The 115,343-nt window shown below is 52.4% G+C and carries 80 protein-coding genes and 1 tRNA gene (2 of these 81 running past the window's edge); 30 read left to right on the top strand and 51 right to left on the bottom strand.

Features of this window, described 5'->3' with window-relative positions; translation table 11 throughout:
* Together EHT87_RS11475 and EHT87_RS11470 are read left to right on the top strand one after the other, a co-directional pair.
* On the top strand, positions 1-973 hold the 3' portion of the coding sequence (locus EHT87_RS11475) for a RagB/SusD family nutrient uptake outer membrane protein (protein ID WP_124906763.1). 749 nt of this gene lie to the left of the window's left edge; the window shows 973 of its 1,722 coding nt (coding positions 750-1,722); its start codon lies off the left edge, out of view; its stop codon occupies positions 971-973.
* A 70-nt stretch (positions 974-1,043) separates the two neighbouring features.
* Positions 1,044-2,564: a glycoside hydrolase family 32 protein gene (locus EHT87_RS11470; protein WP_374756025.1), complete on the top strand. Its 1,521-nt coding sequence runs from the start codon at positions 1,044-1,046 to the stop codon at positions 2,562-2,564.
* Positions 2,565-3,030: 466 nt separating this feature from the next.
* On the opposite strand, the gene EHT87_RS11465 is transcribed toward EHT87_RS11470, so the two are convergent.
* On the bottom strand, positions 3,031-3,588 hold the full coding sequence (locus EHT87_RS11465) for a hypothetical protein (RefSeq protein WP_124906762.1): 558 nt from the start codon (positions 3,586-3,588) through the stop codon (positions 3,031-3,033).
* Between the two features lie 55 nt (positions 3,589-3,643).
* Entirely contained in the window at positions 3,644-4,093 is a 450-nt protein-coding gene (locus EHT87_RS11460; RefSeq protein WP_124906761.1) for a hypothetical protein, read from the bottom strand.
* 566 nt (positions 4,094-4,659) lie between these two features.
* Between EHT87_RS11460 and EHT87_RS11455 the strand changes: the two genes are divergently transcribed.
* Positions 4,660-4,959, top strand: a complete 300-nt coding sequence (locus EHT87_RS11455; protein ID WP_124906760.1) for a hypothetical protein — start codon at positions 4,660-4,662, stop codon at positions 4,957-4,959.
* A gap of 26 nt (positions 4,960-4,985) precedes the next feature.
* On the opposite strand, the gene EHT87_RS11450 is transcribed toward EHT87_RS11455, so the two are convergent.
* Both EHT87_RS11450 and EHT87_RS11445 read right to left on the bottom strand, forming a co-directional pair.
* Positions 4,986-6,002 carry a DUF5005 domain-containing protein gene (locus EHT87_RS11450; protein ID WP_185716188.1) on the bottom strand — a complete coding sequence of 339 codons (1,017 nt, stop codon included), beginning with the start codon at positions 6,000-6,002 and terminating at the stop codon, positions 4,986-4,988.
* A 535-nt stretch (positions 6,003-6,537) separates the two neighbouring features.
* A tRNA-Ile gene (locus tag EHT87_RS11445) sits at positions 6,538-6,611 on the bottom strand.
* 161 nt (positions 6,612-6,772) lie between these two features.
* On the opposite strand from EHT87_RS11445, the gene EHT87_RS11440 reads away from it, so the two are divergent.
* The 6 genes from EHT87_RS11440 (at position 6,773) to EHT87_RS11415 (ending at position 15,677) form a co-directional block, all read left to right on the top strand.
* On the top strand, positions 6,773-8,047 hold the full coding sequence (locus tag EHT87_RS11440; protein ID WP_124906758.1) for an HD domain-containing protein: 1,275 nt from the start codon (positions 6,773-6,775) through the stop codon (positions 8,045-8,047).
* 74 nt (positions 8,048-8,121) lie between these two features.
* Complete coding sequence (lpxD, locus tag EHT87_RS11435; protein ID WP_124906757.1) at positions 8,122-9,153, top strand: UDP-3-O-(3-hydroxymyristoyl)glucosamine N-acyltransferase; 1,032 nt, start codon at positions 8,122-8,124, stop codon at positions 9,151-9,153.
* 76 nt (positions 9,154-9,229) lie between these two features.
* Positions 9,230-10,624, top strand: a complete 1,395-nt coding sequence (locus EHT87_RS11430) for a bifunctional UDP-3-O-[3-hydroxymyristoyl] N-acetylglucosamine deacetylase/3-hydroxyacyl-ACP dehydratase (protein ID WP_124906756.1) — start codon at positions 9,230-9,232, stop codon at positions 10,622-10,624.
* 84 nt (positions 10,625-10,708) lie between these two features.
* Positions 10,709-11,503, top strand: a complete 795-nt coding sequence (lpxA, locus tag EHT87_RS11425; protein ID WP_124906755.1) for an acyl-ACP--UDP-N-acetylglucosamine O-acyltransferase — start codon at positions 10,709-10,711, stop codon at positions 11,501-11,503.
* Positions 11,504-11,582: 79 nt separating this feature from the next.
* Positions 11,583-12,197, top strand: coding sequence for an ABC transporter ATP-binding protein (locus tag EHT87_RS11420; RefSeq protein ID WP_124906754.1), 615 nt, complete (start codon positions 11,583-11,585; stop codon positions 12,195-12,197).
* A gap of 243 nt (positions 12,198-12,440) precedes the next feature.
* Entirely contained in the window at positions 12,441-15,677 is a 3,237-nt protein-coding gene (locus EHT87_RS11415; RefSeq protein WP_229321002.1) for a T9SS type B sorting domain-containing protein, read from the top strand.
* Between the two features lie 15 nt (positions 15,678-15,692).
* Here the strand turns inward: EHT87_RS11415 and EHT87_RS11410 are convergent, their stop codons facing one another.
* Positions 15,693-16,325, bottom strand: coding sequence for an HAD-IA family hydrolase (locus EHT87_RS11410; protein WP_124906752.1), 633 nt, complete (start codon positions 16,323-16,325; stop codon positions 15,693-15,695).
* A 228-nt stretch (positions 16,326-16,553) separates the two neighbouring features.
* Between EHT87_RS11410 and EHT87_RS11405 the strand changes: the two genes are divergently transcribed.
* The gene (locus EHT87_RS11405) at positions 16,554-17,273 is read left to right on the top strand and encodes a head GIN domain-containing protein (protein WP_229321001.1); all 720 of its coding nucleotides are present in this window, start codon (positions 16,554-16,556) and stop codon (positions 17,271-17,273) included.
* A gap of 89 nt (positions 17,274-17,362) precedes the next feature.
* Here EHT87_RS11405 and EHT87_RS11400 read toward each other — a convergent pair whose 3' ends face one another.
* From EHT87_RS11400 to EHT87_RS11370, 7 genes are all read right to left on the bottom strand, one after another.
* A complete protein-coding gene (locus tag EHT87_RS11400; RefSeq protein WP_124906751.1) occupies positions 17,363-20,494 on the bottom strand; it encodes an efflux RND transporter permease subunit in 3,132 nt (1,043 codons plus the stop codon).
* A 14-nt stretch (positions 20,495-20,508) separates the two neighbouring features.
* Positions 20,509-21,564, bottom strand: coding sequence for an efflux RND transporter periplasmic adaptor subunit (locus tag EHT87_RS11395; protein WP_124906750.1), 1,056 nt, complete (start codon positions 21,562-21,564; stop codon positions 20,509-20,511).
* A 22-nt stretch (positions 21,565-21,586) separates the two neighbouring features.
* Positions 21,587-22,915, bottom strand: coding sequence for a TolC family protein (locus EHT87_RS11390; protein WP_124906749.1), 1,329 nt, complete (start codon positions 22,913-22,915; stop codon positions 21,587-21,589).
* A 76-nt stretch (positions 22,916-22,991) separates the two neighbouring features.
* Entirely contained in the window at positions 22,992-23,468 is a 477-nt protein-coding gene (locus EHT87_RS11385) for a MarR family winged helix-turn-helix transcriptional regulator (RefSeq protein ID WP_124906748.1), read from the bottom strand.
* A gap of 146 nt (positions 23,469-23,614) precedes the next feature.
* The gene (locus tag EHT87_RS11380) at positions 23,615-25,012 is read right to left on the bottom strand and encodes an FGGY-family carbohydrate kinase (protein WP_124906747.1); all 1,398 of its coding nucleotides are present in this window, start codon (positions 25,010-25,012) and stop codon (positions 23,615-23,617) included.
* Between the two features lie 85 nt (positions 25,013-25,097).
* Positions 25,098-26,372 (bottom strand): sugar isomerase, encoded by a 1,275-nt coding sequence (locus EHT87_RS11375; protein ID WP_124906746.1) that lies wholly within the window; start codon positions 26,370-26,372, stop codon positions 25,098-25,100.
* A gap of 131 nt (positions 26,373-26,503) precedes the next feature.
* The gene (locus EHT87_RS11370; RefSeq protein WP_124906745.1) at positions 26,504-28,639 is read right to left on the bottom strand and encodes a bifunctional aldolase/short-chain dehydrogenase; all 2,136 of its coding nucleotides are present in this window, start codon (positions 28,637-28,639) and stop codon (positions 26,504-26,506) included.
* Positions 28,640-28,895: 256 nt separating this feature from the next.
* On the opposite strand from EHT87_RS11370, the gene fdhD reads away from it, so the two are divergent.
* The gene (gene fdhD / locus EHT87_RS11365) at positions 28,896-29,735 is read left to right on the top strand and encodes a formate dehydrogenase accessory sulfurtransferase FdhD (protein ID WP_124906744.1); all 840 of its coding nucleotides are present in this window, start codon (positions 28,896-28,898) and stop codon (positions 29,733-29,735) included.
* A 99-nt stretch (positions 29,736-29,834) separates the two neighbouring features.
* Here the strand turns inward: fdhD and EHT87_RS11360 are convergent, their stop codons facing one another.
* From EHT87_RS11360 to EHT87_RS11335, 6 genes are all read right to left on the bottom strand, one after another.
* On the bottom strand, positions 29,835-30,446 hold the full coding sequence (locus EHT87_RS11360) for a tetratricopeptide repeat protein (RefSeq protein WP_124906743.1): 612 nt from the start codon (positions 30,444-30,446) through the stop codon (positions 29,835-29,837).
* A gap of 21 nt (positions 30,447-30,467) precedes the next feature.
* Positions 30,468-31,697, bottom strand: a complete 1,230-nt coding sequence (locus EHT87_RS11355; RefSeq protein WP_124906742.1) for a porin family protein — start codon at positions 31,695-31,697, stop codon at positions 30,468-30,470.
* Positions 31,694-33,901, bottom strand: coding sequence for an urea transporter (locus tag EHT87_RS11350; protein WP_124906741.1), 2,208 nt, complete (start codon positions 33,899-33,901; stop codon positions 31,694-31,696). The genes EHT87_RS11355 and EHT87_RS11350 overlap by 4 nt, the downstream gene beginning before the upstream one ends.
* A 21-nt stretch (positions 33,902-33,922) precedes the next feature.
* Positions 33,923-35,290, bottom strand: coding sequence for a type III PLP-dependent enzyme domain-containing protein (locus EHT87_RS11345; RefSeq protein WP_229320999.1), 1,368 nt, complete (start codon positions 35,288-35,290; stop codon positions 33,923-33,925).
* Positions 35,291-35,425: 135 nt separating this feature from the next.
* On the bottom strand, positions 35,426-36,499 hold the full coding sequence (locus tag EHT87_RS11340; protein WP_124906740.1) for an ATP-grasp domain-containing protein: 1,074 nt from the start codon (positions 36,497-36,499) through the stop codon (positions 35,426-35,428).
* The gene (locus EHT87_RS11335; protein ID WP_185716187.1) at positions 36,496-36,738 is read right to left on the bottom strand and encodes a PqqD family protein; all 243 of its coding nucleotides are present in this window, start codon (positions 36,736-36,738) and stop codon (positions 36,496-36,498) included. Before EHT87_RS11335 ends, EHT87_RS11340 begins: the two co-directional genes overlap by 4 nt.
* A gap of 125 nt (positions 36,739-36,863) precedes the next feature.
* Here EHT87_RS11335 and EHT87_RS11330 point away from each other — a divergent pair, with 125 nt between their 5' ends.
* From EHT87_RS11330 to EHT87_RS11300, 7 genes are all read left to right on the top strand, one after another.
* A complete protein-coding gene (locus EHT87_RS11330; RefSeq protein ID WP_124906738.1) occupies positions 36,864-37,592 on the top strand; it encodes a LytR/AlgR family response regulator transcription factor in 729 nt (242 codons plus the stop codon).
* Between the two features lie 34 nt (positions 37,593-37,626).
* A complete protein-coding gene (locus EHT87_RS11325) occupies positions 37,627-38,217 on the top strand; it encodes an RNA polymerase sigma factor (protein ID WP_124906737.1) in 591 nt (196 codons plus the stop codon).
* Between the two features lie 230 nt (positions 38,218-38,447).
* Positions 38,448-38,747: a hypothetical protein gene (locus EHT87_RS11320; RefSeq protein ID WP_124906736.1), complete on the top strand. Its 300-nt coding sequence runs from the start codon at positions 38,448-38,450 to the stop codon at positions 38,745-38,747.
* A 3-nt stretch (positions 38,748-38,750) separates the two neighbouring features.
* Positions 38,751-39,284, top strand: coding sequence for a Spy/CpxP family protein refolding chaperone (locus EHT87_RS11315; RefSeq protein WP_124906735.1), 534 nt, complete (start codon positions 38,751-38,753; stop codon positions 39,282-39,284).
* A gap of 450 nt (positions 39,285-39,734) precedes the next feature.
* Entirely contained in the window at positions 39,735-40,514 is a 780-nt protein-coding gene (locus EHT87_RS11310; protein WP_221622007.1) for a YHYH protein, read from the top strand.
* Positions 40,477-41,064 carry a toxin-antitoxin system YwqK family antitoxin gene (locus tag EHT87_RS11305; RefSeq protein WP_185716186.1) on the top strand — a complete coding sequence of 196 codons (588 nt, stop codon included), beginning with the start codon at positions 40,477-40,479 and terminating at the stop codon, positions 41,062-41,064. Before EHT87_RS11310 ends, EHT87_RS11305 begins: the two co-directional genes overlap by 38 nt.
* Positions 41,036-41,695: an SCO family protein gene (locus EHT87_RS11300; protein WP_229320997.1), complete on the top strand. Its 660-nt coding sequence runs from the start codon at positions 41,036-41,038 to the stop codon at positions 41,693-41,695. The genes EHT87_RS11305 and EHT87_RS11300 overlap by 29 nt, the downstream gene beginning before the upstream one ends.
* A 54-nt stretch (positions 41,696-41,749) precedes the next feature.
* Here EHT87_RS11300 and EHT87_RS11295 read toward each other — a convergent pair whose 3' ends face one another.
* Positions 41,750-44,368: a PQQ-dependent sugar dehydrogenase gene (locus tag EHT87_RS11295; protein WP_124906732.1), complete on the bottom strand. Its 2,619-nt coding sequence runs from the start codon at positions 44,366-44,368 to the stop codon at positions 41,750-41,752.
* Positions 44,369-44,655: 287 nt separating this feature from the next.
* Here EHT87_RS11295 and EHT87_RS11285 point away from each other — a divergent pair, with 287 nt between their 5' ends.
* From EHT87_RS11285 to EHT87_RS11275, 3 genes are all read left to right on the top strand, one after another.
* A complete protein-coding gene (locus EHT87_RS11285; protein ID WP_124906731.1) occupies positions 44,656-45,342 on the top strand; it encodes an SDR family NAD(P)-dependent oxidoreductase in 687 nt (228 codons plus the stop codon).
* A gap of 69 nt (positions 45,343-45,411) precedes the next feature.
* The gene (locus EHT87_RS11280; protein WP_124906730.1) at positions 45,412-47,985 is read left to right on the top strand and encodes a glycoside hydrolase family 95 protein; all 2,574 of its coding nucleotides are present in this window, start codon (positions 45,412-45,414) and stop codon (positions 47,983-47,985) included.
* A gap of 138 nt (positions 47,986-48,123) precedes the next feature.
* The gene (locus EHT87_RS11275) at positions 48,124-48,561 is read left to right on the top strand and encodes a nuclear transport factor 2 family protein (RefSeq protein ID WP_124906729.1); all 438 of its coding nucleotides are present in this window, start codon (positions 48,124-48,126) and stop codon (positions 48,559-48,561) included.
* 89 nt (positions 48,562-48,650) lie between these two features.
* Here the strand turns inward: EHT87_RS11275 and EHT87_RS11270 are convergent, their stop codons facing one another.
* The 4 genes from EHT87_RS11270 to EHT87_RS11255 form a co-directional block, all read right to left on the bottom strand.
* Entirely contained in the window at positions 48,651-49,130 is a 480-nt protein-coding gene (locus tag EHT87_RS11270) for a YdeI/OmpD-associated family protein (RefSeq protein ID WP_124906728.1), read from the bottom strand.
* An 83-nt stretch (positions 49,131-49,213) separates the two neighbouring features.
* Entirely contained in the window at positions 49,214-49,960 is a 747-nt protein-coding gene (locus tag EHT87_RS11265) for an SDR family oxidoreductase (RefSeq protein WP_124906727.1), read from the bottom strand.
* Positions 49,961-50,035: 75 nt separating this feature from the next.
* Positions 50,036-50,647, bottom strand: a complete 612-nt coding sequence (locus tag EHT87_RS11260; protein ID WP_124906726.1) for a TetR/AcrR family transcriptional regulator — start codon at positions 50,645-50,647, stop codon at positions 50,036-50,038.
* A gap of 123 nt (positions 50,648-50,770) precedes the next feature.
* Positions 50,771-51,547 carry an NUDIX hydrolase gene (locus tag EHT87_RS11255; RefSeq protein ID WP_124906725.1) on the bottom strand — a complete coding sequence of 259 codons (777 nt, stop codon included), beginning with the start codon at positions 51,545-51,547 and terminating at the stop codon, positions 50,771-50,773.
* Between the two features lie 125 nt (positions 51,548-51,672).
* On the opposite strand from EHT87_RS11255, the gene EHT87_RS11250 reads away from it, so the two are divergent.
* From EHT87_RS11250 to EHT87_RS11230, 5 genes are all read left to right on the top strand, one after another.
* Positions 51,673-55,455 carry a ThuA domain-containing protein gene (locus EHT87_RS11250; protein ID WP_124906724.1) on the top strand — a complete coding sequence of 1,261 codons (3,783 nt, stop codon included), beginning with the start codon at positions 51,673-51,675 and terminating at the stop codon, positions 55,453-55,455.
* 57 nt (positions 55,456-55,512) lie between these two features.
* Entirely contained in the window at positions 55,513-55,890 is a 378-nt protein-coding gene (locus EHT87_RS11245; RefSeq protein WP_124906723.1) for a hypothetical protein, read from the top strand.
* A 193-nt stretch (positions 55,891-56,083) separates the two neighbouring features.
* Positions 56,084-59,404 (top strand): glycosyl hydrolase, encoded by a 3,321-nt coding sequence (locus tag EHT87_RS11240; protein WP_124906722.1) that lies wholly within the window; start codon positions 56,084-56,086, stop codon positions 59,402-59,404.
* Between the two features lie 201 nt (positions 59,405-59,605).
* A complete protein-coding gene (locus tag EHT87_RS11235) occupies positions 59,606-60,265 on the top strand; it encodes a hypothetical protein (RefSeq protein WP_124906721.1) in 660 nt (219 codons plus the stop codon).
* A 231-nt stretch (positions 60,266-60,496) separates the two neighbouring features.
* Positions 60,497-60,904, top strand: coding sequence for a T9SS type A sorting domain-containing protein (locus EHT87_RS11230; protein WP_124906720.1), 408 nt, complete (start codon positions 60,497-60,499; stop codon positions 60,902-60,904).
* A gap of 90 nt (positions 60,905-60,994) precedes the next feature.
* On the opposite strand, the gene EHT87_RS11225 is transcribed toward EHT87_RS11230, so the two are convergent.
* Both EHT87_RS11225 and EHT87_RS11220 read right to left on the bottom strand, forming a co-directional pair.
* Entirely contained in the window at positions 60,995-63,892 is a 2,898-nt protein-coding gene (locus EHT87_RS11225) for a M16 family metallopeptidase (protein ID WP_124906719.1), read from the bottom strand.
* A gap of 61 nt (positions 63,893-63,953) precedes the next feature.
* Complete coding sequence (locus tag EHT87_RS11220; RefSeq protein WP_124906718.1) at positions 63,954-64,664, bottom strand: SDR family NAD(P)-dependent oxidoreductase; 711 nt, start codon at positions 64,662-64,664, stop codon at positions 63,954-63,956.
* A gap of 328 nt (positions 64,665-64,992) precedes the next feature.
* Between EHT87_RS11220 and rhaT the strand changes: the two genes are divergently transcribed.
* Positions 64,993-66,030 carry an L-rhamnose/proton symporter RhaT gene (gene rhaT, locus EHT87_RS11215; RefSeq protein ID WP_124906717.1) on the top strand — a complete coding sequence of 346 codons (1,038 nt, stop codon included), beginning with the start codon at positions 64,993-64,995 and terminating at the stop codon, positions 66,028-66,030.
* Between the two features lie 6 nt (positions 66,031-66,036).
* Entirely contained in the window at positions 66,037-67,278 is a 1,242-nt protein-coding gene (locus EHT87_RS11210; protein ID WP_124906716.1) for an alkaline phosphatase family protein, read from the top strand.
* A gap of 100 nt (positions 67,279-67,378) precedes the next feature.
* Here the strand turns inward: EHT87_RS11210 and EHT87_RS11205 are convergent, their stop codons facing one another.
* The 25 genes from EHT87_RS11205 to EHT87_RS11085 all read right to left on the bottom strand — a co-directional run bounded on the left by EHT87_RS11205 (position 67,379) and on the right by EHT87_RS11085 (position 111,329).
* Positions 67,379-68,836, bottom strand: a complete 1,458-nt coding sequence (locus tag EHT87_RS11205; RefSeq protein ID WP_124906715.1) for a DUF1501 domain-containing protein — start codon at positions 68,834-68,836, stop codon at positions 67,379-67,381.
* Between the two features lie 5 nt (positions 68,837-68,841).
* Positions 68,842-71,190 (bottom strand): PSD1 and planctomycete cytochrome C domain-containing protein, encoded by a 2,349-nt coding sequence (locus tag EHT87_RS11200; protein ID WP_124906714.1) that lies wholly within the window; start codon positions 71,188-71,190, stop codon positions 68,842-68,844.
* 120 nt (positions 71,191-71,310) lie between these two features.
* A complete protein-coding gene (locus EHT87_RS11195) occupies positions 71,311-72,849 on the bottom strand; it encodes a RagB/SusD family nutrient uptake outer membrane protein (protein ID WP_124906713.1) in 1,539 nt (512 codons plus the stop codon).
* A 20-nt stretch (positions 72,850-72,869) separates the two neighbouring features.
* On the bottom strand, positions 72,870-76,259 hold the full coding sequence (locus EHT87_RS11190; RefSeq protein ID WP_229320995.1) for a TonB-dependent receptor: 3,390 nt from the start codon (positions 76,257-76,259) through the stop codon (positions 72,870-72,872).
* Positions 76,260-76,518: 259 nt separating this feature from the next.
* On the bottom strand, positions 76,519-77,655 hold the full coding sequence (locus EHT87_RS11185) for a FecR family protein (protein ID WP_124906711.1): 1,137 nt from the start codon (positions 77,653-77,655) through the stop codon (positions 76,519-76,521).
* A gap of 109 nt (positions 77,656-77,764) precedes the next feature.
* Complete coding sequence (locus EHT87_RS11180) at positions 77,765-78,373, bottom strand: RNA polymerase sigma factor (RefSeq protein WP_124906710.1); 609 nt, start codon at positions 78,371-78,373, stop codon at positions 77,765-77,767.
* Between the two features lie 76 nt (positions 78,374-78,449).
* Positions 78,450-80,621 carry a c-type cytochrome domain-containing protein gene (locus EHT87_RS11175; RefSeq protein ID WP_124906709.1) on the bottom strand — a complete coding sequence of 724 codons (2,172 nt, stop codon included), beginning with the start codon at positions 80,619-80,621 and terminating at the stop codon, positions 78,450-78,452.
* Positions 80,622-80,659: 38 nt separating this feature from the next.
* Positions 80,660-82,114, bottom strand: coding sequence for a DUF1501 domain-containing protein (locus tag EHT87_RS11170; RefSeq protein ID WP_124906708.1), 1,455 nt, complete (start codon positions 82,112-82,114; stop codon positions 80,660-80,662).
* 76 nt (positions 82,115-82,190) lie between these two features.
* Entirely contained in the window at positions 82,191-84,515 is a 2,325-nt protein-coding gene (locus EHT87_RS11165) for a PSD1 and planctomycete cytochrome C domain-containing protein (RefSeq protein WP_124906707.1), read from the bottom strand.
* 140 nt (positions 84,516-84,655) lie between these two features.
* Positions 84,656-85,603, bottom strand: coding sequence for a sugar ABC transporter substrate-binding protein (locus EHT87_RS11160; RefSeq protein ID WP_124906706.1), 948 nt, complete (start codon positions 85,601-85,603; stop codon positions 84,656-84,658).
* 43 nt (positions 85,604-85,646) lie between these two features.
* The gene (locus EHT87_RS11155; RefSeq protein WP_374756027.1) at positions 85,647-86,573 is read right to left on the bottom strand and encodes an ABC transporter permease; all 927 of its coding nucleotides are present in this window, start codon (positions 86,571-86,573) and stop codon (positions 85,647-85,649) included.
* Between the two features lie 80 nt (positions 86,574-86,653).
* Positions 86,654-88,144, bottom strand: a complete 1,491-nt coding sequence (locus tag EHT87_RS11150) for a sugar ABC transporter ATP-binding protein (protein WP_124906704.1) — start codon at positions 88,142-88,144, stop codon at positions 86,654-86,656.
* Between the two features lie 172 nt (positions 88,145-88,316).
* On the bottom strand, positions 88,317-89,480 hold the full coding sequence (locus tag EHT87_RS11145; protein ID WP_124906703.1) for a Gfo/Idh/MocA family protein: 1,164 nt from the start codon (positions 89,478-89,480) through the stop codon (positions 88,317-88,319).
* Positions 89,481-89,590: 110 nt separating this feature from the next.
* A complete protein-coding gene (locus EHT87_RS11140) occupies positions 89,591-90,622 on the bottom strand; it encodes a sugar phosphate isomerase/epimerase family protein (protein ID WP_124906702.1) in 1,032 nt (343 codons plus the stop codon).
* Positions 90,623-90,739: 117 nt separating this feature from the next.
* Complete coding sequence (locus tag EHT87_RS11135) at positions 90,740-91,963, bottom strand: class I mannose-6-phosphate isomerase (protein WP_124906701.1); 1,224 nt, start codon at positions 91,961-91,963, stop codon at positions 90,740-90,742.
* A 28-nt stretch (positions 91,964-91,991) separates the two neighbouring features.
* A complete protein-coding gene (locus tag EHT87_RS11130; RefSeq protein ID WP_124906700.1) occupies positions 91,992-93,047 on the bottom strand; it encodes an aldose 1-epimerase family protein in 1,056 nt (351 codons plus the stop codon).
* 110 nt (positions 93,048-93,157) lie between these two features.
* A complete protein-coding gene (locus tag EHT87_RS11125) occupies positions 93,158-93,946 on the bottom strand; it encodes a 3-keto-disaccharide hydrolase (protein WP_124906699.1) in 789 nt (262 codons plus the stop codon).
* A 77-nt stretch (positions 93,947-94,023) separates the two neighbouring features.
* A complete protein-coding gene (locus tag EHT87_RS11120) occupies positions 94,024-96,717 on the bottom strand; it encodes a c-type cytochrome (RefSeq protein WP_124906698.1) in 2,694 nt (897 codons plus the stop codon).
* Between the two features lie 367 nt (positions 96,718-97,084).
* On the bottom strand, positions 97,085-98,590 hold the full coding sequence (locus EHT87_RS11115) for a RagB/SusD family nutrient uptake outer membrane protein (protein WP_124906697.1): 1,506 nt from the start codon (positions 98,588-98,590) through the stop codon (positions 97,085-97,087).
* A gap of 39 nt (positions 98,591-98,629) precedes the next feature.
* Positions 98,630-101,710 (bottom strand): SusC/RagA family TonB-linked outer membrane protein, encoded by a 3,081-nt coding sequence (locus EHT87_RS11110; protein ID WP_229321070.1) that lies wholly within the window; start codon positions 101,708-101,710, stop codon positions 98,630-98,632.
* 531 nt (positions 101,711-102,241) lie between these two features.
* Positions 102,242-103,675, bottom strand: a complete 1,434-nt coding sequence (locus EHT87_RS11105) for a DUF1501 domain-containing protein (protein WP_124906695.1) — start codon at positions 103,673-103,675, stop codon at positions 102,242-102,244.
* Between the two features lie 58 nt (positions 103,676-103,733).
* Complete coding sequence (locus tag EHT87_RS11100; protein ID WP_124906694.1) at positions 103,734-106,094, bottom strand: DUF1549 domain-containing protein; 2,361 nt, start codon at positions 106,092-106,094, stop codon at positions 103,734-103,736.
* Positions 106,095-106,218: 124 nt separating this feature from the next.
* Entirely contained in the window at positions 106,219-107,712 is a 1,494-nt protein-coding gene (locus tag EHT87_RS11095; RefSeq protein ID WP_124906693.1) for a RagB/SusD family nutrient uptake outer membrane protein, read from the bottom strand.
* Positions 107,713-107,723: 11 nt separating this feature from the next.
* Positions 107,724-110,786 carry a SusC/RagA family TonB-linked outer membrane protein gene (locus EHT87_RS11090; RefSeq protein WP_229321068.1) on the bottom strand — a complete coding sequence of 1,021 codons (3,063 nt, stop codon included), beginning with the start codon at positions 110,784-110,786 and terminating at the stop codon, positions 107,724-107,726.
* A 291-nt stretch (positions 110,787-111,077) separates the two neighbouring features.
* Positions 111,078-111,329, bottom strand: coding sequence for a hypothetical protein (locus EHT87_RS11085; RefSeq protein ID WP_124906691.1), 252 nt, complete (start codon positions 111,327-111,329; stop codon positions 111,078-111,080).
* A 376-nt stretch (positions 111,330-111,705) separates the two neighbouring features.
* Here EHT87_RS11085 and EHT87_RS11080 point away from each other — a divergent pair, with 376 nt between their 5' ends.
* Together EHT87_RS11080 and EHT87_RS11075 are read left to right on the top strand one after the other, a co-directional pair.
* Positions 111,706-112,263 carry a sigma-70 family RNA polymerase sigma factor gene (locus EHT87_RS11080; protein WP_124906690.1) on the top strand — a complete coding sequence of 186 codons (558 nt, stop codon included), beginning with the start codon at positions 111,706-111,708 and terminating at the stop codon, positions 112,261-112,263.
* Positions 112,264-112,363: 100 nt separating this feature from the next.
* The gene (locus tag EHT87_RS11075; RefSeq protein ID WP_124906689.1) at positions 112,364-114,142 is read left to right on the top strand and encodes a glycoside hydrolase family 9 protein; all 1,779 of its coding nucleotides are present in this window, start codon (positions 112,364-112,366) and stop codon (positions 114,140-114,142) included.
* A gap of 76 nt (positions 114,143-114,218) precedes the next feature.
* On the opposite strand, the gene EHT87_RS11070 is transcribed toward EHT87_RS11075, so the two are convergent.
* Positions 114,219-115,343: the 3' portion of an ELWxxDGT repeat protein gene (locus tag EHT87_RS11070; RefSeq protein ID WP_124906688.1), read on the bottom strand. Its footprint extends 1,122 nt past the window's final position; the window shows 1,125 of its 2,247 coding nt (coding positions 1,123-2,247); the start codon falls outside the window, past its right edge; its stop codon occupies positions 114,219-114,221.

Below are 115,343 nucleotides of genomic sequence, written 5' to 3'. Positions count from 1 at the left end.
AAAACTAACGGGCGAGGTGATTGCCTCGGGTAAATACGGCTTGTACGATGATTTTGCTAAGAACTTCCTGCCCGAGAACGATAATGGGATCGAGTCGATTTTTGCCATTCAGCGCTCGATTGATGACGGAACGCCCAAAGGCCGTCTTGACTGGAGCAGCATGCTCAATTATCCGATGAACCAGGAATACGGGTGCTGCGGTTTTCACTTACCCAGTCAGAATCTGATCAATGCGTTCAAGACGGATAAGAACGGACTTCCACTATTCGATACCTACAATACCAGCGATATCACTACCCCCGCTGACTTTCTGAGCAATGCCGTTGACCCCCGTGTTGATCATACGGTGGCTATACCCGGCCATCCGTATAAGTACAAGCCCAACTATATTTTTAAAACTGAGTGGGCACGAGCACCCGAAATTTACGGCGCTACCGCATCGATGAAAGAAACCGTAGCACCCGATAGTCCCGCTTTTCGGAAAGTAGCGCCGTTTATGAGCAGTTCGAAGAATTCAGTGTTGATTCGGTATGCGGATGTCCTGTTATGGCGGGCTGAAGCCTTGATTGAACTGGGCCGGCAGGACGAAGCACTACCACTGATTAATCAACTCCGGCAACGCGCATCAAAAAGTACGGGTTTGCTAAAAGATGCCACGGGTAAACCAACGTCGAATTACCTGATTGGTACGTACCAGCCCGGGGTGAACTGCACCTGGAACCAAAGCTTTGCCCGACAGGCACTTCGCTGGGAACGGCGGCTCGAACTGGCGATGGAAGGCAACCGGTTTTTCGATCTGGTCCGCTGGGGCGTTGCCGCTGAGTACCTGAACAGTTACTTCTCGACGGAAAAAACGAAGCGTGACTATTTAAAAGAGGCCAAGTTTACCAAAAACCGGGATGAGTATTTACCCATTCCGCTCAACCAGATCAACTTCAGTAAAGGGCTATATAAACAGAATCCAGGTTGGTAGTTAAAGGTCGGGCGGGGCGTCCTGCTTACGATGACTTCCCGCCCTCATTTTTTCGTTAAATACACTCGTTATGCAAACCAGACTTTTTTTAGCTCTCTTCCTTACGTTGCCCATGTACCTTTCCTTTGGGCAAACTGGCCAGGGTATTCCAACGTCAGAAGCCCATCGGCCCCAGTTTCATTTTTCGCCCAAAGCCCATTGGATGAATGACCCGAACGGCATGGTGTATTATAAAGGGACGTACCATCTGTTTTTTCAGTATTACCCGGACGGGATGACCTGGGGGCCCATGCACTGGGGGCATACGACCAGCACCGATCTGGTGCATTGGCAGGAGCAGCCCATCGCCTTGTATCCGGATAGTCTGGGGTATATCTTCTCCGGGAGTGTAGTGGTTGACGTAAACAACACCAGCGGTTTGGGGAAAAATGGTCAGACACCCCTGGTGGCCATTTTCACGCATCACAATCCGAAGCTTGAAAAAGCGAAAACGGATAAACATGAATACCAGAGCCTGGCGTATAGTCTTGATGAAGGAAAAACGTGGACTAAATACGCGGGTAATCCGGTCCTGCCTAATCCCGGCATTACAGATTTTCGCGACCCCAAGGTTCGCTGGTATGAGTCTCAGAAAAAGTGGGTTATGACCCTGGCGACTAAAGATCGGGTTACGTTTTATTCATCTCCCAATCTGAAGGAATGGACCAAGGAAAGTGAGTTTGGTAAGGAGGTAGGGGCGCACGGGGGTGTTTGGGAGTGCCCAGACCTGTTTCCGCTGGATCATAAGGGTAAAAAAGCGTGGGTGTTGCTGGTGAGCATCAATCCGGGTGGGCCAAACGGTGGTTCCGCTACCCAATATTTCGTAGGTGATTTTGATGGCAAAACGTTCAAACCGTATTCAACGAAAACCAAATGGGTTGATTATGGCACGGATAATTATGCGGGCGTGACGTTTGCCAATACGGGTAACCGGACCCTTTTCATGGGATGGATGAGCAATTGGCAGTATGCGGGAGTCGTGCCTACCTCGCCCTGGCGGAGTGCCACCACCGTGCCACGGGAGCTTGGCTTAAAAGAAGTGGGCAACGAGCTGTGTCTCATCTCTATGCCTGTCAAGGAACTTAATGCCCTGAATGGCCAACGAGTTGCGCTGAAAAACCCGACGGCTAAAACACCGTTCGACCTACCGGCTCAATCGAAAACCCGATCGTTCAAGCTGGATATCGCTACTTCGAATTCAAGTGACTTTTCAATGACACTGGCCAACGAACAGGGCAACGAGTTGATTTTTGGGTATGACAAAACCGCTAATGCCTATTTTATCGATCGGTCAAAGTCGGGCAAAATAGACTTTGAAAAAGGATTTGGCAAACGCCACATCGCTCCCCGTTCCTCCTCATCGACAACCATGACCCTTACGATTCTGGTCGATGTAGCTTCCATTGAGATGTTTGCTGATGATGGGCTTACCGTCATGACCGACATCTTTTTTCCGGAAAGTGACCTGACCAAATTGTTCATTAGCTCAGCCAAAGGCGGCAGTTCAGCACCCGTAGTGAGCTACACACCGCTTTTGTCAACGGTTGAATAAAGATGAAAGCCAAATTTAGAAAATCCGATTAAACGATAGGCTCGTTTGAATTTCCTAAGCAAGTCCGTCAGATTGTATTATTTGACGGACTATTTTATGCCCATTGTAAGTAATCCGGTAAAATCGGACAACTGTTGCCGTGCCGTCGCAGCGGTGCGAAAGTATAGAAACAATTACTTCTTATTTGGCGTCAACAGGTCAGTTCAAATTGTGTAAGGGCCATTTCAGGACGATACAACAAATGAATGCCTGATGAATGGTGCTCGTTGCGAATGCGTAGCTGCCTCTTAGGGTATAGTGAAGTTCTGTTCCTTTTCAATTGCTGATTTCAAACGAGTAGTTCCCCGATCCCAACGGAATAATTACCTGGCCAGGCATTGCTGTAGATCTTGCCATTACAGCCGCAGACGGAGTCAACATCACTGAAATACCCATATGGATATCGTTCGTAAAATCGGGGCACCGCTTAGTTAAAACCGATCCCTAAAGAAGTGCCGAACCACCGTAAATTGGTGTTCTGAGCGGAGGAGCCAATTCGCCAGGTAGGTGCCCAATACAAACGCCACACAATACCCGTTCGCAACGGTTGAAAACGCACCCCTACGTTCGCAACGGCGGGGTATTCAATCCCGTTATTGTGATGAATAACATTATTTTGATCCTCGTATGTCCATTTCCGATAGGCTAAAATGAAGCCGGCTCCGGCTTCTAAGGCAACGCGTTTGTTGGAATTAACGGTGTTGATAAGGACGGGAAATGAATAGGTTAGCGCTCGGCCTTCCTGAATGGGCTGGTTAATACCTGCTCGAAACCCCCAACCTTTATGGCCGGATTTGAAGCGCATATCATAATTGAGCGATAAACCCCAACCGCTACTTCCCATTGCCTCAACGTAAATCGCTTTTGCTTTGGAAGTTTGGGGTACGTCATCTCCTGTTTTGAAACCATCCTCTTGGGCCATCGAGCAATGCCATGACGCAAGTGCTAAAAAAATGGCAAATAAACATCGTTGCACTGGTGCCATAGCGTCGTGATACAAGCTTGCAATACGGGTCTGGTAAGCTCGTATTCCCTTTCAATTATTGAACCGAAATGTAATGATACTTGACAGAGTCTTGGGCGGCACCGATCTGGGAAAGATAGCCTGAGGTCTCCAATGTAGTTTTGCCGGGTTGTTGCTTAATCTTAAAAAATCGCTTTACCCCATTATCATACGTGAGGGTAACCGTCATATCCGATGCGTTCAAAATCGGAGCAGCAGAACGGCTCCACACGTACGTGTTAATCAGCGAACCATTTCTGAAAATTTTGTCATAGTCCTCCACCTGGTTGTTACCCGACTCGATTATCTCGGTATAGCCAATCTGAGAGCCGGTTTTTGTACCCGAAGGGGCCACTATTTTTTCCAATTGCCAGCGCCCTTGCAGATAGCGGGTGATGGGCCCTCCTGGATCAAAGCCCTCATTTTCTCGCTTGCAACCAGAAGGTAACAGGAAACTCAGTACGATGAAGCAAACTAGGTTGCGCATGGTTTGTAGGTTAAGATTTAGACTGCGTAAAATAAACAGATTTAACGTTGCTGATAGAAAAGTTTTTGTGAAAACAGGTATGCATCAACGATCGCAATAAATTTATAGTAAAATGAGAAAAACGACAAATTGGCGTTTCTGGCTTGGCCCAATGGATGCCGTTTATTTTTTTACAAGCGGCTGTCCCGCTCCCTAATGCCGAGTAGAAAACAATTTTAATTGAGGTTCTCAGCGTCGAAAAAAGCGCACCGGAAAGAACAGCTTTATTGATCTGTGAATAGGTTTGTGATATTTGGTAACTTTCGAATTTTCCGGAGCGGTTTTGCATTGTACTTCCTTCATATTTTGTCCTGCCCTCCACCCATCCCATGCTATTGCTTCGTAGCGGTTAAGCTGACCGTACTGTACGCTGACATTGCGAATTCGAAAGAAGGGTTTAGGATTCAAAATGCCTCGTTTTTTTACCAAATTCGTGCCCATTCGCACCCACCTCCGGCCACGGTTCCCGTTGAATGCTGTAAAGTAATCGTTAAATTGCCGATCAAACAGCGATTGGAAAGATGGAGATGATGGAAAAGATATACCGCAAATTGCAGGATCAGTTCAAGCAGGGCTTTGCATTTGGACCGGTCGGTCGGCCGATTCAAAGCATCGACCAGACGAGCACCGGTGAGGTTACGGTTGTATTTCCGGGTCTGCTTATTTTGCTGGAAGAGGTTGGCGGCCGAATCATCGTTAAACTACCAGGCGCAGTTCGTAGCACCAATAACGACCTTGCCGACGATCTGGGCGAATTGTGCGATCAGTTTATCGCAATGGTGAAAGCCGAAGCTGAAAGCGTTCCCATCGATGAAATCCTGGTCTAGCGAATAGCGCTTTTCGAACGCCCGATTTATTGCCAGTCCTTGACCCGAATAAAGTAGGGGCGATAGCGGTCCGCGCTACCCGGACTGTTGAAATGGTCGGCAAAATCGGTTGCGTTGACGCAATACGAAATCATCAAGTCGCCATTTCTTGACAGTTCAGGATGCACCAGGGCATTGTAGGTGAAAACTTTGCCCGTACCCTGTTCTGGGGGAACCGTGTAGAGGAGTCGTTTAGCCGTCCAGGGGCCAATTGGGCTGCTCGATTCCGACAGAAATAACCGCCGGCCGAAAACGATTTCCTGCGTGAAGAGATAATACCGGGTGCCGGATTGAAACACGCTGAATTGATCGGAGGCATCCTTATAGATTGAATAGTCGTTCGGCTGGCTCCCCCATTGGCTGCCGTTCCAGTATTGCCAGTTCCCCGTCAGGTCTCCTTTTGGAGCGCGGGCTACAACCACATTCGTTGTCAGGTTGCCGTGAATGACCCCATACAGGTAGGTGTAGCCATCAGCCGCTTCGCACACGGCACCACCGTATCCCCAGGGTCCCTGGTATTTGTTGGCAATGATTTTTTCTACCGTTCCCGTCGTCAGTGAACAAATGGCGATATCGATCGAAGCATTCTTAAAATCCCAGGCACCTGACCCGGTTTTTTCGATGTGGCTCAGCAAAACCTGTAGTTTCACGTTGTAGACCGTAGCATCCAACGGCCAATACCAGTCTTTGCCGCCTTTCTGCTTCGCATGGGTAAAGTAAGTTTGACCCGCCTTCGGGGTCGAAGCGCCTTGATTCAGTGTCTTGAAACTGTCGAAGGTTTCACCGGTCTGAATCATCACCGCGTTCCGAACCATTTCGTTCTGGCTGGCTAAGCGAGTCCGGTCCGATTTGACAAGCCCCAGGAAGGTATCGCCGAACGTCCAGACGATCCGACCGTCAGGCAGTCGCGTGGAATAAACCCCATCCCCACCAGTCCAGCCATCGTAGCGGGTGAAAAAATGGTTATACTGCTCATCAACCTGGGCTTTGGGCTCTGAAGTCACCCTGGGTATCACAGCCGGGGTATTCGAATCAGGTACAATTTCAGGTGGAGCCACTAAACAGCCTGCCAGAAGACCGAAGAGGTAAAAAAAATAATTCATGGGCGAAGGGTATAGCAAGCCAGAGAAGCAAGTTGTTGAGCAAAGATACTCATTCATCATCGCCATCCTGCTTGCTCGAATCAACCACAACAGGGGCCTAAAGTATTATGCATTTTGTATGCAAATGCCGCAGTTCACCCAGCTTAAAAGACAACCGCAGCAGTAGAGAGGCTTGTAAAACCGGCAAAGCCGAAAAAGGAGCGCGGGGAGTTTTGCTGGTAAGTGGCCCCATAGGATCAAAACTATTTTAAAAATAGTAACGACTTTTAAACGATTCTGGATCCTGCAAAACCAGCACCTACTGATCGGTCAAGGCATCCGTTTGCTTCCAAATAGCGTTTATCTTCTGATTTTCCAAAAAGAGATTTTTCGAAATGGATTGTAATAAAAAAGAATCAAGCACTTACATTGAATTGTAAGTGCTTGATTATCAACGTGGGCCCACTTGGAATCGAACCAAGCACCTACTGATTATGAGTCAGTTGCTCTAACCGAATGAGCTATAGGCCCGAACCGGTGAACCGGCCGCTTTTCCGTAAAGGAAAGAGCGTTTGCAAATATACAAAAATCGGCTTCCTCTTCAAATTGCGGTTGCAAAAGTCTACGGGGAAGTACTGCAACACTCTGCCTCATTTTGGCGTATATTTGTCTGTCTATCGGCACCCTTTCACTTGGCTTCTCAGAACAAAAAAAAAATCCTGAACGACCCCGTCTACGGGTTTATCACTATTCCGAACGATCTGACATTCGATCTGGTCGAACACCCGTATTTTCAGCGGCTTCGGCGTATCAAACAATTGGGCCTTTCAGAACTGGTTTATCCCGGCGCTTTGCACACCCGGTTTCACCATGCCCTGGGAGCGATGCACCTGATGGGGCAGGCCATTCAGACCTTGCGCGGTAAAGGACACCGGATTTCTGAAGCGGAATGCGATGCCGCCCAAATGGCGATTCTGCTGCACGACATTGGTCACGGCCCGTTTTCCCATGTCCTCGAATACACCATTCTGGAAGGTATTCCGCACGAACGGTTGTCGCTGTTGCTGATGCACGAACTGAACCGGCAATTCAATGGCGGCCTGTCGATGGCCATTCAAATGTTCGAGGCAACGTATCACCGGCCGTTTTTTCATCAACTGATTTCTAGTCAGTTGGATATGGATCGGATGGATTACCTCAACCGCGACTGTTTCTACACGGGCGTCGCCGAAGGTACCATTGGGGCCGACCGCATCATTAAAATGCTCGATTTGGTCGATGATCAGCTGGTCGTGGAAGCGAAAGGGATTTTGAGTATCGAAAATTTTTTGAGTTCCCGGCGGTTGATGTACTGGCAGGTTTATCTGCACAAAACCTCGCTCTGTGCCGAGTCCATGCTCGTGCAGATCATTCGGCGCGCGCGGTTTTTGCTAAACCAGCCCCAAACCGACCCTGGCAGCGAGAGCACCCTGTTTACCACGCCCGCACTGCACACATTTCTGTCAAAACCGATCACTATGGACGATTTTCAGCACCATCCGCACTACCTCAGGGCATTTACGGAACTCGACGATTATGACATCTGGACGTCCATAAAATTCTGGAGCCGCCATGCCGACCGGGTTTTATCGACCCTTTGCCAGATGTTGCTCGACCGGCGGCTTTTTAAAATCATTATTTCTGAACAGCCCTTTGCCGGACAACTGGTTCGTGAACTGGAACAGCAACTGCTGGATACCGGGGTGCAACAAGACGAATTATCCTATTTTCTGGTGGAAGGTGTTGCCACTAATTCGGCTTATTTGCCGTCTATCGATAATATCAACATCAAGCTAAAAGATGATCGTATCATTGATATTGCCGATGCGTCCGATTTACCCGGTATTAAAGCACTTACCAATATGGTCAGGCGATACTACCTCTGCTGGGCGAAAAACCTGACCCAGCCACCGGTTCGGTTGGTATAGTTCAATTTGTTCTCTACCTTAGCGGCACAAATATTCGAGTCTTACATAGCCCCAACGACGACGACGTCAACTCTATGGAATTTACAGTGAAGCAGATTGCTGCCCTTCTCGGCGGTACAGTTGATGGGAATGAATCTCTGAAAATCAGTCAACTGTCCAAAATTGAAGAAGGCCAGGAAGGTAGCATCTCTTTTTTAGCAAATCTGAAATACGAACATTATCTGTATACAACAGCCGCGTCGGCCGTCATTGTCAACAAATCTTTTGAACCCCGACAGCCCGTTCAGGCGACCCTAATTTTCGTAGATAACTCCTATTCTGCTTTTACGAAATTACTGGAACACGTAAACCGGCAGCAACCCGTCGAAAAAGTGGGTGTCGAACAACCTTCATTCATTGCTGATTCGACCCGGATTGGTGACCGCCCGTATCGCGGGGCGTTTTCGTACATTGGCGATAATTGCCTGATTGGCAGTAACGTTAAAATTTACCCGCAGGCCTATATCGGTAATAACGTAACCATCGGTGATAATACGATTATCCACACCGGTGCCCGGATTATCGACAATACGGTTATTGGGCACAACTGCGTCATTAAAGCCAATGCGGTAATTGGCAGCGACGGATTCGGGTTTGCGCCCCAGCCCGACGGAACTTACCGGGCGATTCCGCAGTTGGGAAACGTCATTATTGAAGACAACGTCAGCATCGGTGCCAATACCACCGTCGATTGCGCCACGGTGGGTTCCACCATCATCCGGCAAGGGGTCAAACTGGATAACCTGATTCAGGTCGGTCATAACGTTGAAATCGGTAAAAACACGGTCATTGCGGCCCAAAGCGGTATTGCCGGATCAACAAAAATTGGCGAGAACTGCGTCATTGGCGGGCAAACCGGAGTGACAGGCCATATCTGGATTGCCAATCGGACAAAAATCGGCGGCCGGTCGGGCGTAACGAAGTCCGTGAAGGAAGAAGGACTGTCGTTCAGCGGAATGCCGGCTTTCGATGTCAAAGACAGCCTGCGATCGTCGATCGTTTTTCAACGGCTACCGACCCTCGAGAAACGCATCAACGAGTTGGAAAAGAAAATAAACAATCAATGAGCCACCATCGAACGGATCACTCAGGGATATCTGTTACGAAGTGTCGATAATAGTCTTCAGGTCAGAAGCTTACGGAATGAATACCAAACAGCAGACAATACAAAAAGCGGTCTCGGTCTCGGGCGTAGGATTGCACACAGGCGTTATGGCAACCATGACGTTTCTGCCCGCACCGGCCCACCACGGGTACAAATTTCAACGCGTCGATTTACCGGGTCAGCCGATTGTCGACGCTGATGTCGATAATGTAGTCGATCTTTCCCGCGGCACCACCCTCGAACAGAACGGAGCCCGGATTCATACCGTCGAACACGCCCTGGCGTCGCTGGTTGGGCTGCAACTCGACAATATCCTGATTCAGCTCGACGGACCCGAACCGCCCATTATGGACGGCAGTTCGATCAAGTTCATCGAAGCCCTGCAGGATGCCGGTATCGAAGAGCAGAACGCGTATCGTAACTACTTCGAAATCAACGAGTACGTCCATTATAAGAATTCCGAAAAAGATATCGAGATTGCGGCTTTACCGCTCAGCGATTACCGGCTCACCGTTATGGTGGACTACAATTCGCGGGTGATCACGAGCCAGCATGCGTTCCTGAACGACATCAGCCAGTTTTCTTCGCAGATTGCGATGTGCCGGACGTTTGTTTTTCTGCACGAACTGGAAATGCTTTACAAGCAGGACCTGATCAAAGGCGGTGATCTGACCAATGCCATCGTCATCGTTGATCGGGATGTGCGCGAAGGTGAGCTGGATTATCTGGCCGATCTTCTGAATAAACCGAAAGTAAGCGTCAATAAAAAAGAGGGCATTCTCAACAACATCGACCTCCATTATCCGAATGAAATGGCCCGCCATAAATTGCTCGACCTGGTCGGCGATCTGGCATTGGTTGGACGGCCCATCAAAGCGCAGATTCTGGCGGCCCGGCCCGGCCACGCGGCCAACGTGGCTTTTGCCAAGAAAATCAAGAAACTGATGCAGAAAAATGCCGCGAATACGAGTCCGGCCTACGACCCGACTCAGCCGCCGGTTTATGATTTTCAGAAAATTGCCAGTCTGTTACCCCACCGCTATCCGTTCCAGATGATCGACAAAATCATGGCCCTGGACGAGAGCAGCGTCGTCGGAATCAAGAATGTTTCCATGAATGAGCAATACTTTATGGGGCATTTTCCGGGAAATCCGGTGATGCCGGGTGTATTGCAGTTAGAATCGATGGCCCAAACCGGGGGGATTCTGGTGCTGAGCACCGTTCCCGACCCGGAAAACTACTGGCCCTACCTGATCGGGATCGAAAATTGCCGCTTTCGACGGAACGTAGTTCCGGGCGATACGCTCATTTTTCGTTGTGAATTCATCTCGCCCATGAAGCGGGGGATCGTCAAAATGTCCGGACGGGGTTACGTTGCCGGGCAACTTGTCTGCGAAGCCGAAATGATCGCCAGTCTTGTCAAGAAAAAATAGGTTTGAGGTTTGACGTTTAAAACCGCGGTAATTTTACCGGCGAATTTTAAACAGTAAGCCTAAAACGTTAAACCACGAAGTTTAATGATTCAACCACTTGCATACATCCATCCGGATTCTAAAATTGCTCAAAACGTTGTTATAGAGCCATTTGCAATTGTCCATAAAGATGTCGAAATCGGTGAAGGAACATGGATAGGCTCCCATGCCGTCATTAATGAAGGAGCTCGTATCGGCCGGAATTGCCGCATTTATCCGGGAGTCGTTATTTCGGCTATTCCCCAGGATTTGAAATTTAAAGGCGAGTACACGCTGACCTTTGTCGGCGACAACACCACCATCCGCGAATACGCAACCGTTAGCCGGGGTACCGAAGAACACCGGCGGACCGAAATTGGCAGCGATTGCCTGATCATGGCGTATGCGCACGTTGCCCACGATTGCCGGATCGGTAATCACTGCCTCATTGGCAATACGGTTCAGATGGCCGGCCACGTTCACCTCGGCGACTGGGCCATTATCAGTGCCTTCAGCGCGGTTCACCAGTTCGCCAAAATTGGCATTCACGCCTTTATTTCGGGTGGATCGCTGGTTCGGAAAGACGTTCCGCCGTTTTCCAAAGCCGCCCGCGAACCCATTACCTACGCCGGTATCAACTCGGTGGGCCTGCGCCGTCGCGGATATACCAACGAGCAAATCAACCAGATTCAGGAAATTTACCGCTATATCTACCTCCGCGGTTTGAATAATGCCGAAGCACTAACCCGCATCGACCTGGAACTTCCTCCTTCCGACGAACGTGATGAAATCGTCAACTTCATCCGCAATTCCGAACGCGGAATCATGAAGGGACCATCGGGCCGCGAAGTGGGCGAATAAAATGATGAATTATGAGTGATGAATGATGAATTATTGACCCATTTATTTCATCGTTCATCATTCATCATCCATAATTCCAATGAACATCACCACCGAACGACTCAGCAAGCGCTTCCGGCGCGAGTGGATTTTCCGTAACGTTGATCTGACCATGCAGGCTGGCAACAGCTACACGTTCGTCGGCCCCAACGGAAGCGGCAAATCAACGCTGCTCCAGACCCTGATCGGGGTTTTGCCCGCTTCGGAAGGAACCATCCGGTATTCTTTAGAGGAAAAACCGGTCGAAGTCGACGACTGGTACCGCTACCTGGTGATGGCCGCGCCCTATCTGGAATTGATCGAAGAACTGACGCTCCTCGAATTACTGACGTTCCACCAGGCCTTCAAACCGTTCAAAAACCAGTTGACGCCCGACCAGCTCTGTGAACTCATGCTCCTGAGCCACGCCCGCCACAAAGAAATCAAAGCATTTTCGTCCGGTATGAAGCAACGGGTAAAACTGGGACTGGCTTTTTACTCCGAAGCCGCCATTGTTATTCTGGACGAACCCACCTCCAATCTCGACAAGCAGGGTGTCGCCTGGTACCGCGAACGCGTTCGCCTGCTTTCCGATCAACTCCTGCTGATCGGCTCCAACCAGCCCGAAGAATACGATTTTTGCCCCAACGTGATCGACATCAGCCGCTGGAAATGAGTTTCAGCATCCGGTAGTAACGGTTTCAAAATAGCCTGTCGGTACCAACAAGTTGCAACTCTTCGCATCGTTATTGAGTCATGGTAACTGAGGTGAACGCTGACCGACAAGCGGGCCGAAACGGCGGTGAAGACTGCTGCGGGTTGAAGTCTTTTAGCGAACGTCTTACCGCTTTCCTCCGAAATTTGTATCTTGAAATCTTTTTGATGTCGCCGGTTTATGTGTCGAACGTTTACTTTCTGTTTGTTTTGTATCCTTTTTGGACTGCTTAATGTAACCTGGGCAGACAGCCCCACCGGAGCTGTGCGGTTTGTGCAGAACAAGGGCCAGTGGTCGTCGGAGGTGTTGTTTCGGGCCGAACTGCCGGGCGGTTTTTTGTTCCTGAAAAAGCAATCCCTGCACTACGTTTTTTACGACACCGAAGCCCTGGATCGGATCCATTCGGGACGCCCGAATCAGACAGCCTCCCGAACGGCTTCACCGCCCGAACTGACCGAGCCGATGGTAAAAGCTCACGGGGTGGAAGTTCAGTTGCAACACAGCCTTGCAACGGCCCAGATTGAAAGCAAAAACCTCGTTTCCGAGGATCTGAACTATTTTTTAGGCAACGATTCCAAGCGCTGGGCGAGTGCGGTACCGGCTTTTGGCGAAGTGATTTACCACGAAATTTATCCGGGCATCGATCTGCGCCTGTTTGCTTATTATCAGACACTGAAATACGAATTCATAGTAAAGCCGGGTGCCGATCCTTCGGTCATTCGATTGCGGTATGCCGGTGCTTCGGCCGTTCGGCTGGAGAAGGGTCAGCTGCTGGTTGAAACCAGTCTGTTGCCGTTTCGGGAAGAAAAACCGTATTCATTTACCGAAAAGAACAGCAAAACTACGGAGGTTCCGGCGGAATGGACGCTGGACGGCCTGACGGCTTCGTTTCGTTTTCCACACCCGTACGACAGCCAACAACCGCTCACCATCGATCCGACGCTCATTTTTTCTACCTATTCGGGCTCGGTGAGCGATAACTGGGGACATACGGCGACCTATGATAACGACGGTAATCTGTATACTGCCGGAACGGTTTTTGGCACCAGTTTCGTACCCACCACCGGTGCTTTTCAAACCCGCTACGGGGCCGAAATGGACGTGGCGGTCATGAAGTTCAGCCCGGACGGAAAGCAGTTGCTGTATGCCGCCTATCTGGGTGGTTCCACCGGCGAAACTCCTCACAGCCTGATTGTTAACAGTAAAAATGAATTGCTGATCTATGGCGTTACGTCCTCGGCGAATTTTCCAACTACCTCCGCGGCCTACAACCGGAAATTTGCGGGCGGTACGGCGTATGTTCCGTTGGGAAATGGACTGCCCGAACCGGGAAGTATCTACGGAACCATCTATTTCAGGAACGGAACGGATTTGTTCGTTGCCAACATCAGTGCCGATGGCAAGGTCTTGAAAAACAGCACGTACGTTGGCGGTTCATCGAACGACGGCCTGAATTATGTGGATCAGTATCTGGGCATTTATAACTATGGCGACGACCTGCGGGGCGAAATCATTGTCGATAAAAATGACAACGTTTATGTGGCGACGGTTTCGTTTTCTGCCGATTTTCCGGTTACTGCCAATGCCCCGCAATCGAAACTACAAGGACCGGCTGATGCGGTTTTTTTACAACTCAATCCGGATCTGAGTCAGTTGCTTTGGAGTACCTATTACGGCGGAAGTGGTTACGATGTCGCCTATGCCCTCCGAACGGGGGCTTCGGGCGCCGTTTATGGCGTGGGCACCACCCGCAGCGCCGATTTGCCCGCCACCGCCGGAGCATTCAAACCACAAATTGGTGGACAGGAAGACGGCTTTCTGGTCAAATTCAGGAATAACCAACTGGAGCGCACCACGTATCTGGGAACGACGGCCGACGATGCGGCTTACCTGATTGATCTCGACCCGCAGGAAAATCCGCACGTATTTGGCTTAACCAGAGGGCAATACGCAGTTTCAGACAGTGTTTATCGGAACGCCCGGAGCGGGCAGTTTATTCACGCGCTCGATCCCGGTCTTTCAAAGACGCTCTTTTCAACCGTCATAGGCTCCGGTCGCATCGGGCCGGATGTTTCACCAACGGCATTCCTGGTAAATGAATGCGGAAACATGTATTTGTCGGGATGGGGTGGAGCGGTTAACGTACGAAGTGGTAATGTTAACAGCAGTACGCAGGGTTTACCGGTTACAACCGATGCCTACCGCAAAACAACGGACGGCAGTAATTTCTGGCTGGCGCTGCTGGAGCAGGGCGGAAAATCACTCCTGTACGCCACTTTTTTCGGGAGTGATAATGTCGCCGGGCGTGGCGATCACGTCGATGGCGGAACCAGCCGGTTCGATAAAAGCGGGGTCATTTACCACGCAGCCTGTGCCTGTGGCGGAACGCGCTTTCCGGCAACGGCGCAGGCGTGGTCGCAAAACAACAAAAGTCCCAACTGCAACAATGCCGCGTTTAAGTTTGACATCGACCGGTTAAAAGCCGCTTTCGACGCCTACCAGGGGACGCTGAAAGATGTGATTCAGGGGTGTGCGCCCTTAACGCTCAATTTTGTCAATACGAGCGAGGGCGGCATTACCTACGCCTGGGATTTTGGCGGAACCGGAGCATCGTCCAATCCGGCACAGGTTAGTCATACGTTCGACAAACCGGGCGAATACACCGTAACACTGACGGCGTATAACAAGCTGACCTGCAAGCGGGTCGATGTGGCGCAAAAGGTGATTAAAGTATTTCCTGCCAATTTTAAAGTGAGCAAAGACACGACGGTTTGCGCCGGACAGCCGGTGCAACTGCTGGCCGAAGGCGGCCAAACCTACGCGTGGTCACCAACGCAGGGGCTAACGAGTGCAACCGTGGGCAATCCCGTTGTCAATCCTACTAAAACTACTACCTATAGTGTGAAAATTACGAACGAAAACGGCTGTTCGGCCACAAAAAACGTGACCATTACGACCGACGACTCGTTCCGGCCCGTTGCCGAAGTACGGCTGAGTTCGGAATGCGGCCAGCCGATGAAGGTAGAACTGATCAATAAAACGGCGGGCGCTCAGGGATTTAAATGGTCGATGGGCAACGGTGACACCCTGCGCACCAACGCCCCCGGCACTTACCAGTATGCGCAGTCAGGGCAGTATGAAATTACGGTAACCTCCTCCAAAAACGGGTGTAGTCTGGCGCTCAACCTGCCGGTTACCATCGAGAATATGAGCGAAATTCCGAACGTGGTGACGGCTAATAATGACGGAAAAAACGACGTTTTCAACGTCGGATTTACGGGCGCAGCGCTGGAGATTTTTAACCGGTGGGGCAAATCGGTCTACCGAAGCGAAAACTACAGCAACACCTGGGGTCGTGACATCCCGGGTGGACTCTACTATTACCTGCTGACGACGCAGCGGGGCACAAAATGCAAAGGGTGGGTGGAAGTATTGGAATAGAACGATGCATATCACCTAGGTGGACACCACAGTTTTGATGATGTCCTGTACGGTATAAAATACCGTACGATCGGCCTGGGCTTCCAGTACGTCGGCGCGGGTGTAGCCCCAGGCAACGCCACCGAAGGCGATACCGGCTCCTTTCGCAGCTTCCAGATCCCGAATTTCATCGCCTATGCAAAGCACTTCACCGGGTTTAACGCCAACCTTCTCCAGGGCTTTCCGGAATTTGTGCTGCTTCCCGAAAAGCGAGCTGCCACAGCCGTAGTGCGTAATGAGGGCTGCCGTTTCGGGGCCGAGTATCCGGCGGATATTCTCTTCCGAATTGGAACTGACAATGGCGAGCCGGACGCCCTGGTGCCACAACTGCTTTAACAGATCAGGAACACCTTCGAATAACGGGATTTGCGCAATGTCTTTGCTCATCTGGCGAATAAAAGCATTGGCGATGAGCGGTATTTTCCAGGCAGGCAGCCGGGCATTTTTTATCAACTGACGGGCATCCAGGCCCCGGAGCTGATCGGTCTTTTCGGGATCGATGGGCGGAAAATGATAGGTCTCCGCCAGCATGTTTACCGTTTTCAAAAAATACGGAAAGGAATCGGCCAGCGTGCCATCGAAATCGAAAATAACCAGTTTGTAGTTCATCGCAATCCTTGGTTTACAGGCTCCCGGTTGGAGGAGATTCAAGTGTAAGACGGGGCTTCCGTACCATCCGGGAACAGCAGCCAACTCAGTTTTCGAATCGAAAAGCGAATTTCTGTACAATATCCCTAACTTTTCTTTCTTCTAAAATTTTTTTCAAAACCGCGTAGGGGGCAAGTTTTCAATGCGGGTCATAGCGGCATAAAACAACAAGTACAACCACAAATCGCTATGACAACGATGAAATTCACAACCATTCTTTCCGCTTTTTTTATTTTTGCCCTGGTGTCGCTGACTTCCTGCGACTTTGAGCGCGTCGGCCCGTATGAAGAGGACGAACGTTCGTATGGTCTGACCAATTTCGACCGGCTCGACATGGGGAGCGCCTTCGACATTACGGTGGAACAAGGCAGTAACTTCAGCATCGAAGCCCGCGGCAATAGCCGGGACCTCGACGATCTTGATATCTATACCAGCAACGGAACGCTCCACGCGCAATACCGCAATCACTACCGAAACCGCCGGTACGATATGAACATCAGGATCACGATGCCGACGTTGCGGGGTGTCGATTTTTCCGGCGCTTCCCGGTCCGAAATTACCGGTTTTCGGGGCCTGCGTGAATTCGATATCAAGCTGACGGGTGCTTCCCGTTCGACGGTCGATCTCGATGCGGCCCGCACCAACATCGACTTGTCGGGCGCTTCCGACCTCGACCTGAAAGGAACCAGTGCATTGCTGGTAGGCGAACTATCGGGTGCCAGCAAACTGGAAGGCTTTGATTACCCGGTCGATGAAGCCGAACTGGATTTGTCCGGGGCGAGTTCGGCCCGCGTGCGGGTGACAAAACGGCTGGATGTAACGGCCAGTGGTGCCAGCAGCGTCCGGTATCGGGGCGTACCCGAACTGCGATCAAAACTGTCGGGTTCGAGTACGCTGCGGCAGGATTGATTCGGTAGAGGTAAGAAGTGAGAATAGAGATTAACAACAAAAAAGGAGCACGTGTCGGGTGCTCCTTTTTTGTTACCAGGTATTCAAACTTACTCAATCGCCTGCGCGACTTCCAGTTCCTGCGGTTTTTTCGGTTTTACTTTCTTCCGGGTAAACCGCTCGATAATCCGGTCGACCACCAGATACATCGACGGAACGATCAGCAACGTCAGCAGCAGCGACGAGGTCAGACCGCCGATGATGACCCAGGCCATCCCGTTTTTGGTTTCGGCTCCGGCACCACTGGCCAGGGCAATCGGCAACATCCCCAGAATCATCGCCAGCGTCGTCATCAGAATCGGGCGTAACCGCTCTTTTCCGGCTTCGATCAGTGCATCGACCACGTCATGCCCTTCGGCTTTTAGCTGGTTCGTAAAGTCAACGATCAAAATGGCGTTTTTGGCCACCAGACCCAGCAACATGATCATCCCGACAATCGAGAATACCGTCAGACTTTCCATCGTCAGCGCCAGTGCCAGCAATGCACCGATCAACGCTACCGGAATCGAGAACAACACCACGAAGGGATACACCACGCTTTCGTAGAGCGCCACCATGATGAAATACACCAGCAGAATGGCAATCATCAACGCCAGGCCCAGACTGCCGAAGGCATCGGATTGTTGTTGCAACTGACCCAGATACTGGATCGAAATCCCTTCCGGTAATTTCACTTGCGCCATTTTAGTCTGAATGTCGGTTCCCACCGTTCCCACCGGACGCCCGATAACCTGGGCGTTGACCGTTACCGAAGAAAGCCGGTCGATGCGCTCCAGAACACTTTCGCCGATCTGTTCCTGTACGGTGGCAAACTGTGACAGTTCAAACATTTTGCCCTGGTTGTTGACAAACGTCAGGCGGCTGATGTCCTCCGCTCTGGTGCGGTCGAACCGGTCAAGGCTGATCAGAATATCGTATTCATTGCCGTTTTGCTTGAACTTCGACTGATCGTTGCCGCGGAAAGCGTTTTGCAAGGCCACCCCGACATCGGAAGCATTGATGCCCAACTGGGCCATTTTTTCACGGTCCAGGTTGACCGTTACTTCCGGTTTCGGATCTTTCACGGAATATTTCACGTCCTGCGTCCCCGGCACCGACTGCGTTACGGCTTTCACCTGCGCGGCCGCTTTCCGAATATCGGCGAGGTTCGTCCCTTTCACGGCAATCATAATTGGTGCCTGCGAAGCTCCCACGATGCCGACCGGATTAACGGTTACCTTCACACCCGGTATTTCACTGATTTCTTTTTTCAGTAACTGTCCAAAAGCTTCGGTTGAAATGGTACGTTGTTTTTTGTCGATCAGCTTCACGTTCAGATCGGCGATGTTGCTGTTCGAAGACGTGGCAATACCGCTGCTGGTGTACCCGACGTTGGTAAAGACGTTGGTTACTTCGGGGTGCTTCATGATCAGCTGTTCCGCGCGCTGCGCCACGGCATTGCTCTGGTAAATGGAAGCGGTCGGAGCCAGTTCGATCTGAACGCTCATTTCGCCCTGATCACTGGCTGGCATGAAAGCCCCACCGATAAAACCGGCCGGAACCAGCGCAATGGACCCAACCAGCAGGGCAAAGATGCCAAGGAAAACGTACCGTTTGTGACCCAGAACCCAGACCAGGATTCGCCCATAAGCCGCCGTCAGCCGATCGATGAGGCTCTCAAAACCTAAGTTCAGACGGCCCCAGAGCGAGCTCTTGCTCAGTACTTCAATTTTGCCAAACCGAGAAGCCAGCAAAGGCGTCAGCGTAAACGAGACGAGCAAACTCATCAGCGTCGAGAAAACCACCACCAGCGCAAATTCCCGCAGGATGTTTCCGATCAACCCACCGGTCATGGCCAGCGGCACGAAAACAACCACGTCAACCAGCGTAATGGCCAAAGCCGTAAAGCCGATTTCACTCCGGCCGTCCAGGGCCGCCTGCCGTTTGTCTTTCCCCATTTCGAGGTGGCGGTTGATGTTTTCCAGGACCACAATCGAGTCATCGACCAGAATACCGACCACCAGCGAAAGCGCCATCAACGTCATCAGGTTCAGCGAAAAACCCATCAGATACATGAGCGCGAACGTCGGAATCATCGACGAAGGCAACGCCACCAGCACGAACAGAGCCGACCGGAAACTGTGTAAAAACAGCAGCATGACGAGCGATACGATCAATACCGCCAGGCCCATATCTTCCACCACCGCGTGGGCCGAAGCCAGCGTGTACGTCGATTGGTCGGATGCGATATTGAATTTTAACTTCACATTGGCGTGTTGCTTTTCCAGAACGGCAATTTTGGCGCGCACTAACTCGCTGACGGATACCGCGTTGGCATCCGATTGTTTCTGAATCTGCATCCCGATGGAAGGCAGCGCGTTGATGTGGTTGATGGCCGTCGGTTTGGTCGTTGCATCCACAACTTCGGCCACGTTCCTGAGCAACACCTGGCTGCCGTCGGTCCGCCGGGCGATGATCAATTCCCGCAGGCGGTTGGTGGTTTCGACGGAGGCATCAAAACGGATCGAATACTGCGACTCCTGGGTTTCCAGCTGACCGGCCGGATAACTCGTGTTGGCTGCGTTGATGGCCTGCGACACCTGCCCGATCGACACGCCGTAGGCCCGGAGTTTTTCCAGGTCGACGTTCACCTGAATTTCGCGCTCATTGCCCCCGATGATGTTCACCTGGCCCACCCCCGATACGTTCGATAATTGCGGTTTCAGGTCGTTGTCGATCAGGTCATACAACGCGGTCGGCGACATGTCAGCCGTGATTCCCATCCGTAAAACCGGTATTTCATCGGTCGAGAATTTGTTTAGAATCGGGCGGTCGGCCGCGTCGGGCAGCAGGTTGACAATCTGCTCGACTTTCCGCTGCGCGTCCTGCTGGGCCAGCGTCGTGCTGACACCGTTTTTCAGTTGGATAATGACAATCGACGCACCTTCCTGCGAGGTCGATGTCATGCGGTCCAGCCCTTCGAGCGACGACAACGCGTCTTCGATGCGCTTGGTCACGTTCGTTTCCACCTCATCGGCAGAAGCACCCCGATACGTCGTGGCCACGCTGATGACGTTGGCTTCGAATTTCGGTAATAAATTATACGATAATTGCTTGTAACTCAGCGCACCGAACAGAATCAGTACGATGAAAACGGTGGTCACCAGCAACGGCCGTTTAACCGCTATTTCGGAGATTGACATGGTTTCTTTCTTTGTTATTTCGTGATCTGTACGGTTTTACCGTCGCTCAAATTCAATTGTCCCGTGGTAACCACCTGATCACCAGCCGCCAAGCCATCCAGCACTTCGATGGAATCGTTGAATTCACGGCCCACTTTGATGACGCGTTTCCGGACTGCATTACCGTTCACAACATACACGTACGGATTCTTGATGCTTTCCACCAGCGCCATCCGTGGAATCTGCAAGGCTTTCTGGTTGGATTTCTGCGAAAAGTCAACGTTGACAAACGTCCCGGCTTTCAATCCGGCGGCATTATCGATCGTGATTTCAACCGGATAATTGTGCTCTTCCGTACCCTGGGGCGCGATGTATGAAATGCGGCCGCCGAAGGTTTTTCCCGGAAACACATCCGTCGTTACCCGAACCGTCTGGCCTTCTCGCAACCGGTACACGTCACTCTCGTTCACCGGCACCTGCACTTTCAGCCGGGCTACATCCAATACCGTTCCCAATACCGTTCCGACCGTGATGTATTCGCCCGGTTCGATATTTTTCTTCACAATCCGGCCACTGATCGGTGCTTTTACGTTCGCATCCGCTATCTGTTTCTGAATCTGCTCGGCCTGATTGACCGCGTTTTCGTAGTTGTATTTGGTTTCGTTCACCTGAATTTCGGTTGTGGCATTGCCCGCCAGCAAGGTGGTATACCGCGTCACGTCCTTTTTCAGTTTTTCGATATTCAACCGGGTGGCTTCCAGCGACAATTCTTTCAACTTGTTGTCGAACTCGACCAGCGTTGCGCCCTGCCGGACCGAAGAACCCAGATCAAAGTTCACTTTCGTTACTTTCCCGGCCGTTGTGGCCGTAATATCCGCTTCTTTGAACGGAATCAGATTACCGGTTTTGATCAGTTGCTGACTAACCGTTCCTTCTTCAACCTGGGTAACCGTTACCGGAATGGCCGTATTGGTAGCGGTCGGCAACTGGTTTTTTTCATCGATCGTCTTCTTGTTCGAAGCCAGTCGAAAACCGATGAGGGCGGTAACGGCTAAAAAGGCCACTACGACGATGATTGTTGTCTTTTTCATGCTATTAGGTTGTATTTAGTACTCAGAGTTGGTTATAAAAGTTTAACAAGGTTCCCTGCGATTGTTCTAAATCAAGGCGGGCCTGATAAAAATTAATGAGCGAATTGATGTAGTTCGATTGCGCCTGGCGGTACGAATTGTCGGCATTGATCAGATCCGTCAGCGGTTTGGTTCCCTGTCTGTATTGTAAGGTCGTGATGTTATACACTTCCTGCGCCAGTTTCACGGTCCGTTCGTCGTTTTCTGCATTGAGTTTCGCTTTCTGGATTTGCGACTGGGCGTTGTTGAACTGAAGCTGGTAGGCCGACGTATTCAGTCGCTGCTGTTCTTCCTGCGTCAGTACGGTCAATTTAGCCTGCTGTACCTGCGCATCCCGTTGGAATCCGTCGAAAATGGGCACATTCAATCGCAACCCAATGCTACCATACCCAATAAAGTTCTTAAACGCATTGTCGAATTGATTGGCAAAATTCAGCGTACCGTAATTGGCGGTGAAGTTTAAACTGGGCATATAACCGGCCCGGGTGCGCTGCAATTGCAATCTCTGCAGCGTCAGATTGGTTTCTGCCTGCTGAAACGTAACCAGATTTTTAGCATCGAATTGCGTCATCGGCACGGTTGGGGGCACTTTCATCAGCAACGAATCCGACAAGGTCAGCGGTTGATCCTGCGACAGGCCCATCTGGTATTTCAGCCGGTTCAAGGCCAGGTTTACGTCGTTCTCGGCCAGCGACAGCTGCGAGCGGGTGTTGTTGTAACTCACTTCCGTATTGGTGTAGTCAACGGGTTGAATCACCCCGTTGTCGCGCTGCAATTTCAGAATGTTCAACACCTGCTGCGTCCGTTCCAGGTTGTCTTTCAGCAGGGCAATTTGCTGCTGCGAAATAAAAACCTGATAATAATTGCTGGTGATGTTATAAATGACGTCCTCCCGCGTTTGCCGGTTATTGAGTTCGGCCAATTGCTGATTGGGTTTGCTCGCCTTCAGACCCAGCAACAGAGATCGGTCGTAAATGGGTTGCGTGAGCTGAGCCGAAACGTTGTTCTGGTATTTCTGGCCAAAGGTGAGCCGAATTGGTTCGGGCGACAGCGGACCCGCCGGGATGATGGATGTTTGCAACTTGACGTTATCCGTGAATGTCGCCGAACCTGCTACCTGTGGCAAGTACAGACCCAGCGCCTGACGGGCTTGCTGGTTAGCGGTTTCAGTCTGGTACTGAGCAATTTTTACGGTACCAAAATGCTGAAGTCCGTAGTCGATGCAGTTCTTTAACGTCCAGTTCGTTTGCGACCAACCGGGCAACGAAGCGGTAAGCGAAAGCATCAAAAATAAGAAAACTGTCTTTTTCATGGTTGTATTAAACGAATAAAAACTTATATTGTAGATATATCAACAGTAGACATATCAACTATCTGGTCAAAAAAAATCAGTTCTCGACCAACACGGAAACTTTCTTCAAGATTCTCAGTAAGGAAGTAACTTCTTCCGGTGTCAATTGGTTGGTAACTTCGTCATCCAGTTCTTTAGCGGTCTGAATTATTTTCTCGATAATCATCTTTCCGGCTGGTGTCAACCCGATCAGGTTCTTGCGCCGGTCCGAATCATCGGCAGAAATACGCAGGTAACCATCCCGTTCCAACGTGCGAATAGAGCGCTGTATGCCTGATTTATCCCTTTGCAGGATATTGGCGATGTCCTGTTGTGACAATAAACCATCGGACGAGCAGTTGACCACAAACAATACCGGCAATTGTTCCAGTTGAAGGGAAACCCCGGATTTAGCCAGATCGCGGTTTGCTTTCCGGGCGAACATGTGCGAAACATGGTTGATGTTGAACACCACAAACCCGCCCATCTGGTTGAATATCTTTTCCCGTATGCTGGTTTCTTCTTTCGTAATCATGGTTGCAAACTTATAGTAGGTTGATATATCAACCAAATTTTCAGAAGAAAAGTTTTGGATTTTTTGAGGATACGGTCTGTTAGAGGGATGAACGGTTTACTGTACCCACGGACCGTGTGGGCGGCCCCGTTCAGTCCGTGGGTACGTTAGACCGCATACCGCCCGGCGGGCGCATAATGCTTTAGCTCGATGGTATCACCGGGCAACGGTTTCGTATTCCAGTGGTGATGGATCGCCAAAGCCGAACCCAGGGCGGTGGCCTGGGCCATAGAAGCCGCAAACACTTCAATTTGGGGGAAAGCCGACGCCAGCAGATTCATGTAAATCGGATTTTTGCTGAATCCGCCGTCGACAAAGATTCGTTTCACCGGCGAGTTTTCCAGAACCAGATTGGTCGAAACCAGTTGCTGTGCAACAATGTCGAGCATCAGTTGGTGATAGGCTTCTTCGTACGTCCGGAAAACTGCCAGATCGCGGTGTCTGAAAAGTGATTCCTGCAGGGGAGGGGCTTTCACGTCCTCAAACCGGTTGTTGGAATGGGCGCGCGAATCCCGTAAATACTGAATCAGGTCCGGGTCGTAATCGACCTGTTTGTAGTAATCGCTGGAAGTGTTAAAATGGGCTGCCAGCCGTCTGGTCTGCTGCTCGTGTTCGTAGCCGGCAAACAGGCGTGACGCCTTGATCGGTTGCCCCTGATAATGGAGGTAACACAGGCAGTCGTATTGCAACTCCTCCGCCGTTAATGGAATGGTATTGAACGGGTTGAGGCTAATCGACCAGGTTCCGGTCGAAATCAGCACAAACGGTTCCTGAAACGACGCCAGATACGGGATTAAAGCCGCCGAACTGTCGTGCAAACCGACGCCCACCTTGAGTGGATGGTTGAGCCAGATGGCATTCAGCACGCTGTCGGACGTAAAAATGGGTCCGAAAAGCTTATCCAGTTTCTCGGCAATGACCCAGTTATGGTACTGATTTTGGTTAAAATCCCACAGCATCGTGTGGCAGCCAATGCTCGTTACATCCGTTAATACCTGACCGGTAAACAGATAGCTCAAATACTGCGGTAGATGCAGCGAATACCAGATTCGGCGGAACAGCTTGGGTTTGTCATACTTGATGCGGTATAGCATCAGGCCCGAATTCAAACTGTCCAGCGCCGGCGAAGCGGTTTGCATGGCCAGCGTCGTTTCGTCGCCGTAGGTTTTGTAGAATTTCTGGCGGATTTCGGCGGGATACGGTTTCAGATAATTATAAAGGTACCCAATAGCCCGGCTTTCTTCGTCCAGGTACACGAAACTGGCCCCATACGTTGAAAAATTCAGCGCCCGAATGTCAAACTGGGGTAGTTCCAGCACTTCCTGCAGCAACGATTGCACCCAGGTTGTCAGCCGCGGAAGGTCTTCGCACGGATCGCCGTCGTCGTCCACAATTTCGTCAAACGGCTCCGATCGTTCCCAGACGATTTCATACCGTTCGTTGAAAAGAAACAACTTCTTATTCGTCTTCCCGACGTCGAAAATGGCAATAACGGGCGTTTTCATTGAGTGAAAGAATGAAAGAGCGAAAGAGCGAAAGAGTGACTGCTGCGTCGTTACCTTCGCTCTCTCACTCTTTCACCAATTAATTTTAGAGTCCTGTGGCGATGGTTTTTAGTCCCCGTTCGCCGATGAGTTGCTGGCGGATGTTCAATTGGCGGAAGAGGGTTAAGGGATTCAGGGCCCCACCCGCCCGCCGACGTGCTTCGGCTACCAACGGCCGGACATCGGTGCGGTAGGCTTCCTGTAAAATTTCCTGTGCCCGCACCACGTCGTTCCCGTTGCGGGCTTCTTCCAGCGCCAACCGATCGACCAGCAGCGCCTGGGCGTAGGCCAGTTGAATGGCTTCGACCGACTGCAACAGATCTTCCAGCGGATCTTTGACATTGTGGCTGGCATCGATCATCCAACCCAGATCCGTCGCATGATTCATGCCTTTGGCGTCCATTCCTTCAATCAATTCGTTGAAAATCAGGAATAACTGGTAGGGGCGAATGCTGCCCACCGTCAAATCGTCGTCGCCGTATTTGGAGTCGTTGAAGTGGAAACCGCCCAATTTGCCTTCCATCAACAGCAGGGAAACGATCTGCTCAATGTTGGCATTTGGCAGGTGGTGGCCCAGATCGACCAGCGTGTAGGCTTTCGGTCCGAGCTTATTGGCAAACAGCAGCGACGAACCCCAGTCGCCAACGGTCATCGAGTAAAAATTGGGTTCAAACGCTTTGTACTCCACGAAAACTTTCCAGTTGTCGGGCAAAGCCGCGTAGATTTCCTGCAAACTTTCCAGCGTCCGTTCAAACGCTTTCCGGAAATTCAACTGCCCCGGAAAGCAGGAGCCGTCGGACAACCAGACCGTCAGCGAGTCGGAGCCCAGCGCAACCCCGTGGCGGATCACGTCGATGTTGTGCTCGATCGCCTGTTGGCGCACCGCCCGATCGACGTGCTGCAACGATCCGAATTTGTAGCTGTGTTCCTGATTGGGCTGGTCCTGAAACGTGTTGGAATTCATCGCGTCGAACCGCAGGCCGAAACTGGCCGCCAGATTTTTGATGGCTTCCCCGTCTTTCGGAATGTCCCACGGAATGTGCAGTGAGATTGCTCCGCTCGACTGGTTGAGGGCGTGCAGCAGGCCGACGTCTTCAATTTTTTCTTCCAGCGAACGCGGTTCTCCACCGCCCGGAAACCGGCCAAACCGGGTTCCGCCGGTGCCGAGCGCCCAACTCGGAATGGCAATCTGGAAATCGATCAGTTTTTTAATGACCTCCTCGGCGTTGGCGACTTCCTCCGTCCAGTAGGACAGCTTGCGCTGGTGCGCTTCCTGGAGCTTATCGTTATGGTCTGAAATCTTATAGGCTTCGAGTTGCATGAGGATTTAGGTTTTTAAAAAAGTTGTTTCGCGGAGTTGAGCGGAGAAAATCAGAGGTACGCAGAATCGTATTTCGTTTCTCTGCTTAACTCCCTTTACTCCACTCAACTCCGCGAAACAACTCTCTTTTATTATCTCACAAAGGCCATTGCCACACCGCCATCCACGTTCAGAACGTTGCCGGTGGATTTGCTCAGTAAACCGCCCACGAAGGCGAAACAGGCATTGGCAATGTCGTCCGGCAGAATGATTTCGTTCAGCAAGGTGCGTTTGGCGTAATAAGCCGGAAGTTCTTCCACCGTTACGCCGTAGGCTTTGGCTCGGCCTTCCGCCCAGGCTCCCGCCCAGATTTTACTGTCGGAAATAACCGCATCCGGATTCACGACATTGACCCGAATGTGGTCTTTGCCGAGTTCGGCAGCATTGAGTCGGCTCAGGTGCAACTGGGCGGCTTTGGCGGAACCGTAACCGGCGTTGTTGGGGCCGGAAACCAGACCGTTCTTGCTGGCAATGTTGATAACATCACCGCCCAGTTTCTGCTTGCGCATCACTTCAACGCCCTTCTGCGTCACCAGAAACTGGCCTTTCACCAGGACATCGTACAGCAGATCCCAATCTTTTTCGGTATGTTCTTCAATGGGTTTCGAGATCGACAAACCCGCGCAGTTCACCACGATATCGACACCGCCGAAAGCCACGGCAGCCGCGTCGAACGCCTTCCGGATGGTTTCAGCACTGGTTACATCGAGCGTTGCAGCGGTGTGCGTATCCCGGCCGTATTGCTGCCGGAATTCGTCATCGGCGCCTTTCAACCGGTCGGGATCGTTGTCGTTGATGACCACCACAGCACCCTCGGCCACAAACCGCTTGGCGATGGCTTTGCCGATTCCGCCCGCACTGCCGGTGATCAGGGCAATTTTGCCCGACAACGGTTTTGGCTTCGGCATCCGCTGCAGTTTCGCTTCTTCCAGCAGCCAGTATTCAATGTCAAACGCTTCCTGGCGCGGCAACGAGGTGTATTCCGAAATGGCTTCGGCACCCTTCATCACGTTGATGGCGTTGGTATAAAACTCAGCCGCCACGCGGGCGGTTTGCTTGTCTTTCGCAAAGGCGAACATGCCGACGCCGGGCCACAGGATCACCACCGGATTTTTATCGCGGATGGCCGGACTGTTTGGGTGTTTGCAGGTTTCGTAATACTCCGCATACATCGCCCGGTAGGCTTCATAGGCCGGAGCCAGTTTTTCCTGAATAGCCGCCGTATCGGTTACATCTTCGTCCGGTTTCAGGTCGAGCACCAGCGGGCTGATCTTGGTCCGCAGAAAGTGGTCAGGGCAGGAAGTACCCATCGGCGCCAGCCGGTCCAGATCGTTGGAATTGATGAATTCCAGCACGCGTTCGTCGTCCGTAAAGTGGCCGATCATTGAGGTGTGGTTCGAGCAGAAACCGCGCAGCACCGGTGCCAGCGTGGCCGCCTGTTTCAGCCGGGCGTCTTTGTCGAGGCTCTGGAGTTTGGCACCACCAAAAACCGGGCGACTTTTTCCGTAGTTTTCTTCCAGATAGTCAGCACATTTTTCGATGACTTCCAGCGTATTGATATAGCTTTCGTAGGCGGTATCGCCCCAGGTAAACAAGCCGTGCGAGCCCAGCATAATGCCCCGGATACCGGGATTCTGCTGCAGACATTCGTCCATTTTCAGGCCCAGATCGAAACCGGGGCGTTGCCATTCTACCCAGCCGATGGTGCCGTCGAACAGTTCCTGTGTAATTTTTTTGCCATCTTTGGCGGCTGCAATGGCGATGGCCGCATCCGGGTGCAGGTGGTCGATGTGGGCGAAAGGCAGAAAACCGTGCAGGGGAGTGTCAATCGACGGGGCCTTCGAAGACAGATCGAAAATGCAGTGGTTGAACAGCTCGACCATCTCATCTTCAAATTCGATTCCCCGATAGATGTTTTTCAAACTCCGCAGCCGATCGACGTACAAAGCCGCCAAACCGCTTCGCTTCATCGTACCGAGGTCACCCCCGGAACCCTTGATCCACATCACTTCGGTGTCTTTGCCGGTCAGTGGGTCTTTGGCCATCACTTTGCAGGATGTGTTCCCACCGCCGTAGTTAGTCAGGCGGAGGTCGGCACCTAAAAGGTTAGAACGATAGATGAGGAGGGCTACTTCGTCACCGGCCAGTTGGGCGGCTTTCGCTTCGTCCCATAAGTAGCTTACATGACGAAACTCGTTCGCCTGCCGTGTTTTGTTCGTACTGAGCATATCGAATTGATGTCGGAACGCCGACGCGATTGATTCTTCAGAGCCTAAATCTCTTTAAAAAGATGCTTTAGTCAACATTATACCCAAAGATAAAAGCTTCTGACAGGCTTACTTTCATGTACTGTCCTATTTTGTGCCTGAAAAATGAATTTTAGGTCTGTCTATTTGGCCATTTTAGAAAGACAAGTATCAAATTACGCTCATTTAAACTCTTTTCGGTTAATTGGGTTTTTTTAATAAATAGTATAAAAACCGTATGTTGTCCGTTTCACCTGTACGCATTCAGAAAATTAGTCAGGCGCATGAGCCTCAGGAGCATACTGATTTGCTGGCGGTAGAAGAACCGCTGGAGATCCGCCTGGGCTACGGCCCGCCCGACGACCGCCAGCAACGCAGCGTCGCCGTGACGATGCGAACGCCCGGCCACGACGAAGAACTGGCGCTGGGGTTTCTGTTTACCGAAAATATACTCGAAAGCCCGGCCCAGATCATTTCCGTCCGGCATTGCGTTTCCGACTCCGAAAAAAAAGGCAACGTTTTGCGGGTCGAATTGCAACCCGGTGTCGTCATCGATTGGAAACGGCTGGAACGGCACAGCTATACGGCTTCCAGTTGCGGTATTTGCGGAAAAGCGTCAATCGAGGCCGTTCAGACGGTTTGCCATCAACCACTGGGTTCCGATTTTCACCTGGAGCCTGAAATGGTTCACGCTTTACCGGAAAAACTTCGCGAATCCCAACGAACTTTTGCCTATACGGGTGGCTTACATGCGGCCGCCCTGTTCGATGAAAACGGGCAGTTGCTGCTGGTTCGGGAAGACATCGGGCGGCACAACGCGCTGGATAAACTCATCGGGGCGGCTTTCTGGCAGGGCTGGTTGCCCTTGAGCCGGTTTGGCGTGCTGGTAAGCGGGCGTGTCGCGTTCGAACTGGTGCAAAAATGCTGGATGGCGGGTGTTCCGATGCTGGCGGCTGTCGGCGCCCCGTCGAGCCTGGCGGTGGAACTGGCCAAAGAAGCCGGGATGACGCTGCTCGGTTTTGTTCGGGATAACCGGTTTAATCAGTATTCGCCGGTGACTTCGGACGTAAAGCATTGAAATGGACTGGTTTAGTTGTTGCCGACCCAGACTCTTTCGCGATCCGCAACGGGTTCGGTTGCAAGGGCCTGGGTCGGCAACAAATGGGTGAGCGATTGCTCATTGTTTCAAAGCCGCCAGTCCCTGCACCGCCGAAGAGTCGGTTGGCGTATTCAGCAAGGCGCGATTAAACAATCCGCGGGCTTCGTTGCTTTGTCCGAGCAGGTATTTGGTCCAGCCGAGCATGAGCAGGCTGTCGTGATCAAACGGATACAGTTTCAACACTTTCTGAAAATACCCTTCGGCGGTTTTGTAGTCCTTTCGGTAATAAAATACCAGCCCCATCCGGTAGTTGGTGACGGTATGGTTGGGGTCGAGCTTTAAAACCGCCTGGTATTGCTCCAGTACCTGATCCCAGTGGTTGAGGGCCGAGGCCGGTAGCGCGTAGCCCAATCGGGCCTCAATGGAAGTGGGCCGCTGCGCAATCGCTTTTTCGTAGTAAGTAACCGATTCGGGTAATAAACCGGCCAGGTAGTGCAGCCAGCCTTGCCGCAGATTGACTTCATACGAATCGTCGTTCGTTTTCTTCAAGGCTGCGATGGCCGGTTTATACGCCTTTTTAGCTTCCAGTGAATAACTTTCCTTAAAGGCGGTCAGCGTTTGGGCGTGCACGGATGGCAGCGAAATAATACTAAAAGCCAGGATGGCTGCGATTTTTTGCGTGGTTTTCATATTAAATAGTTGGTTTGTCGATTAAAATGGAATGGTCAGGCCGACTGTAGCAGTCAGGTAGTGGTAATGCTGGTTCAGGATAGTCGACTCCTTCCGTTCGTATTGGCCAAGCAGGTAGAGCGACGTTCGCCGGCCGACGCCCCAGTGGAGCAGCAGGGTCGTTTTGTCGGTCGTTGGGTCGGGGACGTTGTTGTAAATGGCCGTCGTTGATTCCAGAAAATTGGTGGTGTGGAAATACCCGTAGCCCGCCCGGATGCTAAACGTCGGTGAGGCCGTAAAAACCGCATTCAAATTCCAGAGCGGATTCCAGGTGCCTGTGAGCTGTTTTTTCTGGTATTCATAACTTCCCTGAAACCGTACCCGATGAATGGCATAGTCTGCGCCCAGCCCGATTTGCCACTGGCTTTCGGCGTTGGCAGGCCCGCCTTTGGGTGGCGGACCCTGGTCGGGTAACGCGTTGCCGGTGTTGCTGATTGTCGAATACGTCACCACCGGAAACACTTTCCAGCCGTCTCCGCTCCGGGTCAGATTGAGGTGAAAAACCGAGCCGTGCTGTTGCGGGCCGGTCATGGTGGTTCCGGAACCGTTTACCGAAAGCCGGTGAAAAGCCGGTGAAAGGAGCCAGCCGGATGTCACCCGTAAATCGGTACGGACGTAGTATTGCAGCTGGTTCAGATGAATGTCAGAACCGTAGCCCTGCGATAACCGGCTAAGCGATTGATAAAGCTGAACGAACGGGCTGATGCGATGTTCCAGGCCGATGGTCAGATAGGTCGCATTGCCGACCTGATTGGGAACAGAACTGATTTTGATACCGCTTTCCAGATTCAGGGACGTGATGAACTGGCGGGGGCGAAACCCCAGTCGCCGTTGCAAAACCGTCGGAAATTCGTCGGCCTGGGCAACGGCTTCGGCAGCGCGCCCATCGTACACCAGATTATAATACCGGTATTCCAGCGAAACGGAATCGCGGTGGTCGAACCGACGCGCCACGCTAAAATGCCGCCGGCTTTGCGCAAAATCGCCCCGCCAAAAACCGGCAATCCCCGCCCGTTGGCGCAACGCCAGATAGTCGATTCGGTTGTCGATAGCTAGTTGGCTGATTTCCAGTACCTTTTTCCAGTTCCGGCCCGAGTAGGCAGCCTGAATCTGGGCTTCGATACCGGGGTAATCCGGTTTTTCCTGGGCAAACCCTTCCTGAACCACAACCCAAAGCAGCAGTGTGGTGACCAACATGGACGGTATTTTCATACGGTTTCCTCGATTAAATCAGGGGTGGGCAGCCCGTCGGCACGTTCGGAAAGTGGCTGAATTTGCCGGGCAATGAGGGTTCGGTTTCGGTGTTTGATGGTCAACTCGCTGACGATCCCGTTTTCGAGCAAGAACCCAAACTCATACAGTTTCCGCGACTTACCCAGCACCTCCCGGTTTACCGACGACCGGATCTGCATCGTTTTGGGCCGGATGTAATTGTCCATCTGGCCGTAAGCCAGCCGGTAGCGATACTGGCGGTAAATGGCAAACGGAGCCAGAAAATCCTGCACCAACCGACCGGAACCGGTATCGACCTGGTGGAGGGGAATCGCATCGTCGATGGCGGTATTTCGGTAAAATCCCAGCATGACTTTGTACGCAGCCAGATAGAAATAGTACAAAAGCGTATGCCGGGGGCCGCTATACGACGAAAAGTAGAACATCGTCCCGTCGTTGACAAAATACGCCGTCGATTCGGTGGCGGCACAATACAGATACGACTGGTTCAGGCTGGTTGTACCCACCACCCAATCTTCCGCAAACCGTTCGGTATCCGATTCGGCCTGGAATTGCAACACCTGACCTGGCACAAATCCGAAGGCTTCCCGGAGCAGCGACGTGGTTCGGATGTTGGCAATCGTTTCGTTTTGCTGCGGCACATCGTAGCTTTTCAGGCGGCTGTCGGCGCTGGTTTTCAGCAGGTAATACGTAATGGGATGCCGGATCGTGGGGGCGCCAATGTCGGGAGTTGCCTGCACCTGAAAATGAATGTGTGGTTCCGGCGACCGTCCCGAATTCCCGAGTGCGCCCACCACATCGCCCTTCCGAACATAATCACCCAGCCGCACGGTGAAACTGTCTTTTTTGAGGTGTGCAATGTTGGAATACAGAAAGTCGGCGTGTTTGATGACAATCGCGTTGCCCCAGTTTTCCTTGATATTCAGGTTACCGATGGGGTTGTCTTCGATGCCATCCACAATCGCCACCACGTAGCCCGAAGCCGGAGCCACCACTGGCATGTTATAGCCATAATAATCGTCGGGCGTATGACCCGTGGTCCGGAAGGTTTTGTCGGCGGCATCGCGGATCACGAAATCCCAGGCAAACCGGTAGGCTTCCTTGTGGGTGTATTTTCCGTTATAGCCCTGATAAACAGACCACTCGCCAAAGAATGGCAAACCGATTTCTACGTAGGTCGATTTGCCGAACCGCTGCTGGTGGTTCCGAAACGAATACAAATTGATCTCGGGCGAATACTGCTGATGGATTACTTCCACCAGGCCCGGAATCGGGCCACCCTGACGCAGAACGTACAACACCAGCGGCACAACCGTCACAAACGGCAGCGACACCACGGCCAGGCCCGCCTGGCCAAACAGGTTTGTCCCCGCAACGGTTAACACCACCACCACCGGCATCACCAGCAACGCCAGCCCGTAGGTCCGCCAGTTGGGAATGTAGACAAAACCGCCCAGCGCAATAGCTGTCAGAATGAAATTAAAGCCGATAAAATGGTCGCTGACGTGAAGGGAGTTGCCACCAAGGCTGCTAAAAAAACCGTATCCCGCCAGAAACCCCAGAACCGATAGCGTGAAGCTAATCCGCGACGACCACAAAAGGCCCGCGACGATCAACACTCCGGCCATCCCATTGCCCTGAAACAAAATACCGCCCAGCGATTGCAGGTAAAACCGTATCCAGTCCGGTAGCGGCCCTTGTTGGCTAAAACCGTACCAGCGGGTTGGCTGTTCAGTAGAAACCGGCAGAAGTTTTAGTTCCGAAAAACCGCCTATAGCCAGCAGCATGATCCAGTAAACCACCACAAAAGCCAGACTCAGGGAAGGCAGCCTGGTCTGGCCCATCTGGTGAAAAAAGGCCCTGGAGAGCATAACCGTCAGCAAGCAAGCCGCGCCAAACAGGCCCAGAAAGGCCCCGTTTGGTTGAAGAGTCGAAGCCAGTCCGAGCGAAACCAGCACCCCGTTGTAGCCCAACAGGCCCTGTTTCAGTAAAACCGGATTGGTTCGCATCACCAATCCCAGCAGGTTACACAAAACCGCTCCGGCCAGCCCCCAAAAGCCGATGGCCGGGTTGGTGAACGACGCGGCCAGTACCAGCAGGCCCGTGACGTTGCTTTGCGTGAAAAACAGTTGCGCATAGCTAGGCAAGACCCCGGCTAAGAGGGTTTTGACGGTATTTTTCATAGATAAAAAGGGGGGATGGACTTATAAATCGAACGATTCGAGGTGGGCCGGGGTCGATTCCAACTGCGTGAGGTCCTCGACCGTTTCGTGTTTGCGGATCAGGTGAGGCTGGCCATCCAGATCGATGAGCACAATGTTGGGCCGAAGCGAAATAAACTGCATCCACTGCGTCATGTTGTAGGCCCCCACCCGGTGGACCACCATCTGATCGCCCTTGTTGAGGGGAGGAAGTTTCACGTTTTCGCGCACGACGTCGATGTTCATGCAAAGCGGCCCGTACAAAATCGCATCCTCGGCATACTGACTGCAATCCTGGGCGGGCGAAACCGCGTGTTCGTACCAGAACGACGTAAACAGCAGATTGACCCCGAAATCCATAATCGTAGCCCGTCGGCCATCCGACAACCGCTTGTTGGCCAGCACCGTACCGAGCAAATAGCCCGCATCGTCGATCAGGGCCCGGCCCGTTTCCAGAATCAGCAACGGCAGTTCTTCCGACCGGAAACCGGCTTTGATGAGCGTCGTGCAGATTTGTTCGGCGTAGTCGTGAAAAGAGGGCGTGATGTCGGTTCCGCTCAGGTAAGCCCCTTTCAGCGTATTTTTCGAGGCAAAGCCACCGCCCATGTCGAGGTACTGAATGTCCAGACCAAATTGCCGTTTGATGTTCAGGGCGAGGTCGGCCATTTTCGAAGCCGCAACCGCGTAGGCGCTGGTGGCCAGCATAAACGTGCCGACGTGGCAGTGCAGACCTACCAGATCCATTTTGTCGGTCTGGATGATTTTGGTGATGGCATCCCACGCCTGCCCGTTTTCGTAGTTGAACCCGAAGCGGTCCCACATCGGCTGAACGCCCGTGTCCATGTTCACGCGAATGGCCACTTTCGGGCGTTTGCCGAGTTTGGTACTCACTTCCATTAACCCGTACAGTTCGTCGAAGTGGTCGATGTGGATCGGCGAATTATTCAAAACCGCCACGCGGTGGTCGTCGGCGGTTTTGTCGGGGCCGTTGAAAATGATCTTGTCGCCGGGCACGCCGTTGCCTAACGCTTTCTCATACTCGAACCGCGACACAACTTCGGCCCAGGAGCCTTCCTGGTGAAAAACGCGGCAAACGGCGTTCATGTAATTGGTCTTGTACGACCAGGCGAACTGCACGTTCGGATACCGGTTGGCAAACGCGTTATAAGCTTCCTGATACGTCTGGCGAATGGTGCGCTCCGAAATCACAAACAGCGGAGAGCCGAAGCGGGCGGTCAGGTCTTTCACGGCCAGCCCGTCGATGTGCGTGTGGGGGATAAAACCGGTTTGCGCCCCGAATTTAGTGGTAACCCCCGCGTTCAACTGCTTGATAACCGGGCGTTCGTATTTTAGTTTTTGCAAGGTTTCCATTTTTTAATGAGTGATTGAGTGAGTGGTTTACGGTTTTCAGTATTCGGTTTACGGTGGCTGACGCATGCTTGCTGACGCGTTTGTAGCATGCGTCAGCTACCGTAAACCGAATACTGAAAACCGTAAACCTATTTTTTACGCCAATTCCATCGGCCGAATAGCGACCTCCCCCGTGGTGGCGATTTCCTGAAAACGGCTCAGGTCGCAGATCATATCCCAGGAGTAACGCACGAACATTTTGCCCACTTCATAGTCTTCCTGCGGGTCGACATGCTGGCCCAGTGCCAACCGCACCAGCCTATCGGGGTGGTTTTGCCCGCAGGCCGTTGCCAGGTAAACCCAGGCCGGAAAACGGGGATTGATTTCGATCAGGTACACATCGCCGGTGCTGTCTTCCTGCATCAGTTCCAGTTCCATGCCCCCGCCCCAGCGCGTTTGTGTAACCACCTTACGGGCCATGTCGAGCAGGTTTTCGTCGTCGATCGACACACCCGCCCAGCCTTTGCCATTGGGTGTAATGTAGGTTTTGCGCATGGCAACAGCGCCCATGAGCCGCCCTTTGCCGTCACCGAGGGCCGTGATGTTGTATTCCTGGCCTTTGATAAATTGCTGGAGAATCACCGGCGTTCCCCATTTGGCCGCCAGTTTGTAGAAATAGCCGTGGGCCTGTTCGGCGGTTTGGGCAACGTAGGCTTCGTAAAATTTGCCTTTTACCACTACCGGATAACTGAATTCACCGAGGGCGTCCGTCAGTTCGTCGGCGTTAAAAACCGTCAGACTTTTCGGAACGTTGATGGCAAAGCGGTCGCCAAATTCAACCAGTTTACCTTTGAGCCGCGCGTCGAACTGCTCCTGCGTAGGCAGCAGCGTCCGGATGCCCATACCCGCCAGGGTGTCGCTGATTTTGATGAAGCTGAATAACTCGGCGTCAAAATTGGGAATAATCAGGTCGAGACTTTCCTGCTCGTGAATATAGGTCAGCCGGGCGAGCAAGGTTTCGTGACCCAGCGACGGATACGGAATGGCATACACCATGTCCACCAGGTCGTCCATATAGACACCCGGTTCGAGGTTTTCGTAAGACAGTCCGATAATCCGGACGTCGAGGTGGCGGCTTTCGCGCAAACTCCGGATAACGGGAATACCGGGGCCGGGATTATCCGAATTATTGAGGCCCGTGACGGCGATGGTTACTGGTAGCTTGCTCATGCTTCGATCAGGTTTTGTTGGTTCAGCATTTTGATGAAATCATACAGGTCTTTCTCGCAGGTAGCCTCGTCGATTTCGTATTTTTCCAGCAGCAGCGTCTTCATTTCCGTATCGGTTTTGCCTTCCCGCAGCCAGTCCAGAATCCGGGTTCCGGTTGGATTGGTCGAGAATGAATCGCCCCGCGACGCGTTAAAAACAAAGCCATTTTCGCTGATAGCCACACTTTTTTTGAGTTTCATAAAGAACATGGGGTTTTAAGTGACCAGTGCAGTAAAGACGACGTCTAAGCTAAAAACCCTTCGAACGATTCAACCAAAACACCGGATTGTTCAGTAAACGGACTTAACCTTTCAGCCAACGGACCATGTTGAACGACGCCCCGGAATCCCTCCATTGTTTGATTTACGAAGAGACGCCCGACGCTGGCCGCTGGCTCAAACAAGGGCTTCATGGTTTATCGCCGGGGCAGGTGGTCCGGGTGGTCGATGAACTGGGTCTGTTTGAGCAAAGGCTGCGGGAAGAAGATTACAATCTGGTTTTTCTGGTGGTCAATGAGTTAACAATCAATGATTTCCTGTTTCTGCAACAACTGGATTTCTGTCCGCCCTTTTTCGTTTGCAGTTCCAATCGGGCCGTAGCGGCCGATGCCTACGGACTGGGAGCCGCCGGTTTTTTGTCCGGCGACCTCCCGCCCAAACACCTCAGCCAGCAGATTGGGGCGGTTTTGGCAAAAAATGCGCTGAGTTCGGGGAATCGCCACAAAGCCCCGGCGGTGCCGTTCATCTTCGTCAAATCAGACTACAAATTCATTCGGCTCAATTTCGACGACATTCTGTTCGTGGAAGGGTTGGGCGAATACCTGCGGATCTATACCGACTCCGCCAAACACGTTGTCCTCCAGTCGTTTTCCCGACTGATGGAAGTCCTGCCGGCGCAGCAGTTTCTGCGCATTCACCGATCGTATCTGGTCAATCTGCACAAAATCAATTTCATCCAGAATAATGTAGTTTCGGTGGGAAATCACCAGTTACCGATCAGCAAAAGCCAGAAGAAATCTTTTTTTGAATTGATCGAGCAGGTCGGGCTCTTTTAAGAATGCGGTATTTACCTTGAATGACAAGTCAGGAATGAACGACGGGCAAGACCTACTTTTGGCGATTCAGGGAATCCTGCAAGGCAACGAAGCGGCATTCAGGGTTCTTTACGAACGGACCAAAAACCGGGTGTATAACCTGGCGCTGGGGTATGTCCGCAACCGTGAAGATGCCGAAGAAATCACGCAGGATGTGTATCTGGACGTGTTTCTTTCGTCGCAAACGTTCAAGGGCGACGCCAGCGTAACCACCTGGCTGTACCGCATCGCCGTCAATAAATCGCTGGATTTTCTGAAACACCGGAAACGGCGCAAGCGCTTTGCGTTCTTCACCAGCCTGTTCGACACCCAGACGGGTGAACTGCTGCACCAGCCCACCGATTTTTTTCATCCGGGAATCGCGCTCGAAAACCAGGAGAATGCCGCCCGGCTTTTCAAAGCTATCGAGAAACTGCCTGACAAACAGAAAACCGCTTACCTGCTGACGAAAGTGGAAGGCTTGAGCAACATCGAAACCGCCGAAATCATGAACGCCAGCGTGGGGGCCATCGAATCGCTGCTACAGCGGGCAACCGAAAACCTGAAGAAACAATTAGCCGGTGTTTATAAGTCGTTGAGTGGGTAATAGCTATTTTCCCGTTTTCGCTCGCGTGTCGCGAGTGAGTTCTATCCAAAGGGCCTCTGGCCCGAAGCATGGCTTTCAGATGGAAACCAGCGTTTTGGAAATGAAGGTACGGGCCAGAGGCCCTTTGGATAGAACTCACTCGCGATACGCGAGCGAAAACGGAAAAACAGAGTGTAACAAATTTTTATTGTAACCCGTAGGAATTTTTCCCACTTGTCGTCTCAACCGCTATGGAACCTAAAAAAGAAAGATGGATTAACGCTATACTGAACAGTGCGGAGGGAATGCAACGGGCGGAACCCAGCCCCTTTTTGTTTGCCAAAATCCGCGATCGGCTGCAAACGGCGGCTGCGCCGGTGTATGTTTCGCCCGTCACCGTCTGGCTGACGGTTGCTTCCTTCGCCCTGCTGATTCTGCTCAACTGGCAGGTGATGGAAGGACCGTCGAATGCTTCGGTTTCTCAACCCGCGGATTTAACCACTGTTGCCAAGGAAATGAACCTGTTTCCGACCGGGAATCAACTGTATTAGACGATGGAGCGGACAAAATTGCTGACTTTCGCGGTGGTTGGGCTGTTGCTGCTCAACCTGGCAACCATTGGCTTTCTGGTGTTTAAACCGGGTGGAGAGCCACATTCCGGTCGCCCGGGCAGCCCGCAGGGTCGAGAAGAGCCCGCCAGAATCATCATCGAGCGGCTTCATTTCGATCCCGATCAGCGAGAGGCTTACCAGAAACTGATCGATGCGCACCGCAAACAGATGGGAATTCTGACTAAACAGATGCAACAATTGCACCGTCAGTATTATGGCCTGCTGGCGGCTACGTCGCCGGATTCGGCCCGGCAGGCGGTTTTGAGCCAGCAAATTGGCGACAACCAGCAAGCCCAGGCGGTGCTCAATTTCCGCCATTTCGGGCAGATCAAGGCCCTTTGTCGTCCCGACCAGCAGGCCGATTTCCGGCAGCTGGCCACCGAACTGGCGCGCTTGTTCGGTCGTCCCCATCCACCCCGGGAAGGGGCTGGAGAACAGCCGGAAGGGCCGCCCGAAAATTTTCCGCCCCGGCCGTAGGAATCCGTTGATGGTATCGTCTAAGGCAGAAATCAACCACCGACTTCCATGAATCGACCTCGTTTTTTTGCTGTGCAGGCTCTCGGATTAAGCCTTGCGCCTGCCATAAACGTGGCTTAATGGAACCCAAAATTAGATTGCCATTTTGCGAAGGGAGAAGATACCGGTGTTTGCCGGGAATGGTCGGAGTCAGGCTCGTTAGTATAAGAAAGGATCTATAAAAATGGCTACAAAAGCGGTTCCCAAAACAGGTTTATGACGACGGAAAGATCGACGCGAATTACGTCATTCGTCAGGGCGGGAAGTACGGTTTGCCGGGAGCAAAAAAAGCGTCAGTGTGGCCGACTGTGTATTCAGAAATTAAAAATAGATCTGCATTACTTTTTGCTGCTTTCTGCGTCTCAATGGTTTAGCCTCGTAATTAATCACACAATTGACACCATCGCCACAATGAATCGACTACCAAGAATTGCCATGCTAAGCGCCCTGACACTGGCCATGGGATTTTCCATAACCGCCTGCAAGAACAGCGACGACAGCACAACGCCCGACGCCGGCACCACCGTCGGAACCGATGTTCCTGCGGTTTACAAGAAGATTTACGGCGCTTCCGAAATTTATGTGGAAGGCAATTACATCGTGGTCAAATCCAAAGGCTTGCCCGATCACAAAACGCCTTATTATAAAGGAACGCAGTGGGAATCAGCGCTGTATGTGAACGATACCCGCTCCGGTTTCAAGGCCAATTCGAACACAATTAGTTCGTTCAGTTACGTCTTTAAAATTCCGAAAACGCCGGCAGTGGCTGCTACGCACAAAGCACTGGGAGCGGCCACCATTGGCGTTGCCATCAATGGCGTTCCGATTTTCAATCAGTATCAGATGGAAAACCAGTTGCTGACGCCCGGTGCGGGCGAATATGTTTCATTTGATTTATACGGTGGACATCCTACGCCGTTCAGTGAATATCATTACCACGTTGAGCCTAACTATTTGACCGCTACCAAAGGAAGCAGTGCCCTGATTGGCTTCCTGCTGGACGGTTTTCCGCTTTATGGCCCGGTCGAGAATGGTAAAACACTCACCAGTAACGACCTGGATGCCTACCACGGGCATACCACTGTAACGGCCGATTATCCCACCGGTATTTACCATTATCATACGACGGCAGATGCTCCTTATATCAACGGGAATGGCTACTATGGTACGGCGGGTACGTGGTCGAAATAAGCTGGTCTGGCTGCTGGCAGGCATCGCCATGGACTGTCGGCCCGCGCCCGAACCGGTCCACTACCTGGATGCCGCTCAAATTCAGATCCACACCCGAAATGGCGTTCATTATACCGGAAAAATACCGCTTTCGGGTGTTTTGTTTTCGGTTGACAATCAAGGCGATACCGTATTTAAAGTGCCTTTTCGGGAGGGGAAGGAAAATGGTGTCGCGAAGTTTTTCTATCCCAAAAACCGGTTGCGTGAAGAACGGATTTTTGTGAATGGCTGGAAGGAAGGAACCCACCGGGGGTGGTATGAAAATGGCAGGCTCCGGTTCGAATACCGCTTCCGCGATGATGAGTTTGACGGAAGTTATCGGGAATGGTTTCCGAATGGAAAACGATTCCGGAATATGAACTACGAAAAAGGGCAGGAAGCCGGTGTCCAACAAATCTGGTATTCTTCGGGAAAAATAAAAACCAATTACCTCATTAAAGACGACCGACGCTATGGATTGCTGGGTACTAAAAACTGCAAAAATGTTGTGGATAGCGTTTTTAGGAAGTAGTCTGCGGCTGATTCCTGTTTTTTTTGTGGCTTGTCAACCGGAAACCCACCCCGGTTTACCGTATTATAACACCCCCGACTTCACGCCGGTTTTTATGAAATCGGAAAACCAGCTGGCTGAGAAAGTTCCGCACACCATTGGCAGGTTTTCCTTCAAAGATCAAAACGGGACCATCATCAGCCAGAAAGCTATTGAAGGCAAAATTCACGTCGCTGATTTTTTCTTCACCTCCTGCGGAATGATCTGCCCCAGAATGACCAAACACCTGAAGCTGGTCGAAAAAGCATTTCCGAATGCGAAGGACCTGGTCCTGCTTTCCTACAGCGTTACGCCCTGGATCGATAGCGTCGCCCGGCTGAAGAAATACAGTCAGACCAACGGCATTCAATCAAAAAACTGGCATTTGTTAACCGGTCGAAAATCCGAAATCTACCAGTTGGCCCGGCAATCGTACTTTGCCGAAGAAGAATTAGGGTATAGCAAAGACAGCACGGAATTTTTGCACACCGAGCATTTTATACTGGTCGATCGACAAAAACGCATTCGGGGCATTTATAACGGCACCCTGGAACTTGAAATCCAACAACTCATTGCGGATATAAAAACGTTGCAACAGGAACGTTTGCGCTGACGGAACCGATTCGGCACGTTTTCCGGTACCCTGACCCGACGAAGTCGGTTGTGATTACGGTAGGCTCTTCCTGAATCGAACCTCTTTCACTTCCAGTAAGTCGATGACCGTCAGGCGGTTTTTGAAAACGATGTAAAGGTCGTGCTCACCCGCTACCGGTTTGATGGGCAGGGTTTTCGCCACCCAGTTTTTCTTTTTGCCGGTGGGCGGTACGTCCAGCTCGCCCACGAGTTCGCTGGCCGGACTGTCGAGCCGGACTTCGATGCTGGTGCCTTTGGTTTCCGTCGCCAAGGTGAAGTCGATCGCGTGAATACCGGTCAAATCGAGTTGGCGCATCATGACCCAGGCGGCTTTGTGAACATCGAATAGAATATCCTGGCGCTGGAGTTCGTAGTGATCGTCAAAATCCTGAGCGGTCAGCACAGAAGGGCGTAAGGCGATCATCGCCTGACGGGTTAACGGCCGGGCAACTTTGGTGCCTTTGTCGGTATAACGGGCCGTCAGAATGTAGGTTCCGCGGGCCGCCGGATCGGTGGCGAATTTGCCCTGAGCGGGTAGTTTTTTCTCCGTTTTTTCGTCCGACAAAGACAGGATATAGCGTACCATTTCAGACGTTACTTCATGCGACAGTTGCGGGTGCGCGCTCATATTCGCCTGGCCCCAAACGCCGGAACCGCCTTTCAGAATCTTCCTGCTGAGTTGTTCTACCAACGCCGGTTCGGATTTTTGGGGCTGGTATTTTGCGGCAATAGCCCGAAAACTCGGTCCGACGGATTGGTCGTTCAGCGCGTGACAGGCTTTGCAATCATTTTCTTCAATCCACGTGTAGCCGCGTTGGTTGGGCAAGTTGAGTTCGCCATTTTCTGAAAGAGAGACGGTTTTCCGGGTTGGCAAATACGTCAGTCTTACGTTGATGTCGGCCGGATTTACCGAACCATCTTCCTTGTCGTCCACCTTCACGCGGTAGGAAACCGCCGAATCATAAAACCGCCCCGGTTCGGCCAGTTCAATGGCTACTTTGGGCGGAGTATTGCCCACGCTCACCACGGTTTCGGTGGCAGAACGTAATCCAGCCCGGTCGCTAACTTCCAGCTTGACGCGGTAATTGCCCGGTTTCCGAAACGTGTAGGCTACGTCGGTGGTGGTGAGGCCGAGCGGTTTTCCGTTGATGAACCAGCGGTAGACGAGTTGGTCATCCTTGTCGTAATCCAGCGAATTTTTGGCTGAAAATTGAACGGACAACGGCACGGCACCGGCTTCGGCGGTGGTTTCCAGCTTCGCAATCGGCGGGCGATTTCCGGCCATATATTCAATTCGAACCAGGCGCGAATCGCTGTTTCCGCCCCACAAAGCCCCAAATTCGATGAGATACAACGCCCCATCCGGCCCGAATTTCATCGCAATCGGTTTGCGGAACGACGCAGAAGGCATAAACGACTCGATGGCTTTCAGGTTTTTCTGATCATCGAACGATACGGTTTTGATCCAGTTTCGCATCCATTCGCCCAGAAACAGTTTGCGGTCGAAATACGCCGGAAATTTGATGGGCGAGGGGTTTTTGGGGTCAAAATAATAAATCGGCCCGGCCACCAGGGTTCGTCCGCCGGAGCCCAGTTCCGGATGTTCGGTCGACACATCGTAGGGATACGCCAGAAAAGCGGGTTGTGCCGGGGGCAAATCCCGCAAACCGGTGTTGTTGACCGACGTGTTGATCGGGTGTTGCGGATCGAACCGAAACAGCACGGAATCTTTCGTGAAATCCACTTTGGCATACGGCTCATTGTTGCCGATAAACAGCGGCCAGCCGTGGTTACCGGCTTTTCGGGCCTGATTCAGTTCGTCGTATCCCCGTGGTCCGCGCGACTCCGTGTCGCTGGCATCGGGGCCGACTTCGCTCCAGTACAGCAGATCGGTATCTTTATCGACGGTCACTTTAAACGGATTCCGGCAACCCATGATGTAGATTTCCGGCCGGGTCAGCGTGTCGTTGTGATTGGCGAACAGATTGCCTTTCGGAATGGTGTAGGTGCCATCCGGTTCGGGATGAATCCGGAGAATTTTGCCGCGTAAATCCCGGGTATTGGCCGCCGAACGCTGGGCGTCGAAAATTTCCCGGCCGGGCCGTTCGTCGAGCGGGGCAAAATTGGTACCGAACGGATTGGTGTTATCGCCCGTGGTCAGATACAGATTCCCGTGCGTATCGAACGTCATGCCTCCGCCGGAATGGCAGCATTGCCACGAATCGCTTACTTCCAGCATCATTTTTTCCGAACGCAGATCGAGCGAGTCGTCCCGGAGTGTAAACCGCGACAGAACGTTGACGTTTTTTCTGGTTTTGGGTGCGTAGTACAAATACAGATGCCGGTTTTGCGCAAACCCCGGATCGAGCGCGATGGCCTGAAGGGTGGCTTCCGATGGCTGGGCGTCGATGTTCCCGATCTGCTTATTTTCTTTAGTAGCGACCCGGTGTACGTAAACCGCACCACCATGACCAATATAATACACATCCCCATTGGGTGCAATGTCGAACTCCGCCAGATCGCGGAGGTTGCCGGTCAGCTCCACTTTTCGGAAGCGGTGTTCATCGGGGGCTTCGGTTGGGCGATCCTGCCGAAAAGCCGCGGTTAATGCGCCAACTACGAACAGTGGAAGAAAAAAGCGGTGTATTTTCATGAGGTTTTTAGGAATAATCGATTCAAATGTAATTCAATCTGCGATGCTTTGGAAGATCCGTTTTCTAGGGGAAAAGCAGATTGAAGGCGGGTTGTCGCCCTGACCGCATCCGTTTCTGAGAAAACGGTTTCGAAATTTAAGGCGTACGGGATATATGATTACCTGAGTAAGCCCTTCAGGCCCGGCAAGCTATATGATCGGCTGGCAAAAATTCTGACCACAAACCGTTGATTTTTTATTTTGGCAGAAGTCGCTTACTTTGACTTCTTCTCATTAGCAAATCAAAGATGGCAACCATTTTATTGACTGGCGGAGCTGGTGGTCTTGGCCGCTCCATTACCCAAAATCTGTTGAAAAACGGACATACCGTTCTGGCCACCCTCGAACCGGGCGGCCACACGCTCGATCCGCAACCGAATCTGTTTTCGTACGAGCTTGATTTGACCGACGAAGCGGGTTGCCAGACGCTGGTTCAGAAAGTGGCGGCCGAACACGGCGGTATCGATGCGGCCATCATGCTGGTGGGCGGTTTTGCCATGGGTTCCGTGGTTGACACCGATTTTGCCGCCATCGACCGCATGATCCGATTGAATTTTCAGACTACCTACCAGGTGGCCCGACCGGTTTTTGACCAGATGAGCCGGCAGGTGGACGGGGGGCGGTTTGTCCTGATTGGTGCGCGGCCGGCGTTGATGCCATCGGCTGGAAAAAACATGGTGGCCTATGCCTTGTCCAAATCGCTGGTTATTCACCTGTCCGAGATTCTCAATGCTGCCGGGAAGGACAAAAACATCGTTTCGACGGTGCTGGTCCCGAGTACCATCGACACCCCCGCCAACCGGGAAGCCATGCCCGACGCTGATCCTGCGGACTGGGTGAAAGCCGAAGATATTGCTGAACTGGTTGATTTCGTGACGTTTGGTGCCGGAAAAATGCTGCGGGAGTCGGTTTTAAAAGTGTATAACAAGGCTTGACGCGGCTTTTGATTTTTGGCAAAACGGATTCCGTACAGTAATTCTCCCGGTAGGGCTGCTTTTAAATCCATGCACTTTTTACTTCTCTATTCCTTGAAACTTTGGTGGTTTTTGAGCCGAAAAACCGCCTGGATTGGTTTACTCTGGCTGATTATTCCTCCGGTAGTTGCCCAAAATCCGTCGGCGATCTGGTACCGTCAACCCGCCCGCAACTGGAACGAAGCCCTGCCCGTGGGCAATGGTCGTCTGGGTGCGATGGTGTTTGGCCGGCCCGCTGAAGAGTTGATTCAGTTGAACGAGTCGTCGCTTTGGTCGGGTGGTCCGGTCAATCGTAACCCAAATCCCGGCGTTGCGACGTATTTACCCCAGATTCGGGAAGCTCTTTTTCGGGAGGATTATGCCGCAGCCGCCAAACTGACGCAACACATGCAGGGGCTGTATACGGAAGCGTATCAACCGCTGGGCGATTTGCTGCTAAAGCAAAGTTTTACGGGCCAACCTGCTGATTATTACCGCGATCTGAATCTAAAAAACGCCACCTCCACCACCCGGTTTCGGGCCGATGGCGTTATGTATACCCGCGAAATCTTCGTCTCGGCCCCTGATCAGGTGGTTGTTGTCCGGTTGACGGCCGGTAAAAAAGGAATGCTGAATCTAACGGCATCGGTCCGGAGTCCGCATCCGGTAACAAAATCGGCGGTAGGGCGTGATGCGTTGATTATTCGCGGAAAAGCACCCGCCCACGCGGATCCTAATTACGTCAACTACAATCCAAAACCGGTTATTTATGGGGACTCCACCGGTTGCAAAGGCATGCGTTTCGACTGGCGGGTGAACGTCCGCTCGACGGACGGAACGGTGTCGGCCGATACCGCCGGAATCCGCATTCAGAATGCCACGGAAGCGGTTTTGCTACTGACGGCGGCTACCAGTTTCAACGGTTTCGACAAATGCCCCGACAGCGAGGGCCGTGATGAAAAGCAACTGGCCGAAACCTACCTGAAAAAAGCACTTTCCAAATCCGTCGATGCCATTCGACAGGCTCATATGGCTGATTATCAGCGGTATTTCAATCGAGCCAGTTTCACCCTGGCAACGGCTGCGCCGGTCAATCTTCCGATGGACGAGCGTCTGAAACGGTATGCCGAAGGCGGTGCCGACCCGGAGCTGGAAACGTTGTATTTTCAATTTGGGCGGTATTTGCTCATTTCAAGCTCCCGTCCTGGCGGACCACCGGCCAACCTCCAGGGACTCTGGAATCCGATGGTTCGGCCGCCCTGGAGCAGCAACTATACGACCAACATCAACGCCGAAATGAATTATTGGCCGGCCGAAATGGTCAATCTGTCGGAACTGCACACGCCTTTGCTCGATTGGATTGGGTACATGGCAGTAACCGGTCGCGAAACTACCAAAAACTTTTACAACGCCCGGGGCTGGACGGTTCACCACAATTCCGACATCTGGGGAGCCTCCAATCCGGTGGGTGACAAGGGCAAAGGCAGTCCGTCGTGGGCCAACTGGGCCGTGGGCGGAGCCTGGCTGAGTCAGCACCTCTACGACCATTATTTGTTTACCGGTGACAAAAACTATTTGCAGAAGTACGCCTATCCGCTGATGAAGGATGCGGCTTTATTCTGCCTCGACTGGCTGGTGGAAGACCCGCAGGGACGTCTGGTAACGGCTCCGTCGACTTCGCCCGAAAACGTGTTTATAACCGAAAAGGGCCTCAAGCAATCCGTCTCTATTGCCACCACGATGGACATGGGCCTGATTTGGGATGTGTTTTCGAACGTCATTCAGGCGTCTTCGCAGTTGGATGTTGATGCCGAGTTTCGGAAAGAACTGTCCGATAAAAAGCGTAAGCTGTTTCCGTTACAGATCGGCAAAAACGGCAATCTTCAGGAATGGTACAAAGACTGGCAGGACGAAGATCCGCAACACCGCCACGTGTCACACCTGTATGCCCTGCATCCGGGGCGCGAAATTTCGCCCCTCACCACGCCCCAGTTTGCCGATGCTGCCCGGAAAACCCTCGCCATCCGCGGTGATGGTGGTACAGGCTGGAGCAAGTCCTGGAAAATTAACTTCTGGGCGCGGCTGCACGACGGCAATCACGCCTACAAACTCCTGCGTGAATTGCTGAAACTGACGGGTGTTGAAGGCACCGATTATGCCAAGGGGGGCGGCACCTATCCCAACCTGTTCTGCGCCCACCCGCCGTTTCAGATCGACGGAAATTTTGGCGGTACGTCGGGCATTGGCGAAATGCTGGTGCAAAGCCACGACGGTTTGCTCAACCTGCTGCCTGCCCGACCCGACGCCTGGGCCACCGGTGAGGTGAAAGGAATGAAAGCGCGGGGTGGTTACGAACTGGACATGAGCTGGAAGGCTGGCAAACTGACGCGGGTAACAATCCGCTCGGCCCTGGGCGGTAACTGCCGTCTGCGGGTGACGAACGCCTTGCGGGGCGATGGAAAAACCCGGCTTCAAATTGCTAAAGGGACTAATCCCAATTCGTTTTTTCAGCAGCCGGAAAACCGGTACCAAACCACCAAACCGGAAACACCCGCCAACGGGGTCTATATCTATGACGTCGCTACGGAACCCGGTAAAGCGTATGTTTTGCTGGGAGCCAATTGATTTTTAACACAAAAAGAAGTGATAACAGAAAATAAAGACAAGAGAGGTGCGACAAGGCCAAATTCCATCTCTTGTCTCGCTGCTCGTCTCTCACCTCTTTATTATAATGCCAGTATTTACATTAAACGCTAATTTTCCATGAAAACCCTGAAATGCCTGATTGTATTGCTGCTGGTAACCGGTAACCTGATGGCTATTGATCCCGTTAAGAAAGATGAAAAACAGGCTGTTGAACAAGCCGTCGAGAAACTGCGAAAGGGCATCATCGATGCCGATCAGCCTACCCTGGAGGCCCTGGTGACCGACCAGCTGACGTACGGCCACTCGAACGGACTTCTGGAGGATAAAGCCGCTTTTGTCAAGGCATTGGTGAGCAAAGAGTCTGATTTTGTGACGATCGATCTAACGGACCAAACCGTTACGATTGTCGATAATACCGCCTGGGTGCGGCACAAAATGGCGGGTACCACCAACAATAAAGGCGTGGCGGGTACGGTTAAACTGTCGGTTTTACTGGTTTGGGTAAAACAGAAAGGCGACTGGAAATTGCTGGCCCGGCAGGCGGTTAAAATTTAAGTACGGTATACGGTTTTTGGTTTACGGTTTACAGTGGCTGACGCATGCAAACAAAACGCGTCAGCCAACCGAAAACCGTATACCATTCTTTATTTCTCCGAATCCTTTTGCTGCCTCAACAACCGGTTGATGGTTTCGGCCATGCGTTCAATTTTGGTCTCTTCACTTTTGGCCGAATCAATCCAGTCTACGCAGGCTTTTTGCTCCGCTTTCGTGTAACTCAAAAACGTTTTATGCGCGGCTGGCTCATCTTCCAGGCAAAGCATTAGATCCTTTTGGGTATCGACGGGTGCCTGAACGGGATACAGAACGACCTGAACCCAGTCGCCTTCTTTCTTCCCGATCTGCTTCCGGATTTCGGCTTTTACCGGCAGAAAAAGCTGGCCATTGCCCATCGGCATCAGGCTGTAATTCTTTATTTCATACCCATCGATTGTGCCGTTCACTTTCACCCAGTTGAAATACGCCTTTTTATCCGGTTTTACTTCGGGCAGTGCGGCATACGTCCAGCCACCTTTCCCCTGAAATTTTTCCAGTACATAAGAGCCATTCACCAACGGGTTTTCCATAGCAGTAACGCATCAACGTAATGGCCAAAGATAGGCAGAAAATGACGTCCAGAATAGCGGTGAACAAAGGAAAGCGGCCTCTTTTAGCGACCGGTATTTAACGCCAGAAAAGCTTCTTCGGGTGAGGACAGGAAGAGTTTATACAGCGAATCGGTCTGGCCGACGCGGATTTCGTAGGTGTCGCTTTCCAGCGCAGCGAGCAGTTCTTCGGCCACAACGACGGGCGAAATGCCATTGATACCGCCAATTTCCTGCGAAAAATCGGTATTGACCAGCGGGGGCATCAGTTCAAACACCTTGATGGCGGTATCTTTCGCCAGCGTATACCGCAACGACAGCGTATAGGCGTGCAAGGCCGCTTTGCTGGCGGAATAGGTTGCCGTGGTATGACCGGGAACGAAGGCTACAATGGACGACACGTTGACCAGCGCAGCTTCGTGCTGCTTTTTCAGTAGCGGCAGCAATTTCTCCGTCAAACGGATGATCGAAAGGTAGTTGGTCGTCATTTCTTCCCCGGCTTTGTCGCTCGCCTGAATTCCGTCTTCGGATAGGGAATAATAGAACGCACGACCGGCATTGTTGATGACCACATTCAAGGTCGGGAAGTCTTTATTCAACCGCTCCACCAACTGATTGACATCGTCCGGATTGCTGACATCGGAAACGATACCGGTGGTATTTTCCAATTGGGCTACAGCCTCCTGCAGGCGTTTGGCGTTCCGGCCGGTAATGATGACCTGGTTGCCATTTTGAGCAAACAATTTGGCAATTTCAAAGCCGATTCCGGCGCTGCCGCCCGTTATTAAAACCGTGTTGTTCTGCGTTTTCATGATTGTGAAATTTACTGTGAATGATTACATAAAAATTCATTATATACCGATCGGTATATAGCGGGGTAAAAAAAATTAGTTCCCTGGTTTGGCTTCAATTTCGTGAATTAGTTTCCGGGCTGTTTCCAATACCGTATCGAGATAAAAGGCATTTTGGGTTGTTCGGGCTATGAAAATACCGCCCTGAATGAGAGCAACCAGGTTGATGGCCACCTTGTCGGCATCCGTAGTGTTCGAAAATTCGTTGAATTGCATACCGTGCCGGACAATCGCTGCCAGTTGTTGCTGCGTATCAACCAGTTCCTCCGCTACACGTTTCCGGAGCGGTTCGTGCGTATCATCGGCCTCGATTCCGGCGTTTAAGAGCGGGCAGCCGCCTTCCGGAAACTGCTGGATTTCATCCTGGCTGAAGGTATTTATGAAAACCATCAACTTCTCTTTACTGCTGACGGCTTTGTCCAGTTTTTCGCGGATCAGCTTGTTCCGGCGGGCGGCATTGAAATTGAAAACCGCCAGCGCAACGTCATCTTTGTTTTCGAAATTTCCGTAGATACTGCCTTTCGTCAGCCGGGTTGCCTCCGTCAGATCCGACATCGATGTGCCCGCGTAGCCCTTCTTGTTGAAGATACCGGCGGCCTTCTCAATGATGAACTGGCGGGTGGTTTCGGAGCGGGGTGAAAATTTCATGCTGCAAATATACCGATCGGTATATGAATTGCAACGTATTTTTGAAATTAGTTTCGTGACCCGTCGGCAGCGGCCTGGGTTACGGGCGAAATAGATCGAAGGAAATCACAAAACGAAGGCCATTCAATACGTATGCACAATGCCTTGTTTGAGGGCATTCTCATAGGCATCCTTCTCAAACTGATAGAGATAGGGCGACCGATGGGGACCAATGGCGCGTTGTTCATCTAACTTTTTGATCAGGCCCAGTCCCACGAGCTTTTTGGCAAAGTTGCGCTGATCCAGCTTTTTTCCTAGAATCGTTTCATACAACGTGTGAATTTCCGGGAGTGTGAATTTTTCGGGTAACAGATTATACCCGATCGGCTGGTGATAAATCTGAAGCCGCAGGGTGGCCAGGGCCTTTTCCACGACCTCGTTTTGATCAAATAACAGCGGAGGAATTTCACTCACATCCCACCACTGGTAATCGACTGTGAAAAAGTCCGTTCTAACGCTCACTTTTGAATAATCCACCAGGGCAAAATAGCCAATCGACAACGTTCGCTCAAACAACCAGGTATTGCCGTCAATAGCCAGGCCATACGTTTCATTAAATTCGTTGACGCTCCGTTCCTGAACCCGGTAGGGGGAATCCCCAAAAATGTGAAACTGTTGCAGGAACAAATCTTCCAGACCGGTTCGCTCGTGCAGGATGCGGTGAGCCGCCTGGCTCAGGGGTTCTCTCCGCTGAATAAAACCGCCCGGCAGCCCCCAGCCATTCAATCCGATCCATTTGAGGAGTAAAACCTTGAGCTGCTGATCGTGGTAGCCAATGATGACCGGGTCGATGCTCAGGTGGGGGAGATACTGCTGATGGCCGTTTTTGACAAAGTCGTTGACTTCTTCCTGGGAGTTCATAAACCAAAGATAAAAAAAATTAATCCGTATAATTTACGGATTGTAAATTAAAACGATCTATATTTATTCCGTAAAATTTACGCTTTAGAGTTTATTATCATTTTTTACTGTTACTAGTCAATTCGATGAAGCCACTTTTCCCGAATTCTCTCCGTTGGTTGTTCGTGTCTGCCGTAGTTGGCCTGGTGGCCACAGGGCTCTGGTCGTATGCGGTGGTCAAAGATCCACCCCGCATTCTGGTGTTTAGCAAAACCGTCCTGTTTCGTCACACCTCCATTGGTGCAGGGCAGAAAGCGCTGGTACTTCTGGGTAAAGAGCGCGGCTTTGCCGTTGATACGACGGAAGATGCGGGTCGGTTCAACGAAGAAAACCTGAAACGCTACCGGGCGGTGGTCTTTCTATGCACCACCGGCGATGTATTGAATTCCCAGCAACAGAACGCTTTCGAACGCTATATCCAGGCTGGCGGAGGCTATTTCGGTATTCACTCTGCGACGGATACCGAATACGACTGGCCCTGGTACAACCAACTGGCCGGCGCCTGGTTTGCCAACCACCCGATGCCGAACAACGTACAGAAGGGAACGTTTGTCGTGGTTGACAAAAATAACCCGGCAACCAGTTTCCTGCCAGAGCGCTGGGAGCGGGAAGATGAATTTTATTCCTTCAAAAACATCAGCCCGGCCCTGCATGTGCTGCTCACCATCGACGAAAAAACCTACCAGGGAGGTACCAACGGCGACAATCACCCGATGGCCTGGTATCAGGAGTTTGACGGAGGCCGATCGTTCTACACGGCGGGTGGCCACACCGAGGCTACGTTTTCAGAACCGCTGTTTTTGCGGCATTTAGGGGCGGGATTACACTACGCCATGGGGGGCGATTCACCAAAACCGTTGGATTACACGAAGGCAAAAACAAAACGGTTGCCCGAAGAAAACCGGTATTCGAAAGTCGTGCTGGGAGAGAAACTCGACGAGCCGATGGAGTTGACCGTGCTGCCCGACAACCGCGTGCTGTTTGTTGAACGCCGGGGAAACGTCAAACTGTACAGCCCCTCGACGGGTAAAATCAACGTCATTGCCCACATTCCGGTAAACAACAAAGTCACCGATAAAGAGGGGAAAGTCGGCGAGGACGAAGGCGGTTTGTTGAGTCTGACGAAAGACCCTGATTTTTCGAAAAATCACTGGATCTACCTCTATTATTCCCCCGAAGGAAAAGAAGCGAAGAATATTCTGGCCCGCTACGAGTTGAAAGGTGATGAACTGGTGATGAGTTCCAAAAAAGTTATCCTGGAAGTAGCCACCCAACGGGAAATCAGCGGTCACGCGGGGGGCTCGCTCGCCTTCGATGCCCACGGAAATTTGTACCTGTCGACGGGCGACAACATCAATCCGCAGCAATCCAATGGGTATAGCCCGGCGGACGAGCGACCCGGTCGGTCGCCCTTCGATGCTCAGATGACCTCGGCCAATACGAACGATCTGCGCGGTAAAATCCTCCGGATTCATCCCGAAGCCGACGGTTCGTATACCATTCCGGAGGGCAACCTCTTTCCGAAAGGAACGCCCAACAGGGAGGCTGCCCGAACCCGCCCTGAAATCTACACGATGGGTCACCGGAACCCCTTCCGCATCTCCATCGATTCAAAAACCGGCTTTCTCTACTGGGGAGACATCGGTCCGGATGCGAGCCAGCCGGGAGAAAAACGGGGCCCAGCAGGGCAGGATGAAATCGGCCAGGCCCGGAAAGCCGGGAATTACGGCTGGCCGTATTTCGTGGGCGATAACAAACCTTATTACAAATATGACTTTGCCACCGGCCAGTCCGGAGAACTGTACGACCCGGCCAAACCGGTTAATAACTCGGTCAACAATACGGGGTTGAAGCAATTGCCACCGGCCCAAAAAGCCTTTATCTGGTACCCTTACGCCGAATCCAGCGAGTTTCCGCTGGTGGGAGCGGGGGGGCGCTCGGCCATGGCTGGACCGGTTTTTTACCGGGATCAATTCAGCCGGGCCAAGCGCCCTTTCCCGGACTATTACGACGGTAAACTCTTTGTTTACGAGTGGATGCGGGGCTGGCTTATGGCCGTTTCGCTGGATAAGGATGGCCATTACGCGTCGATGGAGCGGGTGATGCCCAGCTATAAATTCTCCAATCCGGTGGACATCGAGTTTGGCCCGGAGGGGGATTTATACATGCTGGAATACGGGAGCGGCTGGTTTACCCAGAACGACGATGCCCGGCTGGTGCGCATTGAATACAACGGGGGCAACCGCAAACCGCTTGTTCAGGTCGCCACCTCCAAAAAAGGCGGATCGGTGCCCTTTAAAGCCCGGCTTTCGTCGGCGGGTACGAAAGACTTTGACAACGATGCCCTGACGTACGTCTGGACGGTGAGCGCACGGGCGGGCGGAGCCGTTCGAACCTTCCCGGTTGCTAACCCGACCGTCACCTTCGACAAACCCGGGGTCTACAAAGCCACCCTGACGGTAACCGATGCGAAAGGCGGCAGCAGCAGCCGGTCCGTTGAGATTATGGCGGGTAATGAAGAACCGGTATTGACGTTCGAAACGAAAAATAGCAACCAGACTTTTTTCTTTCCGGGACAACCGTTTGCGTATGAAGTGAAGGTGCAGGATCAGGAAGACGGGAGTCTGGCGAACGGGAAAATTAAACCCGGTGAAGTTGCCGTCACGGTCGATTATTTAGCCGAAGGCTACGACCTGGCTGCCATTGCCCAGGGTCACCGGAGCGCCGATGCGTCGGCGCAGGTGGTCAAGGGGATCAAATTGATGGAGGCTAATGACTGCAAGGCTTGTCATAGTATGGAGAAAAAATCGGTGGGACCGGCCTACCAGCAGGTGGCCCTGAAATACAAGGGCGAAACCGGTGCGGCCGAACGCCTGGCCAAAAAGGTCATTGCCGGAGGCAGCGGGGTTTGGGGTGATGTCGCCATGAGCGCCCACCCCCAATTGGCGCAGGCCGATGCGCAGGAAATGGTGTCCTACATTCTGAGTCTGGCTGAAAAGAAACAGGCCGCTCCATCGCTGCCCGTGAAAGGAAGCTACACCATGACCCTGCCTAAAGACGATAAGGGCGAAGGCCGGTATCTGATTCGGGCGGCCTACCGGGACAAAGGTGGCCCCGGTATTCCTGCGATTACGGCAGAAAAAACGCTGGTCTTGCGCAGTGCGAAAATACCCGCTGGAAAAGCCGATAAGATCGAGGGCGTAATGAAGTACGGGACCGTGATCATTGCGTCGGTGAAAAACGCCAGTATTGGGTTTAGCAGCATCGATTTAACCGGTATTGAGCAGATCAAATTTACCGCTTCAGCCCCCAAATCCCAGTTGAATGCCGCCGGTGGCCATATCGAAGTTCGGCTGGATGACCCAACCGGAAAGCTGGTCGGCGAAACCGCTTTTATTTCTCCGGGTGAAGGGGCCGGTATCACCAGCATGCCCCCGCCGGTGGTTGCGAAGCTGTCGGGCGCAACGGGCGTCCACGATGTGTATCTGGTCTTTAAGAATGATAAAGTCCCGGCTGGTCAGGCCCTGTTTGTTGTCATCGATCTGGAATTCCAAACGAACCAGTCGGTGGAAACGGACTCCAAACCGGCCTCAGCACCACTGTCGTCGGGCCCGGCCCAGGATCTGGAAGCTTTTGCGGGCAAGTACAAAATGTCCGGCCTTCCGTTTGAGTACATCGAAATTATCCCCAAAGAAGGGCGGCTGTCCATGAAGGCGGGTGATAAGGAAGCCGAACTTACGCCCGGTCCGGGAGCTGATGAATTTAAAGGAGGAAATGGTTCCGTGTTCAGGTTTAGTCGTGGTGCCGACAAAAAAGTCACGTCGTTAACCCTTGAGGTTCAGGGTATGTCTTTCAAGGGAGACAAATAAGAAGGCAATTTTACGACGCATTTATATCAAAAAAATCACGTTTAAACATAGCTAATTATGAAAAAAGTAAGCCTGTTTCTGTTTGTTTTTTTCCTGGGCCTTTGCGTCAGGAGCTTTTCGCAAACCGCGACGCCACCTGATTTTTTTGCCGGAAAATGGGAGATTATGATCTTTGGCACGCCCAATGGCGATTCCAAATTGACGGCCGAACTGGTTCGGAAAGACGGCAAACTGACTGGCCAGCTGGTCAACGCGGCTGACTCGACGGCCGGAAAAATTCCGATTACCAGCATCGAAGAAAAAGGCGACAACCTGTCGATGGCTTTTACGGCTCAGGGTTATGATGTTACCATCGATCTGGCGAAAGTTGACGACGACAACCTCAAAGGCCTGTTGATGAACAGCTTTGAGGCAAAGGCTAAACGACTGAAATAGAAAACCGGTTCGTCCGACCCTACTAGTCTCGTGAGCCGGGAAGAGGAGGCATTTCGCCTTCTTCCCGGCTTTGCTTTTTCATTACCGGGCCAGAGTTTGAAGAACAATAAAGTAACAATAAACGCTTGTTGACTTTTCGCTCAGGAGAGCCTGTACAGGTTCCGTTCCTTGCAAACCCAACGACCAATCTCTCATGAAAAAAGTAACCTTTCTGACCTGGCTGCTACCGGTTTTCGCGTTTGCGCAGCCTTCAGCTCTTCAATCGGGCTTTCAGGCTCCTCCCAATTCGGCCAAACCCCGCGTGTGGTGGCACTGGATGAACGGGAACATCACCAAAGAAGGCATTACCAAAGACCTGGAGTGGATGAACCGCGTCGGCATTGGCGGTTTTCAGAACTTTGACGCCAGCTTGTTTACGCCAGCCGTGACGCCCAAAAAGCTGGTGTTCATGACCCCCGAATGGAAAGACGCCTTCAAGCACACCACCGATCTGGCCCAAAAACTCCAGCTTGAAATGGCCATTGCCGGTTCGCCGGGCTGGAGCGTGACGGGTGGCCCGTGGGTACCCGCCAGCGACGGTATGAAAAAATACGTCTGGACGGAAACCCGCGTGCCGGGCGGCCAACCTTTTTCGGGAAAACTTCCCCAGCCGCCAAACACGACGGGTAGCTTTCAGAATGTGCCGCTCGGAGCCGCCATGCTCGGCGGTTCAACGGGCAAACCGCAACTGTATTACGCGGATGCTGCGGTTATTGCCTACCGCCTTCCCGCGGCTGAGAAGTCTCTGGCTGCGTTAAATCCCCAAATTACCTCGAGTGGCGGCACCTTCAGCCTGGCCGATCTGACCGACGGCGACCTGGCAAAAACCACCCTGCTGCCACCGATGGAAGTGGGTCAGGATATGTGGATTCAGTATGCCTTCGACAGCCCCCAGACGGTCAAGGCATTCACCCTGGTGGGCGCCACCAGCGGGGGCGCGTTGGCCGAATTCAGGGGTGCTCCCGACAACCGGATGCTGAAAGTGAGCGACGACGGCGTTAATTTCCGGGACGTCGTGCTGATCCGAGGCAGCACGGTTCCCCAGAACACGATGAGTATTTTGCCCACCACGGCAAAATACTTCCGGGTTACGTTTAAAACCCTGGAACCGCAGGGCAACCCGTTTGCCGCCATGATGGGCGGAAATGCCGCACCGGGCAAACCGGAAGGCGTACCGGTGGCTGAACTGGTCCTGCACAACACCGACCGGGTGGACCTGTTTGAACAAAAAGCCGGTTTTTATCCCTGGAAAGAAAGCACCCACTCGCTGGTAAAAACCGATGCCGACGCCATTCCGATTCAGGACGTGATTGATCTGACCGGCAAAATGTCGGCTGATGGCACGCTGAACTGGACGCCACCAGCCGGTAACTGGGTCGTACTGAGGCTGGGCTATTCGCTGACGGGCCGCAACAACCACCCCGCTTCGCCGGAAGCGACGGGGCTGGAAGTCGACAAACTCGACAAGGTGGCGGTTCGGAAATACATCGATACCTATCTGGATATGTATAAGGACGCCACCGGGGGGCAAATGGGGGCAAAGGGGCTGCAATACATGGTTTTGGATAGCTACGAAGCGGGCCACATGACCTGGACGGGAGCGATGCCGGAGGAGTTTGCCAAACGCCGTGGATACGATCTCAAACCCTGGCTTCCGGTGCTGACGGGCCGGGTGGTGCGGAGCGCCGAAGACAGCGAAAAATTTCTGTGGGATTTCCGGAAGACCATCGGTGAACTGATTGTTGAAAACCACTACGAGGTCATCGGTGATGCGCTGAAAGCCCGCGGCATGAAGCGGTATACCGAGTCGCACGAAGGCGGGCGGATTTACCTGGCCGACGGCATGGATGTGAAACGGAAAGCCGATATTCCGATGTCGGCCATGTGGACGCCAGGCAGTCTGGCCGGTGGGGCCGACGAGGAAGTTCGGAGTGAAGCCGACATTCGGGAAGCGGCTTCGGTGGCGCACATTTACGGGCAGAATCTGGTGGCCGCCGAATCGATGACCTCCGTCGGAAATGCCTTTAGCTGGCATCCGGAGAAACTCAAGCGCACCGCCGATCTGGAAATGGCGTCGGGACTAAACCGGTTCGTGGTGCATACGTCGGTGCACCAGCCGCTGGATGACAGAAAACCCGGCCTTTCGCTCGGCCCTTTCGGACAGTACTTTACCCGGCAGGAAACCTGGGCCGAGCAGGCCAACGCCTGGATGGGCTACCTGGGCCGGAGTTGCTTTCTGCTGCAGCAGGGCAAACCCGTTGTGGATGTGCTGTATTACTACGGGGAAAATAACAACATCACGCAGGTTTTTACCAAGAAACTACCCGCCATCCCGGCCGGTTACGCCTATGATTTTGCCAATTCCACCGTACTCAAAAATGAGTTACGCGTCGAAGGCGGGAAGATGGTAACGTCGGGCGGTCAGTCATACCGGGTGCTGGTGCTGGATTCTACGGCGAAAACGATGACGCTGCCCGTCCTGAAAAAATTAGGTGAACTGGTCAAGGCAGGCATGCACGTGGCCGGAATTAAACCCGAACGCTCGCCCAGCCTGAGTGACCGTCCGGCGGAATTTACCGCACTGGTGAACCAGATCTGGAGCCATCCCAATGTGTCGGCAAAACCGGTGGAAACCGTATTAAAGGAAATGAACATCCCGCAGGATGTGGCCCTGTCGGGTGAAAAAGCCCGGATTCTCTCTGTCCACCGGCAGACACCCGATGCGGATATTTACTGGCTCGACAACCGCAGCGAAAATACGAACGAGGCCACGGTCAGCTTCCGCGTAACGGGTAAGGTGCCGGAACTCTGGGACCCTGAGACGGGTAAAACGGAGAAAGTCTCGTACCAGATCAAAGACGGACGAACGATTGTACCATTGACGTTCGAGTCGTGGCAAGCCTATTTTATCGTTTTCCGAAACAGGGCAACGGTCGCTTCATACACCAAACCCGCCGTAACCGAATCGCCCGTTGCCACCCTGGCGGGGAACTGGAACGTCACCTTCCAGGAAGAGCGGGGCGCTCCCCGGCAAGCCACCTTTACGACGCTTGCATCATTGACGGAAAATGCCGATCCGGGAATCAAATACTTCTCCGGTACGGCCACCTACACCACCACGGTTGACGTGCCAGCGGTGACGAAAAACGCATCCTACATCCTGGATCTGGGCGAGGTCAAAAACATCGCCGAGGTGATTGTCAATGGAAAAAGGGTGGGCACGGTCTGGAAGAAACCCTTCCGCATCGACATTGCGGAGGCACTGAAAACCGGTCGAAACACGGTTCAGGTCAACGTTACAAACCTGTGGGTAAACCGCCTGATCGGTGACGCCCAACCGGGTGTCACCAGCAAGATTACGTTCACCACCATGCCCTTTTACCGGGCCGATTCACCCCTGCTGCCGTCGGGTTTGCTGGGACCGGTTCGCTTGCTGGTCGCGACGCCTGCTGCAACGGCGGGAGCGAAGCGGTAACTTTAGGTGCTGCGTCAGACCCGTTCGTAATCCCCGCTGGTTCAACCGGTATTACGCAGCAACGGCCCTTTCCCGGTTTTTATCGGCCAATGATCGATGAAAACTGGGGAAGGGCCGTTGAATTGAGTCGGAATAAAACTTGTGGCTGTAAGCAACCAGGAGAGTCTTTTTGCCGTAGTGGGTAAAAAATCTCCCGTTCTTATGGCAAAATTACTCCTTCTTCTGGTGTGTTTGGGGCTACAGGTGCAAGCCCAGGTTCAAGTACCGGCGGCCCCGGTTTTGGATACGACGTCCGTCGACCTGATGGTGGCCGATCCCGTTATTTCCTCGCCGGTTCAGCCGCTGTTACCCCATAAAATGCTATTTACCCAACAGGTTTTCTGGGGACCTAAAGGATTGCTCCGGATCATTTCCGTGGCTCCGCTATCGGTTGAAGGGCGAAAGAAAGAACTCAAAGTCCGTCAAATCATGCTGGTGTCCCACCAGGTGACCGGCTATTTGAGTCTGGCCGGTTTTGTGATGCAGGGTATTCTGGCAACTCAATTGAACAAGGCCACCGGTAGTCGGTATGACCACCTCTATGCAGCCCAGCAAACAACGAGAGCCGTGGCCAACATCGCCTATGGAACCACCGCCTTGCTGTCCTTAACGGCTCCACCCAAACTACCGACCGGCGAGCGACGTCTGAGTGGCCGGATGCTTCACGGCTATCTGGCGGTTATTCATCTCACGGGATTTGTGGCCACCAACATTTTGGCGGGGAAAGCCACCCGCAACCCGGACCTCAGACCGTATCATCAGGTCGCGGCCTTTACGACAGCGGCCGCTTTAGCACCTGCCCTGATTGCACTGAAATTCTGAACCAAGCATTCCGGAGGGATTTCTACGGATTGAAAGGTGGTCCTGTTGGCGCGTGTTGTTGGATCGGTGAGAACTTAAGACGGAAACGGGAGATGCGGAATACCGTCGCCAAGGTCACATCGGAACGTTCTCAAAAGTAGCAGGGATTGACTCATTTGTGACAGCCTTTTCGGGCGTTGAAGCCGACCTTTGATTCATTCAAACGGACACAAAAACTAAACTTCATACGCCATGAAAACGCTCTTCAACTCCCTGCTCGTTGCTTCTTTGCTGACCTTCGTTGGCTTCTCGGTTTCCCTGGCCGAAACCACTACGTTCGGCCGACCCAAACCCGTCGTAAAACCGGTTGCTTACCAAAGTAGTCTGTACACCGATGCCAGAGGTATGATCCGGCTGGCCGTCGATAAACAGGCTGGCGGTGCTGTCGAAATCCGGCTGGTCAATACGGCGGGAAAGGAATTCTTCGTTCAACGCGTTGGAAAACACCAGCAAAAAGCCCGCATTCGGTTTGATGTCAGTGGGTTGCCCGACGGAGCCTATCAAGTTGTTTTGACCAACGGCGTAACGACTTTTGCCAGCAATGTGGTGCTCACTACCCAGCAACCCGGTTTTTCAAGTCGATTGATCGCTTTGAAATAAAGAGGTTCAGGTACTTCCGAAACTGTGGGTATGCAAAAAAGCCAATCCGGGATGGATTGGCTTTTTGCAAAACAGGAGCTGCCAAACGATTTATTTTTTCGGCGTTGTCGACGACGCGCCACCCAGGGCGGCTGGCGTCGACGTGCCTTCCGCAGCCGCCGGATTGCCTTCCTTGTCGAGTTCGACCACTTCATACCCCAATCGCTGCAAACCGGGTTTGACGGCCGACTTATTACCGACCACCGTGATGATCATGTTGTTGACCGGCAGGTGTTTTTTAGCGATGGCGTCGATTTCTTTCTTCGTCATCTTTTGCAGAATCTGGCTCTGTTGTTCCACGAAGTTGCCCGGCAGATCGTAGTCGATAATCTGGTTCAGGAAAAGCGCCTTCTGGAACGAGGTTTCGTAGCGCAGCGCATCGCGTTGACCGACCGAACTTTTCAGAAACGCCAGTTCGTCTTCCGTAATACCGGTTTTGCCGTAATTCGTGATTTCCTTGATGAATTCAACCACCGAGCTATCCGTTGCCGCGGCTTTGACACCCGCCGAAGCCGTGAAGGGGCCGGGCGTTTTGGTGCTGCCAAACGCCGACCGCGCACCGTACGTCCAGCCTTTGTCTTCCCGCAGGTTCATGTTGATCCGGCTGTTGAACGCACCGCCGAGGATGTAGTTGGCTAATCCGGCCCGGTAATAGTCCCCCGTTGCGTCGAAAGGCAAATCCGTCAAATAGCCAATCCGGATTTCCGACTGAGCTGCTTTGTCTTTGTCAATCAGGTAAATACGGGTTTTGTCAACCTTTTTGGCTACGGGTGCTTTGGGTAAAGCTACTGGTTTGGCGGCCCACTTTTTCAAGAAATCAAGCTTCGGCAACAGCGCGGCTTTCTCCACATCACCCACGATGACGAGATTCGTGACAGATGGTGAAAAGTTCTGCTGATAAAATGCTTTAACGTCGGCCAGCGTGATGCTTTCAACGGTTTTGACCGTGCCGCTGGTCGGAACCGCCCGGATGTTGTCCGGTCCGTACAGCAACCGGTTGTACGCTTTGTTGGCAATCACGACGGGTTGCGTGCTCTGGTTCGAGATCAGTTCGATCTGTTGTTTTTTCAGCCGGTCAAAGTCTTCCGTGGCAAACTTGGGACGGAACATTTTTTCTTCCACCAGCGCCAGCGTTGCGTCCAGGTTTTTGGTCAGCGACGAAACCGACACCTGAATTTCTTCCGTGCTGGCGTAAATCTGAATGGTGCTTCCCAGTTTTTCCAGTTTGGCGTTGATCTCTTCGTTGCTGAAATTCTGCGTGGCCTCGTTCATCAAAGCCGCCGTAAGCTGCGCAATACCGGCTTTCGACGGATCGTTGGCCGAAAGGGTGTGCCCGCCTTTGACCGAAAACAACAGCGTGACATTCGGCACTTCGTCGTTTTTGGTTCCGATCATTTTCAGACCGTTCGGCAGTTTGTCGGTCCAGAACGGCGGCACTTTCAGGGTCGGGCTGGCCCCGGAAGCCGGTTTTTTGCTGCGGTCGAACGAATCTTTCGCCTTGGCGTACTTCAGTCCCTCGTAGCCGTAATTGGGGGCTTTGTAACCTTCCGTTACCACCGTGTAGTTGTCGGGATGGGCCACCATCTCCTTTTTATCTTTGGGGTAAACCGTCAGAATAACGGCCTTTTTGCCCTTGATATACTGGTTGTAGACCCGCATAATATCCGCTTTCGTGAGCGCCTGATAGCGTTTCAGTTCCGTCGGCAGGTAATTTGGCGAGCCTGTAAAGGTTTGGAAGGAAGCCAGTTGTGAAACCTTACCGGCTACGCTTGATAAATAATTTACGATCTCGGCTTCGCGGGTGGCTTTAAACTGGGCCAGGTCGTCGTCGGTGACGCCCCGGGCTTCAAATTCCGTCAGTGAATTCCGGATGATCGCTTCCGCGCTGTCCAGTCGGACGTTCGGAAAAGGCAAAACCGTAAACGTAAATTCGCCCGCCAGTTCGTTGGCCGGGTGACCGACGTTGGCCTGAACCGCTTTCTCGGTTTTTACCAGATTTTTATAGAAAAGCGAGCTTTTACCACCGCCCAGAATTTGGGCCAGCGCGTCCAGAGGGGCTTCGTCCGGATGAAACCGGGCCACGGTCGGGTACGTAATCCGCAGCATCGGGAAACGGATGTTGTCTTCGTAGGAAACGTAGCGATCTTTGTCCACAACAACCGGCGGAACAATGGTTTTGGTCACTTCCGGCCCTTTCAGAATGCTGCCAAAATATTTTTCGGTCAACTGCACAACCTGCTTGGGATCCACGTCGCCACCGATGGTCAATACCGCGTTGTTCGGGCCGTACCAACGCAGGAAGAAGTTTTTCAAATCGTTGACATTCACCCGGTTCAGGTCTTCAATGTAGCCGATGGTGAGCCAGGAATACGGATGACCGTAAGGGTACAGATTTTTGGCCGTATACTCGTAGGCCAGACCGTAGGGGCGGTTGTCGTAATTCTGACCGCGTTCGTTTTTCACGGTGGCGCGTTGAATTTCAAATTTTTTCTGGGTTACCGCATCCAGCAGAAAGCCCATCCGGTCGGCTTCGAGCCAGAGCGCGCGCTCCAGCTGGTTGCTGGGTACGGTTTCGAAATAATTGGTGCGGTCGCCGTTGGTGGTTCCGTTCAGGGTGCCACCAGCTTCGGTTACGAGCTTAAAGTGCTCATCATCAGCCACGTGGTCGGAACCCTGAAACATCATGTGTTCAAAAAAGTGGGCAAATCCCGACTTGCCGATCTCTTCCCGCGCCGAACCAACGTGATAGGTGACATCGACGTGGACAATGGGATCGGAATGGTCTTCGTGAACGACCAGCGTCAGACCGTTGGGCAGGACGTATTTCTGATACGGAATAATCAGCTCGCCCTCTTTGCGGGTTACTGTTTCAACCAGTTTGGTCTGTGAAAAGGCCAGGTGGGTAAGCATCAGGCCGAGAAGCCCGATGCTATAGCGTAATTTTTTCATTTGTATAGGCTGATGAACTATACAAATTAACTGGAATAAGTGCAGGATTGAAAGCGGTTTATTATTTCAGCGTACTCATTCCCCCATCCACGCCCAGAATCTGGCCCGTAACCCAGCTGGTTTCGTCGGATAACAAAAAAGTGACCATGCTGGCAATGTCTTCCGGCGTTCCGATCCGGCCCAGCGGATGACGCTTCCCGGCCGCTTCGAGCCGGTTGGGAGATACCAGCCCAACCGATTGCGCCAGTGGCGTATTGGTCAGGGAAGGAGCCACCACATTGAACCGGATGCCGTACGTGGCATATTCGGCCGCCAGCGACTTGGCCAAGCCTTCTACCGCCGACTTCGACACACTGACCGAGGAGTGAAGCCCGAATCCGAGTTGGGCCGCTACCGTGCTGAACAGCACCACACTGGCCGATTTGGACTGAATCAGGGCGGGCATAACGGCTTTCAGGATGGCGATGGCCCCCAGCACGTTCAGCGTAAAATCTTCCTGGTAGTTTTCAAGCGTCAACCGGCCAAAGGGAGCCAGCCGGATGGTTCCGGGGGCATACACCACACCGTGCAAGGTGTCGGGCAGGGCACTCAGATCTGCCGCGCCGGGTTGGGTGGCGTCCCACGTCAGGTGCGTGGATTGGATGCCATCGGGTTGTCGCCGGCCGGCCGTAAATACCGTGGCACCTGCTGCCTGAATCTGCTGGGCGACTGCCTGACCGATGCCGGACGATGCGCCGACAATCAGAATATTTTTTCCATCGAATTTGCTCATGCGTAGCAAACACGAAGTTGAGCGTTGTGGTTAAAAAAACGGAAAGATAAGTGGAAAAAGATCGGTGAAGGACCAAAAACAAAATAAGCCCATTAGAAATCTAACGGGCTTATCCTACTAACCTATGATGAAATAGTATTCTACAGCGCGATATTACTGAACCGGCCTGAGCTAACTATACCGTGCTCTCCTGCTCTTTCCTGCTCAGATAAAAATAGTTAACGGGCTGCAACGTTAGACTGGCCGGTTTTTTCGCTTTATGCATTCAGGAGAGAGCAGGAAGGTCTTTCTAAGGAAACTACACAGATTTGTTGAAAAATCACTATACATGGCTGTCATTTGGGGAGTAGTGTTGCACGCACTCGGAGGGTTTGCTTCGGGGAGTTTCTATCTGCCGTATAAAAAAGTACAGGGTTGGGCCTGGGAAAGTTACTGGCTGGTGGGCGGTATTTTCTCCTGGGTGTTTGCCCCGCTGATTTTCGGACTGCTCACGGTGCCGAATTTATTTGACGTTTTGGCCGAAGCACCCACCGAAACCGTATGGTGGTCCTATTTCTGGGGTGTTCTCTGGGGGTTTGGCGGGCTGACCTTCGGTTTGACGATGCGGTATTTGGGCCTGTCGCTGGGCATGGCCGTGGTGCTGGGACTCTGTGCGGTGTTCGGAACGGTGGTGCCGCCCATCTGGCAGGGGCAGTTCGGGACGTTGATGAGCACCCTGTCCGGTCAGGTCATCATTCTGGGCTTGGCCGTCTGCGTGTTGGGCATTTCCATCTGCGGTGTGGCCGGGATGATGAAGGAAAAGTCGATGACGGACGATCAGAAGAAGGAAACCATTATGGAGTTTGACCTGAAAAAAGGCATTCTGGTGGCTATTTTTTCGGGGGTGATGAGCGCCTGTTTTTCCTTTGGCGTTACTGCCGGTCAACCCATTGCCGAACTGGCGCTAAAACACGGTGCCGATCCGCTTTTTGTGAACAACGCGCCCTATGTTTTCATCCTGCTGGGCGGTTTGACGACGAATGCCATCTGGTGTATTTACCTCAATATCAAGAATAAAACGTATACTGATTACCGCAATGTCTCGGCTCCGGCGGTTCGGAATATTATTTTTTGCGCCATGGCCGGCGTAACCTGGTATCTTCAGTTTTTCTTCTACGGCATGGGCGACAGCAAGATGGGCGAATACCGGTTTTCGGGCTGGACGCTGCACATGGCCTTCATCATTGCCTTCAGCAGTTTCTGGGGCCTGTATCTGCACGAGTGGCGGGGAGCCAACCGACCAACCATGCGTACCATCACGCTCGGCATTGCCACCGTGGTGTTTTCGACCGTAGTCGTCGGCATCGGAAACTATCTGGCGGAATAAAACCGCATGAACCGACGAATACTAGCTGTTTTCCTTCTGGCGATCTGTTGCGTCAGAACGCACGAAAGCGTTGGCCAGCCGGACAAACGGAAGGCGCTGTTTGTGATTGTCGACGGCATTCCGGCGGATGTGATCGAGCGTGTGGTAAAACCGAATCTGGATGCGATTGCGAAGGAAGGCGGCTACGTCCGGGCCTATGTCGGTGGCCAGAAAGGGACATACTCGCAGACGCCGACCATTTCGGCGGTGGGCTACAACAGCCTGTTGACGGGCACGTGGGTCAACAAACACAACGTCTGGGACAACGACATCAAGGCCCCGAATTACAACTACTGGACTCTTTTCCGGTTTTTCGAATCGCAGTATCCTCAAAAGAAAACCGCCATTTTCTCGACCTGGCTCGACAACCGCACCAAACTCGTGGGCGAAAACCTTCCGGCTACGGGCCACCTGCGGCTCGATTATTCGTTCGACGGGTTTGAACTGGATACGCTTCATTTTCCGCACGACAAAGACAAGCTCTATATCCATCAAATTGACGAAAAAGTGGTGAACGAAGCCGCTGCCTACATCCGGCACGAAAGCCCGGATTTGTCGTGGGTGTATCTGGAATATACGGACGACATGGGACATCGATACGGTGATCATGAGCGGTTTTACCAGGCTATTCGGATGATGGACGACCAGATGGGGCGGTTGTGGAAGGCCGTTCAATACCGGCAGAAAACGTTCGGCGAAGACTGGCAGGTTTTCATCACCACCGACCACGGCCGGAGCGCCGATACCGGCAAAAACCACGGTGGTCAGTCGGACCGCGAACGCAGCACGTGGATGGTGACGAATGCCAAAAACCTGAATCCATATTTCCGAAAATCCACCCCCGGCATTGTCGATATTATGCCAACCCTGGCGCGGCATCTCCGGATTTCGATTCCGAAAGAACAGGCTTTTGAAATCGATGGCATTCCGCTCACCGGCAAGCTGTCGCTGATCCGGCCAACGGCGAAGAAAGAAGCCGGAACAATCGCCCTGAGCTGGAAAGCCGCCGACTCCGAAGGCTCCGTCAAAATCTGGCTCACAACCACCAACCACTTCGAGGAAGGCCAGCACGACCGGTATTGGCTGATGGACGAGGTGCCGGTGAAGGCCGAAAAAGCCACGATCGACGTGTCGAAACTCCCCACCGGTTTTTACAAAATTGTGCTGGAAGGGCGGTACAATACGTTGAGCCGCTGGATTGTGGAGTAATCCGGCGGAAAAATGGTTAAAACCGTTGGGCAATCGGTCGTTTTTTGCATCGGGTGCCCACGCGTTAACGCGTGGGCTGGTTACTTTTTAAGTACTGACATCACGCCAGAATATCCCGCACCACCTTCCCCGAAACATCCGTTAACCGGTACCGGCGGCCGAGGTGTTTGAAAACCAGCTTCTCGTGATTCAAGCCCAACTGGTGCAAAACCGTGGCCTGAAAATCGTGGACGTGAACGGGGTTGGCGATGCTGTTGTAGCCGAATTCGTCGGTTTCGCCGTAGACCATACCGGGTTTGATACCGCCCCCGGCCATCCAGATCGTGAAGCAGCGCGGGTGGTGGTCGCGGCCGTATTTCTCTTTCGTCAGCTTGCCCTGGCTAAAGCAGGTGCGGCCAAATTCACCGCCCCAGATCACCAGCGTTTCGTCGAGCAAACCGCGTTGTTTGAGGTCGGTCACCAAAGCCGCCGATGCCTGATCCACGTCTTTGGTCTGGCCGGTAATCTCTTCTGGCAAATTGACGTGCTGATCCCAGCCCTGGTGATACAACTGCACAAACCGCACGCCGTTTTCGGACAACTTCCGGGCCAGCAGGCAATTAGCGGCAAAAGTGCCCGGTATCAGGCAGTCCGAGCCGTAGAGCTTGATAATATCGTCCGGTTCTTTCGACAGGTCCGTAATTTCCGGCACGGCGGTTTGCATCCGGTACGCCATTTCGTACTGCTTGATTTTGGCATTGATCTCCGGATCATGCACTTCCTCGTAGGCCAGCTGGTTCAATTCCGCCAGGCGGTCGAGCATTTTCCGCCGTGACTGGCGGCTCATGCCTTCCGGGTCGCGCAGGTACAAGACCGGGTCTTCGCCTTTGCTGAACTGCACGCCCTGGTGAATCGAATCCAGAAAACCGTTCGACCACAGTTTGGAATACACCCCCTGGCTGTTGCCTTTTCCCCGGGAAATCAATACCGTAAAATTGGGCAGGTTTTTGTTTTCATTGCCCAGTCCGTAGCTGAGCCACGAACCCATGCTCGGGCGATTGCCCTGCTGGGCACCGGTCTGAAAAAACGTGATGGCCGGGTCGTGGTTGATAGCTTCGGTGTACATGGATTTCACAATGCACAGATCATCCACAATTTTGGCCATGTGCGGAAACAGATCGCTCACCCACGCCCGCGACTGCCCGTACTGGCTGAAATCGACGAACGATCCGGCCAGGGGCAGGGACGTCTGGGTGGCGGTAAAACCGGTGAGTCGCTGTCCACCGCGCACCGACGGCGGGAGGTCTTTGCCAAACAGCTCCCGTAACTTGGGTTTGTAGTCGAATGTTTCGAGTTGAGAAGGTGCCCCATTCTGAAACAAATAAATGACCCGCTTGGCTTTCGGGGCAAAATGCGGTGTTCCGGGAATGAAATCAGGGTCGTCGGAATCGCTGCGTTTGCCGAACAGGTCCGGTATCAGCAGCGAACCCAGCGCAGCGCTCCCGAGTCCCAAACTCAGCTTCGAAAAAAACCGACGCCGGTTGAAGGTCATTAAATGGTCCAGCATTTCTTTTTCCATGACGGTCAGGATTTAGTAATGGATTCTTCCAGGTTGTAAATCATCGATATAACGCGCATCAGAGCCGCCAGCCGCTTTTTGTCGATCTTTTCGGGAACCGGATAGTCGCCGACGGCCAGCACTTTTTCAAGGTCCTTCGTTTTCATCGTTTGCATTTCCTCACCGAAATAAGTGATGAGTACACTTTGTTCCTGCGGAGTCGGTTTTCGATTCACAATCAGCCGGAATGCTTTGCCGATTTTGGTTTCTATGCCACTGTTTTCCCGCAACAGCCGGGCCGCCAGCACGCGGGAGGCTTCCAGCACCGTCGGATCGTTCATCATCACCAGAGCCTGCAAAGGCGTATTGGTTTTGCTCCGGCCTACTTCACACTGGTCGCGGTTGCTGGCATCGAAGATGGCCAACGAGGGGGGCGGAACGGTTCGCTTGATGAACGTGTACATGCCCCGCCGGTATAAAGCCGGGCCGTGATCCTGGTTGTAGGTAGACAACATGCCGTCGCCCCCGGCGGTGGCGCTTTCCCACAAACCGGGCGGCTGATACGGTTTTACACTGGGGCCGCCGATGGTGCGGTTCAGCAGACCGCTGCTCGCCAGCACCAGGTCTTTCACCAGTTCGGCCGGAATATGATAGCGTGGTGCCCGGGCCAGCAACACATTCTCCGGGTCCGCCCGCAGCTTTTCGGGCGTAACGACAATCGACTGGCGGTAGGTGGCCGATGTGACAATCTGCCTGACCAGCCGTTTGATGTTCCAGCCTTGCTGCATAAAGTCGACGGCCAGCCAGTCCAGCAGTTCCGGATGGGTGGGAAGCTCGCCCTGCATCCCGAAGTCACCGGCGGTTTTGACGATGCCCCGCCCGAAGAATTCCTGCCAGATTCGATTGACATAGACGCGGGCCGTCAGCGGATTTTTCCGGTCCACTAACCATTGGGCCAGCCCAAGCCGGTTTTTCGGATAAGCGGCATTGAAGGGCAGAATGGAAGCGGGTGTGCCGGGCTGCACTTCGTCGCCATAGGCATCGAAAACGCCCCGTTTCAGAATGTAGGTCTTGCGAAGCGTGTCCAGATCGCCCATCACGGAAACAATCAGGCGGCTGGTGTCCGGTTTGTTGATGAATTTTAACAGGCTCTTTACATCGTCGTTGCTAATTTCCATCAGCGGTTTTTTCGCATACGACTCCGGTTTGCCGACATCGGGGTCGATGGGCGTGTATTTGGAGCGCATTTCATCGACGTTGTTGAAAAAGGCGAAGAGCTGGTAATATTCTTTCTGCGAGAAAGGATCATACTTGTGGTCGTGGCAATGCGCACATTCCAGCGTGATCCCCAGCAGCCCTTTGCCGAAGGTGTCGTTGCGGTCGGTCACATAAGTAACCCGGTATTCTTCTTCGTCTACGGCACCTTCTTCGGTAATTTTATGGTTGCGGTTAAAACCGGTGGCCAGGAGTTGCTCCTTGCCGGAAGCGCCACCGGGAGGCACGGGCAGCAGGTCGCCCGCCAGTTGCCAGGTGATAAACCGGTCGTAAGGCATGTTCTGGTTGAAGGCATGAATGACCCAATCGCGCCAGGGCCACTGCGTTCGGAAATTATCCATCTGATAGCCGTAAGAGTCGGCATACCGGGCCAGATCCAGCCAGTGCAGCGCCATTTTTTCGCCATAGGCCGGACTTTTCAGCAACTGATCGACTACTTTTTCGTACGCATCCGGGCGGGTATCCGTCAGAAACCGATCCATCATCGACAAGTCGGGGGGCAATCCGGTCAGGTCCAGACTGACCCGCTTGAGCAGGCGTTCCCGGTCGGATTCTTCGTTGGGCGACAATCCTTTCTGCTCCTGTTTGTGGAGAATAAAATAATCGATCTCATTCCGCGGCCACGCCTTCTGATCGATGGGCGGCAGGGCGGCTTTTCGGGGAGCCACAAAGGCCCAGTGTTTTTCGTACTTGGCGCCCTGTTTGATCCACTTTTCAATCAGGTTGATTTCGCGGGCAGAGAGCTTCAGGTTGGATGAGGGTGGCGGCATCAGCAGCGACGTATCCGGCGTGATTATTCGTCGGAAAGCTTCCGATAATTCGGGTTTCCCGGCCACCAGGGCGTGGGCTTTCGGATTTTCCTGCAAGGCTTTAAACGCACTTTCGGCGATATCGAGCCGAAGTCCGGCTTCCCGTTTGTTGGCATCCGGGCCGTGACAAGCCAGGCATTTATCCGAAAGAATAGGCCGAATGTCAAAATTATAGCTGACCGTTTCCGGTAATTTCTCCCCGTCCGACCGGCTCGTTGAACCCGTCGTACAGGCCTGGAAAGCCCCTGTACTACCGGCAACGATGAACAGCAAATACGAAAGCCTTCTCATTTTAAATCAAAACTGGATAAAGGACTTGGTTTCATTGAAAGGACCTGTGTTAGAAAGGCGGCCGAGGTTAAGCGACTCATTCCTAACACAGGCACGTGATTCTTTACCGTAAATGACGCGTTAATACCCCGGATTTTGTTGCAGCTTTCCGATTAATATTTCGCGGTTCGGGATTGGAAAAAGCAAACGGTTCGGAGTAACATTGTAACTGGTGCTCGGCAGATACGATTCACCGGCATGAAACGCTTTGATGTATTCGCCGTTTTTGTTCATGACTTCAATGGCTTTACCGGTTCGGACCAAATCCAGCCACCGTTTGTTCTCGAAGGCAAACTCAACGCGCCGTTCGTGGGCGATCAGGTCCCGCAGAGCCGCCTGGCTGGTTTGCGTCGACGGGGCCAGACCCGCCCGAACCCGGACCGGGTTCAAATAGGTCAGAGCCTCGGCACCTTTATTTTGTTCATTGAGGGCTTCGGCCAGCCCCAGGAGCACATCGGAATAGCGATAAACCGGGAAGTTATCGTCGGTATTCTGCTCCAGGCTATGGGCGTGCAGGTACTTCTTGATGAAGGGATACGCCCTTTTACCAGTGGGTTTGACGTAACCAACCGGGCTTTTTATAGCTTCAATGGCCATGTCGCCCACCACGCCGGTTCCTTCTGCAATGGCAATCGACGCGTCCAGCCGCTTGTCGCCAGGTTCGTAGGTGCCAATCATCTCGAACGTCGGGACGTTCCAGCCGCCCCCCTGACGGTTTTGCGAGGTGATGCTGGTAATTTTGCTGACATCCGAAGCCAGGGGCAGAAAAGGATACAGAAAATTACTGTTTTGCCCCTGATTCCCCTGTTGATACTGGATCTCGAAGAGCGACTCTTTGCTGTTTTTATTCGATAAGCTGAAAACCGAGGCATAGTCGGGCAGGAGGGCAAAACCCATCGGGATAATCCCTTTCAATTCGGTTTCGGCCAGGGCAAAATTCTTCTGCGTCAGATACACATCGGCCAGCAGCATTTTAGCCGCAGCCTGGGTGGCACGTCCCGTCTGCGGAAATACCGGCACCGGCAGTTTGGCAATGGCGTCTTTCAGATCGTCGACAATGACTTTATACACCTCGTCGACGGACGAACGCGGAAGATAGGCATCGCTGGCTCCCGATACGGCTTTCAGGTACAGCGGAACACCGCCAAAATACCGCACCAGATCAAAATAAAACAGCGCCCGTAAAAACCTGGCCTGACCCGCCAGCCGGTCGGCTACCGGTTGGCTGAGTCCCGATTTGGGCAGGTAGTCGATGATGCTGTTGGTGCGGGCAATGCCGACGTAACACTGGTTGTACTTGTCGGCGACCAGCGTACTGGTGACATCATCCAGAAAGAAATCGGTGTATTCCCGTTCAATGTAGGCCGGGCCGCGGTTGGTGTTGTTGAACTCAAGGTGCGTGTTGTCAGAACGCATCTCGCCCATGCTCCAGGCGGCAATCGAGCCCTTGGCATCCCGGACAGCCGTATAAGCCCCCACCATAGCCTGTTCGAACTGGACTTCGGTCTGGTAAAAATTACCGGATGTGACGGAGCTTTCGGGCACTCTTTCCAGAAACTCTTCGGAACAACCCGTCAGGAGCAAGGTCGTTAAAAACGATAGATACAGAAGTTTTTTCATGTCTTTGGTTTCCGATACGGTTAAAAATTTAAATTCAGGCCCAGCGCAAACGTCCGGGGAACCGGATACGGGCTGATGTCGACCCCTTCGCTAAGGCCGCTTAACCCGTTGAAACTGGCTTCCGGATTGGCCCCTTTGTATTTGGTCAAAACCAGTGCCTGCTGCACACTCAAAAAGATCCGTGATTTGGTGATGTAGCGCGATACTTTCGGCAAGGTGTAGCCCAGCGTAATGTTTTTTACGGTCAGATACGATGCATCCAGCGCCAGCCGGTCCTGCACGTTGCGCGGAAATTCGGTGGTGCCCGACAGCGACCGTCCGACAATACCGGCACCCGGGTTTTCGGGCGACCGCCAGCGGTCTTTCATGTAGGTTTCGACATTGAAAATTCCTTCCAGGGTTTCGGTCCATTCGGCCAGCGCATAGTACATTCTTCCGCCATAGGCTCCTGAAATCACGATATTCAGATCCAGATTTTTGTAGGCAAACGTATTATTGATGCCATAGACAAACTTCGGATTGGGGTTGCCGATGTACGTTTTATCCAGGGTGTTGATAACCCCGTCGCCGTTGATGTCTTTCATGCGCATGGTGCCCACCTTGGACGTGCTGTGTTTGGGCTGCGAATCGAACTCCTCCTGCGTTTTGTAAATACCGTCGAATACGTAGCCGTAAAACTGCCCGATCGGATGGCCTACTTCCGTTTTCCAGATCGTACTGGAGTAATTTCCAATGCCGCCGATGGGCGTGTCGTTCGTCCCCAGTTTGATGACTTTATTTCGGTTGAAAGAAATGTTAAAGTCGGTGCTCCATTTCAGCGTACCCACCAGATTCCGGGACGTTGCGCCCAATTCATACCCCCAGAAATGGAATTCGCCAATGTTGTCCTGGATGTTGGAAAAACCGGTACCCGTCGGAATGTCGACCTGATACAGCATATTCTTGGTTCGTTTGTTGTAATAATCCGCCGTCAGGGAGATCCGGTCGTTCAGAAATCCCACATCCAGACCGATGTCCATTCCCGTGGTCGTTTCCCAGGTCAGGCTGGTGTTTCCGATCGAGTTGGGACTTCTACCCTGAACGAGGGCGTTTCCGAACACGTAGTTGGTGGAGAGAATGTTGCCAAACTGGCTGTAATTACCGATGTTAAAATTGCCGGCGTCTCCATATTCGGCCCGTAATTTCAGATAGCTCAGGCTGCGCCATTTCTGAGCAAAATTTTCGTCCGAAATAATCCAGCCCGCCGATAGCGACGGGAAAGAACCCCAGCGGTTTGCGGAACCAAACCGCGACGAACCATCCCGGCGAATGGAAGCCGCCAGCAGGTATTTTCCTTTGTAGTTGTAGTTTAACCGGCTAAACATCGAGAGCAACGACCATTCGGTTGAGTTGCTGGCCCCGCTTTTGATGGCGGCCGCGTCGATCCAGGTAACGGCGTCGTCCGGGAAACTGGTACCGGTGAGCCGGTTGGTTTCCTGCCGAAACTGCTGCGCCGAATAACCGGCCAGGACTTCGACATGGTGGTCGGTCGCGAAGGTTTTACTGAAATTAAGCGTGTTCTCGGTCAGCCACGAAGTATACTCATTGGTTTCGTACGATCCGGTGGCCAGTTTGGGCGGGGGCGCAAAAATACCGCCGGCCGTAGAGGGGTTGAAAATCCGCTGTTTTCGGCTTTCCAGATCCAGGGAAAGGGAGCTTTTAAACCGGAAATTTTTCAGGAAGTCAATCTCGGCGTAAGCATTGCTCAAAATCCGGGTTGAGTTGGTTCGGTTGGTGGTTTCCAGGAGCGTTTTTTTCCAGTTCGGAAACGTAAAAAGCCCCGGTCCGGTAAAGCTTAATTTGTCGGACCCATCGGGATTTTTGTCATCGGGCGAAAAGATGGGGGGCGTAATGATGGCCGAATAGAGCGTGCTGTAAAAACCGTCGGTTTCCTGATTCAGACTTCGCTGATACGTTGGGGCCACATTGATTCCCACCCGGGCAAAGTCGTTGATCTTGTATTGGTTGTTGGACCGCAGGGAAAACCGCTCGTAATTGGTGTTCAATACCACCCCTTTCTCTTTGTAATACCCGATGGTTGTGGCCGAACTGAAATTGTTTTTGTTGGATAAAATCGAAAGGTTGTAGCTGTTCTGCCCCCCCGTCTGCAAAAGTTCGTTATACCAGTCCGTACTTTTTCCGGTGTACGCTTCCGGGTTTTGATACAGCGCCGGGACACCGCCCGTATAGCCTTCATACTTGATTTTATCCTCAAAAATTTCTTTCCGATCCTGCAAAAACTCTTTCGCATTCATGAGTTTAGCCCGGCCCCGCTGCGGAACCTGGGCAATGCCGTAGGTAGCGCTGAACTGGATGACGGTCCGGCCTTCTTTCGCCTGTTTGGTTGTGATCAGAATGACCCCGTTGGCGGCTCGTGATCCGTATAAAGCGGCCGCTGAAGCCCCTTTCAGGACGGAAAAATTTTCAATTTCATTGGGGTTGATGTTATTGATACCCCCCACGATCGGAAACCCGTCGACCACATACAGGGGCGTATTCCCGGCATTGATGGAAGCCGCCCCGCGAATCCGGATGGACATTCCGCTGCCGGGCGTTCCCGAAGCCTGATTGATCTGAACACCGGCGACGCGTCCCTGCAGCTTCTGAGCCAGCTGACCCACCGGCTGATCTTCCAGCTGAGCCGCTGGCAGCGACGCAATGGAACCGGTTACTTCCCGTTGTTTCTGCGTGCCGTAGCCCACCACCACAATTTCTTCCAGCGCATGGTCTTCCGGAGCCAGCGTAATAGATAGGGTGCTCTGATTGCCCACCGCCACTTCCTGGCTTTTGTAGCCTACGAAGCTAAAAACGAGGACGGTATTGTCTTCGGTCTCCAGCTGAAAATCCCCCTCGCCGTTCGTGATCGTCCCCCGCTGTGTTCCTTTCAAAACCACAGTGACGCCGGGTAATCCTTTCGCGGTTTCATCCAGCACTTTTCCGGAAACCGTACGCTTGGGAGCCGTTACTCCCACCGGCGGGGCGGCTACCGGCGCAACCTCCTCGCGTCTGATAATGATCACTTTTCCGGTCAGTTCATACTGCAATCCCAACGGGTTCAGGATGTACTCGAGCACTTGCTGAAGCGGTTTGTTTTCGGCAGAAAGGGTGATTTTTCGGCTGGATTGAATCAGTTTCGAGCTGAATACAAACCGGACATCCACCTGACGCTCCACCTGACTGAGCACCTTTTTGATTTCCGTTTCCTGCGCTTTAATGGTAATTTTCTGATTCAGCAGCGATTGGGCTATACCGTCGTTGGCGTAGCCTAATCCGGTGAAACAAAAAGCAAACAGGGCTTGAAGTATGGTTAGACCCAGCGTTCGAAATACGATTCGACCAGCGAACGGTTGACACTGTACGGTTTTTTTCATAAAAGTTAAGGGTTTAGGAGTTGGATTGGGCCATAGTTTTCCCGGCTCCCTTTTTTCAGGGAGTACCATGACAAGCCGTTTTGGGAGAGGAGTTGGCATTTAACCGGGCCGAAAGGAATCAGCCCGGCCTCTTTTCAGATTCAGGTTTTTAGGGTTGTCATACCGTCCATGTGTTTAAGGGTTTAGGTTATTATGAGAAAAAATGAAATTCTGCCCATTTACCGGTCTATTGAACATAAACCCGTTTAACCAGTACTCGTCAATTCGTTTTACAACCCTTGCTGTGAATAATAATTTGCCCGTCCACCAGTTCATAACTGGCTTCTACCGCTTTACAAATGATGGTCAACTGGTTATATAATGGCATACTGTCGAGGGAAGCCGTTAGTGGACAATCCATCATCAGGTCTTTATCATAAATAATGGCAACACCGTATGCTTTTTCGAGGGTAGCAAAAACCTCGCTGACGGGTTTATCTTCAAAATGAAAAGAGGGTGGCACGGCCGCTGTAAGCAAGGCGGGCTTTTCCACCAGCGTCTTTCGCATCCGCACTTCGTCGGTTTCATACACGATTTTCTGATTGGGCGACAGCACGACGCCTTCCAGTTCGCGGGTGATGGATTTCTGTCTGGCTTTGGGGTCGGCCTGCGCAAAAACCGAAACCCGTCCGCTCGTCACTTCCACAATTACTTCCCGCGAACTTTCGTAGGCTTTTATAGTGAAGCTGGTACCTAAAACTTTGGCAACCAATCCATTGGCGTACACGAAAAAAGGATGCGCTGGGTCTTTGGTTACGTCAAAAAAGGCTTCTCCGGTCAGATAAACTTCCCGTTTGGCGGTTAAGAAATTCTTGGCGCAGGAAATCCGACTTGCGGGAGCGAGCGTAACCGCACTGCCATCGGCCAGGTGGACGAGCAGGGGGCGCGAAGTGGTATTCGCAATTTCGGTCCAAGACGCTTTCTGATTTTTGGTAATCGCCAGGGCGGTATCAAACAGCGTCGGTAACGGGTTGGAACGGTAATAGGCATGCGTCAACCAGGCTGCCAGCAGCAGCAGACTCAGGGATGCCGCGACTTGAAACCAGTTCCTTTGATAAACCGGTAAGGGGCGCCGGATACGCTCAGGGAAGGAATGTGCGGTCGGCTGGTTGATTTTTGAAACCGTCGATTTGACAACTTCATCAATTTCGTCTGTTGACAGCGGGGCTTCTTTTACCTGCAGCGAGAGCACGATGACCCGGGCTTCCTGAATCCGGTCCAGGAAATCCGGGTTTTCCTGAAGCCATTGATTCCAGAAAAGATCCGTCTGGCGGGTGGGCGTGAGCACCCACTGGCGGAAAAATGGATTCCAAACAAAATCACCGGTTTTATAACTCCTGTACTGGTTCTGGTTCATACCTGCGCTGTGCATCCCTACCTTACGATAGACAAAATCACGGTCGGCATACCAAAACAATTGGAGTTATTTTGAAAAAAATATAAAAGTACTCATTACGTCGGCCTAATTAGCTGTAAAAATGAACCAGCAAGAGCGTCAATAATTCAACTTTCCAGTAAACCTTCAGTTGCCTGATGGCGATTTGAAGCAGATTGGAGACCGTTTGGGGAGAAATGTCCATCACCTCAGAAATCTGGTTCCGGTCCATTTCCTGAAAGAATTTCAGATAAATAACTTCTTTCTGCCGTTTGGGGAGTTCATCCAGTAGCTTCTTAAAACGTTGGGTGGTCACCCGGATGCTTTCCTGTTCTATATACTCTTCTTCAACCGAAAATTCAATCTCAAAGACGCCCTGTTCATCCGTGGAAACCGCGTCCGGCAACCCGGTTTTGGGGTGTCCGCTGCGGTTCATCAGCCGTCGGAGCGATGCCATCAGGTAGGGCTTCACCGCAACCTCCGCATTGAGGTTGCCCCGTCGTTCCCAAAGGATCAGAAAAAGATCCTGAATACAGTCCTTGACAAACTCCCGATCTTTTGAAAATTTGCTGCCATAGTGAAACAGAACCTGAAAATGCGACGACATCAGGGACTCGAAAGCCAGGGTATCGCCTGAAAGAAACTGCTTCCATAAAACCAGTTCCGCAGGTCGATTAAACGGGTGTTTCTGCTGATTCATGTGCCATTTCATTACCCGTTACCATGCGGTTCTGAACACTGGAAAGCTACGGGCGTCCGCTACGCATGAACTTGTTTTAATTGATAAACATCTCATCCACCAGCACCAGCCCCGGTTTGCCCTTGCCGCCGTGCCACTCCGGCAGCGTACACGGTTTGGCCACTATTTTGAGATAGGTGACAGTTTGGGGTTTGAAGGTACAGGTCACATTTTTCAATTCGTGGGTTTCGCCCTTGACCGGCATTTTGGGCTTGACCGTCGAGAGGAGTTTCAGTTTGTCGCGGCTGTCGCCCCCCCAGATTTCGACGGAGCCCGGCGGGAAAATACCGGTGGCTTCTTCCACCATGATGCGCAGGGCGACGGACGAAACCGTAACCGGCTTCTTGTATTCGGCCATCAGCACCATGTCGTTGTTGCGGACGCCCGTCCAGTTGTTGGCCCAGGCCGGGCTGTTGGCGTTGAAGGTTCCGAGCTTGTGGTCAAAAAGCGATTTGGCGCCCTCCGCCTGGTGAACCCGGTTTAGCGGGAGCAACAACGCAACACTATCCGGTTTGTAGGTGCTCTTGTAAAAATCGAAGGTCGCCAGACTGCTGCCAAACCAGCCGTCCTTAAAGGCCCTGGCCTTGATGGTCGTCATGTCGGTCAGAATGGTCTGGTTGTTGAAAACCGGCGAATGGATGCTGTCGGGCTCGGTGCCGTCGGTCGTAAAACGAATCTGAACCCCTTTGATCGGGTGGTTTAACTGGAGAGCCACCGGTTTATCAAAAATCATCGAGCTATTTTTAACCTGCGGAGGATTCAGGGTAATCGGGTCTTTGCCGTCGTCTTTAAATCCGGCAATAAACGCAATGTTTTTGTTCGCTTTCTGCAACTGCTGAATCTCTGGAATGGTCAGTTTCGTTTCCCACAGCGAGACGGTTTTCAGGCTTTTAAAGTCGCCGATCTGCTTCTGTAGGTCAGCATACGTCACTTTCGTTCCGGATAACGTCAGGCTGTTTAAATGCTTTAAACCAGCCAGTTCTTTCAATCCCTGTCCGGAAATGTCGGTAAAATTCAGATCGAGTTTTTGCAGGTTTTCAAACTGGGCAACCGTTTTTAAATCCGCATCTTTGACCGGCATTTTATTCAGGTTCAGGGAAACCACCTGTTGCTTGATCTCACTTAATTCCTGCAATTTCTCCACGGAATAAATGCTGCGGTTATACAGATTGACCGCCAGCGCCGGCGATTCCTTGGCTAAATAGGCCACGGTGCGGTAGTCATTGTTCAATTTTTTGACCGTTTCCTCGTCAGCCGCGTCGAAATCATACACTTCCTCCGTTTGTTCAGCGGGTTTGAACAACACGGCTGCGATGCGCCGTAGGGAATCCGTAGGCGGTAAATCGACGACCTTTTTCTTGAAATCCGGCTTGCTTTTCACCCAAAGCGCCAGCAGGGTAATTTCGTCGCTGGTCAATTGTGTTTTGCCCGTCGGGGGCATGTGTTTTTTCTCTTCGGCGGGCAAATGAATTCGCTGCAGCAACAGACTCTGGTCGGGCAGGCCAGCTTTGAATAATTTACCGGATTTGCCGCCTTTCAGAATGGCATCGACATCGGCCAGATTCAGTTCACCTTTCAGTTTGTCGGGATTATGGCAGCTGATGCATTTTTGCTGAAAGATGGGCTGAATGACATGGTCGTACACCAGCGCCTGATCGAGCGCTACGGGTTCCGCATTCGTGTTTGTAATCGGCCCCGTGATGAAGTTGTCGCCGTGCGTTAAAACCGCCCCGTAGTGCCCCGCGCCAATCAGGAAGAAAACCGCCAGAATGGCACCGGATTTGGCTACGGTCGCCTGATACCAGGCTTGATTCCGGCTCCAGTAGATCAGGCAGGAAAGGTAAAAAAGGCTGACTCCTGACCATTTGTGCCACTGCAACATATCGCCGGAATAACCTTCTTCTTTGGATAGAAAGAGGCCCATGACGACGGTAACAGCGGCTGACAAAACCCCAACCAGCAACAGATTGGACAGAAAGCCCCGGTAAAATTCGTTCGTGGCATACGAACTGTTGAACCGAAACATTTCCATCGCCATCGCCAGCAGCAGGATGACAATGGGGAAATGGAGAAAAAGCGGGTGCATCCGTCCAACGGGCTGCATCCAGGTCGGCACCACGATTTTACTCTCGAAAAGTAGCAGGAACAGAATAAAAATGGCAGAAGCAAATAACGCCTGCTCGGCCAGACTTTTGACCTTTTTAGTCATCACAAAATGAATCCAGTGGGTTTAGGAACGGATGCGTATTATGCCAGGATATCGCGGACTACTTTTCCGGAAACGTCCGTCAAGCGGTACCGGCGACCCAGGTGTTTAAAGATTAACTTTTCGTGATTCAGGCCCAGCTGGTGCAGAACCGTGGCCTGAAAATCGTGGACGTGAACCGGATTCTGAGCGATGTTATAGCCCAGCTCATCGGTTTCGCCGTAGACCATACCGGGTTTGATACCGCCCCCGGCCATCCAGATCGTGAAGCAGCGCGGGTGGTGATCACGGCCGTAGTTGTCGGCCGTCAGCTTGCCCTGCGTGTAGCTGGTCCGGCCAAATTCGCCACCCCAGATCACCAGCGTTTCGTCCAGCAAACCGCGTTGTTTGAGGTCGGTCACCAAAGCCGCCGACGCCTGATCCACATCCTTGGCTTGTCTGGCAATTTCGAACGGCAGGTTGCCGTGCTGATCCCAGCCCTGGTGGTACAATTGCACAAACCGGACGCCGTTTTCGGACAATTTCCGGGCCAGCAGACAGTTGGCCGCAAACGTTCCCGGCACCAGGCAATCCGGGCCGTAGAGCTTGATGATGTCGTCCGGTTCCTTCGACAGATCCATCACTTCGGGGACCGCCGTCTGCATCCGGTACGCCATTTCGTATTGTTTTACCTTGGCTGTAATTTCGGGATCGCCAAATTCCTGGTACGCCAGATCGTTGAGTTCCGCCAGATTGTCCAGCATATCCCGGCGCGCGTGCCGGTCCATGCCTTCCGGATCGCGCAGGTACAATACCGGATCTTCACCCTTGCTGAACTGCACGCCCTGGTGGATGGAATCCAGAAAACCGTTCGACCACAATTTGGAATAAACGCCCTGCCCGTTACCAATGCCGCGTGACAGCAATACCGTAAAATTCGGCAGGTTTTTATTCTCGTTGCCCAGTCCGTAGCTCAGCCACGAACCCATGCTCGGCCGGTTGCCCTGCTGCGAGCCGGTTTGCAGAAACGTGAGCGCCGGATCGTGGTTGATGGCTTCGGTATACATCGATTTGATGATGCAGAGATCGTCCACGATCTTGGCGGTATGCGGAAACAGATCGCTCACCCACGCCCGCGACTGGCCGTATTGTTTAAAATCGACGAACGACCCCACCAGCGGGAAAGATGCCTGATTGGCGGTCATACCGGTCAGGCGTTGCGTACCGCGTACGGAAGGCGGTATTTCCTGGCCCAGTAATTCGCGTAATTTGGGTTTGTAATCGAACAGTTCCTGCTGCGAAGGCGCCCCGTTCTGAAACAGGTAAATGACGCGTTTCGCTTTGGGGGCAAAGTGCGGAATGCCGGGCGTCAAACCTTCTTCATCGGCGTTGTTTTTGCCAAAAAGATCCGGGATCATCAGCGACCCTAAAGCCGCACTTCCGAGTCCTAAACTGAGCCGGGATAAAAACCGACGCCGATTAAAATTAAAGCCGTGTTCTAAGATTTCTTTTTCCATTTCAGTACCCACGGACTAAAGTCCGTGATTTTAGTTTCTATCTGACAACGCTCACGGACTAAAGTCCGTGGGTACGTTAGGTCTTGGTAATGGTCTCTTCCAGGTTATAAATCGTCGAAACGACCCGCATCATCGCGGCCAGTTTCATCTTGTCTACGTTGTCGGGAATCGGATATTCGCCAACGGCCAGGGCTTTCTCGGCGACCGGTTTTTTGATCTCTTTCAGCTGTTTTTCGTAATAGGCCGTCAGCATATCGATCTCTTTTTCTTTCGGTTTCCGACCCACGATCATGCGGAACGCCTTGCCGATTTTGTCTTTGGAAGCACTATTTTCCAGCAACAGCTTGGCGGCCAAAACGCGGGAGGCTTCCAGCACCGTCGGGTCGTTCATCATCACCAAAGCCTGCAAAGGCGTGTTGGTTTTCAGGCGTTTCACTTCGCACAAATCCCGGTTGCTGGCGTCGAAAATAGCCATCGACGGCGGTGGAACGGTTCGCTTGATGAGCGTATACATGCCCCGGCGGTACAGGCTCGGCCCGTGATCCTGGTTGTAGGTCGAAAGCAGGCCACGGCCCGAGGTCGCGCCTTCCCACAAACCGGGGGGCTGATACGGTTTCACACTGGGACCGCCAATCTTTTTATTCAGCAAACCGCTGCTCGACAAAACCAGGTCTTTGATAAACTCGGCCGGAATGCGATACCGGGGGCCGCGTGCCAGCAGAATGTTGTCCGGATCGGTTTTTAATTTTTCCGGCGTTACCACTGCCGACTGGCGGTAGGTGGCCGACGTCACCATCTGTTTCACCAGCCGTTTGATGTCCCAGTTGTGCTGCATAAAATCAACCGCCAGCCAGTCGAGCAGTTCCGGATGCGACGGCAAGTCGCCCTGCATCCCAAAGTCGCCGGACGTTTTAACGATGCCTTTGCCGAAGAATTCCTGCCACAGCAGATTGACGTACACCCGGGCCGTCAACGGATTCTTTTTATCGAACAACCATTTGGCTAAACCCAGGCGGTTTTTGGGGTAACTCTTGTCGAAAGGAAGGATGGCGCTGGGCGTTCCGGGTTCCACTTCGTCGCCCGGCGCATCGTAAACACCGCGTTTGAGAATGTAGGTTTTCCGAAGCGTATCCGGTTCCAGATCGCCCATGACCGACACAATCAACCGATTGGTATCCGGTTTATTGACAAACGTTAAAATACTTTTTACGTCCTCGTCGCTGATTTCCATCAACGGTTTTTTAGCGTAGGTTTCGGGTCCGCCAATTACCGATTCGAGGCCCACTTCTTTCACGTTGTTGAAAAAAGCGAAGAGCTGATAATATTCTTTATGCGAGAACGGATCGTATTTATGATCGTGGCAATGGGCGCATTCCATCGTAACGCCCAACAAACCTTTTCCGAATAAATCGGTCCGGTCGGTGACGTACATAATCCGGTATTCTTCCTGGATTACCCCGCCTTCTTCCGTGATTTTATGGTTCCGGTTAAAACCCGTTGCCAGCAGTTGCTCCTTCGTGGAATTGGGGAGTAAGTCACCCGCCAACTGCCAGGTTACAAAATCGTTGTAATGCAGGTTTTTATTGAAGGCGTTGATCACCCAGTCGCGCCAGGGCCATTGCGTCCGGTAGCCGTCGTCCTGATAGCCATGCGAATCGGCGTAGCGGGCCAGATCGAGCCAGTGCAGCGCCATTTTTTCGCCGTAAGCCGGATTTTTCAACAACTGATCGACGGCTTTTTCGTAAGCATTCGGACTGTTGTCGGCCATAAACTGGTCCATCATCTGCAAGGTTGGCGGCAAACCGGTCAAATCCAGACTCAGGCGTTTCAGCTGCCGCTCTTTGTCGGCCTCTTCATTGGGCGACAATCCTTTCTGCTCCTGTTTATGGAGGATGAAATAATCGATCTCGTTTTTGGGCCAGTCTTTCTTTTCAACTTCCGGAATGGCCGCTTTTTTAGGCGCAACAAAAGCCCAGTGCTTCTCGTATTTAGCACCTTGCTTAATCCACTTTTCAATCAGGTTGATTTCCCGGGTGGAGAGTTTGAGATTGGACGTGGGCGGAGGCATCAGCAGCGACGTATCCTGCGTGGTGATGCGCAGAAAAGCCGCCGATAATTCGGGCTTTCCGGCTACCAGGGCGTGGGCCGAAGGATTTTCGGCCAAAGCTTTAAACGCACTTTCAGCCACGTCGAGCCGCAATCCGGCTTCCCGTTTGTTGGCATCCGGCCCGTGGCAGGCCAGGCATTTATCGGAGAGAATGGGTCGAATATCGAAATTATAACTGACCACATCCGGCAATTTCTCGTCCTCAACCCGGTTGCCCGAATCCGTGTGGCAGGCCTGAATGATACACAGGAACCCCGCAACCACACCGATTAAATAAGAAGACCGCTTTAGCATACGAAAAGAAGATTTATCAAGTAAAAAGTCAACGTTTAGGGAATGTCAGGAGCGGTGGGGCACGAAGGCTATTTAGAAACAACAGGCAATTTCGTCAAATAGTGCCCCAAAAGCTTATAGGATTTAATTAGATAGTGATACTATTTCATAAATTTAGCCAAATTGTCTTTCGTAACCAATTGAAATGGAATGAGCGTTTCTTTCTCATACGTCTGTCCTTTGGCAATTTTTAGGGCGGTTTCGATGGCCTGCGCACCCTGCTGTTCGGCGTTCTGAAAAACCGTGGCGTCGAGGGTTCCTTTCTTGACAGCCTGCAACGCATCCGGAATGGCATCGATGCTGACTACCACCACGTTATCCTTCAAGCCAGCGTCGGTCAATGCCTTGACGGCGCCCATTCCCATTTCGTCATTCTGGGCAAAAACCGCGTTAATGGTATTTCCGTACGATTGAATCCAGTTTTCCATCAGCGACATGGCTTTCGCCCGGTCCCATTCGCCGGTCTGGTGGGCGATCAGTTTCAGATTCGGATACTGTTTCAGAATTTCCCGCGCCCCCTGTTCCCGTTTGATCTGGGCGGCCTGTCCCATATACCCGTGCATCATCACCACGTTGCCTTTGCCCTTCAGTTTTTCGGCAATAAACTTCATCGCAATACGCCCGGATTCTACATCATCAGAACCGATAAAAGCCGACGGTTTTGCCGTGGTTTCGGAGTTGACGTTGATGATCGGAATATTGGCCGCCAGTGCCTTCGTGACGGCGGGTGAACTGGCTTCCACCTCGCAGGGATTCATGATAATGACATCGACTTTCTGGGCGATAAAGCTCTCCACCTGCTCAATCTGTTTCAGAGCCGAACGCTCGGCATCGACGGTGATCAATTCAATATCCGATTCCCTGGCTTTTTTCTCGATTTCGTCACTGACGTTGACAATAAACTCGTTCTGCATGCTGAGCATCGTGACGCCCACTACTAGCTTTTTGCCACCACTTTCTCCGCTTTTTTCGCTCGATGTGGATTGGTTACAACCGGTAAACAGAACCGTGGTAAGAATGAGTAAATGGATGAAATTGATGCGTTTCATTTTAAGTTTGTAAACCCCTGTATGCCCTTTAAGAGAGGTGTTTTTAGTTTTTATGTTGATTTAGACTATCCAGAACCACCGCGCCGATGATGATAATGCCCATGACAACCTGCTGGTAATACGACGTAACATTCATCAGATCCAGCCCGTTGCTGATGACGCCGATCAATAAAGCGCCAATCAAAGTACCGGTCATGGTTCCGGTTCCGCCCGAGGTGCTGGTTCCGCCAATGATGGCCGCGGCAATGGCGTCGAGCTCAAAACCCACCCCGGCGTTCGGCTGGCCGGTCGTGATGCGCGACGTCAGCAAGATTCCGGCTAAAGCTGCCAGTCCACCACACAGCGTGTAGACCACCATTTTGACTTTATTCAATTGAATACCAGATGCTTTGGCCGCTTGTTCATTGCCGCCCACCGCGTACATATAGCGGCCCAGGACGGTTTTTTTGAGAACAACCGAGCAGAGTATAAAGAATACCAGCAGGATGATAATCGGGGTTGGAATGCCCACGATCTGCCCGCCACCGATGAAATTGAAGGAATCGGATAAATTCGATACCGGGCGGCCTTTACTCAGAATCAGGGCCAGACCCCGGCCAATCGTCATGGTTCCCAAGGTGACAATAAAGGGCGGAACTTTACTTTTGGTAATGACCAAACCGTTGAAAGCACCGAGGAGCAAACCGGCAGCTAAACCCGTCAGGATCGGTACAAGTACCGGATAGGTATCGGGATGGGCGAATGAGGCCGCAACGACACTGGTTACGGCGACCGTCGAACCAATGGAAAGATCGATGCCGCCCGTGATAATCACGAAAGTAACGCCGAAAGCCAGCAACGCATTGATCGAGACCTGCGTCACCACAATCGTCAGGTTGGAAACCGTCAGAAACTTGGGTGTGACCACCGAAAGCACAACGCATATCAGGAGAAACGCGACAAAAATTCCGTATTTGCCGATGCCCCTCATGCGCGTTTTATACGCTTCGACAGTCGGGTTGCGATCGGTTTGAACAGGGTTTTCCATTGGGGTTTGCAAGCGTAATATGTTTAATGTACCGCGTACCGCATGATCGTTTCCTGGGTGGCTTCTTCCCGGGTCAGCAGGGCGGTTTGTTGCCCTTTTGATAACACCAGAATCCGGTCACTCATGCCCAGTATTTCGGGCAATTCGGAGGAGATCATGATGACGGCGATACCTTGGGCAACCAGTTGATTAATGAGTTTATAAATTTCAAATTTGGCTCCTACATCGATTCCCCGCGTCGGTTCGTCGAGAATCACGAGGTCGGGGGACGCCAGCAACACCTTTCCGATCACGACTTTTTGCTGATTACCACCGCTCAAAAATGTCACTTTCTGGTCCGGTCCGGCGGTTTTGATCCGTAAATCCGTCATCATTTTAGTCGCCGTTGCCGTTTCGCTTTTGTCCTGAATAAACAGCCCTTTGGTGTGGTTCGGCAGACTGGCTAAGGTTATGTTGTGTTTCACCGACATCCCGGGAATAAACCCCAATCCTTTTCGATCCTCGCTAACATAACCAATTCCGGAACGAATGGCATCCTGTGGAGTCTTGATAATAAGTTGTTTTCCCTTCAAATAAATTTCTCCGCTGTCGATGGGGTCCAGACCAAAGATAGCACGGGCGATTTCGGTGCGGCCAGCGCCCATTAAACCGGCAATGCCCAGCACCTCGCCGGCGTGGACATCAAACGTGATATTGGAAAATTTACCGGCGCGGCTCAGGTTTTTAACCGACAGAACGTGGTCGCCTTTCTGCGTAACCGGCTCCGGGAACATGTTGTCGATTTCCCGCCCCACCATCAGTTTGATCAGCGAAGGAGTGTTGAGTTCGGCGGCCGGTTTGGTGTCGATGTATTTGCCATCCCGCAAGACCGTAATGGTATCAGAGATTTCAAATATTTCGTCCATTTTGTGGGAAATGTAAATGATCGCGACGCCCTTTTTCTTCAGGTTTTTGATGATGCCGAAGAGCGTGGCCACTTCTTTTTCGGACAGCGCGGAGGTCGGCTCATCCATGATAATCACCTTGGCGTCGTTGGAAATGGCTTTGGCAATTTCTACCATCTGCATTTCGGCCACGCTCAGGGACTTCATTTGGGCACCGGGCGGTATCGTTACGCCCATCTGCTCCAGCAGGATAGCAGCTTGCTGATTCAGGCTTTTTTCATCAATCCAGCCAAAAAGTCCCCGCTTCGACTCCCGGCCCAGAAAGATATTTTGCGCGACCGTCAATTCCGGGACGATCAGGATTTCCTGGTGAATCATCGAGATTCCTTTCTTCAGAACCTCGTTGACATTGCTGGCTTTTAGCTCGCTTCCTTCAAAGATAATTTCTCCCGAATCGGGCGTATGAAGGCCGATCAGAATCTTCATGAAGGTGGATTTTCCGGCCCCATTTTCGCCCATTAGCGCATGGACTTCCCCTTTTCGCACCTTCAGCCGAACCTGATCCAGCGCCTTGACGCCCGAAAAGGTCTTGGTCAGTCCGTGAACGGTAAGGATATAGTCAGGGTTCATAACGAACAGCCCACGGTTTAAATCGTGGGAATGAGGGATAAATAATGGCTAAATCAAAACCGTTTTAACGGTTTTCCGGGATGATTCGGAAACCGTTAAAACGGTTTGGTTTGTACGGTATGATTCGGTGACTGGTCCCCCGGTTAAAACCGGGGGCTGTTATAAATACGTGTTATTTCTCCGTCCATTCGACACCCGTATCCTGCCAGCTTCTCGATTTGGCGGAATTGATGACGGCTTCGCAAACTTTCTGGGTTTCCAGTGCGTCTTTGAACGTGGGCGAACAGGGCTCGCCGGTTTCCAGACTCTTCAGGAAATCAGCCACCTGATGCACAAATCCGTGTTCGTAGCCAATGCCCAGACCCGGCACCCACCACTTGTCCATATACGGTTGATCGCCGTCCGTCACGTGAATCGAACGCCAGCCACGGACAATGGATTCATCGGAATGGTCGAAGTATTCCAGGCGGTTCAGATCGTGCAGATCCCACCGAATCGACGCGTGTTCGCCGTTGATTTCGAGCGTATACAGCGCTTTGTGACCGCGGGCATACCGGGTCGATTCAAAAAGACCCAGGGAGCCGTTTTCAAAGTGGCAATGGAAAATACAGGCGTCGTCGATCCCGACCGGTTGCACTTTGCCCGTCAGGGTGTGCATGCGTTCTTTCACAAACGTTTCCGTTACCGCCGACACGTCCGTAATGCCGCCGTTGATCCACATGGCGGTATCGATGCAGTGCGCCAGCAAATCGCCCGTTACCCCCGAACCGGCGGCTTCCAGGTCCATACGCCAGGTGCCGGTGCCACCCTGAGGGACGTCGGCGTTGATGGTCCAGTCCTGCAAGAAGTTGGCGCGGTAATGGAAAATCCGCCCCAGTTTTCCGGAAGCGACAATTTGCTTCGCCAGTGAAACCGCCGGCAGACGGCGGTAGTTATACCAAACCGTGTTGGCAACCCCGGCTTTGTCGACGGCGTCCACCATTTGTTCCCCTTCGGCCAGGCTGCGGGCGAGCGGTTTTTCGCAGAGAATCATTTTCCCCTCAGCTGCCGCGGCAATGGCGATTTCGGCGTGCGTATCGTTGGGTGTACAGATGTCCACCGCGTCGATATCATCGCGGGCAACCAGGGCTTTCCAGTCCGTTTCGATGGATTCGTAGCCCCACTGATCGGCGAAGGCCTGCACTTTTTCGGCGTTGCGTGAACAAACCGCCTTCAATACCGGCGTGTATTCCAGTTCTGGAAAAAAATTGGGTACGCGATTATAACCATTGGAGTGCGTCCGGCCCATAAAACCGGTTCCGATCAATCCAATGCGGAGTTCTTTTTTCGTTGCCATTCGTTCAGTTTATGGTTTTAGAGTTTGTCGTTTACGGTTTTCAGTTTACGGTTGGCTGACGCAAGCTTGAACAGAATGCGTCAGCCAACCGTAAACTGAAAACCGTAAACCTATTCTGACCAGCCGTGCTGATTGCGGACTTTGATTAAAGCGGCCAGGATGTCGTTCCAGGTCTGTTGTTTATACATGACCTCGTTGGGAAACATACAACCGTCCCAGCAGATGTGTTTGAAGGCTTTCGTGACTTCGCCCTTTTCGTCGCGCATCCAGTACCCCGCATCGTGGGCAATATCGAGTTTACCATTCGGGTCGGTGGCCAGACAGTGGCGACCGGTTTTGTCGTGCGAGCCGGTTCCGTGAACGGTGCCGTCATTCTGGGCCACGTGGAAGTCGATGGTCCAGGGGCGCAGCGCGTTGGTCAGCGTTTTCAGGCCTTCTTCCAGCGTCGCCCGGTCGCTCCATTCAAAGTCGGCGGGCAAAATCCGGTCCTGCGGACTGTTGTAGCCTAAGAGATACAAAAACGTGTGTGACATGTCGGCCTGAAAGCCCATGTTCGGCCGGTCAACGGCTTCGAGCGTGTCGAGCATCGCCCGCCAGCTGTGCATACCGCCCCAGCAGATTTCACCCTCAGCCGCCAGTTTTTCGCCGTATTCGGCGGCTACGTCGCAGGCTTCGCGGAAGGTGTCGGCAATAATTTTAGTATTGCCGGCCGGATCGGCCGCCCAGGTTTCGGGCGAGCTGGCGGAGTCGATCCGAATCACGCCGTAGGGACGAATGCCGATTTCTTTCAGGTATTGACCGTATTGACAGGCTTTGCGGACCATATCGATAAACACGGCGCGATCTTCTTTGCTGCCTAATACGGGGCCGCCCCAGATGGGCGCCACCAGCGAACCGATCACCAGACCGTGCGCGGCCACTTTATCGGCTAATTTTTTGGCCCCTTCTTTCGGGTCATTGATGTCGATGCTGGGATCGAAAAGTCCAACGTCGACACCGTCAAACTTGATGCCGTCAACTTCCGCAGCTGCGGTCAGTTCCAGCATCGTATCGATCGGAATAAGGGGTTCAGAGTCGGGGCCTTTTCCGACAACACCAGGCCAGGTGGCGTTGTGGAGTTTAGGATAATTATTCGTGCTCATGAAGGGATATGGTTTAAGGTTTTTATGCGGTTTTCGGTATGCAGTTTACGGTTGGCTGACGCAAGCTTGAACAGAATGCGTCAGCCAACCGTAAACTGTATACCAAAAACCGTAAACTTATAAAACTAAATCAGGATTCGCCGGGCCGAAGTGCTTCAGCATAACGATGGGGTCGGTGGTCGACGGGTTGACAATCGTCACGCCTTCCAGAGCGGCTTTTTCACTGATGAAAAATTCGTCGTTCGTCAATTGGCCGTAGCGAATCAAGGCGGGGGTTTCGATGTCCCAGACGCCCATTTTGCCGTGGCCCTGCATCACGATAATACCGTAAGCGGCACTGTCTTTAATGGTTACGGTTTTACCGGGCAAGATGGTTAGTTCCTTGGCACTGAACGCGTCGGATTTGTAACAAACCCAGTTTTCAATGTATCCTTCGGCTTCCATTTCGGCTACTTCTTTCACCGGTTTGGGTGCCATAAACCGGTTGGCCATCGTCTGCGGATCGACGTTCAGATCCCAGTCGATGGCTTCCATTAGCTGGTCATAGTCGCCAATGCGGTCTTTCGGGGTGCCGTTCCAGAGCAATTCTTCCGGAATAATGGCTTCGTTCACCAGCGATTGGTACATCGCGAAAACGTCGGATGCTTTCTGCGGTTCGTAGGTGCACAAGCTACCCGGTGCGTGGAGCAGCCCGGGAGGAACATCCCAGCCGGTGCCGGGTTCGAGCCGGTAGGCCATCGAGTAATTCGTGATCTTGTTATCGCCTTTGGTGAAGTTCTGGAGGCATTCTTTAATCTGCTCCTTGCTGGTGCCGGGCGCAATACCGATGAAGGTATAGGGAAAATCACCGCCGTGGTTGTTCAGTTGCGGAGGAAAATAATAAGCCTCCGGTTTGCCCAACTGACCGATTAGCGCGGCCTGTTCGTCGTTGTGGTGGAGGTGGTGGGGGAGAGGCCCCATGTTATCGAAAAACTTGGAATACATCGGCCAGGCACCATATTCATTCCACAGCCGGTCTCCAATCAATTCACCTTTCAGTTCTTCAATGGCATCTTTCAATAAAAATTGCGCTTCGCTGGTGCCATCCGAATAGACCACGGCGCTTAATCCTTCGTTTTCGCCGGTCAGGGGGCCATTTTTGGCCGGAGTGGTCGAAGATAACCAGCGTTCGTCGATGCCACCGCGTTCACCGCCGAGCACGTAATAATCATCGGGATGTAACTTGATTCGACGTCCGGGTACACAGAAGGAGCGGGGCACCCAGGTCGGAGCCAGCCGTAAAATTCCTTTTCCCTGTTCTAATGCTTTTTGAGCTACACTTACTTTTTCGGTTGTTTCCATGAAAGGATCACTTTTAATCGGCCTGAACTTATTTTCTCAAAAAATGGGTAATAGTTTCTTCCTGCGTCAAAATCGCCAGTTCTACGTCGTAATGACGGCTTTCGCCCGGATTCAGGAACAGCAGCGTTTTCTGTTCGCGGGCAGCGGCCTGGCCCATGGGCGGATGGGTGCCCGGTTCGATGCCCGTCACGTATTCGCCCGCGCCCCAGTGTTGCCAGTTGGTGAGCCACGGTAATTGTGCTTTCTGAAACCGCAGGGACAGGGCAAAGCCGAGTTGGGAATTATACAAACCGGCGGTACACCAGCCGTCGGCATCCGGCGTGGGATCAATGATGGCGACTTCTTCGCCAAAACCGCGGTGGTCGTCCAGCGGGGCCGGGCATTTCCGGAAGTCATTGCCTTCGACAAAGATTTTGTAGGCCTGATCCGGATGCCGGGGTTGCCACGGTCCCTGCCACACCAGCTCTGTTCCTTCATCGACCAGCGGCCATCCGAAGTTGAAATGATAGAGCAGCATGTGGGGGGCTGCGGTATTGGCCCGGTTGATCACCTCGTCGTGAATCCGGATCGTCGGCTGACCGAGGGTGCCCGAAATCGTGCGCCGGAGTTCGAGACTGGGGCCGAAAACCCGCGTCTGGCGGATAATCCCGGTGATGCTCATGTCCAGCTTCCCCAGGGCGGGGTCGGGCTGACTGATGGATACGATTTCGGCGGAACTATTGCTGATTTCACCATGAAGTCCGCGCTCGCCGTAGGCGTCTGATTCGGGTCCGCCGACGTGCGTAAGGCCACAGGTGACCAGCAATCCGCCGTTGAAGGTTCGGAGCCAGTCGATGCCTTTATCCGAAAACGGTTGCGGAGGGGTAATCCCGGAATGGCTCAGCCAGGCCAGCCCGTGCTGGTTGTAAAACGCGTCGGCGATGTCCATCGCCCGGTCGATAACCACTTTGTAACGAAGCCCTGTACCGGTATTGATCCAGGCAATTCGGGTGCCTCGTCCGGCCCCGTTGTCGAGCACGGCGGTTTCGATGCCACCCCATTGAGCGGGATTTGATAGTTTGTTATGCCAGTTTGGTGGTGTCAAATCTACGTATCGTTTACGGTTTACAGTTTACGATATTCGGTGGCTGACGCGTTCCAACTTGCGTGCGTCAGCCACCGAATACCGAATACCGTAAACCGAATACCAATTAATTACAATTGCTTCAGCATCAGATTGCGGTATTGCACTTTCATGGGTGGGCCGACGTGTACCTGTACGCCCAACAGGCCTTTGGCGGCTCCGTTGACGGTATCTTCGTCCGTCACCTCACTCATCAGTACCCCATTGATGTAATGCTGTAACTTGTTGCCTTTGACGATCAGATGAAAGGTGTTCCAATCGGCTGTCTTAATTAAAGTCTTCAAGGAGTCGGAACTACCCAATGAACCGGTTACGGTGAGGCCATTCCAGGCATTTTTGCTGACATTTGCCCGAATTCCTTCCGGCGTAGCGGGGCCGGTGTAGGGTTTAATGGTGGTTTTCTGACCGCGATACGCCAGCGTGGTCCGTTTGCGTTCTTCGTAATTCTGACCGGTGTAGCGGTTGGCACCATCGATGTCGGCCTGGTAGCCCCGGAGCGCAAACGGAATATCGGTTAACTGATCGCTGCGGTAATTGATGCCGGAGTTGCCGCTTTCGGTGATATTAAATTCGCCTTTCAGTTCAAAATCAGCCGGTTGTCCGCCTTTCCAGATGATGAATGAGTTGGTTTTTAATAGGGTTGTGGGCGTAATTTCCCCCACCAGATTGCCGTTTTCGGCCCTCCAGTAAACCGGATCGCCATCCCAGCCTTTTAACGATTTACCATCAAATATTTTCACAAAACCATCCTTCTTCTCTTTCTTGGTTTGACCAACGCAACCGGTCGTCAAACCGCCGGTCAACACAGCCGCCAGCAGCAAACCGACTGGAAGGAATTTAAAACTTGATTTTTTCAGCATCGCATTTTCGATTTTTACACTTATACTAAAATGCCCCTCAATCCCGTCCTTTTCGGGATTGAGGGGCGTTACGCTGGTTACTTATCGCCTTTTGCAGCTCCGGTTCCGCCTTTATACACGGCGTTTTCAGGATTACCACCGGATTTCAGGTATGCCATCAAATCTTTCAATTCTTCCGGATTCAGGCTGTTGATCAGACCCGGTAACATGATGGATTCGGTTGAATACTTGGTCGATGTAACGTCTTTCTTCGGAATTTTCCGGGTTTGATCCGGCGCAAACGGGTTTTGCGAAATGGTGTAGCTCACCTTGTCTTCCGAAAGCTGACGGCCCAGGACCGACTGTCCGTTTTTCAGGTAATAAATGGTGGAAGCGTATTGATCCGAAACCGCTTTGTTCGGGTTAATAATCGCATCCAGCATGTCTTTATTCGAAAACCGGGTTCCGAGTTGCGTCAAATCCGGACCAATATCGCCACCTGATCCCTGCATCGAATGGCACCGGCTACACAGAACGGCTCCGTAGATTTTTTTGCCTTCTTCGAAATTCCGGCCTTTCAAATCATCACCGACAGCCGCAACGGCGTCGTCCAGTTGCCAGCGCCGACCCGGTCCTTTGGGGGCGTAACCCATCGCCAGATCATTCCCGTTCGTCGTCAACAAATCCGCTCCCGACATTTTGTTGTATTTTTCAAACTGGTCTTTGGGAACGTGCGCCAGCGCCAGTTTTCGGGCACGGTCGATAAAGCCCACGTAGCTGCGACCACCCTGGTATTTGAAGGCGTTGCCAAACCAGGTGAAGTATTTGTTCCGCAGTTCGGGAGTCCAGCCCGTTTCTTCGCGGCTCAGCATGACGGCGTAGTAGGTCTGTTGCAGTGGTGGTACTTTTTCCAGCATCTTGGCAATGTCCAGACCGTATTGCGGGTTGCGCAGAATCAGGTCGGAAGAAGCCGTCGAAGGCGTCAAATTGAGGTCGGCCATACCGGGTTCTTCTTTTTTATCCATCAACGCCAGCGTTTTGGCAACAACGCCCGGCGCTTCCAGATAAATCAGAACTTTACTCAGCCCCCGGTTCATCAAGGCGGTTTTGGCCGGATAATACGGGTTCAGATAGGCAATGATTTTCGCTTTGTCAGCGGCTTCGGGCGCTCCCATCCGCAGGAAAATCAACTCAAACGCGCGCAGTACATCGAATTGCTGCGATTCGGGGAGTTGAGCAAAGTTGATTTTCAACAGCGTGTTGATGGCGCTGCTTTTGGCGGATTCACTGCCCTGACGCGCCAGGGCAACAATGGCCTGCGTAGCACGTTGCGGATTGGTTTCGCTGATGGCTTTTTCCTGCCATTGGGCAACGGGCTGGTGTTCAACCGCAATCCGGGCCGCATAGCGCACAAACCGGTCGGGGTGGTTCAGATTAGGCCAGGCCGCAGCCAGAGCAGCCGGGTTTGGGTCAAGGTGGTATTGTTCCAGACTGGTTCTGAGCTTATGCTCGGCTGTCACAACGGGCGTAAGCGGAGTCGTCGACGTCGATTCCGAGCCGTTGTAATACACCCGGTAGAGATCCGATTCCAGCCGGCGACCTCCCACCAGGAAGTACATCGCGCCATCAGGACCAATGGACCCATCGGTTAGTGGAAGCGGTGAACCCGAAATAAATTCTTCCCGTTCGCCTTCGAACGTGGCGCCTTTCGGTTTCAGGTGAATGGAGTAAATGATGCCAAAGCTCCAGTCGAACGCGTACAGGGACTGGCGGTATTTTTGCGGAAACTTCGCATTTGCTCCGTAGAATACGTTGGTCGGTGAGCCCTGACCAATGTTGAGTAATGGCGGTAAATTGTCCGGATTGCCGGGCAACCATTTGCTGTTCCCGGTGCGCCAGCCAAATTCGGCACCACTGGGAACGTGACAAATCCGGGTCGGGCGGTACCAGGGCGTACCAAAATCCCATTCCATATCCGAATCGTAGGTGAACATATCACCCGTTTCGTTGAACGCGACATCGAACTCGTTGCGGAAACCGGCTCCGAGCAGTTCCCAGCGCTTGCCTTCGGGATCGGTCGTGGCGACCCAGCCGCCGGGGGCCATCCGGTCATTGGCGTGTCCGCGTGGGTCCTTGATCAGCGGAAACAGGTTGTCTTCTTTCCAGTTGGAAGGGAGCCGATAGGCATCCATCTGGGGGACGTCGGTGTGGTTACCCGCCACCACAATAAGCGATTTTTTATCGGGTGATAACACGACGCTATGCGGGCCGTGCTCGCCTTCGCCTTTCAGTTCCTTCAATAAGGTTACCTTATCGAATTGATCATCACCATCCGTATCCTGCAAGCGGTATAGACCGCTGGATTTAGGGAAGCGGGGGTTGGAGCGGTTATTGACCATGACGTAGAGGCTGTTGAATGCATAAAGCAGCCCCTGCGCGTAGCCCATTCCCAGGGTGTCTTTGCCAACGCTAAGTTTTTCGACGGTTGGTTTGGTCGAACCAGAACCGATGGCCGGGATTTTTAGCCGGAACAGGCCGCCGTACTGATCCGACGTGATCATACGCCCTTTATCGTCGAATGTCATCGAAACCCATGAACCCTGATTATTTTCGGAAGGGCTATACAAATGTTCTGCCTTGAAACCGGGCAGCAGTTTTAATTTATCGACCTTCGGACTTTCGGCCCCCTGCTGGTTCGTTTCCGGGTAGTTTAAACCAACCCACGAGGCACCCACCAGAGCAAGGGCTGAAACCGATAGAATTAACTTGACCGATCGGTATGTAGAAAACATAATTTATTTGGGTTTATACGGTAAAGAATGCTTGTCGACCCGGACGTCGGGCAAAGCCGTTGAGTATGTTTACCCGATTCAGGAGATGAGACTCTCTTTTTTCGGGATCTGTTTCGTGAGATGGTTTTAAGCGGTAATTGAGTCTTGCATTGAGCCTATATAATACGTTTGTATCAAAAAAAAGGCCTCTGGCTGACCGGTTTTTTCGGATTCGAGAATTCAATGAGTTAATGTCATAAGATAAAAGAAAAGCCTTCTTACTGATTGAATAAAAAAGAAAGCGTGATTCACAGGTTAACTTTTAGATGAAACCGGGTTGGTTGCTCTTGAAAAAGGGTCTAAGAGCAACCAACCCGGTTTCAAACCATTAAAAATTAGGCGTTAAGGCTGATTCAACGGCTGGCAGACCGTAGTAGTCATCCAAAACCGTAAAGGCATTTGGCGGAGGAACGGCCCCTTTCGGGAAATAGTAATCCTGCGGATTGGCTTTCACCCTGGCTCCGTAAGCGCCAATGATCTCCTTCACGCGGCCGGTCCGGGTTAAATCAAACCAGCGTTTGTTTTCGAAGGCCAATTCCACCCGTCTTTCCTTGAAGATGGCTTCGCGCATAGTGGCTTGCGAAGTTGCCGTCGTAGCGGCCAGACCGGCCCGGGCGCGAACCTGATTCAGATACGTGGCAGCGTCGGCGGTTTTGCCCTGTTCGTTCAGCGACTCGGCCAGGAACAGCAACACCTCGGCATACCGGTAAACCGGCCAGTTCTGACCGGTATTGTTGTGGAGCGAGTGAGTCCGGGCGTATTTTTTGATGTACGGATACGTCTTGTTTTCCCGCAGGCTCTGGCTCAGCGTCACATAGCCGATGGAAATATCTTTCCGTTTATCACCCGGTTCATAAGCCGCAATCAGATCCGGCGTCGGAATGTTATTACTTTCCTGCGAGGTCGGCTGGGCGTTCGAGGTTCCGGTTAGCGGACGAATTTCGTCGGCGGTAATCGGTGAAGGAATAAACCGGTAAATCTGGTTGCCGTTATACCCCGCCGAGCCTTCCTGATACTGAATCTCGAAAACCGACTCCGCGTTGTTTTTGTTGGTCGCCGTAAACGAAAAGGCGTTGTTGTAATCCGGCATCAACGAATATCCGTCGTTGGCCACCACATCTTTCATCAGTGCTTCGGCCTGGGCCCATTTTTTCTGCGTGATGTACAGGTTGGCCAGCAGGGTTTTAGCGGCTCCCGACGTGGCGCGACCCGCTTCCTGTTTGGCCTTGTTCAACAACGTCTTGCTGGCTTCCGTAGCATCTTTTTCAATCTGGGCATAGATGGCTTCGGTCGTCGCCAGCGGTAAAGCCGCATCTTCACGACTGGTAACCGGCGTCAGGTGCAGGGGAACTTTACCAAACAACCGAACCAGATCGAAGTAGGCAAAAGCCCGCAGAAAATAGGCCTGTCCTTTCAGGTTGTTTTTGGATTCGGCTGCGAAATTGACGGCGTCAATCGTTGTCAGAATCTGGTTGGCCCGGGCAATAATCTGATAATTAAGGCGATACTGAACCAGAACGTTATCATTGGCGGTAACGCCGTTGGCCGTTGGAACGGCAAAGTCAGCAACGTTTTCCGTAGCATCGACCGCACCATACAGTGTATTCCGTCCGTAATACGTATTGTCGGAGTGCATTTCCTCCAAAACCCAGGCCCGTTCGTTGAACATTTGACGAAGCGGTACGTAGGCACCATTGACGGCCTGCTGAAAGTCGGCTTCTTTGGTGAAAAAGGTCGCCGAACTCAGTGCGGTTTCGGGTACAATATTTAAAAAATCACTGCAACCAGTCAGGGCAAGCGCTAGTAGCCCGGTTGCGATATAGTTTGTTTTCATTCTCGATCAGAATTAAATGAGTTTGATTTCCTGTCTGGCTTAGAAATTCAGATTGACACCGAGCGTATAGGTACGTGGAACCGGGTAGCTGGAAAAGTCAACACCCTGGCTCAAGTTCCCACCGTCGCCGTTCCCGTCGCCCTGGGCGCTGGTTTCCGGGTTCGGTCCACCCGTGTATTTGGTGAAAACATACACCTGTTGGATCGATGCATAAACCCGGGCTGACTTAAAGAATTTGTTCACAGCGCCGATGTTATAGCCCAGTGTAATGTTCTTAATCGTGAAAAACGAACCATTCGCCAGGAATTGCGTACTGTTCCAGTCGCGTTCGATACCGGTGAAGTTCCCGCCGTTATTCGTAGCGCCAAACTGGCCTTTTCCCGGTGTGATCACGGTGGTGGCCACGCCATTGGCATCATTCTTAACCCGGAAGCGGTCTTTAACACCCGCAACCATGTTGAACACCGCATCGAGGTTGGCCGTACTGTACAGGTGACGAACCCAGAGTTGATTGCCGTAAGAACCGGAGCCTACGACGGAGAAATCCCAGTTGCCGTAAGTCAATGTGTTGGTAATACCATAAATGAATTTCGGGAAAGGGGTTCCGATGATGGTCCGGTCGTCGGCGTCACCACCGTATGTAATGACCCCGTCGCCGTTCACATCCTTCATTTTGATGGTACCAATCGCCGAGCGACCCGGAATGATCGGTGAAGTTTTGAGTTCTTCTGCGGTTTGATAATACCCTTCTTTAATCAATCCATAGAATTGTCCGAACGGCTGCCCCACCTTCGTAATGTGGAATGTTCCATAGACGCGGTCGATGCCCGGTGCCAGTTCCAGCACCTTGTTGCGGTTAAACGAGATGTTGGCGTTCGTCGTCCATTTCAGTTTCCCATCCGTGTTGCGGCTGGTCACGGCAAATTCATGGCCCCAGAATTTGATTTCACCAATGTTGTCGTTGAAGTTGGTGAAGCCGGCTTCCTGCGGAATCTGCACGGCGTACAGCAGGTTGGTCGTGCGTTTCGTATAGAAGTCATACGTAAACTGAATCCGGTCGTTCAACAAACCCAAATCCAGCCCTAAGTCGAATTGCTTGGTAGTTTCCCAGCCTAAGTTGTTGTTTGCCAGTGAAGTAACAACGGCTCCTGTGGCAACGGTACCCCCGAAAACCGCATTGGTCGTGTTGTTGACCAGGGCATACTGGGTGTAGTTACCGATGTTGTTGTTACCGATAACCCCGTAGCTGGCCCGCAGTTTCGCAAAGGAAACCTGCGATGCACTTTTCATGAAATCTTCATCCGAAATAACCCATCCGGCCGAAACCGATGGAAAAGTACCCCAGCGGTTGGCGGTACCAAAGCGGGAAGAACCATCGCTCCGAATGGCAGCCGTCAACAGGTATTTGCCTTTGTAGTTGTAGGATAAACGCGACAGGTAGGAAGTCAGCGTCCATTCGTTCACGCCGTTCTGTGTACCACCCCGGTTGATGTTAAGGGCACCCTGAATGGTTGGCAGCCGGTCATCAGCGTAGGTGTCCGCCTGAATCCGGGAGAATTCCTGGTGGTACTTTTGGTTGGTAAAACCGCCTAACAGTTCGAAGTGGTGTTCGCCAAACGCCCGGGTGTAGGTCGCCGTGTTTTCGTTCAGCCAGCCGACGTTCTCCAGACTTTGCCGGATTGAAACCGCCGTGGTCGGAATGGGAACGTTGATCGAGCTGGTAGCCGTCGACGGGTTGAAGAAGAAGAACTTGTTGTTTTCAAACTCGACATTGATGGTCGACTTGAGGTTCAGCCCTTTGATCGGACTGTACTGTATATACGCGTTGCTCAGAATCTTCGTCTGTTTGGTTTCATTGACCAGCTCTGTTGCGGCCCGTACCCAGTTCGGATAGGCAAAAATGTTCCCCGTGCTGCCCGGAAACTGGTTGAACTTGGTCAATTCGCCGTTGGCATCGTAAATTGGCATCACCGGCCAGGTATGCAGGGCGTTGAAGAGAATCCCGGTTCCGCGGTCGCCATCCGTTCGGGGCGTATTATCGTAAACATACTGCGGAGCCACATTGAAACCGACCCGAACTTTTTCAGAGATGTCATAGTCCGTGTTCATCCGGAGTGAATACCGGGTGTACTTGTTGTTCAAAACCACCCCTTCCTGATTGAATACACCGGCCACGATGGAGGTTCTGGACTTCTCGGTGTTCGACGAAATGCTCAGGTTGTAGCTCTGAATGGGGGCTTTCCGCAACAGGGCACCGTACCAGTCGTTATTCTTGCCTTCGTATTGCGACGGATTCTGAAATTCGACCGGAACCGGCTGATTCTGGTCTTCGTAGTATTCTTTTTTGAACTGCGCAAATTCAACGGCATTCAGCATCTTAACCCGGCCTTTTTCCGGTACCTGCTGCACGCCATAAAAAGCGTTGAAGCTAATGCTAGTCTGACCGGCTTTCCCGCGTTTGGTCGTCACCAAAACGACCCCATTGGCGGCCCGTGAACCATACAGCGAGGTAGAGGAAGCATCTTTCAAGACCGTGATGTCTTCGATTTCATCCGGGTTGATGGCACCAATGCTACCGGTGATGGGGAACCCATCGACTACATACAGCGGATCACTACCGGCCGAAACCGACAACTGGCCCCGAATCCGAACCGACATTCCCTGACCCGGTTTTCCGGTGGTCTGGTTGATCTGAACCCCGGCCAGGCGACCCTGCAATTTCTGGGTTATCTGCGAAACCGGAATGTCTTTCAGTTCTTTGGCACTCACCGTCTGAACCGCCCCGGTTACTTCCTTTTTCAGCTGACTACCGTACCCAACAACCACGACTTCGGATAGCGTCTGATCGTCGGGTTTCATTTTAATCGTCAGGGAAGTTTGCGATCCCACGGTCACTTCCTGTTTCAGATAGCCAACCGAACTGAATACCAGAACTGCCTTTTCGCTGGTTACGGAGATTCTGAATTTCCCCTCGGCATCGGTCGTGGTGCCCTGCGTAGATCCTTTTACCACCACATTGACGCCAGGTAAACCGCTACCGGCTTCATCGGTCACCGTACCGGTAACATCCGCCAGCAGAAGTGCTGTATTCAGACTGGAGATTTTTGCTAATCCGCTGATGTTCCCGGCCCAAACGGAACTGGTTAGCAAGCTTACTAGCAGAAATTGGAATAGGAATGGCTTTACATAATACCGGGAATTACCCAATGGAGTAATGCATCTTTTCATAATCGAGATAGTAGTAAATGGGTTTAGAAAAAATAAAATCGCTCCGGGCCAAAGGATGCTTTCAGGTGTGCCGGAGGTACTGAGCCAATGATGATTCCAACATCGAGGGCTCTCGCTTTTTGTAGTTACGACATGATGATGTTTAGTTAAGTGAGCTATCTTAAGACGGTGCTTTCTAGGATTAAATAAATCAACTTGAAATTTCAGTACTATCCAATAAATTGGATGAGCAAACTGCAAGTATTTATAAATTTAATTCAATTTAATGAAGAATAGGCCATTGACTATCCTTTACTCTACTGTTTTGAGCAAAAAAGAGCGATTTTTTATCCGAACGATTTTGTTTACTCCCGAATCCGCTGCGGTAACTGTCCCACCGGGTGGTGAACGTCTGGCGGATTCGGGAGCCGTAAAAGAGGCTGGTTAGGCAAATAATTCCATGACCGGTTTCCCTTTCCCGTCAGGCGTGGTGTAGAAAGGGCGTTTTTCAATTTCATACTGGGTATCCGGAGTGATGCCCAGCGCGTGATAAATGGTCTGGTGTATGCCATCGATTTTTACGGGATTTTCGATGGTTTTGCAAGGACGCTCGTCGGCCGTTTTGCCGTAGGCAAATCCACGCTTAATGCCTCCTCCAAACATGAGTACCGAAGCGCCGTCGGTAAAATGGCGGTGCATTCCGTAAAACTTCATGTCGGTAAGAATATCCGGCTGATTCACCTGCTCCTTCACTTTTTCACCCGGACGGCCTTCCACCATCATATCGCGGCTGAACTCGCTGGCCAGAATCACCATCGTCCGATCCAGATGCCCGGTTTTGTCTAAATCCTTGATAAGCTGGGCAATGGGCCCATCGATCATTTTTTTCATGTCGGCCATCCGCGTATGCCCGTTCTCGTGGGTGTCAAAGCCTTTAAACGGCTCGTATTCGGTGGTTACACTGATAAACCGTGCGCCTTGTTCCGTCAGTCGGCGGGCCAGTAAACAACCCAGTCCAAACTTGCCGGTATTATAAATGTCATAACTTTCTTTCGGCTCCGTGCTTAAGTCGAACGCCTTTGCTTCGGGCGAATTCAGGAGCATATACGCCTGTTCCATCGACCGTTTGAGCGACTCTTTCTGGTAATCGCTGCCAAATTCGCCAATCGGGCTGTTGCTCACCAGATCGTTATACAACTGGTTGCGACGCTCGAACCGGCTGGCATTCATACCCACCGGCGGGCGAACGCTTTCAAGGCCCTGGCTGGGGTCGGGAATAAAGAAAGGACCAAATTCATTCCCCAGAAAACCGGCGGTATGGAACGCTTTCAGTTCTTCGGCTTCACCCACCGTAAACCGCTGGCCAATGTCGATGAAAGCCGGAATAACCGGATTTTTCGGGCCGAGTTCCTTGGCAATCCAGGAACCGATGTGCGGAGCCGCCACGGTTTGGGGTGGTTCGTAGCACGTATGCCAGTGATACTGGTGGCGCGAGTGCAGAATGAATCCCAAATCAGCCGACACGTAAGACCGGATCAGCGTACCTTTGTCCATCACTTTCCCGATGGATTCGAGTCCTTCCGAAAAATGAATACCGTCCAAAGCCGTTGGTACCGATTTGAATGTACTCAGAACCCGGTTGCCTTCCATACCGGTTTCGTAGGGAGTATACCGCTTCGGATCGAACGTTTCGGTATGGGCCATGCCACCGGCCATCCAAAGCAGAATGACCGTGTCGGCGGTGCCGTCTGTCTGACCGATTTTTTTGGTTTTACAGCCTGACAGGAGACTTGCCATGGGAGCGCCTGCCGCCAAAGCGGCCATCGTTGCCGCACTGGCCCGTTGCAGGAATTCCCGTCTGTTCCAACTGGTTTTCATGGGGTTCTATTTTTTAAAACCCATCCGGTCGCAAGACCGGACAGATCTTGTTTATTGATTAGTTAATCAACTGAAATTCAGGGTGTAAACTAATGGCCCAAACCAGGTCCTGAATGCCTTCGATGCTGGGGGTTTTACCGACAATTTTCTCGGCGACGGCCAGTTCCTTGGGTTGTGGGTTGCGCCCGAGGGCTTTTCGATACAGTTCTTTTACGATCAAATCCGATGACGGGTATTTGGTTTTCCAGATCAGGGCTCCCTGTTTCAGGGCTTCGTTGAACTTGGCTCCGTTGGTCAGTTCCAGTGCCTGGAGCAGGTTGGCCTGCGAGGTGCGGCTGGTGCTGACGGTTTCCCGGTTTGGTCGTCCCAAAGCCGTCAGGAACGGGTCGTTCTTCACTAAAGAAGCCCGGGGAAATGGAATTTCCTGCTTGATGGTCTCGGGCAGAAGCTTGGTAGCCAGGGAAGAATCCCCGTAAACCGGATTAAAAGCCAGGCTGACGGCGTCGGCAAACTGTTCGGCTGAAAGCCGGCGACGAACCATGCCTTCGAAAACGAAGGTCGGAGCGGTCAGTAAAGCCGGATCTTTCACGCTGATGGACGGTAACTGGTACGATTTCGAGGTCAGAATCTGGGACATCAGACGTTTGATATCGTAGCCGTTGGTGGCAAAATCGGACGCCAGCCAGTCCAGCAAATCCTGGCTCCACGGTTCGTTGTCCATCATATCGACGGGTTCGACCAGGCCGCGGCCCATCAACTGCGCCCAGATCCGGTTGACCAGCGTCCGGTAGAGCCGGCCATCTTTCGGCTGCACCATAAAGTTGGCCAGTTCGCGGAGCCGCTCGGCCGTTGGCGCTTTTCCATTGATGGTTCCCAGTTCTTTGAACAGGATTCCGGTACCGGCCATTTTGCCGGTCGGTTTGTCGCAGCGGTGAATTTCCAGGGTAGTATCGGAAAATACATTGGCGAAGGCGTAGGAATCGGCCAGTTTCCAGTCACTGATAAAACTATCGTGGCACGATGCGCATTTCAGGTTCAGGCCCAGCAACACCTGCGAAACGTTCTGGGCGGCCTGCATTTCGGTGCTTTGACTCGAATTGATCGTTCCGCGCCATTTGATGCCTTTGATGAATCCCGCCGATTCTTCGGTCGGGCTGATCAGTTCCCGCACAAACTGGTTGTACGGTTTATTCGTTTTCAGCGAGTTATACAACCATTTTGTAATGTCGAACCGGCCTTTGGTAATGTATCCGGTTCCGGAATAATCATTGCGTAGAGCGTCATTCCAGAACGTAAGCCAGTGTTGTGCGTAATCTTCGTTGCGGTTGAGGAGTTCCGTGACCAGAATTTCGCGCTTGTTCGGTCGGGTATCCGCCGTGAAAGCTTCGATTTTCTCGGGCGTTGGCAGTAAACCGATCACGTCCAGATACACCCGGCGCAGGTAGGTACGGTCGTCGACGACGGTTTTCCAGGCCACTTTATTCTTCTGGAAATAGACATTAACAAACCGGTCGATCGGGTTGATCAGGTCGCCGGTTGCCGCCGGAACCGCGGGTAGCCGGGGTTCCAGAGCCGCCACCCGATAAATGCTTTTTTCGGCACCGCTGGGCCAGGGCGCACCTTGTTTGATCCAGAATTCGAGAACGGCAATTTCTTTGTCGGTGAGCCGTTTGCCTTTGGTCGGCATAGCGTCATCGTGGCCGGCCGGAAGTTTCACCCGCCGGATCATGTCACTGTCTTCCGGATGTCCGGCTTTCAATATCACCCCATTTTCACCTCCTTTAAAGAGCAGTTCCTTCTTGTCGAGACGCAGTTCCCCTTTGGTTTTGGTGGCACTGTGGCAGCTGTAACAATTGTGGGCGAGAATAGAGCGAACTTCCAGGTTCAGATCCTCAATCTGCTTGTCGTTGAGCGGTTGCCCGGTATTGCTGATGAAAGCCAGATTAGGATCGGTGGTCGAGGGCGCTTTCGAGTCCTTGCCGAAGGGCAGCACACTGGTCAGGTAATCGTCTCCGTGCGTCAGCATGGCCCCGTAATGCCCGGCAATGGTCACGCCAAAAACCGTCAGGAAAAGCAGGCTCCGGTAGACGGTTAGGCGGCCCAGCCGGAACGCAGCGACGGTCAGAATGGCGAGCACCATCGTAGACAGTCCCGACCACTGGTGGATCGTAACCGTACTGCCGCCGTATTCTTCCTGATTCACCAGGATTAACCCGAAAACCGCTGCCACTACCGACCCGATCGCGCCAATCCAGAGCAGGGCCGTAATGCCCGCCCGCAATTCGGACGACTTACGACGCCAGCCGATGAGTTCCAGCAATAAAGCAACACAAAGGATGCTGACCGGAAAGTGGACGATCAGTGGGTGAAGGCGACCGAGGAACTGCCAAAGCCAAAAAGATTCTGTCAAAATGGTCACTTTATAATTGGGCTTAGTTGACTAATTTATACTAAATGCACCTTATTGGATGGATCAATCCTATTTTAACATTAATCCATCCAATAAGGTGCATTTTTAACAATTAACTATCCTGCACTTTCCTTTAGTAACCCGGGTTTTGGGTTAGTTTGCTGCTAATCAGGATTTGTGGTGCCGGAATTGGGAGGTAATATTCGTTGTCCGTATACACGTAATCCAGCGCGTTGAAGGCAATTCCACCCCGGTCGACGGTCGGTTTCGCCTTTTCTTTAGCCCCGTAGGCATTCATGAAAGCCGTTAATTCCGCCGGCGTTTTGGTTCTCCGCAAATCGAACCAGCGCTGGTTTTCAAACGCCAGTTCCACCCGGCGCTCTTTCATGATGGCGTCTCTCAGGGCTACTTTGTCGAGACCCGAAACCGCTGCCAGACCCGCCCGTTTCCGAACCTGATTCAGGTAATCGAACGCTTCTGCCGAAGGACCAGTGGCTTCATTGATCGATTCGGCCAGCATTAACAACACATCGGCATACCGCAATACCGGCCAGTTGTTGTCCGTCCGACCGGTAATCGTGTGCGGATACGTAAACTTGATAATGTAGGGGATTGGAACTACCGTACCGTTCAGCGTATAGCTCGTTTTCAGAGATACATCTTTGCGCAAATCACCGGGTTCATAAGCCGCAATCAGGTCATTGGTCGGAATGTTCCGTCCGCCCGGCGTGGTATTGGCATAACCCGTCACGGCACCCGCCGAAAGCCGGGGAGCAAAAGTGTAGGCAAAGCTACTCTGCTCACCGAGGTCATTGCCGCCCTGGTACTGAATCTCAAAAATGGATTCGGGGCCGTTTTTCTTGGCGGGGTTGAAATTGTCAGCGTAAAGCGGATTGAGCGTATAGCCGGTAACCTGCTTCAGAGTCGTGACCGCATCGGCATATTTCTTCTGCGTCAGGTATGTTTTACCCAACAGAGCCAAAGCCGCCCCTTTCGTAACGCGTCCCAACTGGGCCGTCGGGTAAGTAGCGGGCAGGAGGGTAACAGCTTCTTTGAGGTCTTTTTCAATCTGAGCCCATACCTCGGCTTGCGGAGAGCGCGTCAGATCAAAAGCAGCATCCGGTTTATCGAGCGTTTTGGTAACCAGCACGACATCGCCGAAATACTGAACCAGATTAAAGTACCCGTAGGCTCTGATAAACTTCAACTGGCCCTCGATGGGAGCTTTTGCCGCGGCATCGACCGTGCTGCCTGCCATTTTTTCCAATGCATAATTGATGTTATACATCATGGCATAATATTGGTTCCAGACGGTGGCAATTTCACCATTTCCCTGGTTGACGGTCGAAAATTCGAACGCTTCCCAACCGGCGGCTCCACCGCGGTCGAGCGGGTTAAAGTCGAGCGTGGTATTATCCGACGGAAATTCCTGAAAGATGTAGGCCGTATTGGTAATGGTTTGTAAGGAACCATACACGCCGTTCAAGGCCTGCTGCAACTGGGTTTCATTTTTGTAAAAGAGTTCGGACCCAATCCGGGTTGGATCGGTGGTGACCAACATATCATCCGAGCACGAAAACTGGATCATGCTAAGAAAGAGTGCACCTATAACGGTTATTTTTTTCATGTCTGTGTCAATTAAAAGTTTACTTTGAGACCAGCTGCAAACGTTCTCGGAATCGGGTACGACTCATCATCGTTGTTCAGTTCGGTTCCGCCCCGTACCCCCGCATCCGGGTTGTTACCCGGATACTTCGTGAAGAGGAACAGGTTGTTGGCGGTTACAAAAATGCGGGCGTCGCTCAGAATGGATTTGACTTTGGGCAACGTGTAACCCAGCGTTACGCTTTTCAGCCAGACATAGCTACCATCATAAACATACCGCTCGCTGCTCTCGCGTGACCATTTGAAGTAGCTGGTACCGCCCTGCGAATTTTTGTCGTTTGGATTGGAACCCGGATTTTCCGGCGACCGCCACCGATCTTTCGCGCGTTCCAGCACGTTGAAAACCCCATCCATGTTCATGGTCGATGCCTCGATGTTCCGATACACATCGAAGTTCTGAGCGCCTACAAACAGGATGTTCAGGTCAAACCGCTTGTAATCTGCCGCCACGGTCCACGCCCAGGTGAAGGCCGGATTCGGATTGCCAATTTCAACCATGTCCTGCGTATCGTACGTGATGACACCATCGCCGTTGGTATCGGCAAACTTCATGGCACCCGGAATCGCACCGTCCTGTTTGGGAGCGGCATCGATTTCAGCCTGCGTATTGAAAATGCCCAGCTTCTTGTAGCCGTAGATCATCCCAATGGGCCGCCCCACTTTCTGAACGTTATAACCGCCGTAGAAACTACCGTAGTAGAGCATGTCGTTGGCCCCTTTGATGGCCAGGATTTTGCTGCGGTTGAAGGTGATGTTGGCGTTGGTACGGAAATTAACCGGGCCAATGTTCGTCCGGAAATCGGCACCAATTTCAAGCCCTTTGTTTTGCACCTTGCCGATGTTGGCCAAACTGGTGGTAAAACCGGATACGGCCGGAATCGAAATCGGCAGCAGCATGTCGTTGGTGATCTTCTTGTAATATTCGACGTTCAACGTCAGTTTGTTATTGAACAGAGCCAGGTCCATACCAATATCCAACTGGTTCGACTTTTCCCACTTCAGTTCGGAGTTGGCGAAGGAACTAATTACTTTACCGGCTGCGAAAGCATTGCCCAATATATAGTTGTAGTTAGTAGTACCAATAGTGCTGGTAACGAATGCCAAACTGGGGTAGTTACCAATGTCATTGTTCCCCGTAACCCCAAAGCTGGCCCGGAGTTTGAGGTCGGTCAACCAGTCGGTTTTCGGCATGAATGACTCTTCCGTAACCCGCCATCCGATGGAAGCGGCCGGGAAATTACCGTACTTGTTTTTAGCCCCAAACCGCGAGCTGCCTTCCCGGCGGAACGAAGCCGAAAGCAGGTATTTGTCCTTGTAAGAATAGTTTACCCGCGACAGAGCCGCCAGGTTGACCCAGCCAAATTCGGTGGAAGTAGAAGAGCGGATGGAAGCCGCCCCCAGAAAGGGAACCAGGTCATCGGGAAAGGTATTACCGGTTCCGGTAAACCCTCTCACGCGCTCCTGTTGAGCCGTATAGCCCACCAGGAAATCCAGGCTGTGCTGATCGCCAATCTTGGGAACATACGTAAGCAACTGATCCAGGGAGTAGTTCACCAGTTCGGCGGTGTTATCGTTTTCCGTGGCAATCCTTGGAGGAGCGCCCGCCGTACCGGATGCAACGGATGCACCGATGGTGGATGGTACATATTCCTTGAAAGTATTGTTATTTAATTTGACGTTCGCCGATGTTCTGAACTTGAAATTCTTCAAAAATGAAACTTCGACATAGGCATTGGTCAACAGGTCGGCAATACTTCTTCTGCGCAGCACATTTTGCAGCACGTAGAGTGGGTTTGGAAACCCGAAAACGCCATCGACGCCATTGCTATACGGTTTCAGGCTTCCGTCCGGATTGTAAGGGGTATCCCGTGGGTCCATCAGCAAGGCTCCGCCCAACAGCGCACTCCGCCCATCCGTATTCGCCAGCTTTTGCCGGGTATAGGTACCGTTGATGTTCAAACCAACGTTGATGAACTTATTGACTTGACCGCCCAGGTTGGTACGCACCGATATCCGGTCGTAATTCGTTTCCTTAACAACACCATCTTCCTTGTAATAGCCAGCCGACAGCAGTGCTTTAAGGGGCCCTTGACCGGAAGAAATTGTCAGGTTGGCATCCGTGTAAGGAGCGTTGTTGTTCAGAATCAGGCCGTACCAGTCCGTCGAGTATTTGGTCTGTTCGGGATAACGGAAACCAATGGGAACCTCTTCCAGGGTTGGCTCTCTTTTCTGGAGAATACGAACCTGGTCTTCGTAGATTTCTTTCTTAAACTGGGCGAATTCCACCCCGTTCAGCATTTTTACCCGGCGGGTGGATGGCAAAGTCTGAATACCGCGGTCCAGCGAAAAATTGATGTTTGTTTTGCCTTCCTTGGCATTTTTGGTCGTAATCAAAACCACACCATTCGAACCTCTGGCACCATAAATAGCCGTTGAAGCGGCATCTTTCAAAACGGAAATGCTTTCGATGTCGTTCGGGTTCAGGTTTTGACCAACGTCCGTGCCTACCGCAAAACCATCGATTACATACAGCGGATTGCTGCCGGCCCCCAGCGACCCAACACCTCGGACCCGTACCTCGAATGTGCCGCCCGGTGCCCCACTTTTCGTTTTTACAACCACACCCGCGGCCCGTCCCTGCAACAGTTGATTCATGTTGTTGGACGGCTGCTCACCGATGTCTTTCATGTTGATGACCGACACGGCGGAGGTAATGTCCTGTTTCCGCTGCGACCCATACCCAACGACGACCACTTCTTCCAGGGCCTTGTTGTCGGCTGCCAGCTGGACATCGATTCTGGTTTGATTCCCGACGGTCACTTCTTTCGATAGATAGCCGACAAAGGAAAAAACCAGCGTTGCGTTGCTTTCCGGTACATCCAGTCGGTAGGTACCATCGGCACTGGATGAGGTACCTCGGGTAGTGCCCTTCAGCACCACACTAACACCGGGCAGGCCTTCGCCTTTTTCATCTTTAACCGTTCCGGTTACTGTCCGGTCGAGGGGGGCATTCCCGTTGGCATACAGGCTCGTCATGGCCAGCGTAATCAGGCACAGAAGGAGCGACGCCCGAATGAAAATACCCGATGTGGGTAGGAATAGTAAGCGTTTTTTCATTGCTTTTTTGTTGGAAATTTTAGAACAAGAAATGATTGAGGGTTTTGGCAACTGATTGATTCTCAAACCGAATTGGTATAAGAATCAGAGAAGAAGTGCAAACCGGGACCGGTTAGATTGCCCTCTGCCGGGTTAATGTCGGGAGCATACGTAAAGTGTCGTCAACATAGCGAGTGGGTTTAGTGAAAAAAGGGGTGGAGGAACGTTCCGTTAGTCGTCATGCTGCCACCATTTTAAGTTGATCGTCTGATTGTCAATTTCTTTCTCAGGCTGGATCCGATGCTGAATTTTCGTCCAGAGCAAGTCCTCCAACTGGTTTTCGGGTACGGTGCCGGTTTTGTCGTCATGTTCCCGGTTTAATAAGCTATACCAATAATCCATCATGTGTTTTTCCTCCAATGAGCAGGTGCCATCGATGTAGCGTTGAAGCAGTTCTAGAAATCCCTGGCGATTCGTTTGCATTCTCAATTACAAATCCGGTGAACTCTGTTCGGGGAAAGAAATGGGCTTTATACCTATGTCAATCTGGGGCGGTATAACCGCAAATCGTACTGTTAAATAGTTGAATATTTATATAAAATGGGATGCTAATCCTAAAAGATCTTTCTTTTGTAATAACTTAATGAGTGGTTGGTCCCGGTCTGACCGGAGATAAGGGCGGGCAAAATAGTATTAAACCAAGTAGTCGTTTCCGCCTGATTTCTCAGCGGGTACGTAAACACAGGTAAGTACAGGATAGCGTGTAGGTCTAAAATGGGAATCTTAGAATATAATTTTATTCTTTTTTGGGAAGCGGTTCCTCAAGAAAGACCTGGCAGACCCACAATAGCTATCTTTTATGGAATACACGGTTTTAAGCGATGCCGCATTGGTAAAGCTCCTTCAAACGGGGGACGATGAGGCTTTTCAGGCTATTTACCGGAAATACTGGCAACCGCTTTTCAGGGTAGCCCGCAAGAAATTGTATTCGCAGGAAAACGCCGAAGAACTGATTCAGGACCTTTTCGTTGATTTGTGGGAACGGCGGGAAACCATCCAGATCGATGAATTGGAGAAGTATTTATTCGGTGCGGTCAAGTATAAAATACTGAACCATATTAAAGCGCTGTTAATCCGGCAGAAATACGAAAATTTCAAGAATACCGGCCTAACTGATTACGATTGTGAGACGGAGGATTTTCTGGCTTACGAGGATCTAAGCAAAGCCATCGAGCTGGGAATTGCCCATCTGCCGGACAAAACCCGGCAAATATTTCGCCTGAACCGGATGGAAAATCAGTCCGTTCGCCAGATTTCGGCCTCGTTGTGCATTCCCGAGCGCACCGTCGAGTACCACATTACCCAATCGCTGCGGACGCTCCGGTTTCATCTAAAAGAATACGTCGGGGTGGTGTGAGGATGTTTTCTTTCTCAACTAAAAATGGCGGCAATGAATTGTAAATGAAAAGCCCGCCCTGGGTGAAATCGTTGTAAATTTGGTGAAAAATTAACGCCAAATGCGATTCTTTACACGTGCCCGAACGCTTATTTTGCTCGTTTTTGCGCTGGCCCTGCACCCTGTTTTTACCCAGGCCCAGTCACTTTCTACCTACATCCGCCTGAACCAGATCGGCTTTTATCCCAATGCCGCCAAAATCGCCATCGTGATCGGCGACGCATCCGGCGAATTCCGGATAACGACGCCCGATTTAAAGAAAACCGTTTTTAAGGGAACCCTCAGTGAGGCCCGCCCGAACGCGATTTCCGGCAAAACCGCCCGGACCGCCGATTTCTCGGCCCTGAAAACCGCCGGAACATTTGTAGTCGTCATTCCCGGTTTGGGGCATTCCTATCCTTTCGAAATCAAAACAAATGTCCACCGCGCCGTGGCGATCGGTTCGCTGAAAGGGTTTTATTATCAGCGCGTTTCGGTGGATTTGCCCGCCAAATACGCCGGGGCATGGAGTCGTCCGGCGGGCCATATAAAGGAAGATACGCACGTGCTGGTGCACCCGTCGGCCGTTTCGGACAGTCGTCCGGCAGGTACGGTTTTGTCGTCGCCGGGGGGCTGGTACGATGCCGGAGACTACAACAAATACATCGTCAATTCAGGCATCACGACGGGAACGCTGCTGTCGTTGTACGAAGACTTCCCGCAATTTTGCCAGGCATTTAAAACCAATATTCCCGAAAGCGGTAATAAAATCCCGGACGTTCTGGACGAATCGCTCTGGAATCTGCGCTGGATGCTCACCATGCAGGACCCGGCCGACGGCGGGGTGTATCACAAACTGACCAACGCCCGGTTCGACGGGATGGTGATGCCGGATAAAGCGAACAAGGAGCGGTATGTCGTTCAGAAAAGTGTCACGGCGGCCCTTGATTTTGCGGCTGTGATGGCGCAGGCCGGGCGGGTTTTCAAGTCGTTCAGCCGGGACTTGCCGGGTTTGTCGGATTCCTGCGTGACGGCGGCCGTTCGGGCGTGGGAATGGGCGCAGAAAAACCCGGATCAGTTGTATCGGCAAAATGAGCTGAATGAAAAAATGGATCCGGATGTCGTCACCGGCGAATACGGCGACCGCGATGCCAGCGACGAGTGGATCTGGGCCGCGGCTGAATTGTACGTAACCACCAGGAACGATGCCTATTATACGGCAGTAAACTTGTTTCCGGATGATAAAATGCCGCTTCCGTCCTGGGCGCAGGTTCGGTTGCTGGGCTACTATACTCTCGCCCGGTTCGAAAAAAGCCTGACGCCACGGGGCCAAAAAGACTTTCCGAAACTGAAAAAACAGCTGACCGGTTTTGCTGATGAATTGATTCAGAATGTTGATAAACAGGCGTACCAAACCGTGATGGGCCAATCGGCGCGGGATTATATCTGGGGCAGCAGTGCCGTGGCGGCTAATCAGGGAATTGCACTCATTCAGGCGTATCGCTTGACGAACGATAAAAAATACCTGCACAAGGCGCTTACCAATTTCGATTATCTACTGGGCCGCAACGCCACTGGTTTTTGCTTTGTCACCGGTTTTGGCGACAAGCCGGTGATGAATCCGCACCACCGGCCTTCCGTTGCCGACGGTATTGAAGCACCCGTGCCCGGTTTGTTATCAGGCGGACCCAACGGCAATGCGCCCAAACAGGATAAGTGTGAAGGCTACACGGCGACGTCGGCGGATGAAATGTTTCTCGATGCGTCCTGTTCGTATGCTTCCAACGAAATTGCCATCAACTGGAACGCCCCGCTGGTGTATCTGGCCGGGGCGCTGGAAGCGTTGCAAGCGGCTCAGTGAAACCGGGTTTTATGATAAACGGTGGCCTCTACCTTCAGTCGTAGAAGCCACCGTTCGGTTTATCTGGGGTAGTCAATTAATTCGCTTTCAATACTTTAATTGTTTGGGCCTGATGCAGGCTGGCAACCCGGAGGAGCAGGACGCCCGGCGCAGTATTGGTTAACGAAAACCGCTGGCGTTCCACGGCAGCAGCCTGTTCAACCTGGCGTTCAGCCACCAGTCGACCCTGAATGTCAGTCAACAACAGGCGCAACGGTTCCCCTTCAGCCCCCCGTATCTCGATCGAAACCTCCTCGCCCTGAATGGGATTGCCCAATACGATCACATCGAGCGGTTTTTGGGTTTCCGCCGATTCAGACGCCACCCGGCTTCCGTTGGGGCAGGTTAGATTTTTTGGACCCCACTTCAGCGTGTAATTGCTGTTGTAAACTTTGGCACTGATGGAATACGTCTGGTTATTTTTCAGGCTTTGGGGGGTCGGAAAGCTATACGCATGGATCCCGTTCCCTTTGCCCGCATCCTTGAGATCCTGCCGGAAAATGTTGGCGTCGATGGTGCCGATGGAAATGCCGTTGGCAAAAAATTCGACCTTGACGGTGGTATTGGGCTTGCTTTTATCCCACACCCAACCGCGAATGCTGCTGCATTCCACCTTGTCGAGATACCCTTCAAAATCGCCCGTTACCGGCCCGGGGTTGCCCGGATCAGGGTTGTTGACAGCAGGTTGAACGATGACCGTGGCACTTGACGCCGGACTGATGCAGCCCCCGACGTTGCAGGTCGCCGAATAGACAAAGGTGCCGGTCACAGACGTCGGAACCGTAATGTTGCCCGTTCCGGAGGCATTGCCAGGGCCGGTCCAGGTCAGCGTACCCGAGCAGTTGGAAACCGTCAGCACAACGGCGGGTGCATTTTGAGTAACCGTGACCTGCGTTTGCCCGTTCGACGCCAGATTTGGGGCGGGTGGGCTAACACAAGGGTTCAGCCGGAACAATTGTTTGGTGTTGTTGGAGCCCGTGGCCGCAAAATATAGCACACCGTTCACCGGGGTCAGCTCGTAGGGCGCAGAGTCGGCGGCACCGGGGTTGACGTCGGCAACCAGTACGGTGCCGGCTTCGGTCCCGTTGCTTTTCCAAAGTTCATTGCCAGTGGCTGCGGATTTGGCAGTCATGTACAGAACGCCCCCCATGTCCGTGAAATT

The sequence above is a fragment of the Larkinella knui genome (assembly GCF_003858645.1).
GTDB classification, from domain to species: domain Bacteria; phylum Bacteroidota; class Bacteroidia; order Cytophagales; family Spirosomataceae; genus Larkinella; species Larkinella knui.
Note: the sequence above shows the minus strand (reverse complement) of the source record. Positions and strands in the feature narration are given on the sequence as shown.

Bases quoted from the DNA above. Each gene is read 5' to 3' on its own strand.
- EHT87_RS11310 (WP_221622007.1), top strand. From the start codon at position 39,735: ATGAATCGACTACCAAGAATTGCCATGCTAAGCGCCCTGACACTGGCC.
- EHT87_RS11385 (WP_124906748.1), bottom strand. From the start codon at position 23,468: ATGATTACGAAAGAAGAAACCAGCATACGGGAAAAGATATTCAACCAG.
- EHT87_RS11400 (WP_124906751.1), bottom strand. From the start codon at position 20,494: ATGTCAATCTCCGAAATAGCGGTTAAACGGCCGTTGCTGGTGACCACC.
- EHT87_RS11295 (WP_124906732.1), bottom strand. From the start codon at position 44,368: ATGAAAATACACCGCTTTTTTCTTCCACTGTTCGTAGTTGGCGCATTA.
- EHT87_RS11305 (WP_185716186.1), top strand. From the start codon at position 40,477: ATGGCTACTATGGTACGGCGGGTACGTGGTCGAAATAAGCTGGTCTGG.
- EHT87_RS11170 (WP_124906708.1), bottom strand. From the start codon at position 82,114: ATGGAAAAAGAAATCTTAGAACACGGCTTTAATTTTAATCGGCGTCGG.
- EHT87_RS11235 (WP_124906721.1), top strand. From the start codon at position 59,606: ATGGCAAAATTACTCCTTCTTCTGGTGTGTTTGGGGCTACAGGTGCAA.
- EHT87_RS11260 (WP_124906726.1), bottom strand. From the start codon at position 50,647: ATGAAATTTTCACCCCGCTCCGAAACCACCCGCCAGTTCATCATTGAG.
- EHT87_RS11135 (WP_124906701.1), bottom strand. From the start codon at position 91,963: ATGGAAACAACCGAAAAAGTAAGTGTAGCTCAAAAAGCATTAGAACAG.
- EHT87_RS11370 (WP_124906745.1), bottom strand. From the start codon at position 28,639: ATGCTCAGTACGAACAAAACACGGCAGGCGAACGAGTTTCGTCATGTA.
- EHT87_RS11330 (WP_124906738.1), top strand. From the start codon at position 36,864: ATGTTGAACGACGCCCCGGAATCCCTCCATTGTTTGATTTACGAAGAG.
- lpxD (WP_124906757.1), top strand. From the start codon at position 8,122: ATGGAATTTACAGTGAAGCAGATTGCTGCCCTTCTCGGCGGTACAGTT.
- EHT87_RS11220 (WP_124906718.1), bottom strand. From the start codon at position 64,664: ATGAGCAAATTCGATGGAAAAAATATTCTGATTGTCGGCGCATCGTCC.
- EHT87_RS11250 (WP_124906724.1), top strand. From the start codon at position 51,673: ATGAAGCCACTTTTCCCGAATTCTCTCCGTTGGTTGTTCGTGTCTGCC.
- lpxA (WP_124906755.1), top strand. From the start codon at position 10,709: ATGATTCAACCACTTGCATACATCCATCCGGATTCTAAAATTGCTCAA.
- EHT87_RS11080 (WP_124906690.1), top strand. From the start codon at position 111,706: ATGGAATACACGGTTTTAAGCGATGCCGCATTGGTAAAGCTCCTTCAA.
- EHT87_RS11265 (WP_124906727.1), bottom strand. From the start codon at position 49,960: ATGAAAACGCAGAACAACACGGTTTTAATAACGGGCGGCAGCGCCGGA.
- EHT87_RS11405 (WP_229321001.1), top strand. From the start codon at position 16,554: ATGACAACGATGAAATTCACAACCATTCTTTCCGCTTTTTTTATTTTT.
- EHT87_RS11245 (WP_124906723.1), top strand. From the start codon at position 55,513: ATGAAAAAAGTAAGCCTGTTTCTGTTTGTTTTTTTCCTGGGCCTTTGC.
- EHT87_RS11345 (WP_229320999.1), bottom strand. From the start codon at position 35,290: ATGGAAACCTTGCAAAAACTAAAATACGAACGCCCGGTTATCAAGCAG.
- EHT87_RS11240 (WP_124906722.1), top strand. From the start codon at position 56,084: ATGAAAAAAGTAACCTTTCTGACCTGGCTGCTACCGGTTTTCGCGTTT.
- EHT87_RS11200 (WP_124906714.1), bottom strand. From the start codon at position 71,190: ATGAGAAGGCTTTCGTATTTGCTGTTCATCGTTGCCGGTAGTACAGGG.
- EHT87_RS11150 (WP_124906704.1), bottom strand. From the start codon at position 88,144: ATGAACCCTGACTATATCCTTACCGTTCACGGACTGACCAAGACCTTT.
- EHT87_RS11350 (WP_124906741.1), bottom strand. From the start codon at position 33,901: ATGAAAAATACCGTCAAAACCCTCTTAGCCGGGGTCTTGCCTAGCTAT.
- EHT87_RS11335 (WP_185716187.1), bottom strand. From the start codon at position 36,738: ATGAAACTCAAAAAAAGTGTGGCTATCAGCGAAAATGGCTTTGTTTTT.
- EHT87_RS11460 (WP_124906761.1), bottom strand. From the start codon at position 4,093: ATGCGCAACCTAGTTTGCTTCATCGTACTGAGTTTCCTGTTACCTTCT.
- EHT87_RS11230 (WP_124906720.1), top strand. From the start codon at position 60,497: ATGAAAACGCTCTTCAACTCCCTGCTCGTTGCTTCTTTGCTGACCTTC.
- EHT87_RS11105 (WP_124906695.1), bottom strand. From the start codon at position 103,675: ATGAAAACCAGTTGGAACAGACGGGAATTCCTGCAACGGGCCAGTGCG.
- fdhD (WP_124906744.1), top strand. From the start codon at position 28,896: ATGTTGTCCGTTTCACCTGTACGCATTCAGAAAATTAGTCAGGCGCAT.
- EHT87_RS11390 (WP_124906749.1), bottom strand. From the start codon at position 22,915: ATGAAAAAGACAGTTTTCTTATTTTTGATGCTTTCGCTTACCGCTTCG.
- EHT87_RS11470 (WP_374756025.1), top strand. From the start codon at position 1,044: ATGCAAACCAGACTTTTTTTAGCTCTCTTCCTTACGTTGCCCATGTAC.
- EHT87_RS11255 (WP_124906725.1), bottom strand. From the start codon at position 51,547: ATGAACTCCCAGGAAGAAGTCAACGACTTTGTCAAAAACGGCCATCAG.
- EHT87_RS11205 (WP_124906715.1), bottom strand. From the start codon at position 68,836: ATGGAAAAAGAAATGCTGGACCATTTAATGACCTTCAACCGGCGTCGG.
- EHT87_RS11270 (WP_124906728.1), bottom strand. From the start codon at position 49,130: ATGGAAAACCCGTTGGTGAATGGCTCTTATGTACTGGAAAAATTTCAG.
- rhaT (WP_124906717.1), top strand. From the start codon at position 64,993: ATGGCTGTCATTTGGGGAGTAGTGTTGCACGCACTCGGAGGGTTTGCT.
- EHT87_RS11380 (WP_124906747.1), bottom strand. From the start codon at position 25,012: ATGAAAACGCCCGTTATTGCCATTTTCGACGTCGGGAAGACGAATAAG.
- EHT87_RS11095 (WP_124906693.1), bottom strand. From the start codon at position 107,712: ATGAAAAAAATAACCGTTATAGGTGCACTCTTTCTTAGCATGATCCAG.
- EHT87_RS11125 (WP_124906699.1), bottom strand. From the start codon at position 93,946: ATGCTGAAAAAATCAAGTTTTAAATTCCTTCCAGTCGGTTTGCTGCTG.
- EHT87_RS11325 (WP_124906737.1), top strand. From the start codon at position 37,627: ATGAACGACGGGCAAGACCTACTTTTGGCGATTCAGGGAATCCTGCAA.
- EHT87_RS11175 (WP_124906709.1), bottom strand. From the start codon at position 80,621: ATGACTAAAAAGGTCAAAAGTCTGGCCGAGCAGGCGTTATTTGCTTCT.
- EHT87_RS11165 (WP_124906707.1), bottom strand. From the start codon at position 84,515: ATGCTAAAGCGGTCTTCTTATTTAATCGGTGTGGTTGCGGGGTTCCTG.
- EHT87_RS11160 (WP_124906706.1), bottom strand. From the start codon at position 85,603: ATGAAACGCATCAATTTCATCCATTTACTCATTCTTACCACGGTTCTG.
- EHT87_RS11140 (WP_124906702.1), bottom strand. From the start codon at position 90,622: ATGAGCACGAATAATTATCCTAAACTCCACAACGCCACCTGGCCTGGT.
- EHT87_RS11465 (WP_124906762.1), bottom strand. From the start codon at position 3,588: ATGGCACCAGTGCAACGATGTTTATTTGCCATTTTTTTAGCACTTGCG.
- EHT87_RS11360 (WP_124906743.1), bottom strand. From the start codon at position 30,446: ATGAAAACCACGCAAAAAATCGCAGCCATCCTGGCTTTTAGTATTATT.
- EHT87_RS11285 (WP_124906731.1), top strand. From the start codon at position 44,656: ATGGCAACCATTTTATTGACTGGCGGAGCTGGTGGTCTTGGCCGCTCC.
- EHT87_RS11355 (WP_124906742.1), bottom strand. From the start codon at position 31,697: ATGAAAATACCGTCCATGTTGGTCACCACACTGCTGCTTTGGGTTGTG.
- EHT87_RS11455 (WP_124906760.1), top strand. From the start codon at position 4,660: ATGATGGAAAAGATATACCGCAAATTGCAGGATCAGTTCAAGCAGGGC.
- EHT87_RS11085 (WP_124906691.1), bottom strand. From the start codon at position 111,329: ATGCAAACGAATCGCCAGGGATTTCTAGAACTGCTTCAACGCTACATC.
- EHT87_RS11315 (WP_124906735.1), top strand. From the start codon at position 38,751: ATGGAGCGGACAAAATTGCTGACTTTCGCGGTGGTTGGGCTGTTGCTG.
- EHT87_RS11430 (WP_124906756.1), top strand. From the start codon at position 9,230: ATGAATACCAAACAGCAGACAATACAAAAAGCGGTCTCGGTCTCGGGC.
- EHT87_RS11180 (WP_124906710.1), bottom strand. From the start codon at position 78,373: ATGAATCAGCAGAAACACCCGTTTAATCGACCTGCGGAACTGGTTTTA.
- EHT87_RS11120 (WP_124906698.1), bottom strand. From the start codon at position 96,717: ATGTTTTCTACATACCGATCGGTCAAGTTAATTCTATCGGTTTCAGCC.
- EHT87_RS11090 (WP_229321068.1), bottom strand. From the start codon at position 110,786: ATGACGAGCCTGTATGCCAACGGGAATGCCCCCCTCGACCGGACAGTA.
- EHT87_RS11195 (WP_124906713.1), bottom strand. From the start codon at position 72,849: ATGAAAAAACTTCTGTATCTATCGTTTTTAACGACCTTGCTCCTGACG.
- EHT87_RS11185 (WP_124906711.1), bottom strand. From the start codon at position 77,655: ATGAACCAGAACCAGTACAGGAGTTATAAAACCGGTGATTTTGTTTGG.
- EHT87_RS11115 (WP_124906697.1), bottom strand. From the start codon at position 98,590: ATGAAAACAAACTATATCGCAACCGGGCTACTAGCGCTTGCCCTGACT.
- EHT87_RS11340 (WP_124906740.1), bottom strand. From the start codon at position 36,499: ATGAGCAAGCTACCAGTAACCATCGCCGTCACGGGCCTCAATAATTCG.
- EHT87_RS11145 (WP_124906703.1), bottom strand. From the start codon at position 89,480: ATGGCAACGAAAAAAGAACTCCGCATTGGATTGATCGGAACCGGTTTT.
- EHT87_RS11320 (WP_124906736.1), top strand. From the start codon at position 38,448: ATGGAACCTAAAAAAGAAAGATGGATTAACGCTATACTGAACAGTGCG.
- EHT87_RS11300 (WP_229320997.1), top strand. From the start codon at position 41,036: ATGTTGTGGATAGCGTTTTTAGGAAGTAGTCTGCGGCTGATTCCTGTT.
- EHT87_RS11075 (WP_124906689.1), top strand. From the start codon at position 112,364: ATGCGATTCTTTACACGTGCCCGAACGCTTATTTTGCTCGTTTTTGCG.
- EHT87_RS11280 (WP_124906730.1), top strand. From the start codon at position 45,412: ATGCACTTTTTACTTCTCTATTCCTTGAAACTTTGGTGGTTTTTGAGC.
- EHT87_RS11395 (WP_124906750.1), bottom strand. From the start codon at position 21,564: ATGAAAAAGACAACAATCATCGTCGTAGTGGCCTTTTTAGCCGTTACC.
- EHT87_RS11190 (WP_229320995.1), bottom strand. From the start codon at position 76,259: ATGAAAAAAACCGTACAGTGTCAACCGTTCGCTGGTCGAATCGTATTT.
- EHT87_RS11375 (WP_124906746.1), bottom strand. From the start codon at position 26,372: ATGCAACTCGAAGCCTATAAGATTTCAGACCATAACGATAAGCTCCAG.
- EHT87_RS11225 (WP_124906719.1), bottom strand. From the start codon at position 63,892: ATGAAAAAATTACGCTATAGCATCGGGCTTCTCGGCCTGATGCTTACC.
- EHT87_RS11210 (WP_124906716.1), top strand. From the start codon at position 66,037: ATGAACCGACGAATACTAGCTGTTTTCCTTCTGGCGATCTGTTGCGTC.
- EHT87_RS11275 (WP_124906729.1), top strand. From the start codon at position 48,124: ATGAAAACCCTGAAATGCCTGATTGTATTGCTGCTGGTAACCGGTAAC.
- EHT87_RS11155 (WP_374756027.1), bottom strand. From the start codon at position 86,573: ATGAGGGGCATCGGCAAATACGGAATTTTTGTCGCGTTTCTCCTGATA.
- EHT87_RS11420 (WP_124906754.1), top strand. From the start codon at position 11,583: ATGAACATCACCACCGAACGACTCAGCAAGCGCTTCCGGCGCGAGTGG.
- EHT87_RS11410 (WP_124906752.1), bottom strand. From the start codon at position 16,325: ATGAACTACAAACTGGTTATTTTCGATTTCGATGGCACGCTGGCCGAT.